Annotated in this window: 115 protein-coding genes and 1 tRNA gene (2 of these 116 cut by a window edge); 66 read left to right on the forward strand and 50 right to left on the reverse strand. The window is 45.1% G+C overall.

All coding sequences use genetic code 11. From position 1 onward, the window contains the following. A protein-coding gene (locus R7Q38_RS00255) for a cytochrome ubiquinol oxidase subunit I (RefSeq protein ID WP_239938523.1) crosses the window boundary here: on the reverse strand, nt 1-366 show its 5' end (the start). It extends 1023 nt beyond the left edge of the window; the window shows 366 of its 1389 coding nt (coding positions 1-366); it begins with the start codon at nt 364-366; the stop codon falls past the left edge of the window. Nucleotides 367-525: 159 nt separating this feature from the next. Between R7Q38_RS00255 and R7Q38_RS00260 the strand changes: the two genes are divergently transcribed. Continuing rightward, nucleotides 526-1770, forward strand: a complete 1245-nt coding sequence (locus R7Q38_RS00260) for an NADH:ubiquinone reductase (Na(+)-transporting) subunit B (protein WP_005374169.1) — start codon at nt 526-528, stop codon at nt 1768-1770. Nucleotides 1771-2068: 298 nt separating this feature from the next. Then, a complete protein-coding gene (locus R7Q38_RS00265; RefSeq protein WP_053307136.1) occupies nt 2069-3469 on the forward strand; it encodes a tryptophanase in 1401 nt (466 codons plus the stop codon). Nucleotides 3470-3547: 78 nt separating this feature from the next. Here the strand turns inward: R7Q38_RS00265 and R7Q38_RS00270 are convergent, their stop codons facing one another. Continuing rightward, nucleotides 3548-4159, reverse strand: coding sequence for a DUF2913 family protein (locus tag R7Q38_RS00270; protein ID WP_239938524.1), 612 nt, complete (start codon nt 4157-4159; stop codon nt 3548-3550). 32 nt (nt 4160-4191) lie between these two features. Continuing rightward, nucleotides 4192-4275, reverse strand: a tRNA-Leu gene (locus tag R7Q38_RS00275). Nucleotides 4276-4834: 559 nt separating this feature from the next. Between R7Q38_RS00275 and R7Q38_RS00280 the strand changes: the two genes are divergently transcribed. Next, entirely contained in the window at nt 4835-6043 is a 1209-nt protein-coding gene (locus tag R7Q38_RS00280) for a NupC/NupG family nucleoside CNT transporter (protein WP_017635515.1), read from the forward strand. 54 nt (nt 6044-6097) lie between these two features. Here the strand turns inward: R7Q38_RS00280 and R7Q38_RS00285 are convergent, their stop codons facing one another. After that, on the reverse strand, nt 6098-7186 hold the full coding sequence (locus R7Q38_RS00285; RefSeq protein WP_005384167.1) for a DUF3541 domain-containing protein: 1089 nt from the start codon (nt 7184-7186) through the stop codon (nt 6098-6100). A gap of 69 nt (nt 7187-7255) precedes the next feature. Next, complete coding sequence (locus R7Q38_RS00290; RefSeq protein ID WP_005374161.1) at nt 7256-7861, reverse strand: alpha-ketoglutarate-dependent dioxygenase AlkB family protein; 606 nt, start codon at nt 7859-7861, stop codon at nt 7256-7258. A gap of 132 nt (nt 7862-7993) precedes the next feature. On the opposite strand from R7Q38_RS00290, the gene R7Q38_RS00295 reads away from it, so the two are divergent. Continuing rightward, entirely contained in the window at nt 7994-9349 is a 1356-nt protein-coding gene (locus R7Q38_RS00295) for a diguanylate cyclase (protein ID WP_021035911.1), read from the forward strand. Nucleotides 9350-9736: 387 nt separating this feature from the next. Here the strand turns inward: R7Q38_RS00295 and R7Q38_RS00300 are convergent, their stop codons facing one another. Then, nucleotides 9737-11293: a DUF3612 domain-containing protein gene (locus tag R7Q38_RS00300; RefSeq protein WP_005384164.1), complete on the reverse strand. Its 1557-nt coding sequence runs from the start codon at nt 11291-11293 to the stop codon at nt 9737-9739. 174 nt (nt 11294-11467) lie between these two features. Between R7Q38_RS00300 and R7Q38_RS00305 the strand changes: the two genes are divergently transcribed. Beyond that, the gene (locus R7Q38_RS00305) at nt 11468-12046 is read left to right on the forward strand and encodes a malate synthase (protein ID WP_005374156.1); all 579 of its coding nucleotides are present in this window, start codon (nt 11468-11470) and stop codon (nt 12044-12046) included. Nucleotides 12047-12136: 90 nt separating this feature from the next. Here the strand turns inward: R7Q38_RS00305 and R7Q38_RS00310 are convergent, their stop codons facing one another. After that, on the reverse strand, nt 12137-13150 hold the full coding sequence (locus tag R7Q38_RS00310; RefSeq protein ID WP_005374150.1) for a GGDEF domain-containing protein: 1014 nt from the start codon (nt 13148-13150) through the stop codon (nt 12137-12139). Between the two features lie 349 nt (nt 13151-13499). Here R7Q38_RS00310 and R7Q38_RS00315 point away from each other — a divergent pair, with 349 nt between their 5' ends. From R7Q38_RS00315 to R7Q38_RS00325, 3 genes are read left to right on the forward strand one after another with little or no spacing between them, the layout of a single operon-like run. Then, on the forward strand, nt 13500-14852 hold the full coding sequence (locus tag R7Q38_RS00315; RefSeq protein ID WP_085569242.1) for a DASH family cryptochrome: 1353 nt from the start codon (nt 13500-13502) through the stop codon (nt 14850-14852). Next, nucleotides 14852-16396, forward strand: coding sequence for a cryptochrome/photolyase family protein (locus R7Q38_RS00320; RefSeq protein ID WP_239938525.1), 1545 nt, complete (start codon nt 14852-14854; stop codon nt 16394-16396). The genes R7Q38_RS00315 and R7Q38_RS00320 overlap by 1 nt, the downstream gene beginning before the upstream one ends. Next, entirely contained in the window at nt 16396-17103 is a 708-nt protein-coding gene (locus R7Q38_RS00325; protein ID WP_017819732.1) for an SDR family oxidoreductase, read from the forward strand. The genes R7Q38_RS00320 and R7Q38_RS00325 overlap by 1 nt, the downstream gene beginning before the upstream one ends. Nucleotides 17104-17164: 61 nt before the next feature. Here R7Q38_RS00325 and R7Q38_RS00330 read toward each other — a convergent pair whose 3' ends face one another. Together R7Q38_RS00330 and msrB are read right to left on the reverse strand one after the other, a co-directional pair. Further along, entirely contained in the window at nt 17165-17311 is a 147-nt protein-coding gene (locus tag R7Q38_RS00330; RefSeq protein WP_005374142.1) for a DUF2256 domain-containing protein, read from the reverse strand. A gap of 33 nt (nt 17312-17344) precedes the next feature. Beyond that, the gene (gene msrB, locus R7Q38_RS00335; RefSeq protein WP_167415760.1) at nt 17345-18487 is read right to left on the reverse strand and encodes a peptide-methionine (R)-S-oxide reductase MsrB; all 1143 of its coding nucleotides are present in this window, start codon (nt 18485-18487) and stop codon (nt 17345-17347) included. Between the two features lie 202 nt (nt 18488-18689). Between msrB and R7Q38_RS00340 the strand changes: the two genes are divergently transcribed. Both R7Q38_RS00340 and R7Q38_RS00345 read left to right on the forward strand, forming a co-directional pair. Continuing rightward, complete coding sequence (locus R7Q38_RS00340; RefSeq protein ID WP_005374132.1) at nt 18690-19088, forward strand: OsmC family protein; 399 nt, start codon at nt 18690-18692, stop codon at nt 19086-19088. Between the two features lie 129 nt (nt 19089-19217). Then, nucleotides 19218-19778, forward strand: a complete 561-nt coding sequence (locus R7Q38_RS00345; RefSeq protein WP_053349374.1) for a sugar O-acetyltransferase — start codon at nt 19218-19220, stop codon at nt 19776-19778. Between the two features lie 520 nt (nt 19779-20298). On the opposite strand, the gene R7Q38_RS00350 is transcribed toward R7Q38_RS00345, so the two are convergent. The 5 genes from R7Q38_RS00350 to R7Q38_RS00370 form a co-directional block, all read right to left on the reverse strand. Further along, a complete protein-coding gene (locus R7Q38_RS00350; RefSeq protein ID WP_239939264.1) occupies nt 20299-21357 on the reverse strand; it encodes a glycine zipper family protein in 1059 nt (352 codons plus the stop codon). 514 nt (nt 21358-21871) lie between these two features. Continuing rightward, nucleotides 21872-22054: a hypothetical protein gene (locus R7Q38_RS00355; RefSeq protein WP_021035913.1), complete on the reverse strand. Its 183-nt coding sequence runs from the start codon at nt 22052-22054 to the stop codon at nt 21872-21874. 164 nt (nt 22055-22218) lie between these two features. Continuing rightward, the gene (locus R7Q38_RS00360; protein ID WP_005497912.1) at nt 22219-22905 is read right to left on the reverse strand and encodes a helix-turn-helix transcriptional regulator; all 687 of its coding nucleotides are present in this window, start codon (nt 22903-22905) and stop codon (nt 22219-22221) included. A 47-nt stretch (nt 22906-22952) separates the two neighbouring features. Further along, the gene (locus tag R7Q38_RS00365; protein WP_213876792.1) at nt 22953-23267 is read right to left on the reverse strand and encodes a hypothetical protein; all 315 of its coding nucleotides are present in this window, start codon (nt 23265-23267) and stop codon (nt 22953-22955) included. A gap of 115 nt (nt 23268-23382) precedes the next feature. After that, nucleotides 23383-24306, reverse strand: coding sequence for a LysR family transcriptional regulator (locus tag R7Q38_RS00370; protein WP_005384329.1), 924 nt, complete (start codon nt 24304-24306; stop codon nt 23383-23385). A 138-nt stretch (nt 24307-24444) separates the two neighbouring features. Here R7Q38_RS00370 and yjjG point away from each other — a divergent pair, with 138 nt between their 5' ends. Both yjjG and R7Q38_RS00380 read left to right on the forward strand, forming a co-directional pair. Continuing rightward, nucleotides 24445-25119: a pyrimidine 5'-nucleotidase gene (gene yjjG, locus R7Q38_RS00375; RefSeq protein WP_182039681.1), complete on the forward strand. Its 675-nt coding sequence runs from the start codon at nt 24445-24447 to the stop codon at nt 25117-25119. Between the two features lie 51 nt (nt 25120-25170). After that, nucleotides 25171-25710, forward strand: a complete 540-nt coding sequence (locus R7Q38_RS00380; RefSeq protein WP_020834877.1) for an NUDIX domain-containing protein — start codon at nt 25171-25173, stop codon at nt 25708-25710. A gap of 80 nt (nt 25711-25790) precedes the next feature. Here the strand turns inward: R7Q38_RS00380 and R7Q38_RS00385 are convergent, their stop codons facing one another. From R7Q38_RS00385 to R7Q38_RS00400, 4 genes are all read right to left on the reverse strand, one after another. Beyond that, on the reverse strand, nt 25791-26225 hold the full coding sequence (locus tag R7Q38_RS00385; protein ID WP_085569217.1) for a hypothetical protein: 435 nt from the start codon (nt 26223-26225) through the stop codon (nt 25791-25793). Between the two features lie 20 nt (nt 26226-26245). Next, nucleotides 26246-26797, reverse strand: a complete 552-nt coding sequence (locus R7Q38_RS00390; protein WP_065769302.1) for a YtfJ family protein — start codon at nt 26795-26797, stop codon at nt 26246-26248. 79 nt (nt 26798-26876) lie between these two features. Then, complete coding sequence (locus R7Q38_RS00395) at nt 26877-27596, reverse strand: carbonic anhydrase (protein ID WP_213874379.1); 720 nt, start codon at nt 27594-27596, stop codon at nt 26877-26879. Nucleotides 27597-27674: 78 nt separating this feature from the next. After that, nucleotides 27675-29018: an OmpP1/FadL family transporter gene (locus R7Q38_RS00400; protein ID WP_054701482.1), complete on the reverse strand. Its 1344-nt coding sequence runs from the start codon at nt 29016-29018 to the stop codon at nt 27675-27677. Between the two features lie 772 nt (nt 29019-29790). On the opposite strand from R7Q38_RS00400, the gene R7Q38_RS00405 reads away from it, so the two are divergent. From R7Q38_RS00405 to R7Q38_RS00415, 3 genes are read left to right on the forward strand one after another with little or no spacing between them, the layout of a single operon-like run. Continuing rightward, nucleotides 29791-30966 (forward strand): efflux RND transporter periplasmic adaptor subunit, encoded by a 1176-nt coding sequence (locus tag R7Q38_RS00405; RefSeq protein ID WP_005384341.1) that lies wholly within the window; start codon nt 29791-29793, stop codon nt 30964-30966. 1 nt (nt 30967) lies between these two features. Then, on the forward strand, nt 30968-32932 hold the full coding sequence (locus tag R7Q38_RS00410) for a MacB family efflux pump subunit (RefSeq protein ID WP_213866857.1): 1965 nt from the start codon (nt 30968-30970) through the stop codon (nt 32930-32932). Nucleotides 32933-32946: 14 nt separating this feature from the next. Next, a complete protein-coding gene (locus R7Q38_RS00415; RefSeq protein ID WP_239938629.1) occupies nt 32947-34323 on the forward strand; it encodes an efflux transporter outer membrane subunit in 1377 nt (458 codons plus the stop codon). Between the two features lie 95 nt (nt 34324-34418). On the opposite strand, the gene R7Q38_RS00420 is transcribed toward R7Q38_RS00415, so the two are convergent. Further along, entirely contained in the window at nt 34419-34961 is a 543-nt protein-coding gene (locus tag R7Q38_RS00420) for a carboxymuconolactone decarboxylase family protein (protein ID WP_005374097.1), read from the reverse strand. Between the two features lie 111 nt (nt 34962-35072). Between R7Q38_RS00420 and R7Q38_RS00425 the strand changes: the two genes are divergently transcribed. Beyond that, nucleotides 35073-35675 carry a TetR/AcrR family transcriptional regulator gene (locus R7Q38_RS00425; protein ID WP_005384344.1) on the forward strand — a complete coding sequence of 201 codons (603 nt, stop codon included), beginning with the start codon at nt 35073-35075 and terminating at the stop codon, nt 35673-35675. A gap of 151 nt (nt 35676-35826) precedes the next feature. Here the strand turns inward: R7Q38_RS00425 and R7Q38_RS00430 are convergent, their stop codons facing one another. After that, a complete protein-coding gene (locus R7Q38_RS00430) occupies nt 35827-37083 on the reverse strand; it encodes a type 2 secretion system lipase (RefSeq protein ID WP_017819748.1) in 1257 nt (418 codons plus the stop codon). A gap of 466 nt (nt 37084-37549) precedes the next feature. On the opposite strand from R7Q38_RS00430, the gene R7Q38_RS00435 reads away from it, so the two are divergent. Both R7Q38_RS00435 and R7Q38_RS00440 read left to right on the forward strand, forming a co-directional pair. Beyond that, nucleotides 37550-39580: a S8 family serine peptidase gene (locus tag R7Q38_RS00435; RefSeq protein ID WP_025768035.1), complete on the forward strand. Its 2031-nt coding sequence runs from the start codon at nt 37550-37552 to the stop codon at nt 39578-39580. A 9-nt stretch (nt 39581-39589) separates the two neighbouring features. Beyond that, nucleotides 39590-39952 carry a hypothetical protein gene (locus R7Q38_RS00440; RefSeq protein WP_017819750.1) on the forward strand — a complete coding sequence of 121 codons (363 nt, stop codon included), beginning with the start codon at nt 39590-39592 and terminating at the stop codon, nt 39950-39952. Between the two features lie 218 nt (nt 39953-40170). Here R7Q38_RS00440 and R7Q38_RS00445 read toward each other — a convergent pair whose 3' ends face one another. From R7Q38_RS00445 to R7Q38_RS00455, 3 genes are read right to left on the reverse strand one after another with little or no spacing between them, the layout of a single operon-like run. Then, on the reverse strand, nt 40171-41427 hold the full coding sequence (locus R7Q38_RS00445; protein WP_005384349.1) for a PTS ascorbate transporter subunit IIC: 1257 nt from the start codon (nt 41425-41427) through the stop codon (nt 40171-40173). 9 nt (nt 41428-41436) lie between these two features. After that, on the reverse strand, nt 41437-41724 hold the full coding sequence (locus R7Q38_RS00450) for a PTS sugar transporter subunit IIB (RefSeq protein WP_005374080.1): 288 nt from the start codon (nt 41722-41724) through the stop codon (nt 41437-41439). A gap of 58 nt (nt 41725-41782) precedes the next feature. Then, nucleotides 41783-42226, reverse strand: a complete 444-nt coding sequence (locus R7Q38_RS00455) for a PTS sugar transporter subunit IIA (protein ID WP_025768034.1) — start codon at nt 42224-42226, stop codon at nt 41783-41785. A 248-nt stretch (nt 42227-42474) separates the two neighbouring features. On the opposite strand from R7Q38_RS00455, the gene R7Q38_RS00460 reads away from it, so the two are divergent. Beyond that, nucleotides 42475-43503, forward strand: coding sequence for a LacI family DNA-binding transcriptional regulator (locus R7Q38_RS00460; RefSeq protein WP_025768033.1), 1029 nt, complete (start codon nt 42475-42477; stop codon nt 43501-43503). An 84-nt stretch (nt 43504-43587) separates the two neighbouring features. Here R7Q38_RS00460 and phnX read toward each other — a convergent pair whose 3' ends face one another. The 3 genes from phnX to phnW form a co-directional block, all read right to left on the reverse strand. After that, entirely contained in the window at nt 43588-44403 is an 816-nt protein-coding gene (phnX, locus tag R7Q38_RS00465; RefSeq protein WP_025768032.1) for a phosphonoacetaldehyde hydrolase, read from the reverse strand. A gap of 357 nt (nt 44404-44760) precedes the next feature. Next, nucleotides 44761-46140, reverse strand: coding sequence for an aspartate aminotransferase family protein (locus R7Q38_RS00470; protein WP_025768031.1), 1380 nt, complete (start codon nt 46138-46140; stop codon nt 44761-44763). A 26-nt stretch (nt 46141-46166) separates the two neighbouring features. Next, nucleotides 46167-47270: a 2-aminoethylphosphonate--pyruvate transaminase gene (gene phnW / locus R7Q38_RS00475; RefSeq protein ID WP_005432490.1), complete on the reverse strand. Its 1104-nt coding sequence runs from the start codon at nt 47268-47270 to the stop codon at nt 46167-46169. A 265-nt stretch (nt 47271-47535) separates the two neighbouring features. Here phnW and R7Q38_RS00480 point away from each other — a divergent pair, with 265 nt between their 5' ends. From R7Q38_RS00480 to R7Q38_RS00500, 5 genes are all read left to right on the forward strand, one after another. Continuing rightward, nucleotides 47536-48546 carry a putative 2-aminoethylphosphonate ABC transporter substrate-binding protein gene (locus tag R7Q38_RS00480; RefSeq protein ID WP_005384363.1) on the forward strand — a complete coding sequence of 337 codons (1011 nt, stop codon included), beginning with the start codon at nt 47536-47538 and terminating at the stop codon, nt 48544-48546. A gap of 325 nt (nt 48547-48871) precedes the next feature. After that, nucleotides 48872-49978: a putative 2-aminoethylphosphonate ABC transporter ATP-binding protein gene (locus tag R7Q38_RS00485; protein WP_005432488.1), complete on the forward strand. Its 1107-nt coding sequence runs from the start codon at nt 48872-48874 to the stop codon at nt 49976-49978. A gap of 8 nt (nt 49979-49986) precedes the next feature. Then, the gene (locus R7Q38_RS00490) at nt 49987-51711 is read left to right on the forward strand and encodes a putative 2-aminoethylphosphonate ABC transporter permease subunit (protein WP_137282840.1); all 1725 of its coding nucleotides are present in this window, start codon (nt 49987-49989) and stop codon (nt 51709-51711) included. Nucleotides 51712-51720: 9 nt separating this feature from the next. Beyond that, nucleotides 51721-52425, forward strand: a complete 705-nt coding sequence (gene phnR / locus R7Q38_RS00495; RefSeq protein WP_005442366.1) for a phosphonate utilization transcriptional regulator PhnR — start codon at nt 51721-51723, stop codon at nt 52423-52425. 66 nt (nt 52426-52491) lie between these two features. Continuing rightward, nucleotides 52492-53397 (forward strand): EamA family transporter, encoded by a 906-nt coding sequence (locus R7Q38_RS00500; RefSeq protein ID WP_318113945.1) that lies wholly within the window; start codon nt 52492-52494, stop codon nt 53395-53397. A 68-nt stretch (nt 53398-53465) separates the two neighbouring features. On the opposite strand, the gene R7Q38_RS00505 is transcribed toward R7Q38_RS00500, so the two are convergent. Together R7Q38_RS00505 and R7Q38_RS00510 are read right to left on the reverse strand one after the other, a co-directional pair. After that, a complete protein-coding gene (locus tag R7Q38_RS00505; protein WP_182015801.1) occupies nt 53466-54017 on the reverse strand; it encodes an outer membrane beta-barrel protein in 552 nt (183 codons plus the stop codon). A 12-nt stretch (nt 54018-54029) separates the two neighbouring features. Further along, nucleotides 54030-54956, reverse strand: coding sequence for a VirK/YbjX family protein (locus R7Q38_RS00510; protein WP_239938628.1), 927 nt, complete (start codon nt 54954-54956; stop codon nt 54030-54032). A 412-nt stretch (nt 54957-55368) separates the two neighbouring features. Here R7Q38_RS00510 and R7Q38_RS00515 point away from each other — a divergent pair, with 412 nt between their 5' ends. The 5 genes from R7Q38_RS00515 (at nt 55369) to R7Q38_RS00535 (ending at nt 61092) form a co-directional block, all read left to right on the forward strand. After that, the gene (locus tag R7Q38_RS00515) at nt 55369-55728 is read left to right on the forward strand and encodes a DUF3316 domain-containing protein (protein WP_017819758.1); all 360 of its coding nucleotides are present in this window, start codon (nt 55369-55371) and stop codon (nt 55726-55728) included. 219 nt (nt 55729-55947) lie between these two features. Then, complete coding sequence (locus R7Q38_RS00520) at nt 55948-57348, forward strand: FAD-dependent oxidoreductase (protein ID WP_065275124.1); 1401 nt, start codon at nt 55948-55950, stop codon at nt 57346-57348. A 113-nt stretch (nt 57349-57461) separates the two neighbouring features. Beyond that, on the forward strand, nt 57462-58586 hold the full coding sequence (locus tag R7Q38_RS00525) for a M14-type cytosolic carboxypeptidase (RefSeq protein WP_017819760.1): 1125 nt from the start codon (nt 57462-57464) through the stop codon (nt 58584-58586). 455 nt (nt 58587-59041) lie between these two features. After that, a complete protein-coding gene (locus R7Q38_RS00530) occupies nt 59042-60022 on the forward strand; it encodes an OmpA family protein (protein WP_171342660.1) in 981 nt (326 codons plus the stop codon). Between the two features lie 200 nt (nt 60023-60222). After that, nucleotides 60223-61092: a LysR substrate-binding domain-containing protein gene (locus R7Q38_RS00535; protein WP_239938624.1), complete on the forward strand. Its 870-nt coding sequence runs from the start codon at nt 60223-60225 to the stop codon at nt 61090-61092. A 68-nt stretch (nt 61093-61160) separates the two neighbouring features. On the opposite strand, the gene R7Q38_RS00540 is transcribed toward R7Q38_RS00535, so the two are convergent. Continuing rightward, nucleotides 61161-62036: a LysR family transcriptional regulator gene (locus R7Q38_RS00540; RefSeq protein WP_005384388.1), complete on the reverse strand. Its 876-nt coding sequence runs from the start codon at nt 62034-62036 to the stop codon at nt 61161-61163. Between the two features lie 248 nt (nt 62037-62284). On the opposite strand from R7Q38_RS00540, the gene R7Q38_RS00545 reads away from it, so the two are divergent. Then, complete coding sequence (locus R7Q38_RS00545; RefSeq protein ID WP_005374030.1) at nt 62285-62521, forward strand: hypothetical protein; 237 nt, start codon at nt 62285-62287, stop codon at nt 62519-62521. 121 nt (nt 62522-62642) lie between these two features. Here R7Q38_RS00545 and R7Q38_RS00550 read toward each other — a convergent pair whose 3' ends face one another. Next, nucleotides 62643-64013, reverse strand: a complete 1371-nt coding sequence (locus R7Q38_RS00550) for an L-serine ammonia-lyase (RefSeq protein WP_017819764.1) — start codon at nt 64011-64013, stop codon at nt 62643-62645. Nucleotides 64014-64144: 131 nt separating this feature from the next. Between R7Q38_RS00550 and R7Q38_RS00555 the strand changes: the two genes are divergently transcribed. Continuing rightward, complete coding sequence (locus R7Q38_RS00555; protein ID WP_239938622.1) at nt 64145-64987, forward strand: YdcF family protein; 843 nt, start codon at nt 64145-64147, stop codon at nt 64985-64987. Here the strand turns inward: R7Q38_RS00555 and R7Q38_RS00560 are convergent. Both R7Q38_RS00560 and R7Q38_RS00565 read right to left on the reverse strand, forming a co-directional pair. Beyond that, on the reverse strand, nt 64977-65633 hold the full coding sequence (locus R7Q38_RS00560) for a hypothetical protein (RefSeq protein WP_005374025.1): 657 nt from the start codon (nt 65631-65633) through the stop codon (nt 64977-64979). The genes R7Q38_RS00555 and R7Q38_RS00560 overlap by 11 nt on opposite strands. 249 nt (nt 65634-65882) lie before the next feature. After that, a complete protein-coding gene (locus R7Q38_RS00565; RefSeq protein WP_005374023.1) occupies nt 65883-66149 on the reverse strand; it encodes a DUF333 domain-containing protein in 267 nt (88 codons plus the stop codon). A gap of 277 nt (nt 66150-66426) precedes the next feature. Here R7Q38_RS00565 and R7Q38_RS00570 point away from each other — a divergent pair, with 277 nt between their 5' ends. Further along, entirely contained in the window at nt 66427-66945 is a 519-nt protein-coding gene (locus R7Q38_RS00570; RefSeq protein WP_005374021.1) for an NUDIX hydrolase, read from the forward strand. Nucleotides 66946-67380: 435 nt separating this feature from the next. On the opposite strand, the gene R7Q38_RS00575 is transcribed toward R7Q38_RS00570, so the two are convergent. The 4 genes from R7Q38_RS00575 to flgA all read right to left on the reverse strand — a co-directional run bounded on the left by R7Q38_RS00575 (nt 67381) and on the right by flgA (nt 69781). Next, nucleotides 67381-68127, reverse strand: a complete 747-nt coding sequence (locus tag R7Q38_RS00575; protein WP_053349351.1) for a lytic transglycosylase domain-containing protein — start codon at nt 68125-68127, stop codon at nt 67381-67383. After that, nucleotides 68108-68545 carry a flagellar export chaperone FlgN gene (gene flgN, locus R7Q38_RS00580; protein WP_005374018.1) on the reverse strand — a complete coding sequence of 146 codons (438 nt, stop codon included), beginning with the start codon at nt 68543-68545 and terminating at the stop codon, nt 68108-68110. Before flgN ends, R7Q38_RS00575 begins: the two co-directional genes overlap by 20 nt. Nucleotides 68546-68565: 20 nt before the next feature. Further along, nucleotides 68566-68847: a flagellar biosynthesis anti-sigma factor FlgM gene (gene flgM, locus R7Q38_RS00585; protein WP_005374016.1), complete on the reverse strand. Its 282-nt coding sequence runs from the start codon at nt 68845-68847 to the stop codon at nt 68566-68568. A 136-nt stretch (nt 68848-68983) separates the two neighbouring features. Continuing rightward, nucleotides 68984-69781 (reverse strand): flagellar basal body P-ring formation chaperone FlgA, encoded by a 798-nt coding sequence (flgA, locus tag R7Q38_RS00590; protein ID WP_318113949.1) that lies wholly within the window; start codon nt 69779-69781, stop codon nt 68984-68986. A gap of 77 nt (nt 69782-69858) precedes the next feature. Here flgA and flgB point away from each other — a divergent pair, with 77 nt between their 5' ends. The 12 genes from flgB to R7Q38_RS00650 are packed head-to-tail and all read left to right on the forward strand — an operon-like array spanning nt 69859 to nt 79849. Then, a complete protein-coding gene (gene flgB / locus R7Q38_RS00595; RefSeq protein ID WP_005374013.1) occupies nt 69859-70221 on the forward strand; it encodes a flagellar basal body rod protein FlgB in 363 nt (120 codons plus the stop codon). A gap of 2 nt (nt 70222-70223) precedes the next feature. Beyond that, the gene (gene flgC, locus R7Q38_RS00600; protein WP_005374012.1) at nt 70224-70658 is read left to right on the forward strand and encodes a flagellar basal body rod protein FlgC; all 435 of its coding nucleotides are present in this window, start codon (nt 70224-70226) and stop codon (nt 70656-70658) included. Next, nucleotides 70658-71341 (forward strand): flagellar hook assembly protein FlgD, encoded by a 684-nt coding sequence (gene flgD / locus R7Q38_RS00605; protein ID WP_005384410.1) that lies wholly within the window; start codon nt 70658-70660, stop codon nt 71339-71341. The genes flgC and flgD overlap by 1 nt, the downstream gene beginning before the upstream one ends. Before the next feature lie 27 nt (nt 71342-71368). Continuing rightward, nucleotides 71369-72565 (forward strand): flagellar hook protein FlgE, encoded by a 1197-nt coding sequence (gene flgE, locus R7Q38_RS00610; RefSeq protein ID WP_005374010.1) that lies wholly within the window; start codon nt 71369-71371, stop codon nt 72563-72565. Nucleotides 72566-72577: 12 nt separating this feature from the next. Continuing rightward, on the forward strand, nt 72578-73309 hold the full coding sequence (gene flgF / locus R7Q38_RS00615) for a flagellar basal-body rod protein FlgF (protein WP_005374009.1): 732 nt from the start codon (nt 72578-72580) through the stop codon (nt 73307-73309). Nucleotides 73310-73333: 24 nt separating this feature from the next. Further along, nucleotides 73334-74119 carry a flagellar basal-body rod protein FlgG gene (gene flgG, locus R7Q38_RS00620; RefSeq protein ID WP_005374008.1) on the forward strand — a complete coding sequence of 262 codons (786 nt, stop codon included), beginning with the start codon at nt 73334-73336 and terminating at the stop codon, nt 74117-74119. 32 nt (nt 74120-74151) lie between these two features. After that, nucleotides 74152-74823: a flagellar basal body L-ring protein FlgH gene (flgH, locus tag R7Q38_RS00625; RefSeq protein ID WP_017635111.1), complete on the forward strand. Its 672-nt coding sequence runs from the start codon at nt 74152-74154 to the stop codon at nt 74821-74823. After that, complete coding sequence (locus tag R7Q38_RS00630) at nt 74808-75944, forward strand: flagellar basal body P-ring protein FlgI (RefSeq protein ID WP_086026720.1); 1137 nt, start codon at nt 74808-74810, stop codon at nt 75942-75944. The genes flgH and R7Q38_RS00630 overlap by 16 nt, the downstream gene beginning before the upstream one ends. Nucleotides 75945-75954: 10 nt before the next feature. After that, a complete protein-coding gene (locus tag R7Q38_RS00635) occupies nt 75955-76503 on the forward strand; it encodes a rod-binding protein (RefSeq protein ID WP_033906287.1) in 549 nt (182 codons plus the stop codon). Beyond that, nucleotides 76504-77877 (forward strand): flagellar hook-associated protein FlgK, encoded by a 1374-nt coding sequence (flgK, locus tag R7Q38_RS00640; protein ID WP_005374000.1) that lies wholly within the window; start codon nt 76504-76506, stop codon nt 77875-77877. A gap of 13 nt (nt 77878-77890) precedes the next feature. After that, entirely contained in the window at nt 77891-78790 is a 900-nt protein-coding gene (flgL, locus tag R7Q38_RS00645) for a flagellar hook-associated protein FlgL (RefSeq protein ID WP_005373998.1), read from the forward strand. Nucleotides 78791-78808: 18 nt separating this feature from the next. Beyond that, the gene (locus R7Q38_RS00650; protein WP_005373996.1) at nt 78809-79849 is read left to right on the forward strand and encodes a flagellin; all 1041 of its coding nucleotides are present in this window, start codon (nt 78809-78811) and stop codon (nt 79847-79849) included. A gap of 88 nt (nt 79850-79937) precedes the next feature. Here the strand turns inward: R7Q38_RS00650 and R7Q38_RS00655 are convergent, their stop codons facing one another. After that, a complete protein-coding gene (locus R7Q38_RS00655; protein WP_411913396.1) occupies nt 79938-82601 on the reverse strand; it encodes a DUF2339 domain-containing protein in 2664 nt (887 codons plus the stop codon). A 440-nt stretch (nt 82602-83041) separates the two neighbouring features. On the opposite strand from R7Q38_RS00655, the gene R7Q38_RS00660 reads away from it, so the two are divergent. From R7Q38_RS00660 to R7Q38_RS00675, 4 genes are all read left to right on the forward strand, one after another. After that, complete coding sequence (locus tag R7Q38_RS00660) at nt 83042-84841, forward strand: cation:proton antiporter (RefSeq protein ID WP_213903197.1); 1800 nt, start codon at nt 83042-83044, stop codon at nt 84839-84841. 238 nt (nt 84842-85079) lie between these two features. Continuing rightward, a complete protein-coding gene (gene fni / locus R7Q38_RS00665; protein ID WP_239938618.1) occupies nt 85080-86099 on the forward strand; it encodes a type 2 isopentenyl-diphosphate Delta-isomerase in 1020 nt (339 codons plus the stop codon). 194 nt (nt 86100-86293) lie between these two features. Then, a complete protein-coding gene (locus R7Q38_RS00670) occupies nt 86294-86557 on the forward strand; it encodes a DUF3012 domain-containing protein (protein ID WP_005373992.1) in 264 nt (87 codons plus the stop codon). Between the two features lie 252 nt (nt 86558-86809). Next, nucleotides 86810-87208 carry a GFA family protein gene (locus tag R7Q38_RS00675; protein ID WP_005388696.1) on the forward strand — a complete coding sequence of 133 codons (399 nt, stop codon included), beginning with the start codon at nt 86810-86812 and terminating at the stop codon, nt 87206-87208. 93 nt (nt 87209-87301) lie between these two features. Here the strand turns inward: R7Q38_RS00675 and R7Q38_RS00680 are convergent, their stop codons facing one another. Then, entirely contained in the window at nt 87302-87652 is a 351-nt protein-coding gene (locus tag R7Q38_RS00680) for a rhodanese-like domain-containing protein (RefSeq protein WP_025768015.1), read from the reverse strand. Between the two features lie 267 nt (nt 87653-87919). Between R7Q38_RS00680 and R7Q38_RS00685 the strand changes: the two genes are divergently transcribed. The 3 genes from R7Q38_RS00685 (at nt 87920) to R7Q38_RS00695 (ending at nt 90157) form a co-directional block, all read left to right on the forward strand. Next, nucleotides 87920-88210 (forward strand): co-chaperone GroES, encoded by a 291-nt coding sequence (locus R7Q38_RS00685; RefSeq protein WP_005373989.1) that lies wholly within the window; start codon nt 87920-87922, stop codon nt 88208-88210. Nucleotides 88211-88243: 33 nt separating this feature from the next. Next, on the forward strand, nt 88244-89842 hold the full coding sequence (gene groL / locus R7Q38_RS00690; protein ID WP_239938684.1) for a chaperonin GroEL: 1599 nt from the start codon (nt 88244-88246) through the stop codon (nt 89840-89842). A gap of 105 nt (nt 89843-89947) precedes the next feature. Then, nucleotides 89948-90157 (forward strand): hypothetical protein, encoded by a 210-nt coding sequence (locus R7Q38_RS00695; RefSeq protein WP_115386481.1) that lies wholly within the window; start codon nt 89948-89950, stop codon nt 90155-90157. Nucleotides 90158-90287: 130 nt separating this feature from the next. Here the strand turns inward: R7Q38_RS00695 and R7Q38_RS00700 are convergent, their stop codons facing one another. Then, nucleotides 90288-90899 carry a LysE family translocator gene (locus R7Q38_RS00700; RefSeq protein WP_005388704.1) on the reverse strand — a complete coding sequence of 204 codons (612 nt, stop codon included), beginning with the start codon at nt 90897-90899 and terminating at the stop codon, nt 90288-90290. Between the two features lie 109 nt (nt 90900-91008). On the opposite strand from R7Q38_RS00700, the gene R7Q38_RS00705 reads away from it, so the two are divergent. After that, the gene (locus R7Q38_RS00705; protein WP_005388706.1) at nt 91009-91899 is read left to right on the forward strand and encodes a LysR family transcriptional regulator; all 891 of its coding nucleotides are present in this window, start codon (nt 91009-91011) and stop codon (nt 91897-91899) included. A 59-nt stretch (nt 91900-91958) separates the two neighbouring features. Further along, nucleotides 91959-92330: a VOC family protein gene (locus tag R7Q38_RS00710; protein ID WP_053304622.1), complete on the forward strand. Its 372-nt coding sequence runs from the start codon at nt 91959-91961 to the stop codon at nt 92328-92330. 98 nt (nt 92331-92428) lie between these two features. Here R7Q38_RS00710 and R7Q38_RS00715 read toward each other — a convergent pair whose 3' ends face one another. Further along, complete coding sequence (locus R7Q38_RS00715; RefSeq protein WP_213872739.1) at nt 92429-92650, reverse strand: hypothetical protein; 222 nt, start codon at nt 92648-92650, stop codon at nt 92429-92431. A gap of 122 nt (nt 92651-92772) precedes the next feature. On the opposite strand from R7Q38_RS00715, the gene R7Q38_RS00720 reads away from it, so the two are divergent. Further along, the gene (locus R7Q38_RS00720) at nt 92773-93300 is read left to right on the forward strand and encodes a TetR/AcrR family transcriptional regulator (RefSeq protein ID WP_033906295.1); all 528 of its coding nucleotides are present in this window, start codon (nt 92773-92775) and stop codon (nt 93298-93300) included. A gap of 44 nt (nt 93301-93344) precedes the next feature. Here R7Q38_RS00720 and R7Q38_RS00725 read toward each other — a convergent pair whose 3' ends face one another. Further along, entirely contained in the window at nt 93345-94295 is a 951-nt protein-coding gene (locus tag R7Q38_RS00725; protein ID WP_239938682.1) for a helix-turn-helix domain-containing protein, read from the reverse strand. Between the two features lie 184 nt (nt 94296-94479). On the opposite strand from R7Q38_RS00725, the gene R7Q38_RS00730 reads away from it, so the two are divergent. From R7Q38_RS00730 to R7Q38_RS00745, 4 genes are all read left to right on the forward strand, one after another. Next, nucleotides 94480-95892 (forward strand): ethanolamine ammonia-lyase subunit EutB, encoded by a 1413-nt coding sequence (locus R7Q38_RS00730; protein ID WP_005388715.1) that lies wholly within the window; start codon nt 94480-94482, stop codon nt 95890-95892. Continuing rightward, entirely contained in the window at nt 95885-96769 is an 885-nt protein-coding gene (gene eutC, locus R7Q38_RS00735; RefSeq protein ID WP_170893081.1) for an ethanolamine ammonia-lyase subunit EutC, read from the forward strand. The genes R7Q38_RS00730 and eutC overlap by 8 nt, the downstream gene beginning before the upstream one ends. A gap of 11 nt (nt 96770-96780) precedes the next feature. Next, nucleotides 96781-98184, forward strand: a complete 1404-nt coding sequence (gene eat / locus R7Q38_RS00740) for an ethanolamine permease (protein ID WP_005373969.1) — start codon at nt 96781-96783, stop codon at nt 98182-98184. A gap of 187 nt (nt 98185-98371) precedes the next feature. Continuing rightward, on the forward strand, nt 98372-99427 hold the full coding sequence (locus R7Q38_RS00745; RefSeq protein WP_170893082.1) for an NAD(P)H-dependent flavin oxidoreductase: 1056 nt from the start codon (nt 98372-98374) through the stop codon (nt 99425-99427). A gap of 38 nt (nt 99428-99465) precedes the next feature. On the opposite strand, the gene R7Q38_RS00750 is transcribed toward R7Q38_RS00745, so the two are convergent. Further along, nucleotides 99466-99945, reverse strand: a complete 480-nt coding sequence (locus tag R7Q38_RS00750; RefSeq protein ID WP_017635126.1) for a peptide-methionine (S)-S-oxide reductase — start codon at nt 99943-99945, stop codon at nt 99466-99468. A gap of 217 nt (nt 99946-100162) precedes the next feature. Here R7Q38_RS00750 and R7Q38_RS00755 point away from each other — a divergent pair, with 217 nt between their 5' ends. Continuing rightward, on the forward strand, nt 100163-100903 hold the full coding sequence (locus tag R7Q38_RS00755) for a DNA-binding transcriptional regulator YciT (protein WP_054865466.1): 741 nt from the start codon (nt 100163-100165) through the stop codon (nt 100901-100903). Here R7Q38_RS00755 and R7Q38_RS00760 read toward each other — a convergent pair whose 3' ends face one another. From R7Q38_RS00760 to R7Q38_RS00775, 4 genes are all read right to left on the reverse strand, one after another. Then, complete coding sequence (locus tag R7Q38_RS00760) at nt 100904-101797, reverse strand: DMT family transporter (RefSeq protein WP_064354514.1); 894 nt, start codon at nt 101795-101797, stop codon at nt 100904-100906. It lies immediately after the preceding gene. Between the two features lie 154 nt (nt 101798-101951). Further along, a complete protein-coding gene (locus tag R7Q38_RS00765) occupies nt 101952-102308 on the reverse strand; it encodes a VOC family protein (protein WP_042523322.1) in 357 nt (118 codons plus the stop codon). A gap of 29 nt (nt 102309-102337) precedes the next feature. Continuing rightward, on the reverse strand, nt 102338-102991 hold the full coding sequence (locus R7Q38_RS00770; RefSeq protein WP_054579245.1) for an isochorismatase family protein: 654 nt from the start codon (nt 102989-102991) through the stop codon (nt 102338-102340). Nucleotides 102992-103023: 32 nt separating this feature from the next. Then, nucleotides 103024-103749: an NUDIX domain-containing protein gene (locus R7Q38_RS00775; RefSeq protein ID WP_005373953.1), complete on the reverse strand. Its 726-nt coding sequence runs from the start codon at nt 103747-103749 to the stop codon at nt 103024-103026. 298 nt (nt 103750-104047) lie between these two features. Between R7Q38_RS00775 and pncB the strand changes: the two genes are divergently transcribed. The 4 genes from pncB to R7Q38_RS00795 all read left to right on the forward strand — a co-directional run bounded on the left by pncB (nt 104048) and on the right by R7Q38_RS00795 (nt 107721). After that, nucleotides 104048-105358: a nicotinate phosphoribosyltransferase gene (pncB, locus tag R7Q38_RS00780; protein ID WP_005373949.1), complete on the forward strand. Its 1311-nt coding sequence runs from the start codon at nt 104048-104050 to the stop codon at nt 105356-105358. Nucleotides 105359-105678: 320 nt separating this feature from the next. Further along, on the forward strand, nt 105679-106038 hold the full coding sequence (locus R7Q38_RS00785; protein WP_017819785.1) for a hypothetical protein: 360 nt from the start codon (nt 105679-105681) through the stop codon (nt 106036-106038). A gap of 214 nt (nt 106039-106252) precedes the next feature. Further along, a complete protein-coding gene (locus tag R7Q38_RS00790; RefSeq protein ID WP_005373945.1) occupies nt 106253-106771 on the forward strand; it encodes a glycine zipper 2TM domain-containing protein in 519 nt (172 codons plus the stop codon). A gap of 170 nt (nt 106772-106941) precedes the next feature. Then, entirely contained in the window at nt 106942-107721 is a 780-nt protein-coding gene (locus R7Q38_RS00795; protein WP_318113954.1) for a methyltransferase domain-containing protein, read from the forward strand. Nucleotides 107722-107784: 63 nt separating this feature from the next. Here the strand turns inward: R7Q38_RS00795 and R7Q38_RS00800 are convergent, their stop codons facing one another. Then, entirely contained in the window at nt 107785-108666 is an 882-nt protein-coding gene (locus R7Q38_RS00800; RefSeq protein WP_005373940.1) for a DMT family transporter, read from the reverse strand. A gap of 93 nt (nt 108667-108759) precedes the next feature. Between R7Q38_RS00800 and R7Q38_RS00805 the strand changes: the two genes are divergently transcribed. The 3 genes from R7Q38_RS00805 to R7Q38_RS00815 all read left to right on the forward strand — a co-directional run bounded on the left by R7Q38_RS00805 (nt 108760) and on the right by R7Q38_RS00815 (nt 112268). Continuing rightward, nucleotides 108760-109644 (forward strand): LysR family transcriptional regulator, encoded by an 885-nt coding sequence (locus R7Q38_RS00805; protein WP_005387224.1) that lies wholly within the window; start codon nt 108760-108762, stop codon nt 109642-109644. Nucleotides 109645-109824: 180 nt separating this feature from the next. Then, a complete protein-coding gene (locus R7Q38_RS00810) occupies nt 109825-110439 on the forward strand; it encodes an outer membrane beta-barrel protein (protein ID WP_005373936.1) in 615 nt (204 codons plus the stop codon). Between the two features lie 161 nt (nt 110440-110600). Beyond that, nucleotides 110601-112268, forward strand: coding sequence for an ABC transporter substrate-binding protein (locus R7Q38_RS00815; protein ID WP_318113957.1), 1668 nt, complete (start codon nt 110601-110603; stop codon nt 112266-112268). A gap of 75 nt (nt 112269-112343) precedes the next feature. Here the strand turns inward: R7Q38_RS00815 and ompV are convergent, their stop codons facing one another. The 3 genes from ompV to R7Q38_RS00830 form a co-directional block, all read right to left on the reverse strand. Then, nucleotides 112344-113120 (reverse strand): outer membrane protein OmpV, encoded by a 777-nt coding sequence (gene ompV, locus R7Q38_RS00820; protein ID WP_017635134.1) that lies wholly within the window; start codon nt 113118-113120, stop codon nt 112344-112346. A gap of 222 nt (nt 113121-113342) precedes the next feature. Further along, nucleotides 113343-113876, reverse strand: a complete 534-nt coding sequence (locus tag R7Q38_RS00825) for a copper resistance protein NlpE (RefSeq protein WP_005373930.1) — start codon at nt 113874-113876, stop codon at nt 113343-113345. 261 nt (nt 113877-114137) lie between these two features. Beyond that, nucleotides 114138-115343 carry the 3' portion of a glycine betaine/L-proline ABC transporter ATP-binding protein gene (locus tag R7Q38_RS00830; RefSeq protein ID WP_318113958.1) on the reverse strand. It continues 24 nt past the right edge of the window, so the window shows 1206 of its 1230 coding nt (coding positions 25-1230); the start codon falls outside the window, past its right edge; its stop codon occupies nt 114138-114140.

The raw sequence follows: 115343 nt of genomic DNA on the forward strand, positions 1-115343 counted from the left end.
CACCTTATCCATACCGAAAAGCATCACGCCTAAAAACCCAGCTTCGAGGAAAAACGCAGTAAAAACTTCATAACCCATTAGCGGGCCTAGGATTGGGCCTGTTTTGTCGGCAAACACGCTCCAGTTAGTACCGAATTGATAGCTCAACACGATGCCACTCACCACACCCATACCAAAACTGATGGCAAAGATTTTGAGCCAGTACTTATAGATTTGCATGTACTGTTTGTTGCCCGTTTTTAAGTACAAGCCCTCTAATACAGCGAGATAACTTGCCAAACCAATCGTAAAAGCTGGAAAAATAATGTGGAAAGAGACAGTAAAGGCAAATTGGAATCTAGCTAGGTCAATGGCGAGTGTGTCCATGAGCGGTCCCTTTTTCGTTGGATAAACTGTTCGCCGGATTTAAAGAGGAGACAGAAGAGTGGCGAACAAGGTGAAGTACGAAGAAGGAAGACGAAGAGATTAAAAAACGATCGCTTTTTACACATGTGCGTACCATCTTTTAGATAAAGGAGGAGCGTTATGAGCCTTAAACACTACTTTGAGAAAGCGACACCTAAGTTTGGTCCAGGTGGGAAGTATCACAAGTTCTACCCATTGTTCGAAGCTGTCGAAACCATTTTTTACACGCCTGGTAAGGTAAACCAAGGCATGACTCACGTTCGAGATAGCATCGATTTAAAACGTATTATGATCATGGTGTGGCTGGCGGTCTTCCCTGCCATGTTCTGGGGTATGTACAACATAGGCCAGCAAGCGAGTGATGCCTTGTTGTATGGAATGGATCAAGCCTCAGCTCAGCAAGCGCTTGTTTCTTCATGGCAACTGAGTTGGGTATGGGGCTCGTTAGATGCGGTTTCACAAGCGGGGTGGGGAAGTAAAATGTGGCTTGGTGCTACTTACTTTCTCCCGGTTTATGCGACGGTGTTTATCGTTGGTGGTTTTTGGGAAGTTCTGTTTGCTATTGTGCGAAAGCATGAGGTGAACGAAGGTTTTTTTGTCAGCTCTATACTCTTTGCGCTGATCCTTCCTCCGACAATTCCACTGTGGCAAGCGGCTTTAGGTATCACTTTCGGTATTGTTGTGGCGAAGGAGATTTTCGGTGGTACTGGACGAAACTTCCTAAATCCAGCTTTAGCAGGGCGCGCGTTCTTATACTTTGCCTATCCTGCCAACATGTCAGGTGGTGCGGTATGGGTCGCGGCTGATGGTTACTCTGGCGCTACTCCACTTAGCCAATGGTATGAAGGTGGGCAAAGTGCCTTGATAAATAATATGACAGGACAAACAATTTCATGGGGAGATGCTTTTGTTGGTAATTTACCAGGCTCGATGGGTGAAGTCTCCACGTTGTTGATCGCACTAACAGGCTTGGTTCTCATCTTTATGAAGATTGCATCGTGGAGAATTGTTGCGGGCGTGTTGGTCGGTTTAATCGGAGCTTCATTACTATTGAATGCGATCGGTTCAGACTCTAACCCCATGTTCTCCATGCCGTTCTACTGGCACTTCGTGATTGGTGGGGTTGCGTTTGGTACCTTCTTCATGGCGACAGACCCTGTCTCGGCAGCTTTTACCAATAACGGGAAATGGGCATACGGACTATTAATCGGCGTGATGACGATTTTTATCCGAGTGCTGAACCCGGCTTATCCAGAAGGCATCATGTTAGCTATTCTATTTGCTAACTTATTCGCGCCACTTTTCGATTACCTAGTCAAAGAAAGTAATATCAAACGCAGAATGAAAAGGGCGAGACCTTCTTAAAATGAGGGTGACCTCACTGAAAATTGATTGAAAACTGCACTATATTGAAAAGGTCAGAGACATGGGGTTTCTGACTTTTTATTTTTATCAGGAGGACGAAGACGATGAGAATAAAGGATATTCTCGATAGCCGTTTGGTGCTGTCGTTCTGGTATAACCTAGACTACTGCTTGTCTCTTCTTAGTAAAATCTCTTCTCGTTGATTTCCTCAATGCAATCGCATTGAAAAGCATTCTATCTATTTGTTTTTTAGTCTTACGTGAAACTGCGTAGGGCAATGCGTATAAGGAAATTAACAATGAAACGTATTCCAGAACCTTTCCGTATCAAAATGGTTGAGCCAATCAAAATGACGACTTTGGCAGACCGTGAAGTCGCGTTAAAAGAAGCGGGCTATAATCCATTTCTTCTTCGTAGTGATGATGTTTATATCGATTTGCTGACTGACTCTGGCACTGGTGCCATGAGTGATAATCAGTGGGCTGGCATCATGATGGGGGATGAATCCTATGCGGGGAGTCGAAATTACTACAACCTGTGTGATGCAGTGGAGCACTTCTTCGGTTATAAGCTCACCGTGCCTGCACACCAAGGGCGTGGTGCCGAGCAAATTTTGTTCCCAGCTTTGATTGAGCGTATGCGTCAGGTGCGTGGTGGCGAAACGCCAGTATTTATCTCGAACTACCATTTTGATACCACAGCGGGTCACATTGAACTCAATGGCGGTAAAGCGATTAACGTGGTAACGGAAGAAGCATTCGACACCACTACGCCTTATGATTGGAAGGGCAATTTTGATATCGATAAGCTGGTGGCAACAATTGAAGCGCACGGTTCGCATAACATTTGTGCAATTATCACCACGATTACTTGTAATAGCTCCGGTGGTCAGCCTGTGTCGATGGAAAACATGCGCAGTGTGTACGAGATTGCAACCAAGTACGATATTCCAGTGGTGATTGACTCGGCTCGTTACTGTGAGAACGCCTACTTTATCAAGCAGCGTGAAGCGGGTTACGAGAATAAATCGATTCTGGAAATCATCCGTGAGATGTACCAGTACGGTGATATGCTCACCATGTCAGCTAAGAAAGACCCGATGGTAAACATTGGTGGCATGTGTTGTATTCGTGATCATAAGGAGTTGTTCCAGGCGGTGCAGACGCGCTGCGTACCCATGGAAGGATTTGTAACATACGGCGGCATGGCTGGGCGTGATATGGAAGCGCTCGCTCGCGGTTTGTATGAAGCCGCGGATGAGGATTTTCTTCACTATAGAATTAGCCAAGTTCAATACTTAGGTGAGCGCTTACGTGAAGGCGGTATTCCGATTCAATACCCAACGGGTGGTCATGCGGTGTTTGTGGATGCCGCTAAGATTTTGCCACATATTCCAGCGGATCAGTTTCCTGCGCAGGTATTGTGTAATGCTTTGTACTTGGAAGCGGGTATTCGAGCAGTAGAGATAGGATCGTTGCTGCTTGGTCGAGATCCGGAAACGGGTAAACAAAAAGTGTCAGAGCTTGAGTTGATGCGTTTGACCATTCCACGTCGTGTCTACACAAACGATCATATGGATTACATTGCGGATGCGATTATCGAACTGAAAAATCGTGCACATGAGTTAAAAGGGCTCACTTTCGAGTACGAGCCACCAGTGCTGCGCCACTTTACTGCTCGATTTAAAGAGATCGATTAACTCAAGTTTAAATCTAGATAAGCAAAAGGCCGCGAGTTTCGCGGCCTTTTTCGATTCGTTTATTTCTTAGCGTTACACTTACCCCAACTCTAATGTGATGCGAACGAACTGGTCGTCTTGATACTGCACTTCATAATTGAAGGTACCACTGGCGTAAATGCTGCCAAGGAAAAGTGAGCGTTGACTCATTGGTCCGCGGAACAGCATCGAAATAGGAGCGATTAGGGCGTTATTATCATCGAAGTGCTGATTTAAGTTCTCAGAAAGCACACACAGCAAACAGCCGTGTTGGTCGTGAGATAAGTCGACGTCTTCCGGTCGCGATAATAACACGGTAGTCCCCAGTTTCTTCTCAATCTCGTTGATCAGCAGCAAGTAGCTATCTAGATCGGGTTGAGGATTTCTGGGTTTGTCTGCACCGACGCAGCGCTCGAGTAATTCTTCCAGATTTCCGTTCTCACCTTTTGCCTGCTGAGTCAAAGATTTTAACGGCTTTTTAATCAGCTTATAGCGATTACTCTTCAGTTTTGGTTTCAGCCATTTCTGAAGTAAGTCATTACGTTCTTTAAGGGAGAGGCCATGCGAGGACGCGTGAATTTTAAAGTGCAGGTGTAATAAAGCGTGAACCGCAAGCTCACTCAGAAGTTGGTTAGCATCTGTAGACTGTCTTGCCTGCTTAGAACTTTGCATTACACTCGAACAAAATTAGGGAAGAAGGATAATGGTGCCGAGAGAGGGACTCGAACCCTCACACCAAAGGCACTAGCACCTCATGCTAGCGTGTCTACCAATTTCACCATCTCGGCATCATGATGCTCTGAATACTCAGAGGCCTCGAAAGAAGCAACGCGAATTATAACCAAAATCCACCTGTTGGCGAGAGCAAAATGACGAATTTTGGCTCTTTCGAGTTTGATTGCATATTTATTGGTCACTTTTATGTTTTTTACCATCAACGCCTATCCTTATGCCCTTACTTTTATTAATGGTATGACGACAAAAGAGTACTTTTGCCTAAATTTTGAACGCTTGAACGTTTGCGTAAATAAATGTGATGAATATCTCTTTTTGTTGGCTATACTTGCGTCCCGTTTAAGCGGGAATTAGGGTTTAGTTGTTCAGGACCCTTACCCATACAAGCCGTCACATGGAGCAGGCCAAGCAACATGCTCGCCAGCAGTGAATGACCCCACGGACCGGACCAGCTACGTTCAATTGCTTGTATAAGGTAAAAATAAGATGTCGAACTATTCGTTCTGTCTACATTCTGGATCTAAAAGTGAGTTATCACTCGCTGCGTTGTCCCTTTCTTCTGCCAATTCCTTTGGCTCTTTTTTCTTTTTCAACGTTTAGTAGGTCCAGCTCATGAGTGTTCTATTTAGTCTATTTGGTATTGTTGCACTGCTAGGTTGTGCTTTCCTACTTTCTGAGGGTCGTTCTTCCATCAATTGGAAAACTGTATCTCGCGCCTTGATGCTACAAATGGGGTTTGCTGCTTTGGTGCTCTATTTCCCGTTGGGTCAAGCGGCGCTGGCGAGTTTAAGTAATGGTGTCGCGGGGCTACTCAGCTTTGCTGATGAGGGGATTAAATTCCTCTTTGGTGACCTCGCTTCTTCTGGCTTTATCTTCGCTATCCGTGTCCTTCCTATCATCATCTTCTTCAGTGCTCTTATCTCCGCCCTTTACTATTTGGGCATTATGCAAAAAGTGATTCAATTTATTGGCGGCGCTATCCAGAAGTTCTTGGGTACGAGTAAAGCAGAGTCTTTGGTTGCAACAGGGAACATTTTCTTATCTCAAGGCGAGTCACCACTTCTTATTCGTCCATTTCTTTCTAACATGACTCGCTCTGAACTGTTTGCCGTGATGGCTGGTGGTATGGCTTCAGTGGCGGGCAGTGTGCTTGGTGGTTATGCTGGTTTGGGTGTCGACCTCAAATACTTGATCGCGGCAAGCTTTATGGCAGCACCAGGTAGTTTGATGATGGCAAAAATCATCGTTCCTGAGCGTCAAACGCCAAGCGATTACAACAATATTGAGCTAGATAAATCAGAAGAAAGTAACGTTATTGATGCGCTAGCAAGCGGTGCCATGGGCGGTATGAAAGTTGCCGTTGCTGTTGGTACCATGCTTATCGCTTTCGTGAGTGTTATCGCGATGGTGAACACGGGGCTAGAAAACTTGGGCGAGATACTTGGTTTCTCTGGCGTAACGCTACAAGCGATTTTTGGTTATTTGTTTGCACCTCTAGCGTGGTTGATTGGTGTGCCAAGCCACGAAATTCTAGCTGCGGGTTCATACATTGGTCAGAAAGTGGTGATGAATGAGTTTGTTGCGTTTATCGATTTTGTGCAGCACAAAGCGACACTGTCTGAGCATACTCAAATTATTATCACTTTTGCGTTGTGTGGTTTTGCGAACATTGGCTCAATTGCGATTCAGTTGGGTTCTATCGGCGTGATGGCACCTGAGCGCCGCAAAGATGTTGCAAGTCTAGGCCTAAAAGCGGTTGCTGCTGGTACACTCGCTAACCTGATGAGTGCGTGCTTAGCGGGCATTTTTATCTCTCTCTAATTTAGATTGAAGATACACACTAAAAACCCGCCTAAATGGCGGGTTTTGTTATTTCTAAGGCTTGGGCATTAAGCCGTAAGGTATCGATTTAAAAGCCTCTGGGTGCTCTTGATAAGTTGGCGCTTTATGTACCCCTTTCCAATCGAGCAGCATGATGGCTAGTACGTTACGGTGTTCGCCGTACTTGAGATCAAAGTTACCGTCGACCGACGGAATCATCCCTTTTTCTGCGTTGATTGCGTGACGAATGGCTTGGCGGGTTTTCTTTACGACCGGATCATGGTCCAAGCCTGCTAACAAAAACGAAATGCCGACTTCCGCAATCACGTCTTCTTTGGCGCGCAGTAGGATAGTGTCGATATTGTTGCGAAAGTAATCATAAATCCATTGGTGTTTCTTCTCGCTTACTCGCTCCTGATAATACTGTGAATCGGCAAAGATGATGTGCGTCATACCATAGAGTTTGTTCCAATACTGCTGAGCTGAAAGCATCTTATCTTTATCGTCGGGGTAGGTGTCACGGAAGGTTTGAGTGAATTCCTCGACCACATCTTGCTCTCCTAACTGACGAAGCCAGTAGACTTGGTTTGCAAGCTGAGCTGCCCATGCTTCTATCATCTCTTTATCCGTAACGTAACGCGAGAAATCGTAGCGCCTAATAATTTTTCTCAGCGTTTTGTCTTGTTTATGCTTTAGGCCGTATTCGTTTGCTCTTGCCATTGCGCCAAGCAAATCCACACCAAGATAAAGGTACTCAGGATGGTGTTTAGTCACGGTATAGCGTCGCTGCCCTCGTTCGGTTTCTTTCTCTTGATACGTGGTCAGCCTTTGAGATGAATAGAGAATGATGTCTTCTGGTTCAACAACTTCATTAGCAAATTGGTTTAACCGGCTGGCTACTTGTGCCATGTCGGTCCAAATGGCAGCGTGATATTTCTCATCTAATGTTTGGCGGTACATGCGTAAGCCAAAATGGCCCTCTTTAAACGCCGGGAAAGTGAACAGTTCCTGTTCGTAGGTACTACGAATCAACTGCGCTGATTGAGTATTATCGAGAAGCGGTACCTCTTCCTGTGATGCCTGAGCAGCAAAGGTAAGTGAGCAAGAGAGTAAGACCGCTAAGCTAAGAGGTTTAATACGCATAAATCCATTCCCTATGAAGTCCTGAGCCTAAACCTACCATCAATATTAATTGAGAATGTAAAAGCTGAGTCAATAGTTAAAAATTTGCCTAAAAGTCAGGTTGATACGTTCATCTTTGGTTTTCGCGGTTTTTGGTACGCAGTGCTTCCAGTGATGCTGTAGCTCGCCAGCCATAATCAGTAAGGAGCCGTGAGAAAGCTCATATTCAATCTCAGTTTTACAATGTAAATTTCTAAGCAAAAATCGACGTGTTTCACCTAAGTTCAAAGATGCGATAACAGGGTTTCTACCTAACTCTGGTTCATTATCTTGGTGCCAGCCCATTGAGTCTTGACCGTGTCGATATAAGTTAGCGAGAACAGAATTAAAAGTGACATCAGCAACTGATTCACAACGCACTTTCAGCTGAGTTAACTCAGGAGTCCAAGGGTGAGGCTGCATGGTTAAGCCTGAGTAAGTATATGCTGCATCACCGTGCCACGCTTGTAAGCGAGGTTGAAGTACTGACTTGCCGAACATAGTAATGTGTTCTTGGTGCCATGGCAGTGTCTTTCGAAGTTGGTCAAAGTAATTATCCGCCTCAAGATGGCTAAGAAAATGAGGATCATAATAAAGTTTTCCTCTTTCTACTTCTTGCCATAGATCGCCGCCAAATAAATCGCCTTGTTGATGCATCATCTCACACCTAAAACATAAAAGTTGTCAATCACTGTTACCTTTCTGATTATGATTGGTTATTCTTGTGATAATAAGAATTTTAACAATAAATAAAAAATCTCGTAGTTGTATACGAGTTGTGGGGAGAAAATGCGTTATTTACCCAGAAAGCGATGCTATTTTGCATTGTTCTTCCTCACCTTTTTCGCTTTGTGTATTGGGGTTATCGAGCTGTTAAATCGAAACCAGCAAGAGCTTCACAAAGAGCGAGTTCAAGTTGAGGCCAAAGAACAACTTTCCATTCTCCGTTCCAATTTGGAAGCGGTACTTATGGCGGATATCTACAAAGCCAGTACTTTAGCGACACTCATTACGTTACTTCCTAAAAATCAAGAAGAAGAATTGAGTATCGCCGCTCACCGAATCCTAAATAAAAGTAAACATATTACAATCATCGGTATCGCGAAAAATGATGTAATTAGTCATGTATTTCCACGCCAAGGTAATGAGCGCCTAATCGGCCTTGATTACCGCGCAGTGCCACAGCAGTGGGTACAGGTGCAAAAAGCCAAGGATGTACAAGAAATTTTCATCGCAGGGCCCGTTACATTGATCCAAGGTGGCCGAGGTTTGATCGTGCGTGTGCCTGTTTTTCTTGATCCTCCAATGAATCAGGACTACTGGGGAGTGATCAGTGCGGTGATTGATTTCGATGCTCTGATGAGAGAAACCGGCGTAATTGATTTCTCGTATCGTTACCCTTTAATGATCCGTGGTTACGATAGCGGTGGCTCATTTGGTGATGCTTTCTTTGGCGCGCAAAGTGTAAATAGCATGGTATATGCAAAAGAGATGGTTCATTTTCCTTATGGTGGGTGGAGTATGGTGGTTTTCTCTGGAGGCAAAGCTGATCGCCAAATCTCTTGGCATCAGTTGCATTTAGCTAGAGTAATCGGCTATCCCATTATATTCGCACTTAGCCTCGCGCTGTTCGCCATTTATCGACTGTATACCATTGCAGATGACAGAGCTTTACACGATGAACTCACGAATTTACCAAACCGTCGCTATTTTATGAAGTTTTACAAGCAGCAGTTCGAAATAGCGAAACGTTATAAAAAGCGTTATAGCTTCGCCTTAATTAATATTGACCTAGATAGGTTTAAACACATTAACGACACCTATGGTCACGACGCAGGTGACAAAGTTTTAATCGCTACGGCTGAAAGGGTAAAAAGCTCTCTGCGTAAATCAGACATCGTGGCCAGAATGGGCGGTGATGAGTTCTTAGTTGTAGTTCATCACCCAGGAACGGAAGAAAATGTTCAGTCCCTTCTACAAAAACTTCGATTAGCGCTATGCTCGACGCCCGTCATTTACGATGAAACGCTTATCTATTTGAAAGCCAGTATTGGGTACGCGATATTTGACCCGAAAATGTCATCTCCTGAGCAAATGATGAAAATAGCCGATGAGAGAATGTATCAACAAAAGCATGGCGGATGAGCCTGAACCCAGTTTCAATAAGGGGTTAGAGGAATGGTAAAGTTGGGAGCCCGAAATCTCATCATCATTGAGGTGCAAGAATATGTGACTTCATATGTTCACAGACACTTTGCTGAGAGAGTCGTTATTAGCAGTGCATTAAGTGGCATATTTGCATAATGTTGCATTTTGCAAATGCAGTTTGCGAAATTAATGGTTAATAAAGCAACGATATGCATCTGGATCTATTAAAAAACGGCTTTTTTAAAGTTGGCACGCATCGTGCTTTACTTAGAGTGACCCTTATTAAGCCGAGGGTCACCTAGCCAACTGACGTTGTTAGTGAATACAAATTGTTCACAAGTATATACCGCCAATCACGTTTATTGTGATTGGCGTTTTTTCTTTCTAAAGCCCGATGATATTCACATCGTTGCCCGTCTCATCAGCTTCTCCGCACTTGCTGTAACAACTAGGTTGTCTTGGACAAACCGCACCTCTGGAGCAGATCAACCTTGCTTGGGTTTGAATCCCGCGCTCTATCCAGTTGATGTTTAATATCTTAGCGATAGTCGTTAAGTCTTTTTTGATGTGGGGAGGAATAACACTACTTCCGCCGGAAGCGACACAAAGGGACTTAAGTTCTTCCGCTATGGAAACGGCATCGCCACCTTGTGCAGAAATGGCAGGGTTAAGATCAATACCGGCACATAGCACCCGATTATTCCCCGCAGGATCAAATACGTTGACCGATTCGCAGCAGTAGATACGTGGCTCGTCACCAACATTTAAAATCGAAATTTGCGCTGAACTTGTATCCAAAGGCTGGGAAAGGCGTCGGAATACCGCCCAGTGCTGGCAAGGGTCGTTCACTTTGCGCATGTTGCCCCAAGGCAATGGAATACCATTTCCGCGATACACGGCTTTTAACTTGCCAGGGCCATAGGCATCAAAATAGTGCCAATGAGGGTAAGGCGAGACCACCGTCATGCGACGCATTGCAACAGAAGGAGAAACTCCCGCCTTTTTGTGAACATCAATCTCGTAACCAGAACGGTCAAGCAACTGACGAAAGGGTACTTTGGGGCAGAGTAGGGCACCGGCAAAGAAGCTGGACTCAAAATCACGCCAAGCTTGCAGGATATCTTGCGAATTGAGTTCAGAGTTAGACACAGGGCTGTCCATTTGCTCCCAATTGTTTTGATGCCCGATAGATAAAACGTTATTCATTGCATCGCTGCTATGGAGCACTCTATGACCAATATATACCGCCAAGTCATACTTCAATCGGGTTGGATAGTCACGCATTCGTTTATTGAGATAAATAGTCCCAGGTGGCTCCATGAAAGACGTAATCAACTGTTTGGCGCTGACGCCCAGTTCATCAATCACATCTTGTGGCGCTCGATCTACCCAGCGGATATCCAATCCCATACTCTTTGCAATGTCTACGAGATCTTCTACAGATAGATTCAGCCGCTTCAAGCCGACCTCTTCGGCGGCGCGCTCTAAATCAGGAAAATGGTTTTGATGGTTTTCTTGGTGTGCTCGAATCAAGAGATGAGCAAACTGACGCCCCGTGATACCTGTTTGGGAGAGCATTTCTGGTATCGCGATTTGAAGAATATCATTGGAGAACAGAAAGCTCGGCTCCAACGCCATGCCACTAATCCCGCCACGATTTCCTTTGTTGGGTGTGATGGCTTCTAATTCGGGTTCATCATCTAAAAACCAAGCAGGATCTTTTTGAAAAACTTCCGCGATCACTTCGAGCATATCGATACTCGGTACGCGTTTTCCGCGCTCAATCATTGAAAGGTAAGAAACCGACGGAGCGTACTCTGGATTAATTCTTACACAACGGGCAGACAAATCTTCCATCGTTAAATGGTTGTTTTTTCTTAGGTTACGAATTTTCGTACCAAGAAAATGAGACTGACGAATAAGGCTTTTTGACACAGACATTTTGTAAAATTCACATTGTAAAATTTTTGTTGTGAAATTGTAGTCAATATTTCGCTAGTCTACATAATGAGCAGGCAAGGAAATTAACCATCCACTTCACAGAATTGCCTGAAACTTAAATAAAGGATTTAAGTTTTTACTCTAGGACGAGTTTTTAAGTGCGAGGATATGACGATGAATATGCTGAACTTCGATAAAAAAGAGATGCAACAACAACAACGCCCATTTATCGCTGAAGCCGTATTTGCCGTCGAAGCGGTAAGTGCTGAGCAGCAGAGTGAGAAACAAGTAAAAGCGAAGCAACTACTAGACCGCATGTTTCCATTGGAGAACGGGTCGCACCAAGATGTATCAAGTTACGTGATTGATTACCGCCATGTTTTGGCTTATTTCAAAGACGGTACACACAGCGGCCTGAAAAGCCCAAAACACTTCGTGGCGTACACTGGTGAAAAGGAAGATCCAAAGTCTATTTTGTTCAAAGATGATTCGGGCAATCATGTAGAAGTGCTGTTTGGCTGTCATAAAGGCACTGGTTGCGTGGAATTAGTGGACATTGATGATATTCAATTGGAAACTCGCACGACGTTTCATCCTGAACTAACTGGCAATGCACCAACCGCGATGCGCCATTGGATAAGTCTAATCAAAGGCGACAAAAAAGGTAAGCCAATGGCATGCAGTGAAGATAAAGAATATACCGCAAAAAATGGTGACGACTACATTCTAAGTTACTGTTACAGCGTCGATTAAGATACTCATGATTGGATACAAAAACCCCGCACTTTACAGCGCGGGGTTTTCTTTTTCATCATAAAAGTCGTTTTCGCTTAGCCAGTTTATTTAAATTGGCATCACGCGGTTACGACCGAGTTGTTTTGCTTCATAAAGCTGTTTGTCGGCTTTATTGATTAAGGCTTCAGGCGTATCACCCGGCTCAAATTCTGCTACCCCAAAAGAAGCGGTAATGCTGTGAACTTGTGTGCCTGAGCGCTTATCTCTGATACGCAGCTTTTCTATCATGCGGCGTAGTGTGTCTGCATATTGGCGAGCAATTCGCAGAGATTTGTTAGGTACAATTAACGCGAATTCTTCACCACCAAAACGGTACGCACATATCCCATCTCGGCAGCTTTGTTGTAGTCGGCGGGCAATGGCTTTTAATACTGTATCGCCAAAAAGGTGCCCGTAATTGTCGTTAAATGATTTGAAATGATCGATATCAAGCATGATCAAGGTCATTGCCTGATTTGATGCAATAAGTGAAGAGAGATCTTTGTCAAATGCTCGGCGGTTGTATAGGTTTGACAAACCATCGAACAACGCATCTTGCTGTACTTCAGCCAATTGGTTTTTGAGGCGAGAAATTTCTTCACTCGCGTTAGTCAATTGGCTATTCAAAAACTTTGTTGAGTGACGAATTTCGTGTGACTCTGCGACAAGTTGACGAATCACCACCATCACTTCTTCAATGCTTAGGCTATTGTCCTCAACTTTTTCCAGTTTATTAAAGCTTTTGTCTACCATCTCAGAAAAGGAGGAAGTATCTGAAATCGTATCGCTCATTGAACTGGATACTTCATGTAGCAGAACTTCTACATTGGTTCTAAGATCTTCAAGGCTGGTTTCTGCTTTGCTGGCCACATAGTTGTTGTAAAGCTGCTTATTGGTTGCTGGCGGGCAAATACCGTAGTTTTCTAACACCGTGTCTAACTCAAAGTTGAGTTCTGGAATGGTCTTGTCAACGTAGGTATACCAAAGCGCGTAGTTGGCTGGCGTGGCAGCAACATGGTTTTTGATCATCAGTGGGACCGCTTTTTTTAAATTAGCGGTTGATTTCTTAAACTCGTCGGTCATTTCTGCGATGGTACTAGCAAAATGGGATTGGGCTTAGATTAACGGATATTAACTAATGTCGCTTTAATTTTTATCACTTTTGCATGGTTTATATAGAAAATGAGTGATTAAGATCGTGATCAATACCGTTGGATTCGAATTTTATAAAATATCAGTATGAAACATGTACAGGCATTTGGTGGTATTGCGTGTTTTGAGATATCCAGCAAATGGATTCCGTGTAAACGTTAGTAACCTAATGATCGTCAAACTCTCGTTTTCGTATAAAAGCAAGTAAATCAAAAGGCTTAACGTCAGGGTCTCCGTGAAAAGAACTCGTAGACGAAGAATTAACATCTGAGGGTGCGAATTGAAAAAGAAAATAGGACTTTATTGGTTCACGAACGACTTGCGATTGCACGACAACCCACTGTTGAAAAGCGCCAGTGTAGAAATGGACGAGTTAATTTGCTTGTATTGCTACCCTTCAATGACGCCTTACTTGCATCACTTTGCGCAGGAAGCCTCTTTCGGGCGTGCGAAATTGCAGTTTCTCGACTTATCGCTTAGTGAACTCAATCAATCTTTGAATCACCTTGGTCAGCGATTATGGGCGGTTGAACTGACGCCCGATCAAGCAATCAAGTATGCTGTTAATCGCTTCGACGTCACACATATATATGCTGACGCCTTTCCCGGTTCGGATGAGCAACAAGCGTTAGATCGCGCAGTTGAAGGCGCGTCTCATGTAAAAATAAAACAGCAAGCAATCCGGACCCTGTTAAGGGAAGAACAACTGCCATTTGACTTGAGCAATCTGCCTACGACTTTCACGCAGTTTAGAAAGCAAGTTGAAGGTTTAGACATCTCTCGGCCCCACGAGAGTATCCGTTCGTTACCTCCAATTCCTTTAGGTGTGAATCTTCCTTCCGTTACTGCATATTACTTTGACACAAAAGCTGCGTTTCATGGTGGAGAAAGCCGCGGGCTTGAACATTGTCGCCAGTATTTTGCTTCCACACTAGCCAGTGAATACAAACAAACACGCAATGGTTTAGATGGCATGGATTACTCCACCAAGTTCTCTCCTTGGCTAGCTCATGGGTGCGTTTCTCCGAAAACTATTTATGCCATGTTGAAACGTTATGAAGCGGAGAATGGTGCAAATGATTCAACCTACTGGATTTACTTCGAGCTGCTTTGGCGTGAATACTTTTATTGGTATGCCCGTCGACACAAGCGACAGCTCTTCCGATTCGGTGGCATCCAAAATCAAGCACCACTCACCAGCTTTTACGCGCACCGTTTTCAACAATGGAAGAAAGGTGAAACGCCATTTCCTATCGTCAATGCGTGTATGCACCAACTTAATGAAACCGGTTATATGTCGAATCGTGGCAGACAGTTAGTCGCCAGTTGTTTGGTGCATGAACTTGGCCTCGATTGGCGTTATGGCGCGGCGTACTTTGAGTCACAACTGGTTGATTACGATGTGGCATCAAACTGGGGAAATTGGCAATACCTAGCGGGCGTTGGTGCTGATCCGCGTGGTTCACGACAATTCAACCTCGAAAAGCAAACCGAAATGTACGATCCGCACATGGAGTTCATCGATAGGTGGCAAGGTCGTTGTCCTGGCGCGCATTTGGATAGTGTAGACATGGTCGATTGGCCGATTGTGATGGGCAGCAGTGACAAAGCTTCGTCATCGGAGAAACCGTAATGCAATTTGAAACCGTACGATTGATCTTGGGCGATCAACTCAACAGTGAGCACTCTTGGTTTCAGCAACCGGATGAGCAAGTGCTTTACCTGATTGCGGAGCTCAAGCAAGAGAATACTTACGTCACGCATCACATTCAGAAAGTGTGTGCGTTCTTTTCTGCAATGGAACAGTTTGCGAAAGAGCGTCAGAGCGAGGGTCATCAAGTTTTGCATCTCACATTGGATGACACACAATCCTTCGACGATCTTGAGCAAGTCTTGCAACACTACGCGAGTGAAGTTGGTGCAAGTAAGTTTGAATATCAACGCCCGGATGAATACCGTCTTCTGGAGCAGTTAGCCAAACTAAAGCTTGATGGGGTCGTGACGCGTTGTGTCGACTCGGAACATTTTTTGTTGCCGTTTGAGGAAATAGAATCGCAGTTTCCTCAAGGTAAACACATCATGATGGAGCACTTTTACCGCCGTATGCGCAAGCGCTTCGACATCTTGATGCAAGACGGAAAGCCCGTCGGCGGAAAATGGAATTACGATGCCAATAATCGTAACAAGCTCAAAGCCAAAGACATTGAACAACTGCCACAACCTTTGATGTTCAGTACTGACATCCACGGCATTATTGAGCGGCTGGCACGACATGACATCAAAACCATCGGAAATCTCGAAGGGGACTTGTTGTGGCCGATTAATCGCGCGCAAAGCCTCTCTTTACTCGCGCATTTCTGCCAAGTCTGTCTGCCGTTATTTGGACGTTTTCAAGATGCCATGACAGGCCAGCACGATGCTAAGTGGAGCTTGTATCACAGCCGAATTTCATTCTCGCTTAACAGCAAATTGCTGCACCCGAGAGAAGTCATTGATGCTTCACTCAAGGCATTTCATTCCAACGCAGACATCGACATTTCTCAAGTCGAAGGGTTTATTCGCCAAATCTTAGGATGGCGAGAGTACATTCGAGGCGTCTATTGGGCGAACATGCCTCATTACCCGAAAAAGAACGAGCTGGGCGCAGAAAGAAAGCTGCCAAACTTCTTTTGGAGTGGCGAAACCAAAATGGCCTGTATGCGCAATGCGATTGAGCAGTCCCTCGATTATGCCTACGCACACCACATCCAACGTTTGATGGTCACTGGTAACTTTTGCTTGCTAACCGAGATCGACCCAGATCAAGTGGATGAGTGGTATCTCGGTATCTATGTTGATGCGATTGAATGGGTCGAAATGCCGAACACACGTGGCATGGCATTGTTTGCGGATGGCGGCATTGTTGGCACCAAACCTTACGCGGCGAGTGGTTCTTACATCAACAAAATGAGCGACTACTGTAAGGGTTGCCATTACGACAATAAGGCGAGGAGTGGGGAAGGATCGTGTCCGTTTAACAGCCTTTATTGGCGCTTTATGAACAAACACGACAAGCGCCTCGCAGCCAATCCACGAATCGGGATGATTTTCCGCTCTTGGGACAACATGGAAGAACAACAACGCCAAGCGATTCTTGATACCGCAGAGCACTACATAGAAAACGTGGAGAACTTGTGATGGAAATACTCATCGTCGGTGGCAATGGTGGAATTGGTTTGGCGATGGTGAGAGAAGCCGCAGCTCGGTTTCCTCAAGCTCGCGTGCATGCCACTTATCGTAAGCAGCAACCAGATTGGCAACACCCAAATGTCGTTTGGCATCAAGTGGATGTATCGCAAGACGAGCAGGTAAAAGCGTTCAGTGAGCAGATTGAACACGTCGATTGGTTGGTGAACTGTGTTGGTATGTTGCACACCCAAGAGAAAGGTCCTGAGAAGAATCTTAGCTCGCTCGACGCAGACTTCTTTCAGCAAACCATCACGGTTAATACTTTGCCAAGTTTGCTGTTGGCGAAATACTTCACGCCCAAGCTAAAGCGCAGTACTGCACCCAAGTTTGCGACCATTTCGGCCAAAGTTGGCAGCATTAGCGATAATCAGTTAGGTGGTTGGTACAGCTATCGAGCATCGAAAGCCGCATTAAACATGTTCCTAAAAACCATGTCGATCGAATGGCAAAGAGTGGTCAAACATGGCACGGTGCTTTCACTTCACCCTGGCACCACAGATACCGCTTTGTCGGCACCTTTTCAAACCAATGTCCCAGAGGGAAAGTTGTTCACGCCAGAGCGAGTTGCTAAGGATTTATTAGGCTTGATAGAAAAAGCAACCCCGCAAGATAGCGGGGCGTTTTGGGCTTATGATGGGACGTTATTACCTTGGTAAGAGAACGCGTACAAACGTTAATACAAATGAAATAACATACTCCAGATAGGGTCGGAGTGACCTACGTTTTCGTTGATTTATTTCTTCGGCAACGCTCAGAACAATAAACGATTTCCTCCCAATTTCGCGCCCACTTCTTTCTCCAAGAAAATGGGCGCTGACAGACCGGACAGACTTTCATGGGAAGGTTGGATTTAAAACCTTTCATCGCGCTGAATGTTCACTCCTAATTTGGTTAAAACTACTTATCAAATAGGTACAGGTAATCGCCGTAGCCTAAACTCGCCATCTTGTTCACAGGTACAAATTTCATCGCAGCAGAGTTCATGCAATAGCGTAATCCCGTCGGCTTCGGACCATCTTTAAACACATGACCTAGGTGTGAATCACCAAACTTACTGCGGATCTCCGTTCTAGGGTAGAGTAGTTTATAATCGGTTTTCTCCACGATGTAACCCGGGTTAATTGGTCGAGTAAAGCTTGGCCAACCTGTGCCAGATTTGTATTTATCAGTAGAAGAAAATAGCGGTTCACCGGTCACAATATCCACATAAATTCCCGCTTCTTTGTTGTCCCAGTATTCATTATCAAACGGACGCTCCGTGCCTTCTTCTTGCGTCACGTAATACTGTAGCTCTGTTAAGTTTGATTTGATTTCAGACTGAGCAGGCTTACTGTACACTTTCACTTTCGAAAGCAGCTTTTTTTCTTCAATCAACTGTCGAAGTGTTTTAGGGCTTTCTTTTCGATCTTCACCAAATACTTCGTCGAGATATTTATCGCGACCTGATGCGTAGCGGTAGTATTTGTACTTCAGGCTACTCTTCTTGTAGTAATCCTGATGATACGACTCCGCAGGGTAAAACTTTTCAAACTCGATCAGCTCTGTTTTCAACGGTTTTGGATAGATCATCGCCTTGTCGATTTCCATCATAAACTGCTTAGCAATCTGCTTTTGCTCCGCATTATGATAGAAGATCGCCGGACGGTATTGAGGACCACGGTCAACAAATGAACCTTTATCGTCGGTAGGGTCGATATGACGGAAGAAGTAGTCCAGCACTTGCTCGTAGTTCACGACAGCAGGATCGTACTTCACCTCAATCACTTCAATATGACCAGATTTACCAGAAGAGACTTGGCGGTAAGTCGGGTTTTCAATATGACCACCTGAATAACCTGATACAACATCGATTACGCCGGGCAGTTGCTCTAAATCCGATTCTGTACACCAGAAACAACCGCCAGCTAGCGTTGCGATTCTTGTATTCTCTGAAGCCTTCAGCTTATCCATCGTATCGGCGGTACCTGTTTTACTCAATAGTAGAAACAAGACTGGAAGTGCGAAGGAGAAACCGGCCAATAACTTAGACATATTCTTCATAGCTACCTCATCGTTATTTTTGTAGAAAGTGTTACTTAAATAAAAAGTGTTACGTATAGAGAAAGGTAACCGAGCGAAAAAATTACAGTGATGTTGAAAATTCCGTTGCCCTTTTATGCGATAGAGCTAAAGTATCGACAAGAAACACACCGCTAGTAAGGGCAACGATGCCTTGAATAAGCGATGCTAAATGAGGTAAATCATGCAAGCTGAAGTTAAATGGATAGAAGATTTTAAATTCCTTGGGCAATCTCAGTCGGGCCACTCCGTAGTGATGGATGGCAATGGTGGTGCAACCGCACCAAGCCCAATGGAAATGGTACTAATGGCTGCTGGTGGCTGTAGCTCTGTCGATGTTGTTGATGGTTTGAAAACAGCAGGCCAAAAGGTTTCGTCAGTTAATGCCAAGCTAACCACAGAGCGTCGTGAAACCGCACCGCGTATCTTTACGCAAGTGAATATCCACTTTGAAGTGTCAGGTGACGAGCTTGACCCAGAAGTCGTAGCAAAAGTGGCGGCTGACTCGCTAGAAAAATACTGCTCGGTTTGCTTAATGCTAGGTGAAGGTGTTGAGATGACCCACAGCTGGGAAATTGTGTAAGCCGACAGACTCCACAAAATATAAAAACAGGAAAGAGAAAAGTCCGGGCTTTTCTCTTTTTTTATTTCGCAATTCACGTACCTTGTGAAGAATCTGAAAGCAGTAATTGCAGGTTGTAGGAGTCTTCCAGTGACAGAACTAGAAAAAATGATGTCTGGCCAGGTCTTTGATGGCATGGACAAAGAAATTGACGCCATTAGAAGCCATGCTCTTCAAGCACTTAGAGCACTTAATAATAACACCGACGAAAGTCAGCGCGACGAATTGCAAAAGCAGCTATTTGGCAAGGTAGGCCGTTGTATTGTCCAGTCCCCTTTTCATTGTGAATTTGGTAAGACCATCGAAATAGGTGAAGAAACCTTTATCAACATGAACGTGGTCATGCTCGATGGTGCCAAAATTACCATCGGGAACCACGTGCTCATTGGACCGAGCGTGCAATTTTATACCGCTTCTCATTCTGTTGATTACCGCAGTCGCCGACGTTGGGAAACGTTTTGTAAACCCATCACGATTGAAGATGATGTGTGGATTGGCGGTAACTCCGTTATTAACCAAGGTGTAACAGTTGGCGCTCGCTCGGTGATTGCAGCGAACTCGGTAGTCAACCATGATGTGCCGCCAGATTGTCTATACGGAGGCACGCCAGCTAAGTTGATTCGTCGTCTCAACGAAGAAGAATTATTGTAAGAGAGCAAGCGTCGTTGTGACAATTATATAGCTTTCGAGAAGAATATAGCTTATTCGAGTTACATTAAGCCCAAATAAGCTATTTCTACATTATTCAACTTCAAAGTTTCAACTTGAACTTGAAAAACAATAAGGTATTAAGGGTTTAAACTATCTACTAATGCGAGTATTCCAGCTGAAGAGAATACGACTATCAGCATAGAGGAGTTTATAATAATTATTCCTATTAATAGAATTGATAGTGAGCGGTACCATCTAGGCACTTCTTTGGAGATATCGGGTAACTTTCGTTTTTTACCTGAGCTAGGTTGGACGATTAAACGAACAAACATCAATGTTCGGAAAAATGCGTAAGGCCATCCCGTAAATAGAGCTAGTTCGAAAGTGTTAAAATAAGGTTCTGTAAAGTAACTATTGACAACTTTTTTTGGCATTAAAATATGCATGATACCTATAAATAATGTCTGGAGAAAAATAATCAATATTCCAGAAAACATTAAGTATCCAATAATATTCCAAACTAATTGCATATGGCACCCAAATTTGTCTTTGAAACTAAGTCAGGCTGAGAGCCTAAGTTGTTGTATGTAAGCACAGCTGCTTTACCGGAGGCGTACCCAATAGCGGTAGTACCGGCAGCGAGTACAATGGCAGTCCCCCAGCCAATAGGGTTTGATACTAAAAATAGACCGACTAACGCGCTGGTACCCATTCCTACAGCTGTGCTAGTTATTGACTCAACAAAAATTTCATTCTTCTCATGTTGGTCTTGTGTATTCGCAATCTGAATGCAGGAAGCCGTCAGACCAACACCGACTAAAACATGTCCGCCCACTTTAGATGCTTGAGCTATTTTATTCAGTTTTTCGGCTTGTTTAACTATATGAGCATTCGCAGGTAACCCTCCACTTCGAGCTATGCGAATAGACTGGTGAGTCGTTTTGTTGCCAAATAACAGCTTTTCCATAGGGCCAACATTTTTCTTTAGTAGGTCTAAATGTTTTTTACGTCTACCATCATATTGTCCTTTACTTATTACTCCGTTTTTATAGTTTGCGTAAAGGTCGTTGATGTTCTCAATGAGCTTAATATTTCCTTTACTCATCAAGTTCCCTGTAGCACCCATCAAGGTACCTCCTGGAATAGTAATCATATTGGCGTTGTTTTCTAGCCATGCCAACGCCCAAAACATGTCAGCATGTTGCGGTGGAACTTGATTTGAGATTGATTTTGGAGGTTGATTGTAGCTGAGAAGATTGGGAGGCAAAACTTTATGGGGAGGAGAGCTGGGCATTTGAGGTTTAGACGCTGGGTAGATCCCTAGCTTCGCGATACTTTTAGGAGGTAACGCATTGTTACTTTGAGTTTTAAGTTGAGAGCTTGATTTGGGTAGAGCTGATAACCAAATGATATCGCCTGCTCTAATGCGGTTAGGATCTGAAATATGCTTGTTTAATGTCATTATATGAGTCAGTACCATCTGATAGTCCTTGCTACCATATGGAGCACCATACATGTTTAATATAATTGATGATAAGTTATCATGAGTTTTTATTTTATACTCAAATAATCCCGACACAGAGCACCTTTAGCTAATAATTTGTTTGTGCAGATACTAACAAGAAACTATATTTAAAAAGGTTTATTTTTTGCATTCTAGACTTTCATTTTAAAAAGTTACAAATTAGCTGATGTATTTATTATTTGCATGAAATTGTTAATGTGATTTTTTACATTTAAAGTGTGATATTAAACTTGGTTGGATAAGTGAAGGTCATACATGATTTGCTAGTGATAAAAAACCTGCGATAAAAAATACAAGTGCTAACATTGTAGAGTTTATGATAATTACCCATATTAATATGAAGGATAATAGACGGTACCACCTAGGCACCTCTTGGGATACATCGGGTAACTTTCGCTTTTCACCTGAGCTAGGTTGAATGATTAAACGAACAAACATCAATGTTCGGAAAAATGCTTAAGGCCAACCTCCAAATATAGTTGGTCGTGTATAAAATGGATAACGTGTAATGGCGAGATGTAAGCCTTGCACAACTAACAAAGGTTGGTTAAACAAGGCTAATAGTCGGTTATGGATGAATAACGATTTGTTGCTCCTCTGTCATCACAAGTGTCGCTTTGCTTTGTTCGATAAGTTGGGCAGCATAAGAAGGGGTAACGGCCTGCATATCACCTTTAGATCGAAGAGTTAAAGACTCCCACGCTTGATCTCGATATTTCCCTGCTTGGGTGTATTGAATCAGTACTTTCATAGCTTCACGCTCCGGTGTGGTTGACGTGCTACTTAAGTTAACGATCTTAGGTTGGTTGCGCATCTGTTAAAAATGAAACATTAGTTTAACTAAATGTGCCTTTCCAAATATCTCGCATTGAGCAGAGCAATTTAGAATCCTTGTGATGGAAGGATGAAGAACACTCAATCTTTCGATTCATACTGCGCAATATAATGTTTGAGAGATTTGGTTTCCGCACTCTGAAACTCTTCATCGTGCATACGCAGTGCTTGGATACGGTCGAGGCGGAACTGGCGGTAGTCATCGCGCAATTCGCACCAGGCGACCAGCGTCCAGACTTTGCCCCAAAAGAACTGGCCTAACGGTTGGATTTTTCTCTCGGTCACCTGTCCGCTTTCATCTTGGTAATCCAAACTGACCTTAAACTGATGATCAATCGCGTGGCGCAGAAGCTGCCCTCGTTTGGCAGTCTCGGATTGGGTGTGATAATCGGGCACAATCAGCGGACAATCTTCCACTTGTTGTTTGAGCTTATCGGGCAATACCGAAAGTATTTTGGTGGACGCAGAGTGAGACGCTTCGGCGAGTTCGGCATCCGACCAGGCTCGAACCATCCGCATACCCAGTTCAAGCGCCATCATCTCTTTTTCTGAGAACATCAAAGGCGGCAGATGAGAGCCAGCTTGCAATAGGTAGCCAACACCTGCTTCACCCTGAATAGGAACACCAGAACTGAGCAACGACTGAATATCGCGATAAATCGTACGTTCGCTGACTTCCATTCTTTCTGCGAGCTCTTTCGCTGTCACGGCGTAACGCTTTGCGCGCAGAAGCGTCAGTAGCTCAAACAGTCGTTCTGATTTGCTCATGATGTTCCTTATCTAGACCTACTGGTTGTTAGTGGTAGTGTGGCTGATTACTTCTCTAGCTCACTGCACATTTTTAAGTTGTGATGTTTAAGCTCGAAGCTTTCGCAGTCAATCATTGATAACAGAGGCTGAAATTCAACAGCTTGCTTAATCTGTTTTCCCGCCTGTTTTGCATCGTCCATTGAACGCCAGTAAATGATGTCTGTCCACACATCGTCCGTCGCTTCGTGACTGAGTGAGCGATACAAAAAGCCCGGCAGATTCTTCACAAACGTTTGTGACTGTTTGACAGCAGCGATCACGTCTTGCTCTGTTGTGCCTGCGGTTAGACGAAATTGCACAGTTTCGATAACGGTTTCCATATTGTGATTCCTTATTGGTTTTGGCGGATTGCCTGTTGAGTTCCAAATAAGGTTACGCGGATGGAATGTCAGAACATGTCAGTAGTGAAATCTCACTCACTTATCATCAATATGGTTATTTTTCTGGGCTGTTGTAACGATCCCAGTAAGGTAAATCTGTGCCGAGTTTTTCGCTGATAAAATCGATAAAGGCTCTTACTTTCAACGGCATGTGCTTGCGTTCAGGAAAAACCGCATAAATGGCGTGTTCTGGTAGAGAATACTCTTCCATCACCGGTTTTAGATTTCCTGCAGCAAAGTCTCTTCCTGCAATAAACGTCGGCAGTTGAGCAATGCCCGAGCCTCTTAACAGCAACTGGCGAATGGCTTCGCTGTTATTGACGATAAAGTTTCCTTTTGGAAGTACCTTGTATTCGCTGCCGTTGTTGATGAACATCCATTCGACGCCGCCACGGAAATAGGAGTAGCGCAGGCAGTTGTGACTGACTAAATCACTTGGTTTTTGTGGTGTTCCAAACTCCGCTAAGTAATCTGGCGAGGCACAAAGCACACTTTTACAAGGGGCGAGACGTTTTGCGATGAGATTGGAAGAGGTGAGTTCACCAATACGGATCCCCAAATCAAAACCGTCTTTAACCAAATCGACCATTTTGTCTTCGAGGTTTAAATCCACTTCAATTTTCGGGTAACGAGCGAGAAACTCACTGATCAAAGGCGCGATATGCAGTACACCGAAAGACATCGGCACGGTAATTTTGAGCCGACCTTGTGGAGAGCCTTGCAGTTCCGATACCGCGTCCACGCCTTGCTGGGCTAGGTTGAGCGCTTGAGAGGCGTACTCAAAATAGCGTTCTCCTGCTTCGGTCAGGCTCAGCTTACGCGTAGTTCGATTAAGGAGACGAATGCCCAAATCGTCTTCTAGTTGGTTGATGCGTTTGCTGATCGCCGATTTCGTCAGATTCAGCTGTTTGGCCGCAAGGGAAAAGCTGCCGCATTCGACAACAGCAACAAAAACGGGCAGGGAGGCAATCGCGTTCACATCAATCTCCTATTATCGTGAAGCATTTATTGTTGAGCACAAGGATACAATTAATTTCCAATTATAGAGATTATCTTCAAGAAGAAAACAATCTAGACTATGCACCAGTATTACGACCTTGATTTTGGGAAGAAGAAAATGAAGTACGATTGGATCCTGTTTGACGCTGACGAAACCTTATTCCACTTTGATGCTTTCAAAGGTTTGCAGCTTATGTTTTCTCGCAAAGGCGTAGATTTTACTGAACAAGACTTTACTCATTACCAAACCGTAAACAAACCGCTTTGGGTGGATTACCAAGACGGCAAAGTAACGGCAGATGAGCTAAAACATAAGCGTTTTACCGAGTGGGCTGAGAAGTTGAATACTACAACAGCAGATCTCAACAGCGCATTTTTAGAAGCGATGGCCGATATTTGCAGCTTGTTGCCAGGTGCAAAAGAGCTGATGGAAGCGCTGCAAGGCAAAGCTAAAATGGGCATCATCACCAACGGTTTTACAGAGTTGCAAGCAATTCGCCTTGAGCGCACAGGGATGACTGAGTACTTCGATAAAGTGGTGATCTCTGAACAAGTGGGCGTAGCAAAACCGGACTTAGGTATTTTTGAATACGCGATGCAGCAAATGGGCAACCCATGCAAAACGCGCGTACTGATGGTGGGTGACAACCTGCATTCCGATATTCTGGGTGGTAATAATTTTGGTATTGAAACTTGCTGGTTAAATACCACAGGCGCAAGCGTTGATGAGCGTATCGCACCAAATTACACCGTTGAGTCTTTGAGTGAACTAAAGAACATTTTGGTGGCGTAACCGAATCGGGTATTATTCCGCAGTAACCCTCGGAAAAATCAAGGAATAACCATGTCAGACATCAAACAGCTAGACAGCAAAGTCGTTTACCAGAATAAGTGGATGACGGTGCGTGAGGACAAAATTTTACGTCCGAGCGGCGCAGAGGGCATCTATGGTGTGGTCGACAAACCTGATTGTGCTGCGATTCTGGCTATCGATAACGGGATGATTCACTTGGTTCAGCAGTACCGTTACACCGTAGGTCAACGTTGTTGGGAGATCCCACAAGGGGCGTGGGAATCAAACCCAGATGCGGATCATCTTGAGCTTGCCAAAGGCGAGCTGCGTGAAGAAACGGGCATGCAGGCGAGCGCCATGGCGTATGTCGGCGCGCAGTTTATCGCATACGGCTTTTTGAATCAGACATGTCACGTCTACTTCGCCAGTGATTTAACGGACGTGGGCAATCAACTCGACAGTGAAGAAGAGGATTTGATCACTCGCGCTTTTTCTGTTGAGGAGTTCGAACAGATGATGATCGACGGTACGATCAAAGATTGTGTCACCATCGCTGCTTATGGTTTGGCGAAGCTGAAGAAATTCATTTAGTTATTCATGACGATTTTTTAATGAAAACAGCGGCCTAGTGCCGCTGTTTTTTAGTTTGGGTGAGCTCGTTGAGCCATCGCTTACTCGTCGATTTTCTTACCTAAGATTTCCACTTGCGCTTTTTTAGTCACCCCCACGACTTGCAGCGCAGTGCTGCCAACCGATTCATAGTTCAACTCGATTTTGTCTAACTTCGCGTTATCTTTTGTTGGTAGGCTTAAGCTTCTTGATGACATGCCTTTAGTCAGAACACCTAAACTGTCGAACGTCTTTTCCTGACCATCTTTCATGATCACTTTAACGCTTTTCAGATCGACCGTACCTTGCGTACATTTGATTTTGATGTGGCTGAAACGAGCGTTAGCAAATGGTGACAGTGGATTGACTGTGTCGGTTTCTGATTTAAAACTGACGGTTTTATCTGCAATCTTGTCCCAATCGTTGTCTCCTGCAACCGATTGGAAAGAGGCTACAGCCGCTAAAAGACAGAGTGCGATGGTGTTGAACAGTTTCATAGCTTTTCCTTACCTTAGGTTTAGATATTCTGTTTAATCAGTTCGATGACGTGTGTGACTTCGTCTTGAGTTAAAGCCCCTTCTTTCACGAATAAAATTTCGCCTTGTTTATTTTGTACGATAATCGCAGAACTTTCTTGCTGTAGATCCCAAGTTGTTGCTAATACGCCATTTTTGTCTAACACCATGGAAGACCAAGAGAATGTCTTTTTGCTGTCCTCTGCCGACGATTTAACAAATGTACCGGTTCCCCATATGGCGTCTTCTTGGTTGATCACGGTTGTGGTCTGATACTGTTCTTCAGGAAAGTGAGCGGCAGTGATTGCTGACATCAGCGGCGCGTTCATCTCTTTAGCTTTACTACGACCTGCAATGGCTTGTATCACACGGACTTTGCCTAACATCTGCTGAGTTGCCCAAGGTTGATAAGCCACATCGTCTCCTTGCAGCGTCATTTCGCCATAGGTATCAATGCTGACGGAAGGGGTGGTTTGACCGACAGAAAGGTTATGAGAGAAGGCGAATGTCGGGGCGAGTGCGAGTAAGAGTGACAGAACAGATGGAGTTTTCATTGGGGGTTCCTGTAACGAAGTGAGGTTAGAGCGAATCAAAATAAGGGGCAAATACGATGCCCCTTATCGGATGTGGCGTTTAGTTAGAAAGTACAACGCGCGCATTTAGCGGTTGCAGCGGACGATTGTTTTGTCCCATGACTTCCATCAGTTTCGCGGCTTGATCTTTGGATAAGGTTTGAGTGTCTTTAAGCACAAACCAGCGCACACCTTCTGAACATGGCGGTGTGGTTAAAGAGCCGTTAAATCGATAGTAGTTTGCAGTTTTTGGCAGTAAGTCGTTAATCTCAAACGTATCTTTAAAGAAAGTGGTTTGATTCTCTTGTGGGATTGCGTTGAACAGTTTAGACAGTGCTGCGTTTTGATCGCCAGCATCAAACATCACCGAAATTACCGCCAACTCGCCATCTGCGTTGGCGTGCACAAAGTGCGCTTCAAGTGGATATTGGCGGCCTTTGATTTGGTTTTCTGAAGGTGTGTGGAAATGGAACTGTTGCAGCTCGAACGTCTCGCCATCGATGGTGAAGCTGTTACGTCCGTTCACTTGCGCTTGCAGCGTATGACCATTGTTGGTTAAACCAATGACTTGACCTGTGTACGAAAGGTTCAGTGCTTCCAGTTTTGCATCGGCTGGGTTGTCGATGTTGATTGGGCTTTGGTTTTTCGTGGTTGCGCAGTCTTTGGCGATTTCTCCCCAGTGTTCTGGCCCGTGTTTGTCATTGCCATAGCCCCATTCCGAAGCCTGAGCCGCACTTAGAGTGAGAAGTGAGAGTGAAAAAGCAAGTAGTGTTTTGTTCATAATAATGTCTCTGTTCGGTCGCTTTGATAAGCCTTGTTACAAGGCAATGACCTAGAGGTTTGATCACTGCCTGACAAATTAGAAACGGTGGCTGAGTTGGGCACCAATTAGGAACGCATTTGAATGGGTCACGCCCGTTACCATCGGTGCAGGAACACCTTCATACGCGTACTCTTCTACGTTGACATCTTCACCAATCAAGTACGTCATACCGATGTCAACCGTGGTATCTGATGACCATTGGTAAGAGGCACCCGCAGATAACCAGTGACGGTTCGAATCTGGGATAGAAAGCGAAGTCAGCTCATCGACAGGTGTTTTGTCGAACATGTAACCCGTGCGAAGTGTCCAACGTTCATTGGCGTACCAAGTCGCACCGATGGAGTAGTGCGCGGAGTCTTGCCACTGAAAATCTTTTAGCAACTGATCATCAGCTTTCAAGCTGTCAAATGCTGACCAACCAATCCACTGCACAGAATAGTGCAGGGCAAATTTAGGTAAGACGCGGTGATAACCGGAAAACTCCGCAATATCCGGTAGCGGCATAGCAAGCGAGTCGTACGATTCGCCAGCAAAGTGGATGTCGCCCTTGGCATCTATGTTAGGGCTGTGCTTGTAGCTTAAACCTAAGCGATGACGTTCGTTAAACTCGTACATCATGCCAATGTTCGCGCCAAGCCCAATGCCGCCAGCTTCCACATCAAGTGCGTTGCCTTTTACGGATCCACAGCGTTGTTCTAGTTCGTTTCCAAGTATGTTCCCACCAACGCAAACACCCACGTCCATATCGCGGTACAGCTCACCAGAGCCGTAAATCACATCAATACCACCACCGATACTAAAACGGTCGTTCACCTTGTATGCCAAGCTTGCGCCAAGGTTGACACTCGCTACGCTGGTGACACCGCCAAAAACAGGTGCGCCATAGTTTGGTTTAAACTCCATGTCGGTTCCGAAGTTGGAATATGCCGATAAGCCTAGATACCAGTCGTCGTTGATAGGGTGAATAAAGTAAAAATTGGGTACAACGGCTGGTTGACCAACGCCATCGACGTCATCAATGTCGGTCACGGTTTGAGAGAAGGACGGGGTAATGTCAGCTTGAGGGGACGGAGGAAAACCACCCATACCAACATTGACATCCGCATTAATGTTAGCTCGATGATATTGCGCATTTTTAACGGTAACGTCAGGTTTGACGTAAGTGACGCCGAACGATAAGGCATTTTGTTTAAACAGCGTCATCGCTGCGGCGTTACGGCTGACTACAGACGCATTATCACCAATGACGGCATCACCAGCAAAAGCACGACCAAGACCCGTCGCAGAATGTTCGTTAATTTGAAAACCACCGGCATACGCCGTCGAGGAGGCTAACCCGATTAATAAATAAATCGGTGAAAGAGTTAATTGTCGCTGCATGTTTTTCTCATGAATTAATTAGAAGTTGTATTGCAACGAAAATTAGTAAAATAAACAAATCTGACCAGTGCATTTAAGAGTAAAACTAACAGTTTGCTGACAATAAGTAAATTTAACTTAATAAATATTTATTGTTGAATTTATTAATGCTTCATGGCGTGAATATAGTAATTATTTTACGTGTAAATTAAATCCTGAACCTCTATTTTTATTTTTGCGGTATTACTTCTCTATTTTTATTGTACTGACTGTTCCCTAACAAATAGAGGGAAATCCAGCGATAAAGTGTCCGTGATGGAAACTCTGAGTCATTTGTATTTCCATTGCATCCCAACGTTGGTAGTTCGAATCAGCAAGAGAACTATCGTTTTAAACCCACATGACACACTCCTCTCGGTCTTACCTGTGTTATGTGGGTATTTTTTATTTAACTTGCCACTTAACTCCTCTTGAAATTCAATAATTAAAAATGGCCATAATGAAATTTTAATGGATTGCATATTGAATAAGTTAAGATTTTTACTGGTTTGTTGGTATTTAAAAGTTTTGTTTATAATACTTATAACTTGAATTTCTATATTAAAAATGGTCTTTGCTATACGTATTGAATAATAAAGTTTTGAAGTGACTATAATATCTCTGATTTTTCACGTTAGTGAAGTTATTCATTCAGTTTCTTGACGTTAATTTACCTATCTTTACGTCTCGTACCCTGTACGGCTAAGACAAATAGCAGTATAAAATCAAAACGATTATTTACTTCACTCCTGCTATGAAACTCAATAAAAAATGGCTCGTTTTGTGTGGCCTACTTGCTATTGGTGCTGGTGGTTATCATTATCTGCAACGTCCAGAACCCATTTCTCCTTACGCGACAGAAGTCGTTCGCAAAGGCAATATCGAAAAGGCGGTATTAGCTAACGGCATGTTGCAAGCGTCCAAATTGGTGAATGTAGGTGCGCAAGTATCTGGGCAAATTCAACGCCTCGCTGTGAACTTAGGGGATGAGATAAAACAGGGGGACTTGATTGCACAGATTGACAGCCTGACTCAGCAAAACAGCCTCAAAGAAGCCCAAGCGTCTCTTAATAGTCTCAACGCTCAGTACCAGGCTAAGCAAGCGCAGATTAAACAAGCAAACTATGAATACGTGCGCCAAAAAGGCATGTTGGCAGCGAAAGCGAGCTCACGAGCTGATTACGAGAATGCCGAAGCGACGCTCGCCATCTACAAAGCCGAGTTAGCGCAACTGGATGCTGAAATCGAGAAAGCCAAAATCAACGTCGACAATGCGCAGTTAGATCTCGGTTACACCACCATCAACGCACCGATGGATGGCACGGTGGTCTACACCGCGGTGGAAGAAGGACAAACCGTAAACGCCAATCAAACCACGCCAACGATTATCGAGTTAGCCAAGTTAGATACGATGACGGTGAAAGCCGAAATTTCGGAAGCCGATGTGATTTTTGTTCACCCAGGCCAAACGGCGCTGTTCACCATTTTAGGCAAACCGAATCAGCAGTTTAAAGGCACATTGCGCGCCATTGAGCCGGGGCCAACCATCATGGATGGCGATGACAGCGATTTGAGCATTTCAGATAGCGACGCCATTTACTACAACGCTGTATTTGATGTGAAGAACCCGCAAGGTATTTTGCGCATCGGCATGACTGCGCAAGTTTCGATTGTCCTTGAGCAATCGGAAAATACCTTGATTGTCCCTTCACAAGTCCTGCAAAAATCTGGCGGCAAAGGCAACTATACCGTGCCAGTGCTTGAACAGGGCCAAGTGGTGCAAAAGCCCGTGACAGTGGGTATCAACAACAAAGTGAACGCAGAAATTCTCTCAGGTTTGAAGGAGGGCGACCAAGTTGTTCTTGGCAATGCTATGGATGGAGAATCATCAAGCCGAGGTGATCGTCGTCGACCTCCAATGAGGTTCTAATATGAGTGACGTGCTTTTAAAAGTTGAGGATTTAACTCGACGATTTGTCTCTGGCGACGAGTCGCTTACCGTGTTGAACCACATTAATTTAGAGATAAAACGCGGTGAAATGGTCGCGATCGTGGGGGCTTCGGGCTCAGGTAAATCGACGCTGATGAATGTGCTCGGCTGCTTGGATAAACCGTCCAGCGGTCGATACTTCATTAATGGGCAAGATGTCTCGACGTTGGAATCCGACCAACTGGCGGAACTGCGCCGCGAGTATTTTGGCTTTATATTTCAGCGTTACCATCTGCTGGGGGATTTAACCGCGGTGGCAAATGTGGAAGTACCAGCGGTTTACGCGGGAGTTCCTCATCGTCAAAGAACGGAGCGAGCGCAGTCACTATTGGCTCGCTTGGGGCTGGAAGATCGTTTGACTCACAAGCCCAGCCAACTGAGTGGTGGCCAGCAACAGCGCGTGAGTGTTGCTCGTGCACTGATGAACGGTGGTGAGGTGATTCTCGCCGATGAGCCCACTGGCGCATTAGATAGTCACAGTGGGCAAGAGATGATGGCACTGCTTAAAGAATTGCATCAACTTGGGCATACGATCATCTTAGTGACTCATGATATGAACGTGGCGAACTTTGCGGATCGCATCATTGAAATCAAAGATGGTGAAATCATTGCAGATACGCCAAATGCACAAGTTGTAATCAATGAGCAAGCAGCAAAGACACCGAGCGCGTCTTTTCATCGCCCAGCGCAAGCCGCCAGTAAGTGGTGGAAGTGGGACAGTTTTATTGACGCGCTCAAAATGGCGCTGCTGGCGATGTCTAGCCACAGAATGCGCACGTTTTTGACCATGCTCGGCATCATTATTGGTATAGCCTCGGTGGTTTCCGTGGTGGCACTAGGTAATGGTTCACAACAGCAAATTTTGTCGAATATTTCATCCATGGGAACAAACACCATTGATGTCAGGCCGGGCAAAGGGTTTGGTGACCGCCGCTCCGGACGAGTGAAAACGCTAACCGCCGACGATGCCAAATCGTTGGAGAGTCTACCTTTTGTCGACAGTGTCACGCCGTCTTTATCCAACAGCTTAACCGTGCGTTACGCCAATCAGGATGCAACCGCGTCTGTGGAAGGGGTTGGGGAAGATTATTTTCGTGTGCGCGGTTATGAGATCGCCAAAGGTCAGTTTTGGGATGAAGAGAGCGTGAACTCACTCGCCCAAGAAGCAGTGATTGATGACAACACCAGAAAGGAAATGTTTGCGGATAGAAATCCGATTGGTGAAGTGATTTTTCTTGGTTCATTGCCAGTGCGTATTGTGGGTGCCACGCAGAAAAAAGAAGACGCGTTTGGAAACAGCGACGCGCTGAAAATTTGGGTGCCATACACCACTATGTCGGGACGAATGATGGGACAACGCTACCTCAACGGCATTACTGTACGGATTGATGAGAACGCCCCAAGTGCGGCGGTAGAGCAGAGCATCATCAACTTGTTAAAAATGCGCCACGGTACAGAAGATTTCTTCACGATTAACACTGACACCATTCGTCAGAGCATCGAGAAAACCACCGCAACCATGACGTTACTGATCTCAGCGATTGCGGTGATCTCCCTAATTGTCGGCGGAATTGGCGTAATGAACATCATGTTGGTGTCGGTGACAGAGCGCACGAAAGAGATCGGTGTACGAATGGCTGTGGGTGCGCGGCAAGCGGATATTTTGCGTCAGTTTTTGATTGAAGCGGTACTGGTGTGTTTGTGTGGTGGCATTGCTGGTATTGGCTTGGCATTTTTGATTGGTTTTGCATTCAGTACATCTGGCAGCAGCTTCCAAATGATTTACTCAATGAACTCGATCATCTGGGCGTTTATTTGCTCAACGTTGATTGGCATCGCCTTCGGCTTTTTACCCGCTCGCAATGCCGCCAAACTCGATCCGATAGAAGCGCTAGCGAGAGACTAAAAATGAGTAACACAATGAAATTCAAAACTCGATTGGTCGCGGCCGCCTTAAGTGCAGTATGGTTGTCAGGTTGTGGGTCGCTTATGCGTAGTGACTATCAAGCACCTGCGGTGCAAATGCCTGCAAATTGGCAACAGATGCATGTTGCGGGTGATGTCAGTATGGATCCTTGGTGGTTGGCGTTTAACGACCCAACGCTTAATCAATACATTACTCAGGTGTTGGCTCAAAATAACGATTTGACGCTGGCAACGCTAACGCTAAAGAAAGCGCGTTTACAGCTGGGTTTAGCGCAAGATGACCTTTTCCCTACGTTGAGTTCTTCCACATCAGGGCAAGTTCAAAAATCTCTTGATAGCGGGGAATCGGCAGATAGCTACAGCACGAACTTATCCGTCAATTACGAGTTGGATTTGTGGGGAAAAATCTCGGCAGACGTTGACCAAGCCAAGTGGTCGGCGATGGCAAGTCAACAAGATCGCGAGGCGACCGCACAAAGTTTGGTCGCAACGACGGCATCGTTATATTGGCAAATCGGTTATTTGAAACAGCGCTTAAACCTCAGTCAACGTAATGTGGCTGACGCAGCTCAAACGCTACAATTGATTGAAAAACAGTACCAACTTGGCGCTGTGGATCAGTTAGATGTGCTTGAAGCCAAACGTACGTTGGCAAGCTTACAAGCGCAGCAAAGTGAGTTTGAACAGAGTTTACTTGAGGCAAACAACGCCTTTGCGATTTTGTTCAATCAACCGCCGAAGAGCATCAGTGCAAACATCCAAATGCTGCCTGAAGGCGATATGCCATCGTTGAGTGTTGGTGCTCCGTCTGATTTATTGATCCGCAGACCCGACATTAAAGCAGCGATTTATGACGTCAAAGCCGCGCTAGCAAATAAAGACGCGGCAGATTTGGACTACTTGCCTAAGCTGACGCTCACTGGGGCTTTGGGTGGATCGTCACAAGCGCTCAAAGACCTGCTTTCCAACCCGATCGGCAGTTTAGGTGCGGATATGACGCTACCGTTTTTGCAGTGGAATGAGATGAAAAACAGCCAATCCATTGCCGATTTAGACTATCAATCGGCCATTGTGAGCTATCGCCAAGTGTTGTACGCCGCATTCCAAGATGTCGAAAATGCCTTGTCGGCACGAGAAAAATTGAAGTATCAAGCGGCGCGTTTACAAGAACAATATGATGCCGCAAGTGCCGCTGAGTCCATATATGCTGCGCGGTATCAGTATGGCTCGACATCGGTCATGGACTATTTGAATGCCCAAGAAGACACCAGAAACGCACAAGCTTCTTTGTTGGAGAACCGCTACAACCAGTTTCTCACTCAGGTTACGCTTTACCAGTCTTTAGGAGGAACCGACGTTGCGCCGTTGTAATTAGGTGTCAGCTCACACTAGCGAAGCGCCATGCAACAAAGCCTTTTTGAAGGTATTACTGGTCCCATGAATGGGACCAGTAATAAAAGCTTAAGTTACTTGGCGAACTTCTTGAAAGGTGCATCAACCGGGGTGTCAGCTAGGTGATTGGTGTAGTTACTCATCACTTTTTGCGCTAGACCAAGAACAATTTCAAGCAGTTGCTGCTGTCCGTAACCCGCCGCAAAGAATTTCTCTATCTGAGACTCTTCCACCACACCACGTTGGCGCACCATTTGAAGCGTTGTCTCTCGTAGTGTTTCAAGTTTTTCGTCTGCCAATGGTGTTTGGTTGACGAGAGCATCGACAATCTCCTGATCCACTTTCATTGACGCCGCGATCGCACTATGAGCAGGAACGCAGTAGTGACAACCATGTTCAACGTTGATGGTTTGCCATACGACGGTCAATTCTTCAGCGTTAAATGATGTTTGTTGAAAGAGCTCATGCACAACTTGATAACCCTCAAGCAAGGTTGGCGCTTCAGCCATAACAGCATGAAGATTTGGTAGCATGCCAAACGCTTTGACTGAATTTTCAATCAGGTGCTTTGATCCTTCGGGTGCGTTTTCTGCGGTATACAGTTTAAATTCTGCCATGTTTAAATCTCCTGTAATTGGATATGAGCGGATTAGGCAAGAACAGGATAGTTGATTTTGAGCGGTCGCTCAATATAAAATTGAGCATATGTTCAAAATTGATAATTGCTCATGGCGAATACAAAGAAATTCCAACGTGATGAAGTGGTGAAAGCCGCCTCGGATCTATTCTGGAAGAAAGGTTTTCATGCAACATCTACACGTGATTTACAAGATAGCGTTAATCTGCGTCCTGGAAGTATTTATGCGACGTTTGGGTCAAAAGAGGGGCTATATTGTGAAGCGCTAAAAATGTACGTTGCGAACTTACAAGCCCTGTTTGAGTTGCATTTAGCTCAGAACACAACGGTTCTAGATGCAATAGAAGCTTTCGCGATTGATGTGGTTATCAATCAGCGAGACTCCAATCCCAGTGAAGTGTGCATGTTAGTCAAATCAGCAAGTGAATTTGCTGAGGATTTTAATGCGCTGCGCAATCAAACAAACAGCTTAGCAAACCAATTTGAATCTTTTCTTGCAAAGCTGTTTGAGCGAGCAATCGAGAATGGCGAAATTGAAGCCCAGGATACATTGCTTCTTGCTCAGTTGTTCCAGGTTCAGTTTACGGGTATACGAGCCTACTCATACCGCAGTGATGATGAAACCTTAAAGACGTTGATCTCTATTATGGTGAACAGCTTCCGCGGTAACGTACCAAAACAGAACGCTGAATGAGACTGCTCAAAGTCAACGTCTCTAAATCAACGGCTTGAAGTAAGCGAGCTCAAATAAACCCGTTATCGGGGGTCGATATCGATAAAAAATGACCACGAAGCATCGTGGTCATTTTTATGCAGATTAACTTGCAATGAACAACAACGGCTTATTAAAAGCGAAACTCTTCTAAGTTATTGCTGCTTTCTAACATTTTTTCAGCCACATAACGATGCGTTGCTGTGGTTGGGTGAGTCACATCCCAGAACACGAACTTATCTGCGCCAGATGCTGCACATTCAGAACGTAATGAGTGAGTGTACATGTAGTCAACAGAGGATGAACGGTTGATGTCTAAGCAAGGGTCGCTTGCATTTACGAAACCGTGTTCTTCTGGTGCCGAGGTTAACTTCTCAAACAGTGCGTGTGTATCAAACAATGCGATGTTGTAGCCTTGGGCTTTGTAGTACATCGCTTGTGCTTTGATGAACTCGTTCATCTTCAATACTTTCGCACGAATCGTTTCAATTTCTTCCTGTGTTGAGTATTTGAACTGTGGTGCTTTGGTTGCATCTGGCAGTGTCATCAACATGAAGTTCTTCGCGCCAGCGTCTGTTAAACGAATCAGAGCTTCAGCGTAATCCGCTTTTACTTCCGGCACGCTACGGTTGTAGTTCATGAAGTCATTTAAACCAAACTCTAACGTAAACAATGTGTTAGCAGGGTTGTAGTTCTTCGCCAGCTTTGTGTAGGTTAAGTAAGAAGAAACTTGTTCGCCGACACCAGTTAGCGCGATGTATTGGTTTTCACCTGCTGCGCCACCTACTGCCCAGTTGTATAGCGGTAAGTTTTTGGCTTTAGCAACGTATTCCGTCCAAACAAAACCGTTTGAGAAGTGACCCAAGAACCAGCTATTCGGGTTAGGAAAGCGCCATTGGGACGCGTTAAAGATGTTGCCTGTATCAGACAAGCTATCGCCTAAAGCCACTACTTTGTTTATCTGATCTGGTTGCATTGCAGCATCATTGCTCCAGATCGTGTGGTTATAAGAATAACGATTGTCGGCAGCAAAAAATGTAATGTCTGCGTTCTCGTTCGCTAGATCTAGTGTTTCCTCACAACGCTGGCGAATTACGTTTTGTGAGGTATTGGTGTAGAACATGTTTTTAAATGAAACAGAGCTCCACCAATAACCATCGATAGTGAAGTCACTACCATCTTGGTTTTTTGCCCATTTCCAATCGGTAGCCGCATCGTCCTTGGAGTGGCTCGTACGATACCAGCATCGAACGTACGTATAAGTTTGATTTTCTTGCGCGCTAACCACTTCAGCCGCAGAAACCATTGCTGGTGATAAAGTTGGCTCCTCTGCAATGGCGGAGGCAAGCGGAAGTAATGCAGTTAATAGTGTGATTGTTTTTTTCATCATTCACTCTTCTTGTAATGGTTATTGTTCCGAATGCGTGAATACGCTCGGCTATAACAGTATTTAGATGAGAATTTTTCTCACTAAACCTTCTAATTCTGAGTAAATGCTCAAGACAGTCAACAACTAAATATTCAATATTTCAGTTTTGGCACCACGGTCAAAAAATCCATTCAGCATAGCAATCGATTAAATGGGTGATATTTAGAATAATTACTCACTAACATTAATTTAACATTCACTTTTTGTTAATTAAGTAATTGCTTTATAAGGTTTTGTTGATGATTTTTAATGTTAACTTAAAGTGTTTATTGAATGATCTTTTGTACAAATTTGTATATTCATGAAACAAATTGTTTGGCATTTTTGCTCTGTAAACTATAGCTGAAGCTCTCATGCAAACATCATGATGATGACTTTTCATGAGAATATAGTGAATAAAAATTAGCTCAAATAAGGAATAGGGCAAATGCACTACACAACAAGTAAAAAACAAGGCTTATTTTCGTTGTCTGCCGTAGCAATAGCACTGACCACTTCGATGTCAGCGTTTGCGGCTCCACCAATGGGATTTGATGAATCTAAGTTACCGACGAAGTACATCGTCAAATTCAAAGAAGATGCAGTCAGCCGTTCTTCAATGGGTGGTAACTCATTCTGGGGGCCACGAATCGCGCAGGAGTCTGTTCTAGAACAGGTGAAGGCACGTAAGGTGGAAAAACTGGGCAATCGCGCCATTTACAGCGTTGAATTGGATGGCGATGACTTAGAGCCGCTTCGCAACCGTAGTGATGTGGAATACGTGGAAGTCGATCCACCTCGCTATTTGCTCAGCGAAACGACTCCATGGGGATATGAAGCGGTTAATGCTCAACTGTTAGCTGACTTCAATGCGGGTAATCGCACTGTATGTATTATCGATTCAGGGTACGACATTTCGCACAACGACCTAAGCGGAAACCGCGTTGCTGGTACTAACGATAGTGGTACGGGATCATGGAGTGATCCGGGTAACAACAATGCCCACGGTACTCACGTCGCGGGTACGATTGCTGCGATTGCCAACACCGAAGGTGTAAAGGGTGTGATGCCAAACCAGAATGTGAATTTGCACATCGTGAAAGTATTTAACGAATCGGGTTGGGGTTACTCATCTGGGCTTGTTAAAGCAATCCAAACCTGTGCCGATAATGGTGCTAACGTTGTGAACATGAGCCTTGGTGGTAGTCAATCAAGCCGAACTGAGCAAAATGCACTGCAAAATATTTACGATCAAGGCGTTCTATTGATCGCCGCAGCGGGTAATGATGGCAATACAGCGCACAGCTATCCAGCTTCTTATGACTCAGTGATGTCTGTTGCGGCTGTTGATAATCAAAATGATCATGCAGCGTTCTCACAATCTACTAATCAAGTTGAGATCTCAGGCCCGGGTGTGGCGATCTTATCAACGGTTACGGTAGGTGAAGGTAAACTTTCTGATATTACCTTGAATGGTGTCAGTCAGTTTGATCGTGGGATTGTTCCTCACAATCGTTTGATCAATAACGGTTCTTCGTATGTTCCGGATCCAATCGCGGGTTCAGTAACGGCAACGCTAGATAGCTGTGATGTCTCTGGCGGTAACTTTAACTGTGGTGATATGTCGGGCAAAATTTGTTTGACTGAGCGTATCGGCAACCAGTCTTCAGGAAACTACCCTGAAGTAGATGCGGTTCAGGCTTGTTACAATGCGGGTGCGCGAGCTGCAATCGTATACAGCAACTCTGAACTACCTGGTTTACAAAACCCTTTCTTGGTAGACACAAACAACGCTTATCGTATGGTTTCGGTAACGGTTGATCGTGCATTTGGTCAAGAGCTATTGGGGTATGTTGGTCAGGAAATTACTGTTGCAACAACCTCTGGTGAAGATTACGAGTACTACAATGGTACATCAATGGCGACACCGCACGTAACGGGCGTAGCTGGCTTGGTGTGGAGTTACCACCCAACCTGTACAGCAGCGCAAGTACGTAATGCCCTAGTGAAAACTGCAACAGATATTGATGTTGCTGGTCGAGACAACCGTACTGGCCACGGCCTAGTTAATGCTGAAGCGGCGAAGCTGTTCTTGGACGCTGGCTGTAATGGACCTGATGGTGGTAGCTCTTCGGACTCTAGCTTCTCAAATACCAGCCCTGTTGCGATTCCAGATAATAAATCTTCTGGCGCAATCAGTGCAGTAGAAGTCGATCGCTCTGGTGATTCAGGCACAGTAAGTATTGACGTTGATATTAGCCACACTTACATCGGTGATCTACGAGTGACTTTAACGTCACCGACTGGTGGAGAAGTTGTACTTCACAATAATACTGGCGGCAGCGCTAACGATATAAAAAACACGTTCCAAGCGGATTTTTCTGGTTTTGAATCGCAAGGTACATGGGAACTAAAAGCGGTGGACAGTGCCAGAAGAGACACAGGCACCATCAACAGTTGGACTCTGACCTTTCAATAAGGAGTGACTATGAAGAAGTTGACCTTACTTTCTTTGTCTGTGGTAGGCGCTACCGCACTATTGGCAATCGGACTGAGCTCAAGCAGCTTGGCAAACAATCAAGGATTTCCTCTCGTGGATGAACGCCAAGATCAAGCCGAGCAGCAACCTGCACGTTACTTTGTTAAGTATCATGAAGGAAAAGAGAGCGAAGTGAGAGCGCTTCTTCGTCAGCACAACATTGAAGTGGTCGATGCTCTGGTGAAACAACATGTGTTGATTGTGGTGGGTGAACAGGCGGAAGTCGATAAGCTCGCGGATCACGATGCGGTCGAATACACTGAGCAAGAGCCGACAAGAAAGCTGCTATCTAACGGAAATACGCTTCAATAAGCCAAACCTCCTTAAGATAGTGCCAAAAAGAAAAACGCCCCTCACGTGAGGGGCGTTTGTTTTCTTTCTACGATTGTTTTGTATGATTATTTTTTATGACTGGTTTCTTCTAAAGCTAGTCGTTTGCTATGACTAGAGATTCTTGAAGATTGATGCCGATGAGCCTATTCCCGCATTAATCACGCCAGTTCTCAGCTCGTCATATTCAGACTAACTACTTAGCGAACAATCAGACCCAGTAGGATACCTACAGCGCCGAAGTCTGCGTCACTAAAGGTTGTGTTAGCAAAGCCTAGGTCACCAAGCACTGGCATTAGGAATACTGGTAGGAAGGTAATCAGTAGACCTTGTGCAAAAGCACCCAAGATTGCACCGCGACGACCACCTGTAGCGTTACCAAATACACCTGCCGCTGCACCTACAAAGAAGTGTGGAACGACACCAGGGATAATCACAGTAAGCCCCATCACGTAAAGTAGGAACATACCCAAAAGACCCGCCGCAAAGCTCGATAGGAAGCCAACTAATACTGCGTTTGGTGCGTATGGGAATACAACCGGACAATCAAGCGCAGGTTTTGCGTTTGGTACTAGTTTGTCTGAGATGCCTTTAAACGCTGGAACGATTTCTGCGATAACCATACGTACACCTTGAAGGATAACGTACACACCACCGGCGAATGTGATGGATTGCATCAGTGCGAACATGAACCAGTGTTTACCACCGCTAACTTCGCGTACAAAGTCACCGCCAGCGAAGATACACGTCACCATAAAGATGATGCCCATGGTGAATGAGATTGCCACTGGCGTATCACGTAGGAACAACAAGCTCTTAGGTACGTTCATCTCTTCAGTAGAGTGTTCTTTATTACCGAACTTGCTGCCAATAAAGCCCGCTAGTACGTAAGAAAGGGTAGAGAAGTGACCAATCGCAACGTCGTCAGAACCTGTTACTTGCTTCATGTACTTGTGAGCAATCGCAGGGAAGAACACCATCACAGAGCCCACAACTAGAGAGCCAAGCGCGATCAGTGGAACACCTTTCATGCCGCTAGAAGCAAGGATCGCCGCTACCATCATTGACATAAATAACGTGTGGTGACCCGTTAGGAAGATGAATTTCCATGGCGTGAAGCGAGCGATCAAGATGTTCACTAACATACCGAAGAACATGATCATCGCCATCTCTTTACCAAACGCTTCTTGCGCGATAGAGACGATAGCTTCGTTGTTTGGAACCACGCCAGTGATGCCGAACGCGTGTTGGAAAATCGTCGCAAAGTCACCCAGAGAAGTTACAACCAGACCCGCACCCGCACCAAGCACGATGAAACCAAGAATGGTTTTTACCGTGCCTTTAATGCACTCGGTGACCGGTTTTTTCTGGGCAATTAAGCCGATTAGGGCGATAAGACCTACCAGAACCGCCGGCTCTGATAGGACATCGTTCATTAAGAAACTGAAAAATTCCATAACGCCACCTTATAGAGCGCCAAGCTCTTGAAGTGCCACAGATAGACGCTCTTTCATTGCCACTTTGTCGACCATGTTATCAAGCGCAACGATGCGTGGTTCAACGCCCAGTGCGTTCAACTGCTCAACGATGTCGTTAGTACCGATGAAGATGTCACAATCCGTACCTTTTGCAGAACCTAGATCGATATGATCCACTTCTGCGTTTACATTCAATTCTTTCACGATGCCTTTGATGCTCATTTCCATCATTAGGCTAGTACCAAGACCGTGACCGCAAACAACCATAATTTTCATAATTCAGACCTTTTCTTTTTATAGGGGTGTATGCCCATTTTGAAGGGCACATCAGGAGTTAGTATTTTTCGATGATCGCGAGAACATCTTGTGTGTTTTGAGCGGAGCAGATGGCTTCTACATGCTCTTCATTCATAAACAACTCAGCCAGTTTAGAAATCGCATCCACGTGCGAGTTACTGTCTGTCGCGGCTAGCGTAACCAGCATTTTCACTGGGTCGTTACCTTCAGAATCGAAGTTCACGCCGTTTTGAATCACCGTGATAGCAAGAGACAAACGGTTAACGCCATCTTCAGGGCGAGCGTGTGGCATTGCCATACCAGGACCTACCACGTAGTAAGGACCGAGCTCTTCGTGTGAGCGGTAAATAGCGTCCACGTAGCTTGGCTCAATCGCGCCATTTTCAATCAGTGCTTCACAGGATTTGCTCACCGCATCTTTCCAGTCAGTAGCATCAGAATGGATGCGAATCACATCAGAGGTAATCAGTTCACGTAGCATTGGATCTTTCCGGTTTGTTGTTTTGTTGATGGGTACTTTATCGATCAATTTGTCAGAAAAACCTGAGAATGATCACAAATGGTAGCGCTATCTGATAGCGCTATCATAAATTGTGATAGCGCTACCATTTTTATCAGTCATCCGAGTTTCATATGCTTGTGATCGACTTCTAATGCGCTAATATCAAAACCACTAAAACGCTGTGGTAAGATGTCGCGGCAGAAAATAGAGAACACTAAATAAGAACAATGAGCGAACCTCGCAAACGAAGAAGTACTGGCAATGTCACCTTGGCGGACGTCGCTAAAAAAGCCGGCGTAGGCACCATGACGGTGTCGAGAGCATTACGAACGCCCGAGCTAGTATCTGACAAGCTGAGAGAAAAGATTCAACAAGTGGTTGATGAGCTCGGCTATATCCCGAATAAAGCGGCAGGGGCTTTGGCGTCTGCTGAAAGTTACTCCATCGCTCTTATCATTCCTTCCCTGTTTGAAAAAGCGTGCGCGCTTTTCTTACCGAGCTTTCAACAAGCGTTGAACAAAGCGGGTTATCAGTTGCTGCTTGGTTACAGTGACTACTCGGTAGAGCAAGAAGAGAAACTGCTTTCGACATTTCTTGAGAGCCGTCCAGCCGGAGTGGTGCTGTTTGGTAATGAACACAGCCAACGTACTAATCAGCTTTTGGAAGCCTCGAACACACCAGTATTGGAAATTGCTGAGCTAAGTTCGAAAGCCAGTTATCTCAATATCGGTGTTGACCATTTTGAGGTGGGTAAAGCCTGTACCAAGCATGTGATTGAGCAAGGCTTCAAGAACGTGGGCTTCATTGGGGCACGTGGGGATCACTCCACTTTGCAACGTAAGCTACACGGCTGGCAAAGCGCGATGATTGAGAACTACCTTGCACCGGACCATTTTTTAACCACGCACGAAGCACCATCGTCACAATTAGGTGCGGAAGGGTTGGCAAAGTTATTGCTGCGCGATTCAAGTTTGAATGCTCTGGTATGTAGCCATGAAGAGATTGCGATTGGCGCGTTGTTTGAGTGTCACCGCCGAGTGCTGAAAGTCCCGACCGACATTGCGATTATCTGTTTGGAAGGCTCTTCCATGGGTGAGCACGCCTACCCAAGTTTGACCTGTGCGGAATTCGATTACGAACGTATGGGGACGAAAGCCGCAGACAAGTTACTGCAAGCCATTAAAGGTGAGCCTGTAGAGCACGTAACGGACATGGGCTTTAAGCTAAAACGCCGAGCAAGTACTGCGATCAACTAATTTGATTTGGTTAGCGACAAACGCGATACAAAAAACCTCTCGATGCTGAGAGGTTTTTTTATGCGTGAGAATAGTGATTGTCGACTAAGGACGCTCACCTGCCGCTAGGCGACGTTCGATATCTGCAACCACTTCAGGGAAGTCAGCAATGGTGTCGATAAGGTAGTGCGGCGAGCTCTTGAGCAATTTTGCACGCGCTTTTTCACGAGCAGCATTAAGCGTTGCTTCGTCCGCAGCTTGGTATTCTTCAAACGTTAGACCTGCTTCGTTACCAGAAAGCAGCAAACCAACGGTCCACATACCGGCGTTGTGACCTTCATCGATGCCCGGTGCGGCGTCATCCACTTTGATACACGCATTAACGTCCGTTACATTCAGCTCAATCACGTTTTTCAGTGCCATAAATGGTGCTGGGCGACCACCTTGCGGCAGGTCATCCGTTGCTACTACGTAATCCGGTTTGTAGCCGTAATCCGCAGCCACAGGAATCAGCACATCCATCACTTCGCGAGGGTAACCAGAACAAGAACCGATCTTGATGCCTTTGTCTTTCAGACCGTTCACAACTTCAATCGCATTAAGGATTGGCTCTGCGTGGTCAGCCACTTTTGCTTTTTGCAGAGGCATGAATGCTGCGTAGATAGCGTCGATGTCTTCGCTGGTCATTGAGCGACCAAACTTCTCATTCCAACGCTTATCAACTGCAGGGATGCGACCCACAGCTTGGATGTGATCCCACTTACCAAGCCCCATTGGTTCCCGCGCTTCTTCAAGATCGATATCAAAATCAAAGCCTTGTTTGAACGCTTCCACAAAGATGCTGGTTGGCGCAAAAGAGCCGAAGTCGACGATAGTGCCAGCCCAGTCAAAGATCACTGCTTGAATTGGTGAGTTGCTCATGTTCAATCCTTTTTCTTGCTTGCCAGAGTGCTTGCCTACACGTTAGAACTGCACTCAGAATCAATTGGTTTTTGTTGAGGTCTGTTGACTCTAGGTTTTGTTGACCTTTTGCGGTTAAATTTTGTTCGAGATAAAAGCGTTTTAATCGCGGCGAGAGGTTTGTAGCCTAGTCATTCTAAGCACAACACCTCACAACAAAGAGTAAAACGCTTTTAGCCGAACCCTTCGGGCAGCGTTTGTGGTTCCTTTCTTCTGCGTTATCGGCTTATCAGGTAGAACAGTTACAACTCAAAGCCTCAGCCTTGCATAAAGAACCCACAAACTGCTGCAAAAATCAGCTCAAAAGGTCAACAAAACCTAAATGTAGTTAAAGTCTTTACACACTTTGGCGATGGCTTCTTCGAAGATCGCCAACGCTTCTGTCAGTTGTTCGCGAGTGATGATCAGCGGTGGGCTGAGTTGAATCACATTGCCTTGCGATACCTTGAAGCTCACGCCGTTATTGAGGCATTGGTACAGCACGGCTTCTGCTTCGTCATAGGCGCGCGCTTTGCTCTCTTGGTCAGTGACCAACTCAATACCCCACAACATGCCGATGCCACGCACATCGCCAATCACTGGGTACTTGGCTTTCATCTCTAGCAGCTTTTCACGCATGAACTGGCTGTCGGCTTTGGCTTTATCTAGCAAGCCGTCTTGCTCAATGGCTTCCATGGTTGCCAATGCTGCAGCACAACCGATAGGGCTTTTCTCATGAGTGTAATGACCCATGGAGATTTGCTCAGCAGTGTTGTATTTGTCTTTGGTCACCATGGCTGCGATAGGCACTAAGCCTCCGCCCAAACCTTTACCGATGCAGAGCATATCTGGCTCGATGTCATAGGCTTGGTAGGTAAACCATTCACCGCTGCGACCCATGCCGTTAGGGATGTCGTCGATGATCAACATGACATTGTGTTTGTCACAGATTTCACGGATGCGTTTCCAGTAGGCTTTGCTCGGCACTTGTACATCCGTGTTGCGAACCGCTTCTGCGATAAACGCGCCCACGCCACCTTCTTTCTCAATCACGTACTCAAGGTAGTCGGCGTAATGTACGTCGCTGCCGTCCGCGACTGGAAAAGCGCCTCGGTAAGACACTGCTGGTGGAATGCGTTCAACACCTGCCATTAATGGTCCCATTCCTTGACGAAAACACGCTTCGCCGCCCACTGAGATGGCATCCAATGATGCGCCGTGGAAGGAATCCCACAGAGACACCACCTTGTAGTTGCCCGTGATATGGCGCGCTAGTTTAAGTGCCATGCCCACTGCAGATGTGCCACCCGGCGCAAACAGCACGCGATTCAATTCGCCGCCACATATTTGGGTAAGTTTTTCGGCACACTCAATCGCGGTCTCGTTGGTAAAACGACGTGGTGAAAACGGCAGTTTGGCAATTTGCTCTTGCACACGTTTAATCACATGCGGATGACCGTAGCCCAACTGATGGACGTTATTGCCATGGAAGTCCATGTACTTTTTGCCGGTGGCGTTTTGGATGTAGATGCCTTCTGCTGCTTCCAAGGTATCTAAGCAAGGCGTTGACATGGCTTGATGAAGAAAGACCTCCGAATCACGCTTCAACAAAGCTTGCGTGCGTTCGTCGTCCATCGATGCATTCCAAGCTTGGCGCGCTGGTGTCGTGTTGACATCACCTTCGCTGCGGAAATGGGTCGGTTTGATATTCTGAGTCATAACGCTCTCTCAATCAGAAGGCTGCTTTAAGCAACTTGCCAGTACATTGCTTTTTCAATCGCACCGATTAAGCGCTCGATATCTGCTGGGTAAACTTCGCCAATGTTGCCGATGCGGAAGCAATCTGCGTTCGATACTTTACCCGGATAAATCACGAAGCCTTGCTCTTTCAAACGCGTGTAGAACGCTTTGAATTGGTAATCACTGTGAGTTGGAGAGTAGAAAGAGGTGATGATTGGCGAGTGAAGGTCATCACTCAGTAGCGGTTCGAAACCCAAAGAGCGCATACCTGCAACCAGTGTTTTCTGGTTAGTTTGGTAGCGGTTATGACGAGCCTCAATGCCGCCTTCTTGTTCCAGTTCTAGCAATGCTTGGTAGAAAGCGCGAACTGTGTGCGTTGGAGACGTGAAACGCCATTTGCCGTGGTTCACTTCCATACAGTGCCACTGGTCGTAAAGATCAAGGCTCAAAGAACGCGCCTGACCTTGGCACTTTTCTAGCTCAGTTTGTTTCGCAATCACAAAGCCAAAACCCGGTACGCCTTGAATACATTTGTTTGCAGAGCTGATCATAAAATCGATGCCTAGCTCTGCGATATCGATAGGAATGCCACCAAAGCTCGACATGGCATCGAGAATCACGACTTTACCGTGTGCTTTTGCCGCAGAAGCAAATGCCTCAATTGGATTCAGCATGCCAGTGGTTGTCTCGCAGTGAACAATCGCCACGTGTGTGATCGCAGGATCCGATGCCAATGCAGTTTCCACCTCGTTCAAGTGTGGTTGTGATGTTTCGCCTGGGGAAACTACATGGCATGGAATATTTAGGTAATCAGCGATCTGAGCGATACGTGCACCGTACGCACCGTTGTCGACAACCAACAACTTTCCATCTTTGCCAATGGCGCTGCCAATTGTCGCTTCTACTGATGCGGTGCCGCTACCTTGCATTAGTACGCTGGTGTAGCCGTCTTGCTCCGTCGCCAGTTTTACAAGCTTAGTGCGGATCACTTCTACAATGTCTTTGTTGTATTCATCATCCCAAGTACACCAGTCTTTTAGCATGGCTTCACGTACTGTTTCAGAAGTAGATAGAGGACCTGGAGTCAGTAGTAGGTATTCGTTTTTCATCTCGATTTCCATCAGAATAGGCTAATTGGTCTACACCAAATTTCGAGTTCACTCTAGCGAGGAAGAAAAGGGCAGTAAATAGGCGAATCTCCAATTTCATAAAACTTTAATATCCAGAAAATGGCGGATCAATTGAACGATTATTCATCGCAAATTTTCGTAAAACTGCCATTTAATGGTCATGATTTCGTCACAAAGGCTCAGTAGGGTGTATATCGTCAACTGGTACAGACCAAATGAAACTTAGCCAAATTAACTGGAGAAAATGATGAAAAACCGTTTGATGAAAGGATCGCTGGCTGCACTTGTCTCTCTGCTAGCTACGAATGCAATGGCAGCACAGGAAGTCACGGTTTACACCGCTTTCGAAACTGACATTCTTGCGAAATACAAGTCTGCGTTTGAGAAAGATAACCCAGATATCAAGATTAAGTGGGTTCGCGATTCCACCGGTATCATGACGGCGAAATTGCTGGCCGAAAAGAACAACCCTCAAGCGGAAGTGGTTTGGGGTCTTGCTGGCTCGTCAATGGCACTGCTTAAAGATGAAGGTCTTCTTAAGCCTTACACACCAAAAGGTTTGGAAGAGCTGCACGCGAACCTAAACGACCCTCAATCAAACCAAGCTTGGTTCGGTAACGATGCGTTCTTTAACGCAGTTTGTTTCAACGAAGCGGTAGCGAAACAACTTAACCTACCGAAACCAACGTCTTGGGAAGACCTAACGAAGCCGGTTTACAAAGGTCACATTGCAATGCCTAACCCTGCGTCTTCAGGCACTGGCTACATGCAGGTTTCTGCTTGGCTACAAAACATGGGTGAAGATCAGGCATGGAACTACATGCGTGACTTAGACAAGAACATTGCACACTACACGCACTCTGGCTCTAAGCCATGTGTTCAAGCTGGTATGGGTGAAGTGGCTATCGGTATTTCGATGGCGAGCCGCGGCGCGAAGCTGAAAACGCAAGGTGCACCACTAGCGGTTATCACACCAAAAGGCATCGGCTGGGAATCAGAAGCCGTTGGTCTAGTAAAAGAGTCTGATGCAGCGAAGCGCGTTGTCGACTGGTCAATCTCTAAAGCGGCAAACGAGCTTTACGTAGAAATGTACCCAGTGGTTGCACATAAAGAAGTGAAAGCGACCGTGTCTAACTTCCCGAACGTTCAAGAGAACATGGCGAAGATGGACTTCGCGCAAATGGGCAGTAAGCGTGCAGAGATTCTAGCAGCATGGTCTGAGAAGTTTGATGCGAAATCAGAGCCAAAATCTTAATTGAATTTGCTTTGAGTTGAATATTGAAATCCACCTCGGTTGAGGTGGATTTTTTGTTCTCTCTGTTATTTCAGAGTTTGCTGTAAGTAGATTCCTAGTCTCACCTAGGTTCGCTGGAGTGACGGACTTAAGAAAGTTGGGAGCTTCTATCTGCACTCACCACGTCATTCTCGAGAGCGACGGAGGGGCGAGTCGGGAATCTCTAATTACCACTTGAACAAACCTCATCGCCCTTCATCTATTTGTCATCTTCTGGCTATAAATTTGTCATTGGAACGTAACACTCCAAAACTAAAATTGGTATATACCATTTGGAGCATGTGTTATGTCAACTAACCAACATTACCTAAATATCGAAAATGTAGTGAAGCAATTCGGACAGTTCACTGCGTTAAAGAAAATCTCGCTAGCGATTGAAAAGGGCGAGTTCGTTTGTTTTCTTGGTCCTTCTGGCTGCGGTAAAACCACTCTGCTACGTGCCATTGCAGGTTTAGACTTGCCAACGTCTGGTGCGATTTTTCAAAACGGTCAAGAGACCACATTCCTACCACCAGAGAAGCGCGACTTTGGCATCGTATTCCAATCTTACGCGCTGTTTCCGAACCTAACTGTGCAAGAGAACATTGCAGTGGGTTTGAAGAACCAAGGTATGTCGACCAAAGAAGCGTTAGAGAAAGTGGATTACTGGTTAGAAACCATTGGTCTTCCAACCTCTGGCGAGAAATTCCCTAACCAACTTTCTGGTGGTCAGCAGCAGCGTGTTGCTTTGGCTCGTGCATTGGCGCTATCTCCGGGTCTACTGTTATTGGATGAGCCGCTGTCAGCGCTGGATGCAAAAGTACGTGTTCACTTACGTGACGAGATTTGTAAGCTGCAACGCAAGCTGGGCATCACCACCATCATGGTTACGCACGATCAGGACGAAGCGCTGTCGATGGCGGATCGTATCGTGGTAATGAACCATGGTGTGATTGAGCAAGTCGGCACACCTCAAGAGATCTACCAACAACCAGCGACGCGCTTTGTTGCTGAGTTTGTCGGCAGCATGAACTTTATAGAAACCTCAGTAGCTACGGACTCCCAAGTACGGATTGCCGAAACCTTGATGCCAGCGCCAAGCTTGACCAATCGTAAGATTCAACGAGGTGACCGCTTCGACCTTGCGGTGCGCCCTGAAAGCATCAAGTTCGTTGAAAACTACACCAACTCTTTACCTGTGCGAGTTACCGCAACCGAGTTTCTAGGGGCGTTTTTCCGCATTGATTGCGTATTGCAAAACGACAGCTCAACGAAAACCATCGTAGTGGATGTGCCTGTGGAAACGGTTCAAAAACTCAATATCAAGGCGGGCGATGTACGTTACATCCAGTTTGCTGAAGAAGGGCTGCATGGTTACGCCGTACCCTCGGTTGATAAAGCGCTAGCAGCGTAGGTGTAAACATGGATGCGAAGACAATGACGATGAATAGCCTGACCACACAAGACAAAGCAAAATCCTTACTCGGACGTGTTAGCCGCGACAACCTTGTGTTGTTCGGTCTGCTCGCTAGTTTGTCGACCATGATGGTGCTGTTCATCTTAATGCCGCTTTGGGCAATGTTGACCAAGAGTGTGCAAAATGCCAATGGCGAATTCGTTGGTTTGGCAAACTTTGCGACGTACTTTTCTTCTTCAAGCTTGTGGGTGTCGGTGGGCAACACCTTCACTTTGGGCGTGATTGTGACCTCGGTAGTGGGTGTGCTTGCGTTCGGTTATGCCTACGCGCTGACTCGTTCATGCATGCCGTTTAAAGGTTTGTTTCAAATCCTAGGTACTGCGCCAATTCTTGCGCCTTCGTTGTTACCAGCGATCAGTTTGATTTTCCTTTTCGGTAATCAAGGCATTGCCAAAGAGATGCTGTTAGGAAACTCGATTTACGGCGTGATTGGGATCTCGATGGGTTTGATTTTCTGGACCTTCCCTCATGCATTGATGATTTTGACCACTTCGCTGCGCACTTCAGATGCCCGCTTGTATGAAGCAGCGCGCGCACTTAAAACTTCACCCATCAAAACCTTCTTTATGGTGACGTTACCTGCGGCGAAATACGGTTTGATCAGTACGCTTATTGTGGTTTTTACATTGGTTATCACGGACTTTGGTGTGCCGAAAGTGATTGGGGGCAGCTACAACGTTCTGGCGACTGACATCTTCAAGCAAGTCGTGGGACAGCAAAACTTTGCCATGGGTGCGGTGACTAGCATTATGTTGTTATTCCCTGCGGTAATGGCGTTCGGCGCAGACCGCTGGGTACAGAAAAAGCAAAAGAGCTTATTCGACACACGTTCAGTGCCTTATCAGCCTGAACCCAACAAAGCGCGCGACAGCATCTGTTTGGTTTACTGCAGCATCATTTCTATCGCAGTGTTGGCTGTGCTTGGCATGGCGGTGTATGGCTCGTTAGTTACGTTCTGGCCTTGGAACAAAGCTCTAACGCTAAACAACTACAACTTTGCTGAAATGAGCACTTACGGTTGGAGCCCATTCTTCAACTCACTAACACTGGCAGGTTGGACAGCGGTTATTGGTACAGCCATCATCTTTGTCGGTGCGTACTGCATTGAGAAAGGGCGTGCGTTTGGTCCAATTCGTCAGGTGATGCAAATGCTCAGCGTGGTGCCAATGGCGGTACCGGGTATGGTGCTTGGCTTGGGTTACATCTTTTACTTCAACGATGCGAACAATCCTCTAAACGTACTTTATGGCACCATGGCATTCTTGGTGATTAACACGGTAGTGCATTACTACACAGTGGGTCACATGACCGCCCTGACAGCGCTAAAGCAGTTGCCATCGGAGATTGAAGCCACGGCGGCATCGGTGAAGCTTCCTCAATACAAGTTGTTCTTTAAAGTGACATTACCTGTGTGCTTACCTGCGATTTTGGACATTGCGACTTACTTGTTTGTTAATGCATTAACCACCACTTCTGCGGTAGTATTCCTTTACTCAACCGATACGATTCCGGCTTCGGTCTCGATTCTGAATATGGACGATGCAGGTCAAACTGGCGCTGCAGCGGCAATGGCTGTCATGATCATGATTGCTGCCGCAATTGCGAAGATTGTTCAGATGACTTTGGGTAAATTGTTAGAAAATCGCACACAAGCTTGGCGCAAAAGATAAGGACACTTCGTGCAATACGTAAAAATTAAAGATTCGATTGTTGAACAGATTGAAGCGGGCATGCTATCGCCGCGTCAAAAACTGCCAGCAGAGCGTAAGTTGGCGGAGTCGTTCGATACTACACGCGTCACTTTGCGTGAAGCGTTATCACTGCTGGAAGCAGAAGGTCGAATCTATCGCGAAGATCGCCGAGGTTGGTTTATCTCACCTGAGCCATTGCGTTACGACCCAACCCAAACGCTGAACTTCCCGAACATGGCGAAAGCGCAAAATCGTGTGCCAAAAACGGAGTTGGTCGCAGCAAAAGGGACGTTGGCAAACAAACAAGCCGCGCGCTTGCTGGACTTGCAGCCTTTCTCGGATGTGTATCGAGTCGACCGTGTGCGATACCTTGAAGACAGACCTGTGGTATTCGTAACAAACTACATTCGTCCAGAGCTGTTTCCGAACCTGCTGGATTACGATTTATCAAATTCACTGACGGACATTTACCGCGATCATTATGGCGTGACGTATCAAAAGATTCGCTACCGCATTTCAACCAGTACTTTGTTGGGTGAAATGGCTCAGGCATTGCGTGCGACAGCCGGTACGCCAGCGATGGTAGTGGAGCGCATCAACTACAACCAGCACGGTGAGTTGATTGATTGCGATATCGAGTATTGGCGACACGATGCCATCAGCATTGAATCTCTGGCGGAACTCAATCGCTAAGTGGATTTTCTCATAATCTAAGGCTCCATCTCGGGGCCTTTATTTTATTCAGACAGGGACATTGAAATGGATTTGTTGGCGATTGGTCTCGTCGTTTTTTCTGCTGTTCTCCATGCGGGTTGGAATATCCTTGGTAAAAGCAACTCTGGGTCAGGGCTCGCGTTTACTATAGCGGCCAGCTTTTCTGCATGTTTCATTCTTACCCCTTATTTGATTTGGTATTTGGCAACCATTGGCTGGACATCATTACCGAGTGAGTTTTGGGGGTTGCTGTTCATTAGCGGCATTTCACAAATGGTCTATCTGGTTGGTTTGATTGTCGCTTACAAGCACGCTGATGTGGGTGTGGTTTATCCGATTGCTCGGGCGCTGCCTGTGATGATGGTCAGCGGAATCAGTGTGGCATTGGGGCATGAGTTATCCAGTCAGCAGTGGTTTGGATTCTTGCTGATTACACTTGGTTGTATGCTGGTACCACTGACGAACTTTCGTCAGATGACATTGGGCTCTTATTTGAACGTTGGTGTGTTCTGGGCATTGATTGCCGCAATAGGCACAACGGGTTACTCCGTGGTTGATAAAGAAGCGCTGAGTTTACTCACAAGACAAGCATCAGAGATCTTGAATGATCAGTACAGTGCAATCTTCTACTTGGGCGTGCAGTTTTGGGCGATTGGTATTCCAGCCCTTGTATGGTGCTTAGTTATGGGCAAGCCAGATGAGATTGAGACAGCGTGGCAGATCCGCAAAACAGCCAGCATGGCAGGGGTAATGATGGCATCCACCTACGGCTTGGTGTTGTTTGCGATGACCATGACAGACAACGTAAGTTTGGTGGTGGCACTAAGGCAAATCAGCATCGTGTTTGGATTGTTTATGGGGATTTGGTTTCTGTCTGAGAAATGGTATCTCACCCGAGGGCTTGGCGTTACTTCTATCGTGGCTGGGATCATTCTCGCGCTTGCGTATTGACCTATATTCACGAAAAAAGGCAGCGAATGAGCCTCTCGCTGCCTTTTGTATTAACTTGTAAGCCTTGTTTAAAAACGCAGTTGCGCACCAAACATCACGCCGCTAGAGTCAAAATCGCTGTTTTTTGAGTACACATATTCTGCATTCAAACCAAAGTGTTTATAGCTCCAGCCGATACCGCCAGCCGCTTCACCTCCGACACTTGAGTGTTCGATGTTCTTGCTCTGACCGTTCACTTTATAAGTGTATTCGAGAGTGTAGAGAGTGACACCTGCCTTGCCGTACAGTTCGAAACCTGAACCCAGAGGATAGCTAGCATAGCCACTCAAGCGAGGTCCGGAGAAGCTCGTATCGGTGACTTCTGAAATCGGACTCACGAGTATCGAGCCGATACCGTCAAACGCGCCTTTATAACCTGCTTCGATACCAAAGTTATGTGTTGGCATGTAGCGGTAATATATTTCACCTAAGAACATGTCGCCTGATTCTTTGCTTGTCGGAGCATCGTAGTTCACATCGCCATAGCCAATGTTTGTACCTATGATGTGCACACTGGTTTCTGCATTGGTTGACAAAGAAAAAGCCGACAGCACTAAAGCAGTAATGAATGAATAACGCATGAACGCTTCTCCTTAGCTTTTAGCTTGCTCGCCTTTTAATATTTGTTCGAAAGTGACCTTGGTGTTGTCTAGCCATTCATAACGGCGACGATACATCGAACGCTTAGAGCGCGACATGCCTTCGATATCTCGACGGGGTGCATTTACATCAATTGAGTAAAAATGACGATTGTATTCGGTGCCGCCCAATTCTTGCCAGAGTGCATCGTAATCCGTTTTTATTCGCCCTTTGCTGTAACGTTTAGCTGCGTAAGTATGGGACTGCGTTTTCACCGCTAGAATCGTATTTACTTCCCAAATTTGTGCGAGCAAAGTGAGCAAGCTCACCATCAAGCTTTTTGGTCTCTGTCCGTAAAGCTTACGAGTTAGCTTTTTAATTTTCGCGTTGTTTTCTTCACTGCTTCGCGGTCCTTGTAAGCCGCCAATCATAATGCTGCGTCCAGATTCGATGTGACCTAGCGTAAAAGAGAGCGTGTAGAAGTTGCCATCTTCAGCGCTGTGCAGCACTAGGCTCATTTCGCCTTCTTTTTGATAACGTGCTTCGTATACTAATCTCACCGAGTACAGTATTTCGTCAATTTCAAAAGAGGCTAATGTTAGGCCTTTCGAGTCTGTGTAGATTTCTTCGATTGTTTGTTTAGAAAACAGTTCTGAAATCGTTTTATAGTGATCAACCACCAAGTTGGAGCGATCAAAGGCGGAGTTATTCTTGATGATGTACGGGCGAAACGGTTTTTCTAGGAATCGGTGTGTACGCGTACAAAGCAACTCTAACAATGACGATTCAATATTGTCTGAAAGGTGCTTAAACGCACGTTTGTAATAAAGCGCACGTAAGATGAACTTAGCTCTGTAGGTCCAAATTGGCTTGTAGACATCAGCATAATCATCTGAGTAAATCGATTTGCTATGGTAAAAAATGGATTTGTTCGCGGTCATTTTCACTCCAGATTAACTTGTGCTCAATAGCGACAATTAAGAACCGACGGACGAGCAGCGAAGAACCCGAAAAGGAGGAATGCAAAGCACGACTGAAAAGAGGTGGTTTTTGCTGTGTCCGACGTTTGTGTAAGGTTTTGAACAGTGTTCTTTTGCTGGAATTCTAAGAGAAAATTGACCTTAGGTATTGTATGGTTTGGTAAGGAAGTGTCAGGTTGAAACCCATTGTTCAAAAGGAAGAAAATGCGAATGTCGGCTGAATATGACGTTGAGTTGCTAGGTTAATGTGAAATAAGTTGAACGAAAATTGAACATTATTTGAAATTGTTTTGACGTGTTTTAGGTCTTTATACGTACCTTATAAGTATCGAGCCAATTTTGGCCCGATGTAAAGGTAAGTAAGGAGAGGTTTATGAAACGCTTAACAACTTTAGCAAGTACGATTGCTCTGATTGCTGCACCTTCTATGGCTCTTGCTGGTGGTTATCAGTGGACAAACGATACCGAAACTATCCATGGCGACGTAATGGATAGCAAACAAGCGGCTTATGAAATGGGCCGAGACATGATCCAAAGCTACCAAAATAAATCATCTGGACAACTCCGTGATGAGTTTACGAGCCTTACAACGTATGTTGATCGCCAATCGTTTTCTATCACTGACTCAAAAGTCATGGTAAATGAGTTCTTGCAAAGTGACGGGCAAGTTGTTTACCAGCCTATTCTCAATGTTCAATACGAGTACCGCATGCGTGATACCGGTAAATACTAACCAGTAAGACGGACTTGAATTGTTTACCACTAATATTTTTTGCTGTTTGTTTTGGGGAGCCACGAGCTCCCCATTTTGTTTTTGTCGAAAGCGAAAATTTTCACACTCTCAGTGCAACATTTTCTATCGCTCAGCGTTAGATTTTCTTGCTCGTTGATTGTCATCATCGTTTGTAAAGTGTTTGCGGAAATGGATGTAACGCACTAACGAGGATACCCGATGACACATCATTCATATTGGTTCAAGCAGGCAATTGAAGCTGAGCAACCAGAAACGCCACAACCGTTACAGCAGAACATTAATAGTGACGTTGCGATTGTTGGTGGCGGATACACCGGACTTTGGACCGCGATTATGATTAAGCAGCAATCTCCGGAAAAAAAGGTAGTCGTGATTGAAAAAGGCCTTTGTGGCAGTGGTGCATCGGGCGCAAACGGCGGTTGTATGTTGACTTGGTCTACCAAGTTCCCGACATTGAAACGGTTATTCGGTGAAGAACATGCTGCTTGGTTAGTAAAAGAGTCGGAACAAGCAGTGCTCGAGATTGACGACTTTTGTCAGCAGCACAACATCGATGCGCAATTATCGTTAAAAGGGGTTTATTACACTGCAACCAATCAGGCTCAAACTGGGGGAATGCAGCCAGTTGTGGACGAGTTAAAGCGATTAGAAGTGAACAGTTGGCGTCGTTGCTCGGTGGAGGAACTGCGTGCCAATGCGGGTTCACCTCGACATATAGAAGGCTTTCACTCTCCAGTTGCAGCCAGCGTTCAACCTGCATTATTAGTGAGGGGGTTACGCCGTGTTGCTATTGATCTGGGTGTAGAAGTTTATGAGAACACGCCGATGACGCGTCTAGATTATGGAAAACCTGCCATTGTCTGTACACCTAAAGGAAACATTCAAGCGCAGCAGGTGGTATTGGCATTAAATGCATGGATGGTGGAGCAGTTTAAACAGTTCAAAAACAGTATCGTGGTGGTTTCTTCCGACATGGTGATCACCAAGCCGCTTGGTGATTCACTACCTCTATCTGGTTGGCAGGCAGGTTTTAGCGTGTTGGATTCACGTATCTTCGTCCACTATTACCGAGATACGCCAGATGGCCGTTTGATGTTGGGGAAAGGCGGCAATCAGTTTTCTTTCAATAACCAAGTTGACGCAATGTTTAACAAGCCAACACGCTACCAAGGTCTACTGCGCAAGTCGTTCGATAAGTTGTTTCCTCATTTGAGAGGAGAGGAGTTTGCTTATTCATGGACGGGGGGCTCTGATCGTTCTGCTACTGGTTTCCCTTTTTTCGGCGAGCTAGATAAACAGAGCAATATCTTTTACGGATTTGGTTATTCAGGCAATGGTGTAGCGCAGACTCGAATGGGCGGAAAAATCTTATCTTCGTTGGCATTGGGAATCGATAATGAATGGACGAAAAGCGGTTTAGCCAAAGGGCCGTTGGGGCATTTCCCACCAGAACCGCTTCGCTGGACCGGGGCTATGATAGTGCGCAACGCGGTACGTCGAAAAGAGGAAGCAGAAGATAACGAGAAAACGCCGTTTATCTGGGATAAGTGGCTAGCAAAACTTGCAGGACCAGCAGGCAAAGCGGATAAGCTTGACTAAACTGAAGACTTTAGCCACAAACGAGACAGTTTGCAGTGAAAGTCATTGGGGCGCGATGAAGCCTTGTGTTAGCCTCTGTCTTTCAAGCTCAGATTTAAAAGGTGAGTCATAAAATGAAAGTATTCAGCAACTTCGATAGCGGCAGCATTCACGTAGTGAAAGCGGACGACAAAAACGACATCCAACTCAAAATTCCTAACGACAATATGTCGGAATTCTACCAGTGGTTCCACTTCCGTCTTGAGACAGAAGCTGAGCAATCGCACACCATCAAATTGCTTGATTTGGCTAAATCGGCTTATCCAGAAGGATGGCAAGGTTACGATGTGGTTGCGTCTTACGATCGTGAAGAATGGTTCCGAGTACCGGCAGAGTTCGATGGCGACACGCTGACTTTCACTGTAATCCCTGAGCGCAGCTCAATTTACTTCGCGTACTTTGCGCCATACACGTACGATCGTCATTTAGACTTGTTACACATGGCACAAAGCGCGCACCACTGCCAACTTGAAACACTAGGCCACACATTAGACGGCAACGACATGAGCTTGCTTACTTTCGGTGAGCCAGAAGAAGGCAAAAAGAAAATCTGGATGATTGCACGTCAGCACCCAGGTGAGACAATGGCGGAATGGTTCATGGAAGGTATGATCCAACGTCTGTTAGATGAAAACGACACGGTTGCGCGTGCATTGCTTGAAAAAGCGGTGCTTTACGTCGTACCAAACATGAACCCAGACGGTGGTATTCGCGGTCACTTGCGTACCAACGCAGTAGGCGTAAACCTAAATCGTGAATGGCAAACGCCATCAATGGAAAAGAGCCCAGAAGTCTACCTTGTGCGTCAGCGCATGCTGGAAACGGGTGTTGACATGTTTTTAGATATTCATGGCGATGAAGCGATTCCGTATAACTTCGTCGCTGGCTCAGAAGGTATTCCTTCTTACGATGAAAATCTTGCCGCTTTAGAGACATCATTTAAGCAAGCGTTACTGACTATTACGCCAGAGTTCCAAGATGAGATTGGTTACGATAAAGATGAGCCTGGTAAAGCGAATTTGACGGTCGGTTCAAATTGGGTTGCAGAGCAGTTCAAATGCTTGTCTTACACAATCGAAATGCCATTTAAAGATAACAACAATCACCCAGATCCACTTTACGGTTGGTCTCCTGAGCGTAGTGTCTTGTTTGGACAAGATGTATTAGCTGCAACGTTAACCGTAGCGGATAAAATTTAGCGCGACGAGTTAACGCTTTTTCATTATTTCGAAAACAGCTCATTTTAAATGAGCTGTTTTTTTGCGCTCTCCATATCCACGCTCCCCTGTAAAAATTTGTTGCCATTCACAAGCTTAAATGATGATTCTTAAATTTGAGAAAGTGGCTTTTTATGGTGATTTGCGTCACAGAAAGTTGGCTTCTTTGTGATATTCTCCGCAACGAATTGACTATGGCTAAACCAACGCAACGAACTTTATTTTTCGGTTGGGTATGCGGATGAAGCTCATGAATAGATGGTCTTGAGGTTACCTTTTTCCGTTTTACGTCATTGGCGTTTGAATATCATTTTTGATTCTTTCCTACGCTATTTAGCTATTTCTATTCGAAGAAAAGAGAAAGTTACGGCTTCATATTTTACGGCAGTATGCTGCCGCGGTGTGTTGCTTTGTGTACAAGAAAAAGGAAAAGAATAATGAAAAAAATCGCTATAGCAGTGGCTACTGTACTTGCTGGTGGTGTGATCTCAAACGTTGCACTTGCTGACACTTACATGGGCGGTAAAGTAGGTTACAACTCTCTAAACGATGCGTGTTACCTAAACGAACCTTGTGACGACGACAGTTTTGCAGCATCTATGCACTTAGGCTACAGCTTCAACAAGTACGTTGCAGCAGAGTATGGTGTTGATTACCTTGGTGACTTCACTGCAAACTTCAAAAAGCCTGGCCTAAACACCGTTGATGGTGATCTTTGGGCGTTGACGCTTGCTCCTAAATTTAACCTACCGCTAACGGATTCTTGGAATCTATTCGCGAAAGTTGGTGCTGCATACATGATGGCTGGTGACGAGAAAGATTTCGTACCAACTGGCTCTCTGGGTGCTGAATACCAAATCAACTACAACTGGAGCCTACGTGCTGAATACCAACGCTACCAAGATATGTCTGATGATGTAATTGAAGACATGGATTCAGATTTCTTCGGTATCGGTTTCAACTACAAGTTTGGCTCTGAGCCTGTCGTTCAAGAAAAAGCCGTTGAAGAGGTGGTAGAAGCACGTCCTGCAACACGCATTGTAGATCACGTTTACCCTGCTCAAACAACAGCGACAGTACAATTCGACTTAGAAAGTGCAGAAGTGAAAGACGCGTCGAACCTTTCTGGTACCGTTGATTTGATGAATACTTACCCACAAGCTCAAGTTGAGATCACGGGTTACAGCGATACGACAGGTTCTGCTGCTTACAACAAGCAACTCACAGAAAAACGTGCGAAAGCCGTTGCTGACGAGTTCCAAGCAAAAGGTATTGCGGCTGAGCGTATGACAGTGAAAGGCATGGGTGAAGCTAACCCAGTGGCAAGCAACGAGACACGTCAAGGTCGTCAAATGAACCGTCGTGTTGAAGTGGTTGTTCCTACGTTTGAATACCAAACAACTGAAAAAGCAGAATAATTCCTGCTTAAGATAAAGTTCCAAAAGCCAGCGTGTATCACGCTGGCTTTTTTGATCCCGCTTAACTAACTAAGTAGTTGTGTAGAAACATAGTTATATCGGGACGCTTTGACATGTGCTCAACATACGTAAACTCAGCACCTTCATCAATTTGTCATCACCAGTTCATAGCATGACAGCCAAGTGTTTGGGAGAATGATATGCAAAGTTTACCGCCGCTCAATTTGCTCCGAGCTTTTGAAGCCACGGCGCGACTACAGAGTTTTACAAAAGCCGCAGAGGAGCTAAATGTGACTCGTGCGGCCGTCAGCCAACAGGTGAAATCGCTAGAGTCACAGCTCGATGCGACGTTATTCGAGCGTAAGGGCACTCACCTTACGCTGACCTGCTCCGCACAAGAATACTGGCCTGTGGTTAATCATGTGCTTCAAACATTATCGACCACGACGCAGCATTTATTTACTCGTCCCAAGAATACGCAAGTTAACTTACATGTCGCTCACAGCTTTTGCTCTCAGTGGTTAATGCCAAGATTGGCTGATTTTCAGCGACAATTCCCAGACATTTCCTTTAAAGTCTCGACAACTGCTAATACAGTTCCAAACGCCAGTGCGATTGCGGATATCGAAATTATTAACGGAGATGGAGATTGGCAAGAGCAAGAAGCCATACGATTAACCCAAGAAAACTGGATAGTTGTCGCAAGCCCGGGCTTTATGCATTTAAACCCGATAAATGACCTCTTGCAGTTAGCTAAAGTGCCTAAAATCTGTACTAGCGGTTATCATGAATCTTGGCAAGACTGGCTTGCGCACCAAGGTTATCAAGGGAAGGTGAGCAAAGTCGTCGCCGAGTTTGAGCATTCATTGCTTGCTATTCATGCTGCGATTAATCAACTTGGCGTGTTGCTGGTAAGAGACTTTCTTGTTGAGGATGAGCTGCAACAGGGCGTATTAGTCCAGGCTGGAAATTGGCATATGCCAAGTTCTGGTGCACATTATATGATGGTTCGAGCATCCGAAAAATCACACGTAAACACCTTTGCTCGATGGTTAATACAGAGTCTTTAATGTTCGTTCAGCGAGTGAGTAGAGCGCATGTGTGGTTTAGCTATTATTAGCAGTAGCAAGTCATCAGTCTAGGACTGAGCGACATGCTTAATGACATCTAATAACCACTGATTTACCGGAGCTTGCTGTTGAGAGCGACGACAGCTCATCACGTAGCGAACATCAAGCTCTAGCCCAGCAGGAAGCGCGATACTCCGGCAACCCTTAGGAACATGTCCACTCATCGTTATGCCAAAATGATTCGTTTGCAGAAGCACTTTTTGAATCATCGCTGGATGCTCAATTTCCACTTTAGGTGTGGTTCTAAAACCCATATGTTTGAGCCTTTCCAACACTGGGTATCGGTAGTCGTTCCATCCCGGCGTTTTAAAAAGTATAAAAGGGTATTCTTCTAGTTCTTGGGAGTTTTGAGCGGGATGATCTTGTCGAACAAAAAATACCGCTTTTCCTCGCCCTAGTTCGGTCTGAACAATTGACTGTGGCAGATCTTCATCAAAGTAATGAATCGCAATGGCGTTTTCACCGTCAATTAATCGTTTTTTTGCTTCGCTACCCCAGCGCAAACATGAGAATTTTGCGTTTGGGGCGTGCTTTAGTAACTCCAAGTAAAACTTGTCACCAAAGTACTCCCAAAACAATGTGTTGGCATAAATAGTGATTGAACCGTCAAAATGAGCTGGTGAAAAATGCTGTGGTTTGATGGAATCAATACTGTTGATTATTTGCTCAAAATGCGCAATGTTCGCTTCCACAAAAGCTGTTGGTTCAAAGCCATTTTTGGTCTGAACGAATAGCGGATCATTGAGCTGAGTTTTCATCTTAGTCAGATTTTTGCTGATTGCTCCTGACGTTTTACCGAGTGATTCTGCGACTAACCGGACGTTACGTAACTCATACATCCGTTTTAATACCAAAATATTTTGAATATCCAGATTAACGCTCATACATTGTCTCGCTTGGCTTTTGTCGACAAATCATATCGCTGAATTTCTTAAGAAAAGACAACGCTCGGTCAATTTACGTTGCTGCCTTATCCCTGATTTATTGAAGGTAACGATAAGTTATTCTTGGTTACATCAGTTTATTAGCATGGATTTCCATTTGGTAAATAATGGCTTTCCTCGTATGAGCGCGTTTCTGTTGTTACAGTTTTTCCACCGAAAGAAAGTAAGAACGATAATAGAGGTGATGTATGAAAAAACTAATCGCACTTGTTTTGATGGTTTGCTCAACAAACGTAGCATTTGCTGGCGATGGGTCATACACGGGCACGATTGATATGACGATGGCAACGAAAAATCAGGTTGACGTAGAGCGTGCAGATTCTCAATTGACGCTGAAGGGTCGCAATGAAATGGCCTATGGCGGTGTAACAATCCATTCGGATGCTGCAACTCAAAAAATTGAACTTCGTGGTCGACGTGATTAATCGAATAGTTTCTTGTTAAGAAAATGCCGCGAAGAACGCGGCATTTCTATATGTAATATCATCAGATCACAATTACCAGATAAGCGCATGGTGAGAAGCTAAGCGCAATGACCACCTGCCATTATTCGCATGGCGGTGCCATATGAATGACAGCTAAGCCCCCCAAAGAGGTTTCACGGTATTTTTTATTCATATCTTTACCAGTCTGATACATGGTTTCGATAACTTTATCTAACGAAATTAAGCATTTACTTGTGCGCTTTAATGCCATACGCGATGCATTAATCGCTTTCATTGCTCCCATGGCATTTCTTTCAATACAAGGTACTTGAACCAAGCCGCCAATCGGGTCACAAGTCATACCCAATGAATGCTCCATCGCAATTTCCGCAGCAATACAAATCTGCTCGTTACTGCCCCCTCTTAGCGCTGTTAAGCCAGCGGCAGCCATGGATGAAGAAACCCCAACTTCTCCCTGACACCCCACTTCTGCACCAGAAATTGACGCGTTAGTTTTATATAAGATGCCGATAGCGCCGGCGACTGCGAGAAAGTCTTTTAGCTGTTTAACATCGAGCTCTTTGATGAAGCGATGGTAGTACATCAATACCGCCGGAATCACCCCTGCTGCACCATTCGTTGGAGAAGTGACGACTTGCCCTCCTGCTGCATTTTCTTCACTAACCGCAAAGGCGAAGAGATTGATCCAATCCATGATCTCCATCGGATCGTTTTCAACTGCAGCGTTGGCTTCGAGCTTTTTCAAAAGGTTTGGTGCTCGACGAGTGACATTTAGACCACCTTCCAAAATCCCTTCCGTATCGAAGCCACGTTGCATGCAGAGCGACATCACTTTCCAAATTTGCTCTGCTCTTTGGTTAATTTCTTCGTCTGAGCGAAAGGCGAGTTCGTTTTGGAGGATCATGCCTCCCAAGCTGAAACCGTTCGTCTCGGCTTTTTCCAGCATCTCATCTGCGGATGTAAACGGAAATGGTACTGCGACCTCATCTTGTTGCGTGCCGTTCTCTAGTTCGTCGGCGGTGGCGATGAATCCGCCCCCAATGGAGTAATAAATTTCAAACGCTACTTGATCTCCAGCTGCGTCTAATGCCGTAATCGTCATGCCATTTTCATGCAGGGGAAGGTTGTCGCTATGAAAGACGATGTCATGGTCGTAGCTAAACTCAATCTGGTGTGTACCGGCGAGCATGAGCGTATTATTGTCTATGGTATTTTGTAGCGCACTTTTGGCACTGCTCATTTTGATGGTATCAGGTTTATTTCCCATCAAACCAAGGACCGTTGCTCGGTCTGTATGGTGCCCTCTACCTGTCAGTGACAATGAGCCATAAAGGTCCACTTGCACCCGATGCACTTTCGCCATAGAGTCGCTAACTAGCTGAGTGAAATGGAATCCGGCAAGCATAGGACCATTAGTGTGGGAGCTGGATGGCCCGACACCAATTTTAAATATATCGAAAATCGACAGCATAATTGACTTCCTTTAGCAGTGAACCTTTATAAAGGTCTCTAGAACAGTGTTGTTAACTAGATGTTAAAGCTTGTGGGTCGGGAGTGAAAGAAGATTTTTGTAACACTGCCAACTAAGCGCGAGATTTTAAAATGAAGTTAGACAACATCGTCATCGTTTTAGGTAAACGCCTCGTCAATAACAGGTTGACCTCTGAGGGCATAACCAGAGTCGAAGCTTTGTCTTGTAGGACTGCATCACTACCGATAGAGCGAACGGCGATTATTTTTTGTGGCGGAGTAACGCAAGGACAAAGTGTTTCTGAAGCAGAGGCGATGTACGCGTATTTTAGAACCCTAAACGCAGACTCTGTGAATCCGTTCCCTGAACGTCATATACTCTTAGAAACGGAGTCGTTGAACACGTTTCAAAACATGCGTTATGTTTCCCAAGTTTTGTGCAAAAGTGGGGTGTTCGAGTTATGGTCGGGGCATCCGGTTGAGGTTATCTTGCTGTCTAATGACTACCACCTCGAACGAATCATTGATATCCAGAATTTGATGGATGAGCAAGGCTTATTACGAGTACTTAAATCCGATTGCGAATCCATGGGGGTGACTCTCAATATTCCACTGGATATCAGCAAACATATTAGCGTGCCATACCCACATAAAGGGCTTATGGCGGAGACATTCTTGCTACTCGATGAACTCACAACCTACCGAGTTTATTTAGAAGGGATCAAGCATGGCGCATTTTTCCGAGATTTATCAATTGTCCGAAAAAAGCCACTTATGATCGCAAGAGATGCTATTCACAAATTGCTCTCTTTACCGCTCGATAAAGAGGCTTTGCAACATATTGAAGAAATGAAAAAGGCCGTCGAAATGACGGCCTTGGATGAATCTGTAGGTGCTGCGGAAAAGGCATTAAGTATCTTCCATCCGATACTGACGGCATTGAACCGTCGCTTTGACCCAGAGTCTATTCATTAAGCTCGCGTTTTGTGCGGACGGCGCTTAATGCGATCAAACAGTAGCAAAGTAGTTCTATACCTTCTTCTGAGATATTTTTAACATCACGGATGTAATTTTCGTCCATCACTTGTTGCCAAAAACTACCCATACCATACAAACGAGAGAAGACTAATAATAGCATTACAGCACCAACTAATAGCTTCATATGTGGCACCGTTAAAATGGTCGCCATTTCGTTCATGGTACCTTTACCACCTTGGTAAGCTTTGGCGCAAGCCAGTGCGGTGACAGCAAGTGCTGGGAAAACCCAAGAGCCATGATGAATCATGTCTGTCCAATAGTCCGTTTCGCGAATAATCAGTACTGCAAAAAATCCTGCAATCAAAATAGCCGCATGCTTTAGCTGAGGCTGTTGTTTCGATAAGCTGAAAAACGACCATGATGCAATAGCAAGCATCACAAGCTGGAGCGTTTCTGTAACGGAAAGCTCGCCAAGGCTTGATCCCAACACGACATAATCAAGACGAAGACTAAGGTTAACGAGAATACTTATAGCGACAATCATCAAGGCGTTTAAACTCGATTTATAAATAATGCGCTTTGATTTTTCAGTAACAACGTTGCTTGGGGCTGACTCGGCTTCTTTTACTATTTGTGTTTTCATCTTGCTCACCTGTCCCAGAAAATGTGGAAGAAATGTGAATTAGTGTGATCTGTGTTTGGAATTTTATTGTCCAAGTGGAAAGTTATGTCAGGGGAATGTCAAGAATAGAACACTGTTCGATATAGGGTCGATGTGCGGTAAAGTCAGAGATATGTAAAAACAACGTAAGAACACTTTGATAAATCAAATAAAAAAGGAGCCCAAAGGCTCCTAAGTGATAGAGGGAAGGTGACGTATCGATAAAAATAATTAGTAGTTGTCACCCTCATTTTCTTTGTGATTCTCGCGATAGTATTCCCATTGCTCGACGCGTTCATTGTCCGACAGCACACAGTAAGTGACACGTTCGCCGTTTTCCGACACGGTATCCAGCTCACCACCTTGCTGAACACAGTATACGGCTGCGGGATTTGCAACGGAGGTATACTCAGTTGATCGGGTCGCTCCCTCGTAAGTTGAACAACCAGCCAGTACCAATGTTGCAGCCATAGCCATCATTAAATTTGTCTTTTTCATTCTTTATCTCCGCATGGGGTGGGCGAGTATTGTATTGATTATAGGCAACTTTAAGAGATTATTGTCTTATCGATGTTAAAAGTAAGAGGGACGTATAAGAATTTAGATATTCTCATTTATTGCTGATTAGCACGTCACACTTCTGTTCTTGGCGTATTGTTGTGAAGGTCATATCAATCACTTCCTGACAAGCGCTCGAACGTACCTGGCCTACAACAATGATTTAAAGTGTGAAATTCGGTAATATGCGCACAAAACATTGACCGTGGTATTTTCGATGAGACATTTAAAATCGACCGTTCATCCAGACATAGAGCATTTGGATGACAAAATTGTTTTTCAGCGCAATGCAGCGCGAGCCATTGTACTTGATGGTGAAGATGTGCTGTTGCTCTATACAGAACGTTACCATGACTACACGCTACCAGGCGGTGGTATTGATGATGGTGAAGATGTCATTGCTGGATTAGTCCGTGAATTAGAGGAAGAAACGGGCGCCCAAAATATACATGGTATTAAGCCTTTCGGAATCTTTGAGGAGTTTCGTCCGTGGTACAAGGATGACGCTGACGTGATGCACATGGTGTCGTATTGTTATACATGTAAAATCGAACGTGAGCTAGGCGAAACGGCGTATGAAGATTACGAAGTTAAAAATGGAATGCGCCCGGTATGGATGAACATACACGAAGCAATTGCACACAATGAAAAAACGATGGCAGAAAGCCCGAAAAAAGGCATGAGCATTGAGCGCGAAACGTTTTTACTTCAGTTGATTTCTAAAGAATTACTATAAACAGCTAGTTTGCATCATTACGACTTAGCTTCTGTTGGCTCTATTGTGGGCAAAGATTTTAGAGCAATAAAAAAGTCCGGACTCCCCCCCGGAACCCGGACTTATTCCAGACGCGCAAGCGAAGCGTCATCTTGATATGTTAGATTTGTTTCGAACTATGAAAACAATAGCTGTTTTACATTTAGTGTGTAAATAATTATTAGGTCTGACCATTGGTTTTCATGTTTTTTTGCAAACACAATGTGACGCATATCTACCCAATTGCCAAGCGTAATTGGGGCGCTTTTTAGTAAACCACTACTCTTTCTTATCTTTGAGATACCTTACCTCAACTTTTTTGCACACGTTTGCATAGAGATCACGAGTTTTCAAATTCGCCGAACAGGATCTTGTAATTTTACGTTTCTCTGACATTGAGCGCTGTCGTAGCTTTTATCACAAATTAACTAGCGGAGGCAGTCGGCTAAAGTCGACCAGCGGTTGTGAAATCATAGGAGCGTCTGGAGCAAACAAGAGTAAAGGTTGAAATGATGAGGATTGTAACTGACCGATATCTATCAACTTTTCCAATGCATAGAAGCGGCTGACGTATTGGCGAGTCTCGTTAGGCAGCGTGAGTTGTTGGAAATCTCGACTTCCTGCTTGCTGAATAGCACGTGCAACGCGTCCTTCTCCGGCATTGTATGCAGCTAAGGTCAGAGCCATATTTTGATCGAATTTGTTGTATAAAAACGCCAGGTACTTGAGCGCGGCCGTTGTGCTAGCTTCTGTGTCAAAGCGATCGTCTTGTTTTGTATTTATCGTTAATCCGAATCGTTTCGCTGTGGTTGGTATCAATTGCCAAAGTCCGGCGGCGTTAGCGTGAGAAACGGCTTTGGGGTTGTAAGAAGATTCTAACATTGGTACTAAGGCTAGGCTATTTGGTAATGAGTGGTTTTGAAGCTGTTTGAAAATGTGGTTAATTACCGGTTTGGATGAATCGAGACGCTTGGCAATTTGTGGTTTGTATGGTGCTAATACTTGATACTGCGTTTGAATATCGACAGCATTTGGTTTTGCCTGGCATGTGATTGGAAGGTAGGACAGAAAGGCAATAAAAATAAAAAGGCCTACAGTACTCAGCCGAGATGGCGACTGAATCTGTAGGCAAGACGAACATCGTTTAGAACGATTTATCTTCATAAGTGTGTTGCACAGGTTGTTTGAGTTGACTGACCAACTCATGGAACGCCGCAGAGCTGTGGCCATTGCTCTGATTGTATTGTTGGCACTGACTTACCAACGTTTCCAATAGCGCCCATTGTTTTCTAGCTTGCATACCTATTTGGGCAGGCAAAGCATTGAAAATTCGTTTTACGCTGGCGTCATTACACGCTAACCCCAGCGCTCGCATACACTGGCTTCTGTCATTGGCGGAGCGGCTGAGTTTATTGAGTATCGGCATTTGTTTCTGAACATTGTCGTTCAGTGCCTCTCCATCAAACTTTAAGTACAATACCTTTTGCTGCTGAAGCAAAGGAAGCAGTTGTTGATAAAGCTTAATATCCTCAGATATAGAGCGAACAAATTGTTGAATTCGCTGCGATACTGCGCTTGCCATGATGTCTTCCTAGCGTTTTATTACTCGTGACCTGTATGGAACTGCATGATTGCCTTGGATAGCACTTTTGTATCTAGGCTAAGTTCACCACGCGCTAATGCGTTGCGTACTTGTTCTACTTTTTCCATATCAACATCAGGTAGTGATGCCATTTCAGCTTGAGCGCGATCTATCGCTACGGTATTCGCTTGAAATGCAGGCTCGTGTACTTTGCTCTGTTCGACGACGTCGACAGGCTGTTTGCTTGCTTGCTGTAATTTTGTTTGTGGGACATGACCGCCCGCGACTTTGTCGATTTTCATGCTGTGGTCCTCATCATCATGTTCTAAATTAAGTAGGCGGTTAGAATGTGATAAACATTAAATATTTTTTTTGTACTCGAAGTTCAGTGTTACTGACGAGAGCCAAAATTAAAAAATGTTACCCCGAGTCAAAAAATCAAAATTGAGTATGAACCTGGTTTAATCCAGTTACGACTGCTCTTATGACCTTGCCCGAACTTGGGTTTTCCACGTCAATTTGTTGCCCTTTCGCTCCATCTTCTAAGGCGACTCCTTTTGTGCTGGCACTAAATCCATTTTTGCTCGCAATGACTATGACTTCATTGCCTTTCTCGATTAGAGGTGGGGCCGACAAATTGGATGGATTAACCACTTGTCCAGCCCGCAAACGACGCGAGGTTTCTAAGCCTACTGCTTGCTCGGGGCGAGTATAAAAATCGTCTTGGCGAGAGATGGTTCGAGTTTCAAGCTTTATGTGTTTAGCCGCTACGACTTCATTTCGGCCAACCGTGGTTGTCGCGACCAAAACAGGCAGAGTCAGCGAAGACTTTATCGTAACGTTAATTCGCCATGGTGATGCGATATTGTCGCAGCTGACTGAGCGCTTGAGGTTACCGACTGGCAACGTGTTGTTGTCACGACCTGTGATAACTAAAGGAGATTCACATTCTGGCAAGTGATTGGCTGAACCGGGCACCCACATGTCGAAGTCTAGTTTGTACTCCCCCCACTGATTGGAGAGCGCTACGCGATCCACCTCTTGTTCGAAATCCGTTGCTACAACGGACCTTATCTCTTCAACGCTTAGGGTTTTGTCATTGGTGTTGGCGAATGCTTGTTCTGATGTCAAAGCGAGTAACGTCAGCATTATTGTTGAGGAAGTAGACACTTTCCTCTTGTTTTTAATGCTTTCCGAGAACCGGAAGTCTGGCTTCCATCCTTGTTTGTAAATCATTGATATATATGGCTATTTTTTATGGCACGTATCTTGTTTGTATGTTGGCGTATTCGAGCCAACTGTAAGGAAGATGCATGGCGATCACATTTGAAAATGCTTTAGGAGTACATCCAGAGGCACTTAATTTTCGCGTTCAGCGTACCAAAGTCCTCGCCAGTAACCTAGCAAATGTTGACACCCCTGGGTATTTGGCGAAAGACCTAAGTTTCACCACCGTAATGAACCAAGTAACGGCAGGTGGTGTGAACAAACCGGTGCCAAAGTTCCAGGTTCAGGCCCAATACTCGGTGCCTTACCAGAATAGCAAAAATGGCAACACCGTAGAGCTTGGTGTTGAACAAGCAAAATTCACGCAAAACAACATGGACTTTCAAACTAGCCTGACGTTTCTCAACATGAAATTTAATGGCTTAGCGAAAGCGATTGAGGGACGTTAATTATGTCATTCACTGATATTTACTCGATCACTGGTTCCGCGATGACAGCACAAACTGTGCGTCTTAATACGGTAGCCAGTAACCTAGCAAACGCAGATGCAGTATCTGCAAATCCAGAAGATGCTTATAAAGCGCTTAAGCCAGTATTTGCGACTGTGTACCAAAAAACGCAAATGACAACAGAAAATGGAGCTTATCCCAATGCAGAAGTTCGCATTGTTGACGTTGTTAAAAATGCTGGAGATGCAGAGAAGCGTTTTGAGCCGAACAACCCACTGGCTAATGATGAAGGCTATGTGTTTTACCCAGATATTGATGTAGTTGCTGAAATGGCAGACATGATGTCCGCAACACGCAGCTTCGAAACGAATGTTGAAGTATTAGCCAATGTAAAAAGTATGCAGCAAGGTCTGCTTAGATTAGGGCAGGGCAGCTAATGAGTATTGCACAATACACCCCTTTATCGTCTGACGCTCCAGTAAATACAAAAGCAAAAGACAGCAACGGTATCTCACCAAACCCTAAAGACATGAACAGCGCTTCTTCATTGGAGAATGAGTTTATTTCTTTGATGGTGGCTCAAATTCAAAACCAAGACCCACTTAATCCCCTTGATGGTACGGAATACGTTGGTCAATTGGCTCAGTTCTCGCAGGTACAAAGTACCGAGAATATGTCTAAGACAATGCAACAGAGCATGGTGTTACTGGACAACATGCAAGTGCTATCAACAGCGGGCCTTGTTGGGCAAACGGTTTACGTCAATGCGGATGAATTTCAGCTTGGTGAAGACGTACAAAACGGAAAAATCGAACTCGCTCATAGCTCAAACCAAGTCACGTTAGTTGTTAAAGATGAATTTGGTCAATCAACTAAAGTGCCACTAGGTGCTCACGGCAAAGGTGACGTCGACTTTTCAATTAATCCTGAAGAACTTGGTCTTAAACCAGGCAAATACTCAGTGGCCGTAGAAGTGCAAGAAGGGCAAGCAAGTCCAAATGTGCTGATGGCAGGCACTGTTGAGCAAGTGCGCATTCCTAATACCGGTGGCGCAGCATTAGTCAATGTCCATGGCGTTGGCAACGTTCCTTTCTATCAAATCACTCAGTTTGGTGCTTAACCAAATACGGAAATCAGAGGTCTATTTATGAGTTTTAACATCGCACTAAGTGGTCTGGACGCGACCAACACAGAGCTAAACACAATCAGTCACAACATTGCCAACGCATCAACGTATGGTTTTAAAGGTGGCCGCACAGAATTCTCCGCTGTATACAATGGCATGCAACCTGGTGGTGTGGAAGTCGCGTCAATTTCACAGAACTTCGACAAAGACGGCAGTATCACAGGAACTGGCCGTGCGATGGACCTAGCTATTAATGGCGGTGGCTTTTTTGTTACTAAAGATAATATGGGTCAAATGTTGTACACACGTTCAGGTGTGTTCTCAACGGATAAGAACAACTTTGTTACGGCTAACAGCGGTGCAAAGCTTCAAGGTTACAGTGTCGATAGCAACAACAACCTAATGACAGGTTCTGTGGGTAATATTCAGGTATCGACTTCCTCACTGAATGCTAAAGCAACAGACAGCTTAGATTTTGTTGCGAACTTCGACGCAAGCGCGTCTGTTATTGATAAAGCCGTAACGCCATTCAATCCAAAAGATCCAAGCTCATTTAACTCGTCTTACACAACAAAAGTCTACGACTCACTGGGTAACTCGCACACGGTAACTCAGTACTTTACTAAGACTGCTTCTAACTCGTGGGAAGTAAACGTTCAAGTAGATGGCGGTACGACGCCAGTAGCAACTGTGCCTGTAACGTTTGGTAAAGACGGCTCGCTTTCAGCACCAACTGCGCCGTTTAATGTTTCATTCCCTGCAGCAGGCGCGAACGCGATGAGTGTAGACATTAACCTGAAAGGCAGCACGCAATTTGGTGCAGCTTTTGGCGTAAGTACTAATAGCCCTAACGGTTACACATCAGGTGAACTTGCAGGTGTACGCGTTGAAGGTAACGGCATGGTTTACGCGACTTACACTAACGGCCAATCACAGCTACAAGGTCAGGTTGTTCTTGCTGATTTTGCAAACACACAAGGCTTAGCGAAAGTGAGTGGAACATCATGGACTCAAAGCTTTAGCTCAGGTGCTCCAATTATGGGTGTTCCGGGTTCAGGTACGATGGGTGACCTAACTCCGGGTGCATTAGAAGGTTCTAACGTTGACTTAACCAGCGAGCTTGTTGCTCTAATGACTGCACAACGCAACTACCAAGCAAACGCAAAGACAATTTCTACCAGCGACAAGCTTACTCAAGCTTTGTTTAACGCGGTGTAATGGGAGTTTTGCATGGATAGTTTGTTATTTACGGCAACGTCGGGTGCCAGCCGAGTTCTTAAAGCGCAGCACGTTCGTTCAAACAACTTATCAAATGCTGATACTGCGGGTTTTCGAGCGGATATGGAGCGTGTGCGTAGTGTAGAGATGCAAGGCCCAGGTTTTGATGGTCGCACTATGGTTGTGACCAACTCTGCCTCAACACGTTTCGACGCTGGCGATATTGTGAAAACAGGACGTCCGTTGGACGTTGCGGTTATGGGTGAGGGGTATCTCTCTGTAGAAACCCCAGCAGGTAACGAAGCTTACACCCGTGCAGGCAATATTCAGGTCGATACTTTTGGCGCTCTAACAATCAATGGGTTCCCTGTCCTCGGTGACAATGGTCCTTTGGTTGTGCCGGATTATCAAAAGATTGAAATCAGCGAGCGTGGTCAAGTCTCAGTGATCCCACCAGGTGGCGGCGCAGAAATTGTGGCAGGCACTTTGAAGTTGGTTAAACCGGAAATTAATCAACTGCAAAAAGAGAGCGATAGCTTGCTGCACAGCGTAGATGGCGTGCCATTCGCGGCAGATGAAACCGTGCAACTCTCTCCTGAGCACATTGAGGGCAGTAACGTATCTGCTATTGATGAATTGGTTAGTGTGATGTCGCTGACGCGCAACTTTGAAATGCAAGTTCGCATGATGAAAACGGCGGAAACTTTAGCAAAAGCTGGTAACAAATTAATGGCGGCGAGCTAAGTCTCGCCCCGCAAGGAGTAAAAAATGCATTCAGCATTATGGGTAAGTAAGACAGGCATGGCAGCGCAAGACACGAAGATGACTGCCATTTCTAACAACCTAGCAAACGTAAACACGGTTGGCTTTAAGCGTGACCGAGTCGTATTTGAAGATCTTTTCTACAGCATTCAGCGTCAACCAGGCGCACAAGTAGACCAAGTTAACGAACTACCAAGTGGTATTCAGCTAGGTAGCGGTGTTCGCGTTGTTGGCACACAAAAAGTGTTCACGCAAGGTAATACCCAAAACACAACGCAAGAGTTGGATCTTGCTGTAATGGGTCAGGGTTTCTTCCAAATAGAAAACTCGGACGGACAGATCATGTATACACGTAATGGTCAGTTCCATCGAAACTCAGAAGGCTTAATGGTGAACAGTCAGGGCCTGCCTTTAGAGCCTCAAATCCAGATCCCTGACAATGCGGTCTCTTTCTCTGTGGGTGTTGATGGCACAGTGACTACAACAACAGCAGACGATCCAACACCTCAGCAGCTTGGTCAAATTACACTTGCAAAATTCATCAATCCAGCCGGCTTAGAGGCCATGGGTGGCAACTTATTCCGTGAAACGGAAGCCAGCGGTCCAGCTGATGAGCTGATTGCAGGAGCTGATGGCGCCGGCATTATCAAGCAAGGTGCACTGGAAGGGTCAAACGTACAAGTAGTAGAAGAGATGGTCGACATGATCACCACTCAACGTGCGTATGAGATGAATGCGAAAGTGGTCTCTGCTGCAGATGACATGCTGAAGTTTGTTTCGCAATCAATGTAAGTATGAAATTGGTGATGATGAAGGAAAAAGCAATGAAATGGCTTTCTAAGAGTTGGGCAGTAGCCGCCGTGTTGCTGGTGGGATGTGCTGGCCGTCAGGAATTTATTCCGCCTGAGCCGAATGCTGAGGAATATGCACCACCAACGCTCGATTACACGCTGCCGGAAACCCAATCTGGTAGCCTTTATCGTCACCAATACACGATGACTCTGTTCCAGGATCGTCGTGCTTACCGAGTTGGCGATGTATTAACGGTTCAATTATCAGAAGAAACCTCATCGAGTAAAAATGCGGGTACTAAGTTCGGTAAAAGTTCAGCAATTAACTTTGTGGCGCCGACCATAGGCACGAAAACTATCGATGAGTTAGGGGTTAGCGTGGATGGCAAACGTAACTTCGATGGCAGTGCATCAAGTTCACAAGGCAACAAGCTTCAAGGTGCCATTACGGTAACGGTACACGAAGTATTACCTAATGGCGTATTGCGTATCAGCGGTGAAAAATGGCTTCGTCTGAATCAAGGCGACGAGTTTATTCGTCTAACCGGTATCGTCCGTGTGGATGATATTAACCGCAGTAACCAAGTTTCTTCTCAACGAATTGCTGATGCAAGAATTACCTACGCAGGTCGCGGAGCGCTAGCTGACAGCAACGCAGCCGGGTGGCTAACTCAGTTCTTCAACAGCCCATGGGTACCTTTCTAATGAAGACAATGCAATCTTTCTTTATGTCTCTCCTATTGGTGTTGACCTTGGGACTACCAGGCACTTCACGTGCTGAAGCGGAAATTCCGATCATGGACTTGGTCGATGTTCGCGGCATTCGAGAAAACCAACTGGTTGGTTATGGTTTGGTAGTTGGCTTAGCCGGCCAAGGTGACCGAAACCAAGTGAAATTTACCTCTCAATCTATTACCAACATGCTACGTCAGTTTGGGGTTCAAATTGATGACAGTATGAACCCTAAGCTACGAAATGTGGCTTCTGTGAGTGTGACAGCGTCCGTTGACCCAATGGCAGGCCCAGGACAAACGTTGGATGTGGTTGTGTCTTCAATCGGTGATGCAAAGAGCCTTCGCGGTGGTACGTTATTGCTAACGCCTTTACGTGGTATTGATGGCGAAGTGTACGCGATTGCGCAAGGTAACGTGGTTGTGGGCGGCTTATCTGCAGAGGGGCGAAGTGGCTCCAAAGTAGAAGTGAACACACCAACGGCGGGTCGCGTTCCGAATGGTGCGACTTTAGAGAGAGAAATCAAAACCGATTTCAACCAACGTGATGAAATCACCCTAAACCTGCGCAAGCCTAGCTTCACTACAGCAAAAAATATTGCGCGTGAAATTAACAACACTTTTGGACCTAACGTTGCAGTTGCGATCAATAAAGCGCGCATTGATATGCGTGCACCAAAAGATACACAGCAGCGTGTCGTCATGATGTCGATGCTTGAAGAAATGAGCGTCGTTGAAGGCCGTAAACCTGCTCGTATTGTCTTTAACTCTCGCACTGGCACCGTAGTGATCGGTAAGAGTGTCAAAGTGAGTGAAGCAGCAGTAAGTCACGGTAACTTGACCGTGCGAATTTCTGAATCACAACAAGTTAGTCAGCCTAATGCGTTTGCAAATGGCGATACGAAAGTCGTTAACCAAACGGACCTTGATGTGAATGAAGATCTCGCTCAGATGGTGATTTGGCCTCCAGGCACGGAACTTAACACCATAGTTAATGCGGTAAATAGTTTAGGTGCCACGCCTACAGACTTGATGTCTATCCTGCAAGCTTTGAGTGAAGCGGGTGCATTGAACGCTGAATTGGTCGTGATATAAGGAGTTAAGGATGAAGCTAGACAGTACCAATGAACAAACTCAGTTAAATTCGATGCTTTATCACGACAATAGTGCATTGGCTAACATCAAGCATAGTCGTGATCAAGAAGGCGCACTTGAAGTCGTCGCAGGTCAATTTGAGGCAATGTTCCTACAAATGGTGTTACGCCAAATGCGCAGCAGTAGTGATGCTCTTGCTGATAAAGACAGCCCGTTCGCCAGTCAGCAACAAGGGGTATTCCGTGATATGTATGACGGTCAGCTGGCGATGGAACTAGCAAAGAAACAGAGCTCAGGCATTGCCAATATGCTCATCCAGCAGCTGAGCCCGTCTATGCGTGAGGTTGCTTTCGATGCTGCGCGCAACATCTCATCCGCTAACGATGGTAAAGGTTCGAATTCTGAATCTAACTCACAAGTAGATTCTAAAGAGGTTGAGAAGAATTCAAGCCTATTTAATACCGCTTCTCAAGCCGTCGCCTCTGTTAAACAGGTATTCGGTGAGGCCGGTATGACTACCGCGTTTTCTCAGCCGTTGATCAGAAAAATGGAGCTGTAAATGAACCTAGTTAATATTGCCCTTTCAGGTTTAGGCGCGAACCGTGTGGCCCTAGACGTAACCGCGCAAAACGTGGCAAACGTGAATACCGTGGGTTACAGTCGTCAACAAGCGTTGATGGCGTCTGTCGATGATGGTAAAGCCAATCGCTTAAGTCCAGGTTTAGGGGTAGAAGTCACTAGCATTCGCCGCGTTACTGATCAATTTCTGATTAAGCAAACGTGGTCGACTAACAGTATGGCGGCATACGCATCTGGATACACCAGTAACATGAGTCAGCTGGAGAATACGCTTGGTGCCGATGGTTTCAGTATATCGGCTGGCTTGGACTCGCTAAACGCTGCGCTTAACGATGCGACTGTTAAGCCGGAATCCATACCTTACCGCCAGCAGATCATTAACGAATCTGAAGCTTTGGCCCGCCGTTTTAATACGCTTACCGAGTCTTTATACAATCAACATAAAGACATGAGCGACCAACGTAATGCGGCGCTTAACCACGCGAATAGCCTTATGGAAAATATCGCGAAGGTGAACAAGCAACTGGTAGAGATGCAAGGTACAGGTGGTAACCCATCACAGTTAATGGATGAACGAGATAGGTTAATCGGTGAGTTATCTCAAACCATTGAAATCAAAACAACACAGCAGCATGACGGCAGTGTTCAGGTCACACTAACCTCTGGTCAACCGCTTGTGATGGGTACGGACCATGGCAAACTGGAAGCCATTCCTGACCCGAGTGATCCTTACTTGGCGGACTTACACGTCACGTTCTCGAATCAAAGTTTTGCGATTGGTGACTCGCTTGGTGGCAAATTAGGTGCGATTAATGACTATCAAACCGAAGTGTTGAAACCAAACCAATTGGCTCTGAATGACATGGCGAAAGCTCTCGCGGATGAATACAACGCCGTGCTTGCAACTGGCAAAGACTTAAATGGCAACCCAGGTAAACCTTTGTTCAGCTATGACCCAGCAAACCCTGCAGCCAGTTTGGATATTACCAAGCTAACTCCAGATGAGCTTGCGTTCTCAAGTGATGGAACACCTGGTAACGCAGATGCGTTGCAATCATTGATCGAGTTAAGCAACAAGCCAGTGGCGGTATCAGGTTACGGTTCAGTAAGCTTGAACGATGCCTTTAGTTCAATGGTGGGTCAAACCGCAATTAAAGCACGCCAAGCTAATGCTGATTATCAAGCGAAGTTAGCCATGAACAAGCAAGCGCACGCAGCTCGCGATAATGTTAGTTCCGTAAACAGCGATGAAGAAGCGGCTAACCTAATGATGTTTGCTAATGCGCACAATGCCAACATGAAAGTGATCAGCACAGCAAATCAACTGCTCGATTCTATTCTGCAGTTATTCTAAGAGGAAAGTTTAGATGCGAATTAGTGACAATCAATTTAGTCAAATGATGTTGCACAGCTTGCAGAGCAATAGCGCGGGATTAGGCGAAGCTCTGCAACAGATGTCTACTGGCAAGCGCTTAACCAAGCTGTCTGATGATCCAATGGCTTCGATCAAGTTGCTTAACTTAGACCGAGAAACCAGTGCGATTGCTCAGTACAAAAACAACATTGAAAACGTAAAAACGACGCTATCGAGTCAAGAAACCCATTTAGATTCGATCAAAGAAAGCTTAAAAAGCATGCGAGACATCGCGCTTTGGGGTGCGAACGGCTCTCTTACTGACGAAAGTCGTGGCGGTATGATTACAGAGCTTAAGAGTTACCGTGACTCTATTGAGTCGTCTTTTAACGCGCAGGATGAAGAAGGGCACTACCTTTTCTCTGGTACTAAAACGGATACTGCGGCTGTAAGTAAAGCGAGCGGCAGCTACGTAATTGAAGGTAATAGTGACAAGCGCGTAGTAACAATTGCTAAAGGTGTCACGATGGATTCCAATATGACTGCAAAAGAAATATTGGACCTTGGGGGAGGCCATAACGTGCTTAACCAAATTGATGCGCTGATCAAAGAGTTTGAGAGCCCTACCGCCAACTTCAGAGCTGAAGTTGAGGCGAGTATCAGCGCTATCGACGATACTTTTTCAAACGTACTAGGGACCATGACTGAGATTGGTGGTCGACACAACAACTTAGATCTTGTTGGTGGCGCGCACAGTGAAAACAAGCTGTTCGTTGACAAAGTATCTGGAGACCTCTCTGCTCTGGACTATGGTGAAGCGTCGGTACGATTGAGTAATTACATGGCCGCTTTGCAAGCAACGCAAGCAAGCTATGTGAAGATCGATGGTTTGTCGCTGTTTGACCGTTTATAAGGTTAGGAAGTTCTTTTTATGGTAATGAGTACAGTAGAGGTTAGACCCCATAGCATACGCTTAGGTGGACAAGAACAAGCCTCTATCATGCCGACCCGTTCTGCAGACTCAAGTACGGCAATTAAACCGCGCCCGGCGCAAATTCAGGCTGACACTGCGTCAGCCTACTCTGTATCTGGTATTCAGCTTACGCAGGGTCAGCAGCAAGCCACGGCGGTTCAGATCGCGTCCAAATCGCTGCAGGTGATTGGCAAAGAGCTCACGCAAATTAAACGTGGTTTGACGCAAGCTATTAATCAAGGCGTACAAAATGTTCCTGGTTTGCAGGATACATTGGTTCGCTCTAAAGCCACCATCCAAAAAGTCGTTGAGCAAGCACGTTTCGATGGCCAGAAAGTCCTAAATAACGAACTGCACTTAAAACTGGATAAAGCGGATATTCGTCGCTTTTCTATTCCAGGTTTGAATGTTCATCGCTTAAGCGACAAGGCCGAGCAAATCCGTTTGGATTTTCCTCAAGGTCAAGCGGTGATGATTCAGTTTGATGGACAATCAGACGGTGAGCGAACGGTCAAAATGCTGGATCGCAGCTTGATTGCGTTAGGAATGCGAGCCTCATTAGCCGATGATGGCAGCATTTTATTTGAAGCCAGAGACAACGCTTATCAACAAATGCAGCAAAAGGTGATGGTAACGGGGGAAGGGCACCGATTCCCTGCGGGACAGCCTAACGTTTTGAACTTAAAGTCTGAGCCAGATGGTATTGCGGAGCTCGGGTTTGATCTAGGCTCACGCGACGGCATCAAGCAGACGATTGCCAAAGTAAATCAGCATCTGAAACAAGTTCAAACGAGCTTGCAGGAAGCGAAAGCTTTTCATGGTGAACTGAATACTCAAATGCGTTCTATCCAAACCAAAACCGCACAGCTTTCAGTCAATGAGGTGAATGCAAAACTGGATGGATTCATGCAAAAGTCTGGCGAGTTTACTTCGACTTTTCAGGCATTGAATGCGCAAGCAAACGTGCGTCGTCATACTGTGGTCGCTTTACTGAAGTAACGAACACTCCAATGATTCCCGGCTTTACACTGTTATCGTCCCCCAATAACGAAAACAGCGCACTGTCGGGAATCTCTCTTCGACTCGTCTAGGGCTCGAGTGCTTTTGCCACCGAACGATTCAATTTCTGGAATAGCCATCCAAGTGCTATCAAAGACGCACCTAAGCCTAAGAAGCTTATCGCTCGCCAGAACCCATCCAGAGAGCTCACATCCCATAAGAATACTTTCAGTGCGACACCGGCAAGGACCACTAGACCGACACGCTGCATCATCAGCCCCTGTTGGGTCACGCCGCGCCAAGTCAGCAATCCACCTACGAGCAAGCCAGCCACTGAATAACTGAACAACTCTGCCATGCTGGTTGGCTGATACAGCATCATCGATGTGGTTTGCCAGAATTGACGGATAGACATCCCCAACCAAATGGCTGCAAGTAAAAAGCCTAGACTAGCAATCGCAAATCGATGAACTTGCAACGTATTCCAGCGCTTAAACGTTGCGATAAGCAGGATGCAAGCTGGTAACAGCCAGCCGATACTCAGCATGTTAAAGATGGGAAGTGCTTGTGCCGAGACGTTATCAGTCACCAACGGCGATTCTGCCGTATTAAGCAAAATAATCAATATAGCGAACGCGCACCAAAGCAAGTAACTATAGATTTCGTAGATACGGCTTAAGCGTTGCGCAAATTGGCTGCGGTAGCTGTATACCAAACCCATAACTAATGCTTGATTGGCAAAGACTGCCGCACTTGTGAAGTCGATGTGCCCCAAGTAACCATATTGCCCCGTTAACCAGTAGTTAGTTTGGGTGAACAATGCCATTAAGAATACATGTAAAAACGCCCCTTCAAACCAGTTGGTCAGTTCTCGGTCCACTTGTTTTAGTGTTGAACGAGCATAAGACAAGATGAAGAGAGAAGGCATATAACTCACAAGAACCCAAGCCCAATGCCCGGCTTCTACCGGTTGCCATTCGGGTATGAAAGGTAGCAGCGTGAGTCGGATAACCAGTATTCCCATTGCCACTTTAATCGCCCAACTCGCAGGTCGAAATAACCCGACTTGAGCCTGTAAGGCCATTATCGCAACTTGTATTGAGATTGCTGTTGTTAACCAAGTATCGCTCAACCAAACAAAAGCGATACCTACGATTAAAGCATGCATAACGGCAGAGCATTCTAATGCCAACGAACGTGCACGCTGACCAAGCACAACATAGTAAGTGGCCATCAATGCGCAGAAGGTAGTCCAATACCACAGGTAGCCTTGCATAAATTCGTCAACATAAAGCAACGTAATTAAGCTCATCGCGGGAGCCAGTACCAGCAGAAGCAGCCCACTGAGTTGCGAACGGTCACTAAGTGATTGGCAATATGTTCGATAGCCGATCAGTGCAATACTCACCGCCAATGCGAATAGAATGCTAGCTTCTCGCTCTAACATATACAGCGCATCAAAAGCGATGGTAAGAACAATCAGCGCGGTTGCTGAGACGAGAATAGATGGCAAAAATACACGTAATGACCAGCCTGTACGAAGTGCTGGTAGCCAGATGATCGCAACAAGCAGCGTATAACAGTACGCCATTTGTAGAGTGTTCAGCTCCGGCATTCTGGTGACGGCAGAAAAGGTCAATAAAGCAGTTGCGAGAGCGGTAGCGGTCGGCGAGTTTGTCCACTTGCTTTGATAGTGACGAAAGCGAGGATTGAGCATCCAACCCATTCTCGGAACCGCGAAAATGAGATACAAAGTGATGGAGAGATAAATCGCGAGCCACGAGAACAACCGTTCTGTTGGTACACTCTCAATCAACAGCAACATCCAAATGACATGTGGAATCGCGATACTTGGCGTAATCCATGCCCTACGCACTTTTTGCATCAATAAGGTCGCCGCGAACGAAATCGCGCAGATGTATCCGGCTAACAAAAAGTAGTTGGGTTCATTACCTCCAATCCATAGTGGTGCTGTGTAGCCACCAATTAAGCCAAGCACGGCCATTAACGGCCCTTGTCGCAATGATAATGCTAAACTGAAAAATGCCGCTGAAGCCAAAATGATCAACGAGATACTCGGCGTTAGCATTTGATAAACCACAAAGGCAAAAATGACGGTGCAGTAAATGCCCGTTAATCCCGTACCGGTAACAGCAGCAGGAACATACGTAAAGCCTTGGGCTCGTGCTGCCCGTTGCGGATTCTGTTGTTCTTTACGGTGAAACCACTCGCCAACAAGCACCATAAGTAATGAGATCACAAAGGCAAAGGACACTCGCATAAATGGCGAAAACTGGATGTGACTACCAATCACCTGTACGAGATAACCTCCACCGATCAGCATGGCCAATGCGCCTACCCAAACCAACCAATTTTCTTGAATGTTGCTAAGCAGGCTCTGAACTTTACTCTGAAGGAATGACTCATTTTCTTGACTAAAAACATCCAGTTGCACTTCTCTTGTCTGGGCGTACCCTTGATTCGCAGCGCTCTGGTCCAAGTCTAGGTTGGCAGCTGGATCATGTTCCCCAGAGGATGAGACATTTTTCTGTGGTGATTCTATGTGAGGTGACGTCGCTACAGATGGTGTGTCTTTTTCGATGCTGGATTGTTGGTGCGCTTGTTGGTTTGTGCCCCCATGGACACTGGCTCGTAGTGATGTGACTTCCTCACGAAGTTTGGTTAGTTCTTTTTCTAAAAGTGCAGCTCGGTTGGCGGCTTTCACTCCGATGAGGATGGCGAGACACGCCATGAACAGTGCTAGTATTACGTACAATCCATTTCTCCTTGCGTACGTCGCGTGACCCACGATTCTTAACTTTGAGCACTTACGCTAAAGCTTAGTTCATGCTCTATGCCTTAGCCTCATATAGTGCTAGGTTCCGCGCTTTCTTCAGAAATCATTCTACATAATGAAACTCAATGCGTAATGATGAATTCGACAAAGTCGCACACTTGTGTGCCACTTTAAGACCTGATGAACAAAAATGAGTCGTTAAGTCATTGGGGGTCAACTATATTCATAGTTCTGATGCGATCGCCAAAGGACTTCAAACATGTGCGTTTCGTAGCGATGTCATCGAAGGTCAGTCGTTTGATTTGCACGTTCGGTTGTTTCTATTTGACCGTAAGGCTGAATGTATTCGGGTATAGCGCATTCACGCGAAAAAAGACAAAAACAGGTAATTATTGATGCAAGTGGGTAATGAAGCGCTGGTGCTGTCAGCGGTTGGGGTTATTGGTTTAGGTTGCCAATGGTTAGCTTGGCGATTGCGTTTGCCAGCGATTTTATTTTTGTTGTTGGCAGGGCTGATCGTCGGGCCATTTATGCAGTGGTTAAATCCTGATGAGATATTAGGTTATTTGCTCTTTCCGTTGGTCTCTTTGGCGGTGGCAGTGATTTTATTTGAAGGCAGTTTGACCTTAAATTTTAAAGAAATTCGTGGCGTGAGTGGTTCGGTATGGAGCATTGTTTCCATCGGGGCGATCATTTCGTGGGCGGCGACCAGTATCGCAACACACTATTTCCTCGGCTTTACTTGGGAGCTTGCCATGTTGTTCGGCAGCTTAACCGTAGTAACAGGGCCGACGGTCATCGTGCCACTTCTACGAACCGTAAGACCTAACAGTACGCTTGCTAACATTTTGCGATGGGAAGGGATTTTGATTGACCCGCTCGGTGCGCTTTTTGTTGTGATGGTTTACGAGTTTATCGTATCTCACAGCGCGATAAATAGCGTCGAAGTGTTTGGGACGATCATTGCTGTCGGTGTCATGCTAGGTGCGGCCTCAGGCTATGCAGTTGCGACGATCATGCGTCGCTCTTGGCTACCGGAATATTTGCAGCCATTTGCGGTTTTGATGGTGGTTCTAGGTGTATTTTCGGTCTCTAACCACATTGAGTCTGAAGCTGGGTTACTAACCGTCACCGTAATGGGTATGTGGCTCGCAAACGCTAAAGACATCAATATTCAGCAAATTCTGCACTTTAAAGAGCATTTAACCATTTTACTGATCACCGGATTGTTCATCTTCCTTGCGGCTCGAATCAGTCTGGATGATTTTGCTGCGCTAGGTAGCGGTGCGTTATTGTTGTTTGTATTTATGCAGTTAGTGTCGCGTCCGTTATCGATTTTTCTTTCAACCTTCCGCAGCAACTTGCGTCTTAAAGATAAGCTGTTTTTGTCTTGGGTTGCACCGCGCGGTATTGTTGCTGCTTCGATTTCGTCTCTTTTCGCGATCAAATTGACCGAATACGGCATTGATGAAGCGATTTTACTGGTCCCTATGACCTTCATGGTGATTATAGGAACGGTCGTGTTACAAAGTGCGACGGCACGTCCTGTAGCGCTGACGTTGGGCGTTGCAGAGCCAGCACCACGCGGCTTCTTGTTGATTGGTGCTAACCGAGTAGCAAGAGAAATAGGGCAGGCGCTGGCGCGTTATGACCGCCGCGTATTAATGACTGACTCAAACTGGGAGTACATCAGTCAGGTTCGTATGTTGGGATTGGATTACTATTACGGCAACCCTATTTCTAGTCACGCGGACGACAACTTGAACTTGATAGGAGTTGGACAAGTGGTTGCATTAACGCCCGATCAGCATTTCAACATTATGGCTTGCATGCAATTCGTCGACGAGTTTGGGGAAGATAAAGTTCACTGCTTACAAAAAGTGAAAACCAACGGCAATGGCAGCGAGAAGCACTCCGTGGCTCAGGAGTACCATGGTAAATTGCTGATGGGCGGCAATGTAAGCTATACCCAGCTAGCCAGTATGTTAAGTCGTGGTGCAGAGGTTAAACACACGAAATTGAGCGATAACTTCACGTATCAAGATTATTTAGCGCATCACAAAGGTAGTTCAGTTGTACCGCTGTTCCATGTAGAAGAAAAAGGAAAAATTCAATTCTGTGATGATCCCGAACAGTTTGAACCAACGACGACAAGCACTGTTGTGTCGCTAATTCTGTCGGACAGCGTAAAGTAAACTACAGAGCAATGTGATCCATTTTCATCATGGGTATCGTACGCTGATTATCTCAATTTGAAGAGAAACTTGCCGGCTTGTTTAAAACGGAAAGCGAGTTTCTTTTCTTATAATGTCAGGGGCAGTCGAGATTCATTACTCGTTTCGGAAAAGTAATCCGGCAAATTCACAAAATTCGCATTGACGTTACTGATAAGGATCGCAATACTGCGCGACTGTTTTACTTTAGGGTGACATTATGGCTCCGCAAACTAACCGAAAAGATTTACACCTAGATGCTGTTTTACATCATGATATGAGCATGAAGCATAAAACGGCGGGTTTTGAGTCTGTCGAGTTTGAACACTGTGCGCTGCCAGAATGTGACTTTCACGCGATCGATTTATCGACAGAGTTTCTTGGTCATCAATTAGCGCTACCGTTTTTGATTAGCTCGATGACTGGCGGAGCAAAAGACGCAGAAACGATCAATTGTCGTCTAGCTGAAGCAGCAAGTGAATTAGGTATTGCCATGGGTGTGGGCTCGCAACGGATTAGCTTAGAAGAAAGTCAGCATTCGGGCTTGGGTAAAACCATTCGTGAGTTGGCGAAAGAAGTACCATTGTATTCCAATCTTGGAGCCGCTCAATTGCTCGATAAAGGTAAACTCGATAATGCGCAACGTGCGGTTGAGGCGATTCAAGCCGATGCCTTGTTTGTGCACGTTAATCCAATGCAGGAAGCGTTTCAGAAAAATGGCGACCACAATTGGGTTGGTGTTTTCCAGGCAATTGAGATGCTTAAATCTCGCGTGAAGGTTCCTATCATTATCAAAGAAGTCGGTTTTGGTATTAGCGGACACGTTGCGCAGCGATTAATTGATGCTGGTGTGGATGCAATTGACGTTGCGGGCGCGGGTGGCACAAGCTGGAGTGCGGTTGAAGGGTATTGCCAAGATAATCCGAAAATGCAGCGTGCAGCCGAGCTTTTCCGCGATTGGGGTGTCCCTACAGCAACATGTTTGGCTCAAATCCGCGCACTGCGTCCTACATTACCCTTGATCGCCTCGGGAGGTGTTCATAACGGACTTGAAGCGGCGAAAGCCATTCATTTGGGTGCTAATCTCATTGGGCAAGCTGGTGCGGTATTAAAAGCTGCGACGATCAGCACGCAGTCTGTCGTCGATCACTTTGAACAAATGGCATTAGAGCTGCGTTTAGCGTGCTTTGGTACTGGCTCTTTTAAGGTTGGTGAGCTAACAAAAGCGCGCTGCCTATAGCTTTTAGAATGGCGCGCTTTACACAGAGTCGCTCAATAATTTTTCGGTGTCTTAACACGTAGACTGATAATTTCGTTATAGTTGATACAAAAGTCACTTCAGCTAGTGACGCCTTTATTCAGACACTTGAATGGGCATGTGTTGAAGAGATTGAGTTTAATTTTACTATTGTTTGCAACTGGAACCTTAAATTTATGAAAAAACTAGTCATGCTGATGTTGGCGGCTTCTGCTTTGACCGCTTGTAGTGATGAAGTGGGCACTGAAGGCTGGTGTAACGACATGCGCGATAAGCCAAAAACAGAATGGACAGCAGACAACGCGGTAGACTTTGCAAAGCATTGTGTTCTGCAAGATGGTGTCGGCAGCGAGCAATGGTGTGAAAACCTGAAAGATAAGCCGAAAGGTGACTGGACTGCAAACGAAGCGACCAGCTTTACTAAACACTGCATTTTTTAAGCACAGCGGAAAGCGCCTTTTCTGAGGCGACATTCTGTGAGGTAAACACCAAGCGTTATTGCTTGGTGTTTTTGTATCTAAAATAGCTCGATTTTTCACGTGTCGAGCGCACTTCCCTCTGAATGGAATGTTTTACATTTTCGTTTCATTTTTGAAAACCTGTATTGCCTGTCTTTAATTTTTCGTATTGCAGTGGCATGGTGTCGAGATAGCCATCTAATTCAATTAGATTCATAACAAAAAGGAATTCAAATGGAAGTACTAAAAGGCTCATGTCTGTGCGGCAAGGTAAAGTTGGAAGTGGCAGATGAATTTAAGTACATGGGAAATTGCCATTGCTCTGAATGCCGCAAGTTCACAGGTTCTGACTATTCATCTGCCGGTGGTATTGCGTTGGATAAACTGCTTATTATCCAAGGGAAAGAAGATATTCAAACTTATCAGAAAAGCGAAAATACCATGCTATGCTTTTGTCGCCACTGCGGATCAAGTCTGTATTCGAAAAAGAACAATGGGATCGTCAATATTCGCCTTGGTATCTTGGATGACACACCTTCTCACAAGCCTGATTTCCATATTTTTGTCGCGTCGAAAGCGCCGTGGCTCGAGATATCGGATAACCTGACTCAATTTGATGCAGGGCCAAAATAGAGTTGTTGTAGATAAGTATTTAGAAACAGAGCGCGTTACAATACGCTTGCGACGCGCTCTGTGCTTTTACTTTGTATATTAGAATGGAGACGACTATTTGGCGTCTTGTAGTTCTTCAAAGCCACCTGCATTGTGCAGATTCGTAAAGCCTTGCGATTGTAAGTATTGATACGCTTTGCCAGAGCGGTTACCACTGCGACAGTACAACACGATAGCTTGATCTTTATCGACGTCTTGAAAATGTTTATCAAGTTCAGATAAAGGGAAGTTGACGGCATTATCCAAATGCCCTTCAGAAAACTCTTGCGGCGTGCGCACATCGACAATCATCGCGCCCTCGTCAATCAATTGCCAACCTTGTTCAGCGCGTTCAGAAGCTGACACGTTGGGTGAGAGGAAGCCAACGCATAACGTTGCAAGAAATAGAGATACGGCCTTTTTCATTGTTTGATTATCCTTTTTAAGAGTACGTAACCACTCTAGATTTGATTGAGCACATTTTCCATCATAAAGAGATGCTAAGTGGTTGTGAATGCGATAATTCGATAGAAAATTTTATTTAATTTAATAAAAAATTTTTATCAAATTCACCTCTTGAACTCTCATTTTTCGACCTTATTATTTTCATCGAAAGCGAGCTGTCGACTCGCAAATCCATCTTGATGTTTATTTTGTCTTTTATTTTTGGTTCCAAGTAGGAGGCACTTAAAAATGAAAATTCGTCCTTTAAATGACAAGCTAATTGTTGAAAGACAAGAGGTGGAAAATAAATCTGAAGGGGGAATCGTTTTAACTTCTCAGTCGGTGAAAAAATCAAACCGCGGGAAAGTCATTGCTGTTGGTTTAGGTAAACGTCTTGAAAATGGCGAACGCGCTGCGATGGAAGTCAAAGTGGGCGACCAAATCATTTTCAATGACGGTTACGGCGTGAAAACCGAGAAAATTGACGGCGCAGAATACTTAATTCTGTCCGAATCTGATGTGTTAGCAATCGTTGAGTAATTATTTTTGTAGTAGTTTTTTGAGGAGATAACCATGGCTGCAAAAGACGTATTATTTGCTAATGACGCACGTCAAAAAATGCTGAAAGGTGTGAACTTACTGGCGGACGCAGTAAAAGTGACACTAGGCCCGAAAGGCCGCAACGTTGTGCTTGATAAATCTTACGGCGCGCCAACCATCACCAAAGATGGCGTGTCTGTAGCGAAAGAAATCGAACTGAAAGATAAGTTCGAAAACATGGGCGCACAAATGGTGAAACAAGTGGCGTCCAAAGCGAATGATGAAGCGGGGGACGGTACAACGACCGCTACCGTACTGGCGCAATCTTTCATCAATGAAGGTCTTAAAGCGGTAGCCTCTGGCATGAACCCAATGGACCTAAAACGTGGTATCGACAAAGCCACTGAAGCGGCGGTTGAGAAACTACGTGAAATGTCTAAGCCATGCAGCGACAAAGAATCTATCACCCAAGTGGGTAGCATTTCTGCAAACAGCGATCGCGCGATCGGTGAAATCATTGCAGAAGCGATGGAGAAAGTGGGTCGCAATGGCGTGATTACGGTTGAAGAAGGCCAAGGTCTAAACAACGAATTGTCTGTGGTTGAAGGTATGCAATTTGACCGCGGTTACTTGTCGCCATACTTCATCACTAACCAAGAAAATGGCAGCGTCGAGCTAGACAACCCTTACATCCTATTGGTGGACAAAAAAGTCAGCAGCATCCGCGAGCTATTGCCTGTACTAGAAGAAGTGGCGAAATCTTCTCGCTCGCTATTGATCATTGCTGAAGACATCGAAGGTGAAGCGCTAGCGACATTGGTTGTGAACAACATGCGCGGCATCGTGCGTGCGACCGCGGTGAAAGCGCCTGGCTTTGGTGACAACCGTAAAGCGATGATGGAAGACATTGCGGTACTAACTGCTGGTACGGTCATCTCTGAAGAAATCGGCCTAGAGCTCGAAAAAGCAACGTTAGAGCAACTAGGTAGTGCGAAGAAAGTGACCATCACCAAAGACACAACAACCATTGTGGGTGGCGCAGCAGAAGCAAGCGCGATTGCTGATCGTGTGGCTTCGATTGAAAAACAAATCGAAACAACCACCTCTCAATACGATAAAGACAAGCTTCAACAACGTGTTGCGAAGCTTTCTGGCGGCGTAGCGGTGATCAAGATCGGCGCTGCAACCGAAGTTGAGATGAAAGAGAAGAAAGATCGCGTGGACGATGCACTACACGCTACTCGCGCAGCGGTTGAAGAAGGTATTGTTGCTGGTGGTGGTGTTGCCCTAACTAAGATCGCGAAAGAATTGGCGAATCTAAAAGGCGACAATGATGACCAAAACGTGGGTATCCGAGTTGCGTTACGTGCAATGGAAGAGCCTCTTCGTCAAATCGCAACTAACGCAGGTGACGAAGCTTCTGTTGTGGCGAACGCTGTCAAAGCGGGTGATGCCGATTACGGTTACAACGCTGCAACAGGTGAATACGGCAACATGATCGAAATGGGCATCTTGGACCCTGCGAAAGTAACACGTTCAGCGCTTCAATTCGCAGCGTCTGTTGCTGGCTTGATGATCACCACTGAAGCGATGATCACCAACCACGTTGAAGACAAAGAACTTGATATCTAACGTCATCAACCGTTAGTGATTAAGTAAGCGTTAAAATAACAATAACATTGCAAAACCTAAGCGGGCTCGCTTGAGCCCGCTAATCAGTCATTTGAGGTAAGTGTTATGACCCGTTTACCTGAGTTTTCTTTCTCAATATCTGAGCCGGGCGGTAATGAAGCTTCGTCAACGTGGCCGACTGCTATTCACTTCCCCCTCGTTCCAGCTGGGCCAGAGTTTTCGATCGAAAATGCTCTGCCTAAACGTCCGACGGTGACGATATTCACTATCGATCTGTCTCAGTTATTTAAAGGGGACGCTCGGGTCATCCATTAACTGTATCGAAACAGCCAGCGCACGTTGGCTGTTTTTTCTAATTTAAGGTATTGATAATGCAGATTTTTATTTGATTACAGCCACTTGTTCAATGATCAATTTGAACTGGGGTAATCGGACCGCAAGCGTACTACACTTTTAAGCCCAGCATCGCGCCGAAAATGATTAATCCCGCCCCACATGCTTGATTGAGTCGATGCTTAATCTTCAACAAGAAAGCTTGTAGCTGGGGTGACGTGAATAAAACAGCAACGATAGAAAACCAAATACCATGCAGCGCAATCATATAAATCCCGTAGAACAAGGCGATGTGTTGCTGACTAGAGTCGGGAGAAATCACTTGGCTAAAAATACTCAGAAAAAACAGCATCGTCTTGGGATTGAGTAAATTACACAGAAACCCCTGCATGAAAAATCGCCACATTGAATACTCGCTCTGTTGAACGGTTTCTGAGTTTGATGCAGGTTGCGAGGAGAATATTCCTTTAATCCCAAGGTAGACAAGATAAGCGGCCCCAAGATAGCGCACGAGATTAAACAACCATTCATTTTGTGAAATTAAGTAACTGATCCCCAGCATGGAGTAAGCGATGTGGATGCTTATCGCCATGCTGATACCAATCGCACTGTATACGCCTGCTTTTCGTCCTTGATTTAAGCTATTTCTTAATACCAAAACAAAGTCTGCGCCAGGGCTAATGACAATAAGCACACCTAATAACGCAAGAGTTACAAATTCCATATCGATTTCCTGTTTGAATGATGAAGTCTGGGATGTAGCGAAATTGTAGGCGTCTTTATTACTGACTATAATCGAAAAACATTCCCATATTGGTGAGAAAAACTCACAGATGCGTCACCTGAAATCTTTTTATGTCTTCCACGTTGCGGCGAGTTCTTCAAGCTACACTGAAGCGGCTGACAAACTGAACATTACTCACGGAGCCGTGAGTAAGCAGATCAAGCAACTTGAGCAATATCTGTCTCAACCTTTGTTCTTCAAAGAGGGCAGGAAAGTCGTGTTGACGGCGGAAGGCGAATTACTCAAGACATACACAGAAACGGCATTCCAAACGCTAGAAACAGGCGTGAATACGCTTATTCAAGAGAAGCATCAGCATCTTGAAGTGTCTTGTGAACCGACATTAACCATGCGCTGGTTGATGCCAAGGTTGGCCGCGTTTAATGATGAACACCGTGCTGATGTTCGTTTGTCGACGGCTGGTGGCCCGGTAACATTAGGATCAACTGGGCTTTCGATGGCGATTCGTCGAGACGATTTTGCGCAGCATCACGATTACGACAAAACCATTCTTGTGGAAGAGTGGGTGGGGCCGGTATTTTCTCCTGAGTATTGGCAATCCATTAAAGACAATTTGAAAGCAGCTCGATTGTTGAATAGCCAAACCAGACCGAATGCTTGGGCGGATTGGCAGCAATCAACACGTTGTGAAACTTTCAACGGCAACACTCAGCAATCATTCGCGCATTTTTATTTTTGCATACAAGCCGCAGTGGATGGCTTAGGCGTCGCAATGGGATCGTATCCTTTTGTCATGGACGATATTAAGCGTGGTAATTTGGTCGCACCATTTGGGTTTTCTCCATCAAGTTGCAATTACGTTTTATTGAGTCAAGATAAAAAGCGTACAGAACTCGAACATAAATTTATCACGTGGTTACAAACGCAAATGGCAGAGTGTGTGCCACTGTCATCACAGCAGATTACGCAAGGCGAATAGAAGGCATAGAGCGAGATTACGTCAGTCAGTTTTATGGAAAAAGGCTTAGGAAATTGGAAATGGAAAACCTCAATATTGTTGAAATCAAATCATTTGTTCCGGCGAAAGATTACGCGCTATCAAAACGCTTTTATGAGGCGATTGGCTTTGAAATGGCGTCGGACTTCGGTGATGTAGCATACTTCTCTCAAGGTAGCTGCGCGTTTCTTTTACAGAATTTTTATGAGCCAGAACACGGCAATAACTTCATGATGCACTTGCTCGTAGAAGACGCAGAAAGTTGGCATCAGCACTTATCCAAAGTGGGTCATGAGGAATTTGGTTCGCGTTTGACAGAGCTAGTCGAGCAACCTTGGGGCATACGCGAATGTTGTTTGTTTGACCCTAGTGGCGTTTTATGGCGAATTGGCCAGAACATGAATACTGACTAAAGCCAGTCTTATTTTCACCGCATCTACGCGCAGGTATTGAGATCTCGATATCTGCGCGTTTTCTTTTTTACTTAGCCTTGCCAACGTTTGTAGCGCACTCACGCCCTTTTCGAGGTGGTGTGCGATGGGCTAACGCCAAAAAACTCCTCAAGCAGCATGGCTTTGAGTTCCGCTCTGACTTCTGCGCCACCGATTAACGCCAAAAGTGCGAGTCCTCCTGGAATAAGGATGACCATTAATATCGGTCTTAAAATATACGAAAAGCAGAAGATGGTCGGGAAGAAAATCAATCCTTGGCCTAGTTTGTTTAATACGTACATGAGCGATTCCTTTTGTTTTTATATAAAATGAGCATGCTCAATTTTATAAATGAGCGCGCTCAATTTGTCAATCTCAACCACGCAAGGTATGATCCTTTCAGGCTCATTAAGCAGACACATCAATGACGAAGCGACAACAAACCAGAGATAAAATTCTAAAAGCCGCATGGGCATCTTTTGCTCAAAATGGCTATGACATGACGACCACAAGGCAGATAGCGAGAGAAGCAGGAGTAGCCGATGGCACAGTGTTTAGCCATTTCCCGACTAAACTGTCGATTTTGCGCGAAGGGATGCTGGCGCAACTGCAACAGATCAGCCAAGAAACGCTAGTCAGTGTGGAAGGTAAAACCGATATCGACATTGGTTTGGCGCTGACGGAGAAATACTATCGCTACTATTTTGCGAACGTTGAGCTGAGCCGAGCTTTGTTGAAAGAAGTGATTTGGGATTTGGATTATTATCAGTCGTTTAACCAAGCTTTGTTTCAATCTGTAAACGGAAGCTCCGTCCTTGAGGGAAAAATACCGCTGATTTTTGACTGCTATTTTATGACGTTAATCTCGCACTTGAGCCGTGCAGAACCGGATGTTGAAGCGGCACTTGAAGAGTTTCATGCTAAGTTTCAGCAAATCATTGCGACTGCATAACATGGCCCCAACGCAGGATCTGAAAGAATATACTGCCTGTCATTTTATTTGCTGGACTCCCATTTTCTCGTTTCAGTTGGCGTCTCACCAAATAGCCGCTTGTAGCTTTGACTGAACTGCCCGAGATGGAAAAAACCAAAGTCAAAAGCAATTTCTGCAATTGTTCGATTATCTTCAGGGCTTTGTAGCACTCTACGTACTTGATTCAGGCGCATTCGATGTATGAACTGCTTTGGGGAAGTATTACAGCAATGTTCAAAGGTGTACTGTAGTGTGCGACGACTGACGTGTACTGCGTCACACAGTTCACTGACGGTTATCGGTGTACGGTAGTCTAGATCCTGTAGCTGTTGTTTTATACGGTGCATCACGTGTTGACGATGAGAGCTTGATATCGGATGGCTCGTGTGCAGTGAACTGAGTGAGAACAACTCCAGCACAATATCTTTTAAGATTGCTTGATGTGTGGTTTCAGACCATCTTGGCTCGGCGGAACCAAGTAACGTGCCTAAGTAGTATTTAAGTTGTTGAATGTGTTTTTCCGTCAAACCCGTTAAGTGTAATGTGTTGTTTTGGATACTCCCAAGCTCAAGTTGATTTTCTATGATGTGAACGAAGTTTTTGTCGAGCACTATTCCATAGATAGAAAACTGCTCCGGTGTCATTAACTCAAAATCAGCGCCACCTTGCCTAAGCAAAAGTTGGCGTGAATTAAACTGACTGTGATTTAGGTGTAGCGGCTTATTTTCCGCACTCAAACCCAACCAAATACCTCCCTCTTCAACCCTGCATTGCTGTCTTAGCGAGCGGTTACTGTCTTCACGAAACACATGGAAATTGGGAAATCGTCGTTCTCGAATTTGACCTAAAAATCGACCATCGCTGAGTTGGTCATATTCCTGTTGCCAGTTTATCAGACTCGCAGCTTGTTGGTTTGCATCCTTAGTGTGATGGATGCACAGCATTGGTGCAGTTTGGGGCATTTGGTTACTCATCCTTGTGATGCTCATTCCTTTTTTGTGAGTTATGTTGGAGCAGTATTTACATAACTCATTGTTTATTATTGGTTTATAAATGTTGCCAGTTTTTGATAACGCTACGGAACACATTTGGCAATACTTTCTTAAAGCTTATTGATAGTTCAGCAAAAAGCGAACCAAATAGTGAAGAGGAAGAGCAATGACGGCAACTTATCGTCGGCAACAAGGAAGTAAAGTCTATACCTTTAAGTCATTAGCTGACTTGATGGCGAAAGCGACACCGGAGCGCTCAGGCGATGCGTTAGCCGGGGTTTGTGCTCAGTCAGCGGCAGAACGTGTAGTCGCACAAATGGCGCTGTCTGAGTTACCACTTAAAACTTTTCTTAACGAGGCGGTTATTCCATACGAAAGCGACGATATCACTCGCCTAATTATCGATACGCATGACCTTGAAGCCTTTAAGCCGATTGAGCACTTGACGGTTGGAGATTTTCGAAATTGGCTGCTGAGTGAAGAAGCCGATGGTGAAACGTTGGCTAAAATTCGTCAAGGTTTAACACCAGAAATGGTGGCCGCAGTCAGTAAGATTATGCGCAACCAGGATTTGATTCTCGTTGCTAAAAAATGCCAAGTTGTCACGGCTTTTCGGAATACGATAGGCTTGCCGAGTCGCCTGTCTACTCGCTTACAGCCGAATCATCCCACTGATTCTCTCAACGGTATCGCAGCGACCATTTTTGATGGTCTGATGTACGGAAATGGCGACGCGGTTATCGGTATCAATCCGGCAACAGATAATGTGCCTCAAGCTATCAAGTTAATGAACTTAATGGATGAGGTGATTCAACACTATCAAATACCGACTCAGTCTTGTGTGTTAACTCATGTCACGAACACGATCGAAGCCATTGAAATGGGTGCACCAGTCGATCTCGTTTTTCAGTCGATAGGCGGCACGCAAGGGACGAATGATACCTTCGGAATCGACTTGTCGATTTTGAAAGAGGCCCATGAAGCCGCGTTGTCTTTGAATCGAGGCAGTGTAGGAAACAATGTGATGTATTTTGAGACCGGACAAGGTACAGCGCTGTCTGCGAATGCATTTCATGGGGTCGATCAACAGACTTGTGAAGCCCGCGCTTATGCTGTCGCGAAACAGTTCGATCCTTTGTTGGTTAATACTGTCGTTGGGTTTATTGGCCCTGAGTATCTGTTTGATGGCAAGCAAATTATTCGTGCTGGGCTTGAAGATCATTTCTGTGGGAAGTTGCTTGGTTTACCTATGGGTTGCGATATCTGTTACACCAATCATGCCTATGCCGATCAGAATGACATGGATAACTTGCTGACACTATTAGGTGTGGCCGAGTGCTCGTTCATCATGGGTATTCCAGGGTCTGATGACATCATGCTCAATTATCAAACTACCTCATTTCACGATGCCCTTTACGCAAGAAAAGTACTCGGTTTGAAGCCAGCACCAGAGTTCGAACAATGGTTAATGGAGATGCAGATTTTCGAGAGCGTGCAAGACGTTCGGTTAAGTGAGCAAATCTCTCGCTCGTTTTCGGGAGCAATTAACCAACTGAATAAGGGGTATTCTCATGGGTAAAGTAATCACCATTGCTCAGTCCCCACAAGATGAGTCTGAAGTTGTCACATACAACCCGTGGGGCAAGTTACGTGACTTCACCTCTGCTCGGATCGCTCTGGGTCGTAGCGGGAACAGTGTACCAACCAACGAGTTACTCTCATTTCAGCTGGATCATGCCCAAGCTATGGATGCAGTGCATTGCAGTTTGAATATTGAGTCTCTCGTTGCTGGTTTGTCGGACTCTTACTCGATTCTTGAAAATACCTTAGAGCCTCCAGTGGTAGTGAGCAGCCGAGTAAGTGATCGGCTTATGTACCTGCAAAGGCCCGATTTAGGAAGGCAACTCGATGAATCTTCTTGGCAAACGCTCAACTTGATAGCAAATGAGCATAACACTGACATTGATCTTGCGATTGTTATTGCTGATGGACTTTCTTCCGTCGCAATTCAAAACCATGCCGTGCCTGTTGTTACTCGATTGATTTCTCTTTTAAGCGCTGATGATGAACATCAATGGAAATTCGCACCTATCACAATCGTAAAGCAAGGAAGAGTAGCGGTAGGGGATGATGTTGGTGAATGTTTTAACGCCAAGGCCGTGCTGGTTTTAATTGGAGAGAGACCCGGTCTAACTTCTCCGGATAGCATGGGTATGTATCTCACTTGGGGGGCTAAACGAGGCTCTAAAGATTCCCAAAGAAACTGCATTTCCAATGTGCGCCCTCAGGGGCTCAACTATGACGATGCCTGTGAACGCGCATTTTACTTGCTCAAGGAGGCTCGAAAATTCCAACTGTCAGGAGTGAATCTGAAAGATCGCTCCGATATCAATGAGCCAAGTGGCGCAAGTGTTGAAGATAAACACAGCGACAACTTTTTAATTTCATCAAAGTAGAAGGATTTACTATGTCTAAACATCAGGAGTACTTGGCCAAAAGGCAGCTAAAAAGAGGCACCGCAGGTTGGATCTTACTTGCTGGCTTAGGTGTCTCGTATGTTATATCTGGTGACTTCGCCGGTTGGAACTTTGGTATCGCTCAAGCAGGATGGGGAGGCTTTCTTATTGCTGCTATCGCGATGGCAGTAATGTATTTCACGCTAGTATTGTCTTTAGCTGAAATGTCTGCGGCTATTCCTGCTGCGGGTGGTGGTTACAGCTTCGCAAGACAGGCGATGGGGCCGACAGGTGGCTTTTTCACTGGCTTATCAGTTTTGATTGAATATGCGCTCGCGCCTGCTGCGATAGTGATTTTTATTGGCTCAGCAGTGAATGAATTGGTTGGTATCGATGGCCCTGTTGTTTACGCACTTTTCTACGCCGTCTTTATCGCTATTCATATGGCAGGGGTTGGCGAAGCTCTCAAAGTAATGATGGTCATCAGCGGTTTGGCTGTGCTAGCTATTCTCATTACTGCTGCTGTGCTTATTGGTCACTTTGACGTTAATAACTTATTCGATATTGCTCCGGCGACGGCTCAGGCAACAGAAATCTTGCCGTTTGGGTGGTATGGCGTATGGGCTGCGTTGCCATTTGCAATGTGGTTGTTTCTTGCGGTTGAAGGTGTGCCTTTAGCGGCAGAGGAGGCAAAAAATCCGGCAAAAGATGTTCCCAAAGGCATCATTGGTGCGATGCTGTTTTTATTGCTAACCGCAACTCTCGTAGTCGTCCTTTTGGCTGGTGCGGTTGGCTCAAAGGTCATAGGCGATAGCGCGGTGCCATTAGTTGACGCCCTAAAGCTTACGGGCAATTCAACGGTAGCAATGGCCGTGAACTTACTTGGATTGGCTGGCCTTATCGCTTCTTTCTTTTCAATCATTTATGGTTACAGTCGCTTGGTGTTTGCGCTTTCCCGCGCGGGTTATTTACCGCAAACTTTGTCATTAACCAGTGACAAAAAAGTGCCTTCTCGTGCGCTTTTGGTTCCGGGCGTTTTTGGGTTCTTGGTTTCACTTACGGGTGAGGGGGACTTAATCTTGGCGATGGCTGTTGTCGGTGCGACTGTATCGTACGCATTAATGTCCTTGAGCCATATTTTATTGCGAATTAAACAGCCGGAATTAACTCGTCCATATAAAACGCCTGGTGGGATAATTACGTCGAGTATTTCTCTGGTGCTTTCTTTGATCGCAATGACAGGTGTTTATGCTTTTGATCCCTCAGCCTTTTTCATGACAATGGGATTGTTTCTTATCGGTGGTGTTTATTATGGGTTATACAGCCGCAACAAACTGGTGGCAGCAACCGCCGAGGAAGAGTTTGCCATGCTGTCTGTAGCAGAGCTAGAGCTTGAATCAGATGTCGTACGATAGTCACTTTGATTCTTGTTATTCAGCATATTAAGGGAGCCATAGGCTCCCTTTGTCATTTCTATCAAAAGTGCATAGCGCACAAATGCATCACTTTAACTTTATAAGCGGTTAATCATGTGAAAGTCTAGTCTGGATAACGATGGCGCAGATCCATCACAGGTAAAGGTTAAGTTTTCAAGGAAAGAGCATGATAAACAAGGTATTTAATACACTTTTGGGAACAGAGTTACCGATTATTCAAGCGCCAATGGCCGGTGTGCAAGACAGCCAAATGACCATAGCCGTCAGTAATGTTGGCGGGCTTGGCTCGTTACCTTGTGGAATGCTGAACAAAGACGCCATCGTAAAAGAACTTCAACTTATCAAGCAGGCAACTAACCGACCGTTTAACCTCAATTTCTTTTGCCATGAAATGCCGGAGTATGACGCCAACAAGCACGAAGAGTGGCAAAAAACGCTGCAACCGTATTTTTCCGAGGTTGATGCAACCGTTCAGGCTCAGCCAAACGCTCCGACAAGGATGCCTTTCAATTATGATATTGCTGATGCGATTGAACCATTTGCACCGCCAGTGATCAGTTTCCACTTTGGTTTGCCAGACGATGATCTGTTAGCTCGAATTAGAGGGTGGGGAGGGAAGATCCTTTCGTCAGCGACTACGGTGGACGAAGCACTTTGGCTAGAAGCAAAAGGCGTTGACGGTATTATCGCCCAAGGCTTGGAGGCTGGTGGACACCGAGGTATGTTTTTATCGGATGATTTAACTACTCAATTAAGTTTGATGGCGTTATTACCACAAATCGCCAAACGGGTGAATTTGCCTGTTATTGCTGCAGGCGGAATCGCTGATAGAAGTGGGGTGGAAGCCGCGTTGAGATTAGGAGCGAGTGCCGTTCAAGTTGGCAGCGCCTATTTGTTGTGTGATGAGGCGAAAACATCGTCTTTACATCGATATGCCATTGCCAGTGAACGCGCGCAACATACCGCTGTGACCAATGTTTTCTCGGGCCGACCAGCGAGAGGCATTGTGAATCGCGCGATGTCGGAGCTAGGCTACATCAGTGAGTTTGCGCCGAAATTCCCATACGCCTCCATTGAAATGGCTCAACTAAGAGCGCTTATGGAAAAGCAAAACCGAGATGAATTCACACCGTTGTGGTGCGGACAAAACTCGTCGGGTTGTAAGGAAATATCGGCGGCAGAAATGACATTGTCATTAGTGGAAGGCATCGATTTAAACTGATATGCATCTTGCCTTTTAAAGCGATGCTGACTGAATGGTTACGAGTTATCCCTGTATTTATGTAGTAAATCTAATGGGATGTGGCAGTAATCATTCGGAAAGTTTGTGAGTCTGTCTTGGTGCTCATCATCACTTGGCACATAATTTGTAAGTGGCAGTACTTCTACGGCGATCTTGTCGGCGTCCGGTCGCGCTGCGATAAACGCTTTCGCGATGGTGAGATGCTGTTCGTTTTGGCTATAAACACCAGTACGGTACTTCTTACCTACGTCTTCACCTTGCTTGTTAACGCTGTAAGGGTCGATTATCTCAAACAAATACCCCATTAAAGTTTCAACCGAAACTTGCTCAGGGTCGAACTGGGTTTTCACGCACTCTGCGTAGCCATCGTATTCGGATTGAGTGTTATCCGTTGTGCCATTTGCTCGCCCTGCTTCTGTGTTGATTACGCCCGGAAGGTGGCGCATAAATTCTTGCACGCCCCAAAGGCAGCCGCCAGCGAAGTAAATTTCTTCCATCACTTTTATCCTAGTCTTTACCGTTGTTGGGATGTAGGGAGCTAACCCCTCTTCTTCCATCCCATTTTCGTTGCCCTATTATCTGTTGATGGGAGCGATATTCGCAAGGTGCAGCTTGGCTAATCAGACCACGTGCTTTTTCCTTTTTACTTTCAAGTTCTTTTCATATGAAACATCAGGTGAGTATACTGTAAGCTCATCAATAAGGAGCGAATCTGTGAACCCAAGACAAAATGAAATTCTGCAATTAGTGAACGACCGTAAACGCGTTCAAGTCACGGAGCTTTCTGACATCATTGGCGTGTCGGGCGTGACCATCAGACAGGATTTGAACTTTCTGGAGCAACAGGGCTACCTAAAGCGCGTTCACGGCGCAGCTACCGCGTTGCAAAGTGATGACATTGATGCCCGCCTGGAAGTTCGTTTCGATATTAAACAATCGCTCGCAAACCAAGCTGCGGATTTGGTCGCATCGAATGAGACAGTGCTGATTGAAGGGGGCAGTGCCAATGCGTTGTTGGCTCGGACTTTGGCTGAGCGCGGCGATGTGACCATCATTACGCCATCGGCGTATATCGCCCATCTCATCCGTAACACTTCTGCCAACATTATCTTGCTTGGTGGCGTGTATCAGCACCAAGGCGAGAGCTTGGTCGGACCGCTGACTAAGTTGTGTATTGAGAACATTCATTTCAGCACAGCCTTCTTGGGTATTGACGGCTTCCATCAAGACACTGGCTTTACTAGCCGCGACATGATGCGTGCTGAGATCGCAGAAACCATCATTGCGAAAAAAAGGCGCAATATTGTTCTAACGGATTCTAGTAAATTTGGGCAAATTTATCCCTCATCAATTGGTAAGACTGACGAAATATCAGTGCTGCTGACTGACAAAGCCGCTCCGAAAAGCGACCTTGAACAAATCAAAAAGCGAGGTGTGGAAGTTATATTAGGCTGATTAAGCAACGCTTTGTTTTCGCTTCGCGAGCATTGCTGTTGGGGAGAAACCGGTGACTAGCATAGTGCCGCTAAGCACTAGAATTGTTCCTATGATGGTGTTAGAGCCGACGGGCTCATCTAGCACCAAGTAGCCCCATAAGATACCAAAAACAGGAACAAGAAAAGTGACAGTCAGTGCTGACGCTGGGCCGATATCAGAAACTAAGCGGAAATAGAGCAAATAAGCGAACCCTGTGCATACAACGCCGAGCGTGACAACAGAGCTCCATTCGAAATGACTTGGTTCTGCACGCATTGGTAAGAATGGTAGCAGCGGCAGTACCCAAATAACCGCCGCCCACATGCTGCCGTGAGCATTGTCAAAAGCTGGTACTTGTGGCGCATTTTTAGTGTAGTTGGTAGCAATGCCATAGCTGAAAGAAGCCATCAAACTGGCGGCAATAGGGAGCATGGCTTCTTCACCTATGGTTGAAGTATCTAAGCCGACCAAGACTGCAACGCCTCCAATGCCTATTAGCATACCGAGAACAGATTTCGCTGTGAGTGGGCTGCGGTACCAAACAAAGCCAACTAGTGCTCCCCATATTGGGGCGGTTGAGTTCAATATTGCTAAAGTTGATGCATTCAGTGTCTGGGCTGCGTACGCAAAGAGTAAAAATGGAACTGCGCTATTGAATAAGCCAATAATAAAGAAGTGTTTAGTATGCGCAGTTAACGTGAGTTTCTTCTTCAAATATACGGCGATCAATAACAAAGCGACGGCGGCAAATGTAACTCGAAATTCGATTAAGTAAGCCGGCCCGAATGTGTTGGCGGCGACTCGCATAAACAGAAACGAGCCACCCCAAATAGCAGCGAGGCAGAGTAAGCGAAAAAAACTGACGGCAGTCATTTGACATCCTTGGTCGAGGTCTAGCGCCTCATCGATTAATTGTTGCGCTAACAGTGAATTAAACCAAGGATGAGGTCAACCAGAAATGTAATGCCAGTTCCGGATCTGGCTAGCTTGGGCTCACGTTGATGGTGTGTTGTTGATTTGTGATCACTTAATGGCTCTCTGACCATACTGCGAATTCATTTCCACTCGGTTCAGTGAAGTGGAATCGACAGCCGCCGGGGAATTCGAAAATAGGGCGGATAATTTTTCCACCATGCTGCTCTACTTTTGTCTGAGTGGCCTGAATGTCTGAGCTATAAAATACTAAAAGTGCGCCACCATTTGCGGTTTGGTTTATAAACTCAGATTTGAAGAATCCGCCATCCAACCCTTGTCCTGAAAATGCAGAATATTCTGGACCATAATCGGTAAAGCTCCAGTCAAAAGCACGCTCAAAAAATTGTTTGGTCGCACTGACATTAGTGGAACCAAATTCAACGTAATTCAATTTTTCATGTTGATGCATGGTGAAATCCTTCTCGGTTACTATCGTTTCTAAGCGAACTTTTCTACGATGATGTCGTCCGCTTTTTCGACAAATAATGCGCCATTATCTCTGAGCTCTGTCAGCACATTCTCTACATTATCAGGCAGCACCGCTCGAGTTGAAGCAAGATTAACTACCACATTGTAGCCAAGTTCCAGCGCTTGCATGACGGATTTTTTCACGCAAAAGTCCAAGGCAAGGCCACCGATAACTAAGGTATCAATCCCGTTGAACTTTAGAAATTCATGCGCACCTGTCGTTTTAGTGTCGGCAATATCATGGAAAAAAATACCGTAAGGGTGCGCATCAGGATCCATGCCTTTATTAACTTGAAAATCGTAGTCCAACACGGGTGGTAAACCATCTAGCAGCTCAGAACCTGTTGTGCCAAGCACACAGTGACGGTTCCACTTTATATCCACATTCGGTAAACCAACGGGCTCAAGCATATTGGATGGCGATTCTGCATCCCACTTTGCTTTTGGTGGGTGTAAGTCACGACTGACCAGTTTTAATCGGCCTTTGGCATGATTACTCAGAAGCTCCGGTACGATTTCCAACGCACCTGCAACGGGCAGTTCATTTGGACATAACTCACTAAAGCCTTTCTCTGGATCAACGTCGATCACTGCTGTAGTTTGATAGTTTACTCGAACAGTCATGGCAGACTCCTTGTCTGTCTGATTGTCTGCGTTTATCCACGCAAACAGTTTTGAAAAAAGGTTACTTCGTCGCTAGTCAGCGTATATACCATTGCGGGTTTTCCACCTTTGCCTTTGTTGGTTGAAGCGACTTTATTAGTGGGTTTTAGTACGCCTGAATCTATCAAGCGGCGCTTAATCGTCATTCGGCTGATATCAATACCAAACTCTTGATAAGCAGAAATGATGTCCGCAACCAAAAACTCTTTGTCTAATGCAAACAAAAGAACCGATGTGTATTCAATGGATGCACGAAGCTTTTGCCACGCTTTTTCAATGGTTTTTTGATGATCAAATGCGAGGGTTTCTTCTCCATTGAGAATAGCCTGTAGCGAAAACCATTTAAGTTGGCATTCCGGTACACCTGCATTATTTATTTGCTCTACATTGTTACGATCGACTAAGGCGTAGTGCGTAATGTTTAAGCTCCAGTCTTCTGGATCGCGCTTTGGATCACCGTCGATAAACGCTTCGCTAAAATGGCGAGGGTAGGTATGGATTTTCTCACGGCAAATTCGGCGACGCGCCGCTTCAAAGTTTTCATCGGCCGGGCGTCCGCCTTCACTGGTTAAGTCTTTATCAAAGACAAATCCGCCCGGTAGTGCCCAGACTCCATGGTATGGCCGATTTGGATTTGAACGTTTAATCAACAACACTTCCAATCCCTTATCGGCACAGCCAGATAGCCTGAATGGAATAATGTCGACAGATACGATCATGGTTGGGTCCTAATATTGATTTGTAAGTAATCTAGCGCATAACAAGTGGTCAATCAATGGGTAAGTAACGAGTTGTTAGAAACGTTTTTGGTAGTGTTCGTAATACGGTTTGAGCATAAATTTAAGGATGACTCTGACTTATTCACAATGCTTGCTCGAATTCTAGACAAAAAAACCTTATAAAAATGAGTGGTTAGTAACAAAAGTTGACAAACTATAGATGGGTGTTTATTGTTTACGCAAATTAGTTAGTAACAAAAAGTTATATACCCAGGAAGGGCATGTAGAAGGGCACCTAATGACCACCAAACTATTTTCTTCCCGCATCATTCAAAGCGCTTTGGATTTCGATGTCTACAAAGTCAATATGATGAGTGCTGTAACAGCGCTTTACCCTGATGCGATGGTGTCATATAAGTTTATCGTGCGCAGTGAGGAAGACCTCTCTGAGCTTTTGCCTGAGGTAAAAGCCGAAGTCCTTAAACTGCAAGATATTCAATTTACGCAAGAAGAAATTGAATATATTAAGCGTGTCGCGCCTTACCTGAATCCTGACTTTGTTGATGCACTGCGCCATTTCCGTTTCAACCCACAAAGTGATGTCTCTTTCCATAATAAAGCCATGGCTGATGGCTCAAGCCAGTTAAGAATTACCATTAACGGTTTGTGGCGAGATACCATCTTGTACGAAACGATCATCATGAGTATCGTGTCTGAAGTTCGTAGCCGTCAGCGTTGGTCAGATATCCCTGTTGCGCAATTTACCACTGTTTTAGAAGAGAAAGTTCGGCACCTAAAGTCGGAACTAAAACGTCGTAAAATCACTAACTTTAAATTTTCTGACATGTCGACGCGTCGACGTTTTTCCTTCCAAGCTCAGCGCACTATGCTGGAATATTTGTGCCAGGAAGTGCCGGAATGTTTGACAGGAACAAGTAACTATCACTTAGCAAAAGAGCTAAACTTGACGCCTATCGGCACCGTTGCTCATGAATGGTTTATGGGACACCAAGCTCTGGTGAATGTGCGAGATTCGCAAAAAGTGGCGTTGCAACGTTGGCAAAAAATGTTTAATGGTGCACTAGGTATTGCGTTAACCGATACGATTGGTATCGATGCTTTCCTTAAAGACTTTGATGAAGAACTAAGTAACGCGTACTTCGGTGTACGTCACGATAGTGGTTGCCCTTATAGCTGGGGTGAAAAAATGATTGCACACTACCAGTCGCTGAATATAGACCCATTAACAAAAACACTGGTGTTTACCGACGGACTTAACTTCGAACAAGCGTTAGATATTTGCGAGTATTTCCAAGGACGTATTCAGGTGAGTTTTGGTATCGGTACTTTTCTTGCCAATGATATGGGTGATTATGTCAATAAAGATGGTGAAGCCTACCAGCCACTTTCTATCGTGATAAAAATGGTCACGTGCAATGGTTCACCGGTCGCCAAAATCAGTGACGAACCTGAGAAAGCCATGTGTGAAGATATCTTCTTTTTGATGAATCTCAAGCGCCGCTTTGAACAACCTCTTGATTTAAATGAGTGTCGTAAAATGATTGATCGTTTAGAAACTGAAGGTCAAAATTATCTCATCGACGCGTAGGCGTTATCCTCTCTCCATGATAAGCACCCTCTATCGTTACGACAAATTTATATAGGTAAACGTGGAGGGTGATTTCGTTATAGTAATATACAGAAGTAACCAGATACAGCGCAGGAAAGCACTCAAAAGTTGATGTGTTATCTGCCTTTGATTGGTGTAAATCGATACGTTACAGCATCGTGGACGGTGTATCTCATCCGACACTAAACTCAGTCTAATCACGTAGTTTATTCCCACGTACCATGAGCTCACTCGGGTATAGACGTCTATCTGCTTTTATGACTTTGGGCTTCACGTAGTTGCTTGAATCAGGAGTCAAAATGAACCTAGTAGTACATTTGCAAAAGAAAGCGATCCGAAAATATGGCTATGAGATGGCCACTCGCCAAGCATGGAGGTGTGGTATCAAGGCAAATCTTGTAAAGCGCGTGATTGGCCTTTTTAAAGGACAAATTGTTTGTGTGGTTGAAGGTTGCCGAGCAGAGTTTTCTTCTCCTCTTAATAACCCCCTTCACGAAGATGACAAGCAGGGGCGATATGTGTTTGTTGGCGGTGTATGCTGGGAACCAAATAACATTATAGCGCCTGGTTTCCCTGATTTTATGTTTATGCACGTGCGTAATCTAAGCCACCGTCATAAGTATTTAACGGATGACGAACTATTTTTGAGCTTGGCTTAAAAATAAATCTCATAGACTAGTCCAGCCCAATCATAATCAGTAGTGATACAGTTTTAGCTCTGTTGACATTCTGCTGAGTGTTTCTTGACGTACCTCTTATAAAACAGTGTTTCTTTACTTGTTAATAACAGAGGGTTTGTTTTCGTCTGATGTGATTTCCCTTTTGCGATTTACCATAACGCTCATCAAAGCAAACCATACTGGGATGTAAATCATGAATATGAAATCTATCGCAATTGCAACGGCAGTTGTTGCTGTACTAGCAGGCTGTAAAGACAAAACGCCACCAGCTCCAACTCAAGCAAACATTACTTTGGTTGAAGCGGTGACTGAAACGGTGAAAAAGCCGCACCAAGTATGTAAAGACGTGGTAGTAACCGAGCAAGTTGCCCCTGCGGATGACAATAAAATTATTGGTACGGTTGGTGGCGCAGCAGCTGGAGCAGCGCTGGGCAACCAAATCGGTGGTGGCTCAGGTAAAGTGATTGCAACTGCAGCTGGTACGATTGCTGGTGCACTGACAGGTCGTAAGATCCAGGAGAATGTGCAAAAAGGTGATGTAGTAACAACGACGAAAAAACAGTGTCATACAGAATATACGACATCTGATAAAGTAGTGGGTTACGACGTCACTTACGAAGTTTCAGGTGCACCAACGACGGTTCGTTTGGCGAGCAAGCCAGCGACAAAAACGTTCCCAATTCAAGATGGTAACGTTGTTCTACCACAATAGTTAGCGACTTAACCGAAGCGATTAACAAGCCCTTTTATCTTTGAGATGAAAGGGCTTTTTCACACAAGCGGCGTTTTCATCTGTTTTCCTATTGGAATGTGCGGCCAGAAATACCCGTTAATTTCCGCGTTCGATACAATCACTTTTCTTAAAGTACGAACGGAAAAAACATGGAAGATTTTTACCTGGCCGAGCACGGTCTGGCTGGTTATTTCGAAGCGCAATGGTTCGACAAGTTCATTGAGGATCAACAGATTGAGATGATAACCAGTCGCTCAAAACAAGTCCCACTTTCTTTTTTGTCATCACCTCACTGCTCCCAAGTTGCTGATTTTATTGCGCAGGCGGTAATCGAAAGCAGCGTTCAGCCGTATTCCCTACTTGAGGTTGGGGCGGCGCTGGGAAGAAATTATTATGAGTTAGTGCAACGCTTACCTAACCTTAGAGAAGCGACGCTTGTGGAGCCTTCAAATAGGTTAATGGATGGCTTGAAGCAACTATTAATAGAAGAACAACGCGTCGAGCTTACTTACCTTCACGATGTGAACACCTTAAACACTTTAGAGGTAGAGAATAGAGATATCGTACAGAAATGTGCTCATGTTGATTTGACGCTAATTAACCAGCCTTTTGAGCTTGATACTCTCCAATCTCGCTTTGATTTAGTCGTATGTTTAAATGTGATTGATCAATGTGAGTCGCCACTTAGCGTGATCAATGCTCTAAAAAAAACCACCAAGGTGGGTGGGCTGATCGTTGTCTCTTGCACTTATCAGTGGAACGCGAAACACATCAAAAATAAAGAAGAGGCGGTTGATGATATCAAAGAATACTTTGCTGAAGGCTGGCGTCTAGTGTCGGAAGCCGAGCATGAATATCGCATCCGGTTTAATGATCGCTTTGCAAGGCAGTTTTTATCTCACGTAGTCGCTTACGTAAAAAACGATTAGAGCCACATAAAAAAACCGAGCACTTACGGCTCGGTTTTTTAGTCTTTGGGCTAGAGCACAACTTTAAGTAACGTGCGCTTCTTGTTGCTCTTGCAACTTTTTCTTGCGACGCTCTCGTTTAGAAAGCCAAACCAGAGGCACAACAATCATAATGGTTCCTATTGCCATAAATATATCTGGCACTTCTCCAAACCAAATCAATCCCACAAACACGGCACCAATTAAGCCACTGTATTCAGCGCTCGCAATTTTGTTGCTATCGATCGAGCGGTAAGCGATGACACATGTTGCTGCATAAATCATGATGAACAAACTTGAGCCAGCAGCAACAGGGAAAGCACTCCAGTCCCAAGGTTCTGCTTCGATCAGAACAAGCAAGAAGGCTACTGGAATACCTGCCAAGTTTGTCATCAATAACGTTTGCATCACAGACTGATTTTTTGGCAGTTTTCGAATGAGCAAGTTATTGATTGCTAAAGTAATTGCAACAACTAAAGCTGAAATGGCTGCCCAATCGATTTGGTCTGGACGAATGATGACCAATACACCGGCAAAGCCCATTATCGCTGCAGCGACCGATTGCTTAGACAACTGTTCTCCAAAAAAGATTGCTGCAAGTGGCAACATGATCAATGGCGCGGCGTAAAAGATCGCGTTCGCAGTTGCGAGCGGTAAAGATGAGATCGCCAAAACCATGAATATTGCACCAAGTAACCATACGTGAGCGCGAACAGCATGCCACTTAAACCCTTCAAGAAAAGGCGCATTTTTTGTTAGCAGGTAGACTGGCAGCAGGAAAAGCACCGCTGATATTTGTCGGAAAAAGACAAATTGAAAAATAGGCACTTCATTTCCGACACTTTTAATTAAAGAGTCCGAAAGCACCGCAATGAGATTTCCAACAATTAATAGCAGCATCGCTGCTCCGACCGATGTAACTTTCACTTTTTCCTCTCCTCTTTCTTTGCCAAAGAGTAGGTGATGTCATAGGATGAAGTGAAGTGATATTTATTAGTTTAAGTATGAGATTTTTAGATAATGAAATTGCCACCACTCAGAGCTGTTCACTGTTTTGAATCTGTTGCCAGAAACTCTAGCTTTTCGCTTGCTGCTGAAGAACTCAATGTGACGCAAAGTGCCGTTAGCCACCAGATACGATTATTAGAAGATTATTTGGGTGAATCATTATTTATCCGTCAAGGCAGAAAGCTCTCTTTGTCCGATACGGGCACCCGCTATTTAGAGGATATTAGCCCAGCAATTAGCTCAATTGCGATGGCCAGCCAAAAGGTGCGAGAAGGGGACAAAGGCAGCATACGGTTGGCGATTTATAGCTCGCTTGCCGTAAAGTGGCTTATTCCGCGTTTGTCTGATTTTAAGCGCTTACATCCAGAAATCGATCTGACACTCAATATGGTCGTTGGTGATCCTGAACAGACAGACAGCGTTGGCGATTGTTTCATCACGGTAGAAAAGCCAAAGCGAAACTACATGTCGGTAAAGTTATACGCGGAGACGCTGTATCCGGTCTGCAGCCATAAAATTTGGAAAGAGTTGCAAGATCAACCGATTCCAGAAGCGCTTTGGCGATACCCTATTTTGTCGACAGACTCAATTTATCGTGAGAGAGGAAAAGACTGGGCTGAGTGGTGCAGAGCGGGCGGTTACACCTTGCCGAAAGATGTCGATGTTCAACATTTTAGTCATATGTTGTTGGCAATAGAGGCGGCGCGTTATGACCAAGGCATCGCATTTGCGAATGATTTTATGCTCAATGAAAGAGATAAAGCGCACGATTTGGTGTACATCCCTTCTCATGGATTGGAAACCGGAGACAGCTTTTATTTTATTCATAAAAAGAGTCGAGCCAAGCAAGCGGAAATCATCAAGCTCACTAACTGGTTGAAGCAGCAATGCTTGTGAAATGACTAAATTGTCAAAATTAAGAAAGAAAGTGGCAAAGTTGTGTCTAAATATTTCATGTTTTATTGAGTTTTTATTCATTAACATCCACTTGGTTTTGAAACCAAGTGAAATGGACAGCATGGCATGCTTAAGGATGGGCAAAACACAACCTCAATAATTAACAGGCAGTGAAATACAATGTTTAAAAAAACATGGCTAATGACAGCCCTTCTAGCAACATGTTCTGTTGCAAACGCAGCTCCTTACGTTGGTGCATCTGTAGGTCAAGCATCGTTTGGTGATGTTAATGGCTCTATCAATGGTGGTGGTACTAACGCTAGCACTAAACTTAAACTTGAAGATGACTCAAGCCTTTCAGGCAAAGTATTCGGTGGTTACAAATTCAACGAATACATTTCTCTAGAAGCAGCCATTGGTGGCTACGATGCTTTAGACGGCAAAGTTGTTACTGTTGGTGACATGAAGTATCTATCGATTCAGCCAAAAGCGACTCTACCGATTGGCGATCGTTTCAACCTTTTTGCTAAAGCTGGTCTTTCTTACTTCAATGCTGAATTCAAAATTAGCAACTCTGTGATTGACGGTAGCGCAGGCCATACCACCATTTCTGACAGCACTGTAACAGGCATGTACGGTTTAGGCGCAGAGTTCGCTATTACTGAAAACTTTGCTCTACAAGTTGAATGGGAATACATGATGCCTGAGCTAGACATTGCGAAATTTGGCAATGAAAAAGTAACGGTTGATGCAGACATCAATGTGTTCTCTGTAGGTATGAGCTACCGTTTCTAAGAATACTTATTCAAGTTACCTCTTGGCTTAGTAAACGTTTTTGACTTCTGTTGGTCGAGCTGAGTCCAAGCTTTGAATTTGTTTAGATATAGCACAGGAAGTTTAGTTGCTAAGCGTCCTGTGCTATTTTTTTTGCTTTGGAATAACTCTTAGGAATCTTTGTGAACGATGTCAATCTTAGGTATCTGGATCTACTGTTAAAGCACTTTGAACCTCACCAGTATCACCTTGTTACGCTTTCTGAGCTAGAAGCGGTGATTTGCACGTCGAGGCGCAATGTTTCTATTGTGATGAAAAAGCTTGCCACTTACGATTGGGTCGATTGGCAACCTGCGATTGGCCGAAGTAACGCTAGCCGTCTCAGTATTAATATTTCCCTCCAACAAGCGATGACCGAGTTTTTGGTTGAGGAGCTTGGCAGAGGAAGAATGAACTCAATAACGAAACTTATTGATTGGTTCGGTCAAACCGCGGTTAGAGCACTAACTATCGCATCTGAAAAAGTGAATCGATTGAATGAATCAAATAACGCTATTTTGATTTCTTCTTACCCTTGGGTATCCAAAATCGACCCTGCGAATACTTACCGTCACACTGAATTACACGTCGCGAAAAGCGTTTATGACGTATTGCTGACCCAAAATTCCAATGGTGGTATCGAGCCATCGTTAGCACACGAATGGAAAATGGAAGGCAAGGTAATGACGTTATGGTTGCGGCCAGGCATATATCGCCATGATGGCGAACCCCTTAACATACAGGATGTGGTTTGGAGTATAGAAAGACTTAGGGAGATAAAAGGACCAGTTCACGAGCTCTGGCAATGCATTGATAGCGTGGTTGCAGAAACATCTAACTGCTTAAAAATCATATTGAAGCATCCGAACAAGTTGTTTCCATACATGCTAGCAACTCCTCATGCGTCTATTCTGTGTCGAGATGTCGTCTCTTTCGGTTCTAGTTATTCCTACCACATAGGGACTGGGCCATTTAAAATCAGCGGCTGGAACCAGGAGAGTATGACTCTTGAAGCGCACAAAGAGTATTTTTCAGCACGCGCATTGTTAGATCAAATAACGCTGTCTCATGGTGATGTTAAAACCTTAAATATGTTGAGCTTTAACCAAAGCTCCGATCACGTTGAAGTGGAAAAAATTAGCGCATTTTCATATGTGACCTACCGCGAACGCGCGGAATCCCAACTCACAAAAGAAACTTGGTATCAACTCGCTGATTACATCCATGTGCAAAAGCGAATTTATGATGCGCCAAGTGCCGTTGACAGCATTCAGTTAGAGACTCACGAGCAAGATTTATCAATAACAGATGGTGTTGTGATACCTAAACTGAAAGGTAAAGTGGTATTAGCTGAACCTGTCTGGACGATTCCGAGTTTAATTCGTCATTCCGAATGGTTGCACAGTGTGATTCGTGCAACGGGATTGGAGTTGGAGATCGTCGTTATTGATGACATTAGTTTTCCTGAGGTAGTGTCTCACCAAGCAGACTTGCTCTTCATTGAGGAAGTCATGGAAGCACCATTTGAATATGGCATCTTCGAATGGCTGTCGATAGCAACTGGACTGCGTTTTAGTTTTGATCAAAGCCAGATGTTAAGCCATAGAGAAAAGGTTCGCAGAGCGATGGCAGATGATCACTCGCTACAGTCTTTATTAAACCTAGAGAAAGCGCTGCGCGATCAGTACCTATATTTGCCTTTGTTTGTTGGCTACGAAGAAGTGACAAAAACACAGCAAGTGCGAGGTGTGCAGGTGAAGAATACAGGCTATAGCGACTTACATAGGTTATGGATTGCTCATTCACACTAACGTCTGTGTGCAAGATGATGCAAATGTCCAACGCATAAAGCCATCGAAATGATGGCTTTATAAGGGCGTGTCGGATTAGAAGTTGTACGACACACTTGCGCCAACAACCCATTGGTTTGCACTATCAACGATAGAAGAGTCGCTGATACCGCTGCCTAGGCGCGTGTATTGTGTCATTTGGCTTACTTGCCAGTTGTCGTTGATCGGCATAACAAGTTTGTAGCCCACACCATAGCTTACCGTTGAATCACCTTTGTATGCTTTGCGGTTTGCGTTTGCTTCGCGTTGTTTCACACCAAAGTAGTAATCTACGTAGTCTTCACTTTGATAAGTTAGGTTAGCAAAAGGAACAAAATCAACACTACCGAATTTCATGATGTGGAAGTAAGTCGCGCCCGCTAAGTAACCTTTGTAAGCACCACTGATATCGTGCTGAAGGTACGTAGAAATGACGTTGTTTTGATCCAGTGTAAAGTCTGCGTTTAAACCTAGATCGACGGCGAAGCGGCGTTTATCTGTGCCTTTCAGGCTTTTCGCGGTATCACCGTCGCGCATTACACCGCTACCTACAAGGTAGGCACTCATGTTGATTAACTCATTGGTGTTACCGAAGAAGCGGTAGTTAATGCCACTTAGGTCGGCATTAAAGTCGTCACCATGGTAACCACCGTTGAGAATTGGTGCTGTATTATGCTTTTGATCTTTGAAAAGATCGCTGCCTTGAGCCACACCAGCTTCTACGTTCCAACCGCCTTCGTTGTTGTAGATGTTACCGTTACGAATGTAAGTATCGCCAGCGAAAGCTGAGCCAGCAGCTGTCAGAGTAAGTAGTGCAATTAATGTTTTTTTCATCATTTTTCCGAGTTGTTCTGTTTTGTTTTGAACACTGTACAAAATGACGTTGTAAGCATCTATCGGCAAAGCGTATGGAAATGTAATGAACAATCAGGGTAAGAAGCAGAATGTTGCTTCAGAATAGAAAGGTTGCTGGAATAGCTTTCGTTAAAACAGCGAAAAAATCCGAGCTGGGGTGGCTCGGATTTGGAGTATTTATCAGGTATTGATACTAACTTCTTACTGTTTCGTTAAGTTGTATAGTGGTGCTAGGTCACCCGTTACTTTTTCGCCATTCATGTCTAGCTTCATAAGTACGTTTTCACCAACAAAGTATTGGTTTGGTGCATCTTCATTTGTCAACGTTACGATGCTGCCATTAGCGTCCCAAGTGAATTGACCTTCAGATTTTGATTGACCGTCTTCTTTGTCTTGGTAGCTTTCTTCAAGTACGTAAGTGCCATCTTGATTTAGTGTGATGGTCATATCGATACCAGCACAATCCGCGCAAGGTAGTGTTCCTTTGTAGGTGCCGTTCCAGTCCAGAGCACTTTGTGCGTTGTGTTCAGAGTCTACAAATGTCTCTTCAGTAATTACCTGTTCTTCTTCTACTGGTAACGTGTCAATTGTCTCAGTCGTAACGTCTGCACTGGTGGTGACTTCAGTTTCCGTTGCCTGAGGTACTTCAACTGCGCTTGTTTCGGCAGGTTTCTCATCTTGACAGCCTGCAAGAATGATTACCGCGCCTGTTAGTGCCAACATTGTCTTTTTCATTTTATCCCTCTTTAAATCAAGATTTTGTATGAGAGTAATAGTAGACATTTATCGAGGATTTGCGTCATCAAAAAGCAATAGAATGATCTAACTATGTCAATAAAACCGGATATGAGCATGAAATTGTCAGGAAAATCAGAACAATGTAAATGTTGCTTTGGGTATCAAGCTTGAGCCCACAGATAAATATCTAAAAAGGGGAGTGGGAGCGAGTTAATTGATAACAGCCCACATTATTGTGAGTTGTATTATCAACATCATCTAAGAAACGTTATTGAAGCTTGAGCGTGAAGTGCCCCGTTTTGTGCTTCGTTGATCAGAAAACAGCTCCGCAATAACCTGACGATTTAATTCGCCTTTCAAATTGCCGTGCTTATCGATGACGGGCAGTGAATATTCACACGACATGACTTCAGTCAGCACTTGCTCAATGGCTAAATGTGGAGAGATGATAGGCACCTCTTCATAGATATCATCACGCCAATCTGATAGGTGAGTTAACTTCGCTGCGTTTAGCAATCCTTGCTGTGTTATCACGCCTTGATAGCCTGCATTGGTCTCATGGTAGGCATAATCACGTTTAACACGTTTCATTTCACTCAGCGCATCTTCAATGGTTTCAGCGCGAACACAGTACGAAGGTGGCTGCATCAGCGTTTCGACCGTCAGTGCTCGCGCTCTATTGACGTCTTTTACAAAGGCTTCAACGTACTCATCGGCAGGATGCAGTAAGATTTCGTGCGGTGAACCTTGTTGGACAAGTTCACCGTCTTTAAGTATCGCGATGCGATCGCCAAGTCGAAGCGCTTCATCTAAATCATGAGTAATGAAAATAATGGTTTTGTGCAGCTTCTGTTGCAGCTCTACCAACTGATCTTGCATTTCGCTCCGAATCAGAGGGTCCAATGCTGAGAAAGCCTCGTCCATCAACAGTATTTCGGCGTCGGTAGCCAGTGCCCGTGCAAGGCCCACACGCTGTTGCTGTCCACCCGATAGTTGAGCAGGATACTGGTGCTCATAACCCGTCAGTCCAACGGTTTCTAACCATTCATTTGCTTTTTCTAAGCGCGCCTCTTTATTTATTCCCTGAACTTCTAAACCATATGCGATGTTGTCGATAACAGTGCGATGAGGCAGCAAGCCAAAGCGTTGGAACACCATAGACATCTTGTGACGGCGAAACTGTTCAAGCTCTTTGTTAGAAAGTTGCATGACATCCACCCCTTCTACCAAAATCTGCCCCATGGTTGGATCGATTAATCGGTTGAAGTGGCGAATCATGGTGGATTTTCCAGAACCGGATAATCCCATAATGACAAAAATTTCACCCTTTTGAATTTGCAGGTTGATGTCTTTTAGTCCGACCGTGTGGCCCGTTTCCGCTAAAACCTGCTCTTTACTATGTCCCAACTTAACGCGCTCAATCACGCTATTGGGTTTGGGGCCGAAGATTTTATACAGACCGCT

It is taken from the genome of Vibrio sp. Vb0598, assembly GCF_033338935.1.
GTDB classification, from domain to species: Bacteria; Pseudomonadota; Gammaproteobacteria; order Enterobacterales; family Vibrionaceae; genus Vibrio; species Vibrio alginolyticus.

Bases quoted from the DNA above. Each gene is read 5' to 3' on its own strand.
- R7Q38_RS00795 (WP_318113954.1), top strand. From the start codon at position 106,942: ATGGAAGATTTTTACCTGGCCGAGCACGGTCTGGCTGGTTATTTCGAA.
- R7Q38_RS00310 (WP_005374150.1), bottom strand. From the start codon at position 13,150: ATGACCGACGAGTTTAAGAAATCAACCGCTAATTTAAAAAAAGCGGTC.
- R7Q38_RS00515 (WP_017819758.1), top strand. From the start codon at position 55,369: ATGAAACGCTTAACAACTTTAGCAAGTACGATTGCTCTGATTGCTGCA.
- R7Q38_RS00675 (WP_005388696.1), top strand. From the start codon at position 86,810: ATGGAAGTACTAAAAGGCTCATGTCTGTGCGGCAAGGTAAAGTTGGAA.
- R7Q38_RS00480 (WP_005384363.1), top strand. From the start codon at position 47,536: ATGATGAAAAACCGTTTGATGAAAGGATCGCTGGCTGCACTTGTCTCT.
- R7Q38_RS00455 (WP_025768034.1), bottom strand. From the start codon at position 42,226: ATGCTACGTGAACTGATTACCTCTGATGTGATTCGCATCCATTCTGAT.
- R7Q38_RS00425 (WP_005384344.1), top strand. From the start codon at position 35,073: ATGGCGAATACAAAGAAATTCCAACGTGATGAAGTGGTGAAAGCCGCC.
- R7Q38_RS00440 (WP_017819750.1), top strand. From the start codon at position 39,590: ATGAAGAAGTTGACCTTACTTTCTTTGTCTGTGGTAGGCGCTACCGCA.
- R7Q38_RS00825 (WP_005373930.1), bottom strand. From the start codon at position 113,876: ATGAAAAAGACAATGTTGGCACTAACAGGCGCGGTAATCATTCTTGCA.
- R7Q38_RS00435 (WP_025768035.1), top strand. From the start codon at position 37,550: ATGCACTACACAACAAGTAAAAAACAAGGCTTATTTTCGTTGTCTGCC.
- R7Q38_RS00405 (WP_005384341.1), top strand. From the start codon at position 29,791: ATGAAACTCAATAAAAAATGGCTCGTTTTGTGTGGCCTACTTGCTATT.
- flgE (WP_005374010.1), top strand. From the start codon at position 71,369: ATGAGTTTTAACATCGCACTAAGTGGTCTGGACGCGACCAACACAGAG.
- R7Q38_RS00630 (WP_086026720.1), top strand. From the start codon at position 74,808: ATGGGTACCTTTCTAATGAAGACAATGCAATCTTTCTTTATGTCTCTC.
- R7Q38_RS00525 (WP_017819760.1), top strand. From the start codon at position 57,462: ATGAAAGTATTCAGCAACTTCGATAGCGGCAGCATTCACGTAGTGAAA.
- R7Q38_RS00540 (WP_005384388.1), bottom strand. From the start codon at position 62,036: ATGAGCGTTAATCTGGATATTCAAAATATTTTGGTATTAAAACGGATG.
- phnW (WP_005432490.1), bottom strand. From the start codon at position 47,270: ATGAAAAACGAATACCTACTACTGACTCCAGGTCCTCTATCTACTTCT.
- R7Q38_RS00565 (WP_005374023.1), bottom strand. From the start codon at position 66,149: ATGAAAAAGACAAATTTAATGATGGCTATGGCTGCAACATTGGTACTG.
- R7Q38_RS00635 (WP_033906287.1), top strand. From the start codon at position 75,955: ATGAAGCTAGACAGTACCAATGAACAAACTCAGTTAAATTCGATGCTT.
- flgL (WP_005373998.1), top strand. From the start codon at position 77,891: ATGCGAATTAGTGACAATCAATTTAGTCAAATGATGTTGCACAGCTTG.
- R7Q38_RS00705 (WP_005388706.1), top strand. From the start codon at position 91,009: ATGCGTCACCTGAAATCTTTTTATGTCTTCCACGTTGCGGCGAGTTCT.
- R7Q38_RS00715 (WP_213872739.1), bottom strand. From the start codon at position 92,650: ATGTACGTATTAAACAAACTAGGCCAAGGATTGATTTTCTTCCCGACC.
- R7Q38_RS00325 (WP_017819732.1), top strand. From the start codon at position 16,396: ATGGAAATACTCATCGTCGGTGGCAATGGTGGAATTGGTTTGGCGATG.
- flgC (WP_005374012.1), top strand. From the start codon at position 70,224: ATGTCATTCACTGATATTTACTCGATCACTGGTTCCGCGATGACAGCA.
- R7Q38_RS00385 (WP_085569217.1), bottom strand. From the start codon at position 26,225: ATGAAACTGTTCAACACCATCGCACTCTGTCTTTTAGCGGCTGTAGCC.
- eutC (WP_170893081.1), top strand. From the start codon at position 95,885: ATGGGTAAAGTAATCACCATTGCTCAGTCCCCACAAGATGAGTCTGAA.
- R7Q38_RS00785 (WP_017819785.1), top strand. From the start codon at position 105,679: ATGAACCTAGTAGTACATTTGCAAAAGAAAGCGATCCGAAAATATGGC.
- R7Q38_RS00670 (WP_005373992.1), top strand. From the start codon at position 86,294: ATGAAAAAACTAGTCATGCTGATGTTGGCGGCTTCTGCTTTGACCGCT.
- R7Q38_RS00500 (WP_318113945.1), top strand. From the start codon at position 52,492: ATGGATTTGTTGGCGATTGGTCTCGTCGTTTTTTCTGCTGTTCTCCAT.
- R7Q38_RS00770 (WP_054579245.1), bottom strand. From the start codon at position 102,991: ATGACTGTTCGAGTAAACTATCAAACTACAGCAGTGATCGACGTTGAT.
- R7Q38_RS00700 (WP_005388704.1), bottom strand. From the start codon at position 90,899: ATGGAATTTGTAACTCTTGCGTTATTAGGTGTGCTTATTGTCATTAGC.
- flgN (WP_005374018.1), bottom strand. From the start codon at position 68,545: ATGGCAAGCGCAGTATCGCAGCGAATTCAACAATTTGTTCGCTCTATA.
- R7Q38_RS00260 (WP_005374169.1), top strand. From the start codon at position 526: ATGAGCCTTAAACACTACTTTGAGAAAGCGACACCTAAGTTTGGTCCA.
- R7Q38_RS00650 (WP_005373996.1), top strand. From the start codon at position 78,809: ATGGTAATGAGTACAGTAGAGGTTAGACCCCATAGCATACGCTTAGGT.
- R7Q38_RS00410 (WP_213866857.1), top strand. From the start codon at position 30,968: ATGAGTGACGTGCTTTTAAAAGTTGAGGATTTAACTCGACGATTTGTC.
- R7Q38_RS00355 (WP_021035913.1), bottom strand. From the start codon at position 22,054: ATGAAAGTACTGATTCAATACACCCAAGCAGGGAAATATCGAGATCAA.
- R7Q38_RS00505 (WP_182015801.1), bottom strand. From the start codon at position 54,017: ATGCGTTATTCATTCATTACTGCTTTAGTGCTGTCGGCTTTTTCTTTG.
- flgF (WP_005374009.1), top strand. From the start codon at position 72,578: ATGGATAGTTTGTTATTTACGGCAACGTCGGGTGCCAGCCGAGTTCTT.
- ompV (WP_017635134.1), bottom strand. From the start codon at position 113,120: ATGAAAAAAACATTAATTGCACTACTTACTCTGACAGCTGCTGGCTCA.
- R7Q38_RS00445 (WP_005384349.1), bottom strand. From the start codon at position 41,427: ATGGAATTTTTCAGTTTCTTAATGAACGATGTCCTATCAGAGCCGGCG.
- fni (WP_239938618.1), top strand. From the start codon at position 85,080: ATGGCTCCGCAAACTAACCGAAAAGATTTACACCTAGATGCTGTTTTA.
- flgD (WP_005384410.1), top strand. From the start codon at position 70,658: ATGAGTATTGCACAATACACCCCTTTATCGTCTGACGCTCCAGTAAAT.
- eat (WP_005373969.1), top strand. From the start codon at position 96,781: ATGTCTAAACATCAGGAGTACTTGGCCAAAAGGCAGCTAAAAAGAGGC.
- R7Q38_RS00730 (WP_005388715.1), top strand. From the start codon at position 94,480: ATGACGGCAACTTATCGTCGGCAACAAGGAAGTAAAGTCTATACCTTT.
- R7Q38_RS00810 (WP_005373936.1), top strand. From the start codon at position 109,825: ATGTTTAAAAAAACATGGCTAATGACAGCCCTTCTAGCAACATGTTCT.
- R7Q38_RS00720 (WP_033906295.1), top strand. From the start codon at position 92,773: ATGACGAAGCGACAACAAACCAGAGATAAAATTCTAAAAGCCGCATGG.
- R7Q38_RS00390 (WP_065769302.1), bottom strand. From the start codon at position 26,797: ATGAAAACTCCATCTGTTCTGTCACTCTTACTCGCACTCGCCCCGACA.
- R7Q38_RS00555 (WP_239938622.1), top strand. From the start codon at position 64,145: ATGAAGTTAGACAACATCGTCATCGTTTTAGGTAAACGCCTCGTCAAT.
- R7Q38_RS00360 (WP_005497912.1), bottom strand. From the start codon at position 22,905: ATGAGCAAATCAGAACGACTGTTTGAGCTACTGACGCTTCTGCGCGCA.
- R7Q38_RS00330 (WP_005374142.1), bottom strand. From the start codon at position 17,311: ATGAAAGGTTTTAAATCCAACCTTCCCATGAAAGTCTGTCCGGTCTGT.
- R7Q38_RS00680 (WP_025768015.1), bottom strand. From the start codon at position 87,652: ATGAAAAAGGCCGTATCTCTATTTCTTGCAACGTTATGCGTTGGCTTC.
- flgB (WP_005374013.1), top strand. From the start codon at position 69,859: ATGGCGATCACATTTGAAAATGCTTTAGGAGTACATCCAGAGGCACTT.
- R7Q38_RS00420 (WP_005374097.1), bottom strand. From the start codon at position 34,961: ATGGCAGAATTTAAACTGTATACCGCAGAAAACGCACCCGAAGGATCA.
- R7Q38_RS00430 (WP_017819748.1), bottom strand. From the start codon at position 37,083: ATGATGAAAAAAACAATCACACTATTAACTGCATTACTTCCGCTTGCC.
- R7Q38_RS00400 (WP_054701482.1), bottom strand. From the start codon at position 29,018: ATGCAGCGACAATTAACTCTTTCACCGATTTATTTATTAATCGGGTTA.
- R7Q38_RS00695 (WP_115386481.1), top strand. From the start codon at position 89,948: ATGACCCGTTTACCTGAGTTTTCTTTCTCAATATCTGAGCCGGGCGGT.
- R7Q38_RS00485 (WP_005432488.1), top strand. From the start codon at position 48,872: ATGTCAACTAACCAACATTACCTAAATATCGAAAATGTAGTGAAGCAA.
- R7Q38_RS00710 (WP_053304622.1), top strand. From the start codon at position 91,959: ATGGAAAACCTCAATATTGTTGAAATCAAATCATTTGTTCCGGCGAAA.
- R7Q38_RS00560 (WP_005374025.1), bottom strand. From the start codon at position 65,633: ATGAAAACACAAATAGTAAAAGAAGCCGAGTCAGCCCCAAGCAACGTT.
- R7Q38_RS00535 (WP_239938624.1), top strand. From the start codon at position 60,223: ATGCAAAGTTTACCGCCGCTCAATTTGCTCCGAGCTTTTGAAGCCACG.
- R7Q38_RS00750 (WP_017635126.1), bottom strand. From the start codon at position 99,945: ATGGAAGAAATTTACTTCGCTGGCGGCTGCCTTTGGGGCGTGCAAGAA.
- groL (WP_239938684.1), top strand. From the start codon at position 88,244: ATGGCTGCAAAAGACGTATTATTTGCTAATGACGCACGTCAAAAAATG.
- R7Q38_RS00490 (WP_137282840.1), top strand. From the start codon at position 49,987: ATGGATGCGAAGACAATGACGATGAATAGCCTGACCACACAAGACAAA.
- flgH (WP_017635111.1), top strand. From the start codon at position 74,152: ATGAAATGGCTTTCTAAGAGTTGGGCAGTAGCCGCCGTGTTGCTGGTG.
- R7Q38_RS00320 (WP_239938525.1), top strand. From the start codon at position 14,852: ATGCAATTTGAAACCGTACGATTGATCTTGGGCGATCAACTCAACAGT.
- pncB (WP_005373949.1), top strand. From the start codon at position 104,048: ATGACCACCAAACTATTTTCTTCCCGCATCATTCAAAGCGCTTTGGAT.
- R7Q38_RS00265 (WP_053307136.1), top strand. From the start codon at position 2,069: ATGAAACGTATTCCAGAACCTTTCCGTATCAAAATGGTTGAGCCAATC.
- flgM (WP_005374016.1), bottom strand. From the start codon at position 68,847: ATGAAAATCGACAAAGTCGCGGGCGGTCATGTCCCACAAACAAAATTA.
- R7Q38_RS00570 (WP_005374021.1), top strand. From the start codon at position 66,427: ATGAGACATTTAAAATCGACCGTTCATCCAGACATAGAGCATTTGGAT.
- R7Q38_RS00575 (WP_053349351.1), bottom strand. From the start codon at position 68,127: ATGAAGATAAATCGTTCTAAACGATGTTCGTCTTGCCTACAGATTCAG.
- R7Q38_RS00450 (WP_005374080.1), bottom strand. From the start codon at position 41,724: ATGAAAATTATGGTTGTTTGCGGTCACGGTCTTGGTACTAGCCTAATG.
- R7Q38_RS00300 (WP_005384164.1), bottom strand. From the start codon at position 11,293: ATGTCTGTGTCAAAAAGCCTTATTCGTCAGTCTCATTTTCTTGGTACG.
- R7Q38_RS00365 (WP_213876792.1), bottom strand. From the start codon at position 23,267: ATGGAAACCGTTATCGAAACTGTGCAATTTCGTCTAACCGCAGGCACA.
- R7Q38_RS00460 (WP_025768033.1), top strand. From the start codon at position 42,475: ATGAGCGAACCTCGCAAACGAAGAAGTACTGGCAATGTCACCTTGGCG.
- flgA (WP_318113949.1), bottom strand. From the start codon at position 69,781: ATGATTTACAAACAAGGATGGAAGCCAGACTTCCGGTTCTCGGAAAGC.
- R7Q38_RS00790 (WP_005373945.1), top strand. From the start codon at position 106,253: ATGAATATGAAATCTATCGCAATTGCAACGGCAGTTGTTGCTGTACTA.
- R7Q38_RS00685 (WP_005373989.1), top strand. From the start codon at position 87,920: ATGAAAATTCGTCCTTTAAATGACAAGCTAATTGTTGAAAGACAAGAG.
- R7Q38_RS00745 (WP_170893082.1), top strand. From the start codon at position 98,372: ATGATAAACAAGGTATTTAATACACTTTTGGGAACAGAGTTACCGATT.
- R7Q38_RS00285 (WP_005384167.1), bottom strand. From the start codon at position 7,186: ATGCGTATTAAACCTCTTAGCTTAGCGGTCTTACTCTCTTGCTCACTT.
- R7Q38_RS00760 (WP_064354514.1), bottom strand. From the start codon at position 101,797: ATGACTGCCGTCAGTTTTTTTCGCTTACTCTGCCTCGCTGCTATTTGG.
- R7Q38_RS00775 (WP_005373953.1), bottom strand. From the start codon at position 103,749: ATGATCGTATCTGTCGACATTATTCCATTCAGGCTATCTGGCTGTGCC.
- R7Q38_RS00270 (WP_239938524.1), bottom strand. From the start codon at position 4,159: ATGCAAAGTTCTAAGCAGGCAAGACAGTCTACAGATGCTAACCAACTT.
- R7Q38_RS00765 (WP_042523322.1), bottom strand. From the start codon at position 102,308: ATGCATCAACATGAAAAATTGAATTACGTTGAATTTGGTTCCACTAAT.
- R7Q38_RS00805 (WP_005387224.1), top strand. From the start codon at position 108,760: ATGAAATTGCCACCACTCAGAGCTGTTCACTGTTTTGAATCTGTTGCC.
- phnX (WP_025768032.1), bottom strand. From the start codon at position 44,403: ATGAGCAACTCACCAATTCAAGCAGTGATCTTTGACTGGGCTGGCACT.
- R7Q38_RS00305 (WP_005374156.1), top strand. From the start codon at position 11,468: ATGAATATGCTGAACTTCGATAAAAAAGAGATGCAACAACAACAACGC.
- R7Q38_RS00510 (WP_239938628.1), bottom strand. From the start codon at position 54,956: ATGACCGCGAACAAATCCATTTTTTACCATAGCAAATCGATTTACTCA.
- R7Q38_RS00545 (WP_005374030.1), top strand. From the start codon at position 62,285: ATGAAAAAACTAATCGCACTTGTTTTGATGGTTTGCTCAACAAACGTA.
- R7Q38_RS00395 (WP_213874379.1), bottom strand. From the start codon at position 27,596: ATGAACAAAACACTACTTGCTTTTTCACTCTCACTTCTCACTCTAAGT.
- R7Q38_RS00520 (WP_065275124.1), top strand. From the start codon at position 55,948: ATGACACATCATTCATATTGGTTCAAGCAGGCAATTGAAGCTGAGCAA.
- msrB (WP_167415760.1), bottom strand. From the start codon at position 18,487: ATGAAGAATATGTCTAAGTTATTGGCCGGTTTCTCCTTCGCACTTCCA.
- yjjG (WP_182039681.1), top strand. From the start codon at position 24,445: ATGAAGTACGATTGGATCCTGTTTGACGCTGACGAAACCTTATTCCAC.
- R7Q38_RS00655 (WP_411913396.1), bottom strand. From the start codon at position 82,601: ATGGCGTGTCTCGCCATCCTCATCGGAGTGAAAGCCGCCAACCGAGCT.
- R7Q38_RS00380 (WP_020834877.1), top strand. From the start codon at position 25,171: ATGTCAGACATCAAACAGCTAGACAGCAAAGTCGTTTACCAGAATAAG.
- R7Q38_RS00415 (WP_239938629.1), top strand. From the start codon at position 32,947: ATGAAATTCAAAACTCGATTGGTCGCGGCCGCCTTAAGTGCAGTATGG.
- flgG (WP_005374008.1), top strand. From the start codon at position 73,334: ATGCATTCAGCATTATGGGTAAGTAAGACAGGCATGGCAGCGCAAGAC.
- R7Q38_RS00280 (WP_017635515.1), top strand. From the start codon at position 4,835: ATGAGTGTTCTATTTAGTCTATTTGGTATTGTTGCACTGCTAGGTTGT.
- R7Q38_RS00470 (WP_025768031.1), bottom strand. From the start codon at position 46,140: ATGACTCAGAATATCAAACCGACCCATTTCCGCAGCGAAGGTGATGTC.
- R7Q38_RS00290 (WP_005374161.1), bottom strand. From the start codon at position 7,861: ATGCATCAACAAGGCGATTTATTTGGCGGCGATCTATGGCAAGAAGTA.
- R7Q38_RS00550 (WP_017819764.1), bottom strand. From the start codon at position 64,013: ATGCTGTCGATTTTCGATATATTTAAAATTGGTGTCGGGCCATCCAGC.
- R7Q38_RS00660 (WP_213903197.1), top strand. From the start codon at position 83,042: ATGCAAGTGGGTAATGAAGCGCTGGTGCTGTCAGCGGTTGGGGTTATT.
- flgK (WP_005374000.1), top strand. From the start codon at position 76,504: ATGAACCTAGTTAATATTGCCCTTTCAGGTTTAGGCGCGAACCGTGTG.
- R7Q38_RS00725 (WP_239938682.1), bottom strand. From the start codon at position 94,295: ATGAGTAACCAAATGCCCCAAACTGCACCAATGCTGTGCATCCATCAC.
- R7Q38_RS00340 (WP_005374132.1), top strand. From the start codon at position 18,690: ATGCAAGCTGAAGTTAAATGGATAGAAGATTTTAAATTCCTTGGGCAA.
- R7Q38_RS00530 (WP_171342660.1), top strand. From the start codon at position 59,042: ATGAAAAAAATCGCTATAGCAGTGGCTACTGTACTTGCTGGTGGTGTG.
- R7Q38_RS00295 (WP_021035911.1), top strand. From the start codon at position 7,994: ATGCGTTATTTACCCAGAAAGCGATGCTATTTTGCATTGTTCTTCCTC.